General features: G+C 59.7%; 100 protein-coding genes, 2 tRNA genes and 3 pseudogenes (1 of these 105 running past the window's edge). 68 read left to right on the top strand and 37 right to left on the bottom strand.

Annotated features, from left to right (window positions below; genetic code table 11):
* The 3 genes in view from lpxA to lpxB are tightly spaced (at most 11 nt apart) and all read left to right on the top strand, a layout consistent with a single transcriptional unit that may run on beyond the window.
* Positions 1-120: the final stretch of an acyl-ACP--UDP-N-acetylglucosamine O-acyltransferase gene (lpxA, locus tag GR183_RS19000; RefSeq protein ID WP_160777256.1), read on the top strand. Its footprint begins 681 nt before the window's first position; only the last 120 of its 801 coding nucleotides appear in the window; its start codon lies beyond the left edge, outside the window; the stop codon is at positions 118-120.
* An 11-nt stretch (positions 121-131) separates the two neighbouring features.
* Positions 132-1,022 carry an LpxI family protein gene (locus GR183_RS18995; RefSeq protein ID WP_160777255.1) on the top strand — a complete coding sequence of 297 codons (891 nt, stop codon included), beginning with the start codon at positions 132-134 and terminating at the stop codon, positions 1,020-1,022.
* Complete coding sequence (gene lpxB / locus GR183_RS18990) at positions 1,012-2,211, top strand: lipid-A-disaccharide synthase (protein WP_160777254.1); 1,200 nt, start codon at positions 1,012-1,014, stop codon at positions 2,209-2,211. Before GR183_RS18995 ends, lpxB begins: the two co-directional genes overlap by 11 nt.
* Positions 2,212-2,298: 87 nt before the next feature.
* Here lpxB and gltA read toward each other — a convergent pair whose 3' ends face one another.
* Both gltA and gltX read right to left on the bottom strand, forming a co-directional pair.
* Positions 2,299-3,591 (bottom strand): citrate synthase, encoded by a 1,293-nt coding sequence (gene gltA / locus GR183_RS18985; protein ID WP_160777253.1) that lies wholly within the window; start codon positions 3,589-3,591, stop codon positions 2,299-2,301.
* A 231-nt stretch (positions 3,592-3,822) separates the two neighbouring features.
* On the bottom strand, positions 3,823-5,247 hold the full coding sequence (gene gltX / locus GR183_RS18980; RefSeq protein WP_160777252.1) for a glutamate--tRNA ligase: 1,425 nt from the start codon (positions 5,245-5,247) through the stop codon (positions 3,823-3,825).
* Between the two features lie 247 nt (positions 5,248-5,494).
* On the opposite strand from gltX, the gene GR183_RS18975 reads away from it, so the two are divergent.
* On the top strand, positions 5,495-7,651 hold the full coding sequence (locus tag GR183_RS18975) for a ComEC/Rec2 family competence protein (RefSeq protein WP_160777251.1): 2,157 nt from the start codon (positions 5,495-5,497) through the stop codon (positions 7,649-7,651).
* Here the strand turns inward: GR183_RS18975 and lexA are convergent.
* From lexA to GR183_RS18945, 6 genes are all read right to left on the bottom strand, one after another.
* Entirely contained in the window at positions 7,645-8,361 is a 717-nt protein-coding gene (gene lexA, locus GR183_RS18970) for a transcriptional repressor LexA (RefSeq protein ID WP_160777250.1), read from the bottom strand. The genes GR183_RS18975 and lexA overlap by 7 nt on opposite strands.
* Before the next feature lie 164 nt (positions 8,362-8,525).
* Positions 8,526-9,740, bottom strand: a complete 1,215-nt coding sequence (locus GR183_RS18965; RefSeq protein WP_160777484.1) for a molybdopterin molybdotransferase MoeA — start codon at positions 9,738-9,740, stop codon at positions 8,526-8,528.
* A 4-nt stretch (positions 9,741-9,744) separates the two neighbouring features.
* Entirely contained in the window at positions 9,745-10,257 is a 513-nt protein-coding gene (gene moaC / locus GR183_RS18960) for a cyclic pyranopterin monophosphate synthase MoaC (protein ID WP_160777249.1), read from the bottom strand.
* 6 nt (positions 10,258-10,263) lie between these two features.
* On the bottom strand, positions 10,264-11,073 hold the full coding sequence (gene trpC / locus GR183_RS18955) for an indole-3-glycerol phosphate synthase TrpC (RefSeq protein WP_160777248.1): 810 nt from the start codon (positions 11,071-11,073) through the stop codon (positions 10,264-10,266).
* Between the two features lie 5 nt (positions 11,074-11,078).
* A complete protein-coding gene (trpD, locus tag GR183_RS18950; protein ID WP_160777247.1) occupies positions 11,079-12,092 on the bottom strand; it encodes an anthranilate phosphoribosyltransferase in 1,014 nt (337 codons plus the stop codon).
* A gap of 54 nt (positions 12,093-12,146) precedes the next feature.
* Entirely contained in the window at positions 12,147-14,042 is a 1,896-nt protein-coding gene (locus GR183_RS18945; protein WP_160777246.1) for a peptidylprolyl isomerase, read from the bottom strand.
* Positions 14,043-14,266: 224 nt separating this feature from the next.
* Here GR183_RS18945 and tpiA point away from each other — a divergent pair, with 224 nt between their 5' ends.
* From tpiA to GR183_RS18885, 12 genes are all read left to right on the top strand, one after another.
* Positions 14,267-15,019 carry a triose-phosphate isomerase gene (tpiA, locus tag GR183_RS18940; RefSeq protein ID WP_160777245.1) on the top strand — a complete coding sequence of 251 codons (753 nt, stop codon included), beginning with the start codon at positions 14,267-14,269 and terminating at the stop codon, positions 15,017-15,019.
* A gap of 100 nt (positions 15,020-15,119) precedes the next feature.
* A complete protein-coding gene (secG, locus tag GR183_RS18935; RefSeq protein WP_160777244.1) occupies positions 15,120-15,506 on the top strand; it encodes a preprotein translocase subunit SecG in 387 nt (128 codons plus the stop codon).
* Between the two features lie 121 nt (positions 15,507-15,627).
* Complete coding sequence (pyrG, locus tag GR183_RS18930) at positions 15,628-17,256, top strand: CTP synthase (RefSeq protein WP_160777243.1); 1,629 nt, start codon at positions 15,628-15,630, stop codon at positions 17,254-17,256.
* 11 nt (positions 17,257-17,267) lie between these two features.
* Positions 17,268-18,140, top strand: a complete 873-nt coding sequence (locus GR183_RS18925; protein ID WP_160777242.1) for a VOC family protein — start codon at positions 17,268-17,270, stop codon at positions 18,138-18,140.
* 190 nt (positions 18,141-18,330) lie between these two features.
* Positions 18,331-19,488, top strand: a complete 1,158-nt coding sequence (locus tag GR183_RS18920; RefSeq protein WP_160777241.1) for an efflux RND transporter periplasmic adaptor subunit — start codon at positions 18,331-18,333, stop codon at positions 19,486-19,488.
* A 6-nt stretch (positions 19,489-19,494) separates the two neighbouring features.
* On the top strand, positions 19,495-22,677 hold the full coding sequence (locus GR183_RS18915; protein WP_160777240.1) for an efflux RND transporter permease subunit: 3,183 nt from the start codon (positions 19,495-19,497) through the stop codon (positions 22,675-22,677).
* Between the two features lie 401 nt (positions 22,678-23,078).
* Complete coding sequence (locus tag GR183_RS18910; RefSeq protein ID WP_160777239.1) at positions 23,079-23,912, top strand: FAD binding domain-containing protein; 834 nt, start codon at positions 23,079-23,081, stop codon at positions 23,910-23,912.
* Positions 23,913-23,925: 13 nt separating this feature from the next.
* The gene (locus tag GR183_RS18905) at positions 23,926-24,420 is read left to right on the top strand and encodes a (2Fe-2S)-binding protein (protein ID WP_160777238.1); all 495 of its coding nucleotides are present in this window, start codon (positions 23,926-23,928) and stop codon (positions 24,418-24,420) included.
* Complete coding sequence (locus GR183_RS18900) at positions 24,417-26,837, top strand: aerobic carbon-monoxide dehydrogenase large subunit (protein ID WP_160777237.1); 2,421 nt, start codon at positions 24,417-24,419, stop codon at positions 26,835-26,837. The genes GR183_RS18905 and GR183_RS18900 overlap by 4 nt, the downstream gene beginning before the upstream one ends.
* A gap of 59 nt (positions 26,838-26,896) precedes the next feature.
* Entirely contained in the window at positions 26,897-27,769 is an 873-nt protein-coding gene (locus tag GR183_RS18895) for an AAA family ATPase (RefSeq protein ID WP_160777236.1), read from the top strand.
* Positions 27,766-28,959: a vWA domain-containing protein gene (locus GR183_RS18890; RefSeq protein WP_160777235.1), complete on the top strand. Its 1,194-nt coding sequence runs from the start codon at positions 27,766-27,768 to the stop codon at positions 28,957-28,959. The genes GR183_RS18895 and GR183_RS18890 overlap by 4 nt, the downstream gene beginning before the upstream one ends.
* An 11-nt stretch (positions 28,960-28,970) precedes the next feature.
* A complete protein-coding gene (locus GR183_RS18885) occupies positions 28,971-29,783 on the top strand; it encodes an XdhC family protein (RefSeq protein WP_160777234.1) in 813 nt (270 codons plus the stop codon).
* 103 nt (positions 29,784-29,886) lie between these two features.
* Here the strand turns inward: GR183_RS18885 and GR183_RS18880 are convergent, their stop codons facing one another.
* On the bottom strand, positions 29,887-30,213 hold the full coding sequence (locus GR183_RS18880; RefSeq protein ID WP_160777233.1) for a GYD domain-containing protein: 327 nt from the start codon (positions 30,211-30,213) through the stop codon (positions 29,887-29,889).
* Positions 30,214-31,045: 832 nt separating this feature from the next.
* On the opposite strand from GR183_RS18880, the gene GR183_RS18875 reads away from it, so the two are divergent.
* On the top strand, positions 31,046-31,528 hold the full coding sequence (locus tag GR183_RS18875; RefSeq protein ID WP_160777232.1) for a DUF2127 domain-containing protein: 483 nt from the start codon (positions 31,046-31,048) through the stop codon (positions 31,526-31,528).
* Positions 31,529-31,848: 320 nt separating this feature from the next.
* Here the strand turns inward: GR183_RS18875 and GR183_RS18870 are convergent.
* Positions 31,849-31,924: transfer RNA gene (locus GR183_RS18870), tRNA-Lys, on the bottom strand.
* A 231-nt stretch (positions 31,925-32,155) separates the two neighbouring features.
* Here GR183_RS18870 and GR183_RS18865 point away from each other — a divergent pair.
* The 3 genes from GR183_RS18865 (at position 32,156) to GR183_RS18855 (ending at position 34,632) form a co-directional block, all read left to right on the top strand.
* Positions 32,156-32,452, top strand: a complete 297-nt coding sequence (locus GR183_RS18865; RefSeq protein WP_160777231.1) for a hypothetical protein — start codon at positions 32,156-32,158, stop codon at positions 32,450-32,452.
* Positions 32,453-32,637: 185 nt separating this feature from the next.
* Positions 32,638-33,618 carry a TAXI family TRAP transporter solute-binding subunit gene (locus GR183_RS18860; RefSeq protein WP_160777230.1) on the top strand — a complete coding sequence of 327 codons (981 nt, stop codon included), beginning with the start codon at positions 32,638-32,640 and terminating at the stop codon, positions 33,616-33,618.
* Between the two features lie 276 nt (positions 33,619-33,894).
* Positions 33,895-34,632, top strand: a complete 738-nt coding sequence (locus tag GR183_RS18855; RefSeq protein ID WP_160777229.1) for a cytochrome c biogenesis CcdA family protein — start codon at positions 33,895-33,897, stop codon at positions 34,630-34,632.
* Positions 34,633-34,975: 343 nt separating this feature from the next.
* Here the strand turns inward: GR183_RS18855 and GR183_RS18850 are convergent, their stop codons facing one another.
* Positions 34,976-35,908, bottom strand: a complete 933-nt coding sequence (locus GR183_RS18850; RefSeq protein ID WP_208999918.1) for a DMT family transporter — start codon at positions 35,906-35,908, stop codon at positions 34,976-34,978.
* 98 nt (positions 35,909-36,006) lie between these two features.
* A complete protein-coding gene (locus tag GR183_RS18845) occupies positions 36,007-37,038 on the bottom strand; it encodes a hypothetical protein (protein ID WP_160777228.1) in 1,032 nt (343 codons plus the stop codon).
* A 261-nt stretch (positions 37,039-37,299) separates the two neighbouring features.
* Here GR183_RS18845 and glmS point away from each other — a divergent pair, with 261 nt between their 5' ends.
* Together glmS and GR183_RS18835 are read left to right on the top strand one after the other, a co-directional pair.
* Positions 37,300-39,126, top strand: coding sequence for a glutamine--fructose-6-phosphate transaminase (isomerizing) (glmS, locus tag GR183_RS18840; RefSeq protein ID WP_160777227.1), 1,827 nt, complete (start codon positions 37,300-37,302; stop codon positions 39,124-39,126).
* A gap of 53 nt (positions 39,127-39,179) precedes the next feature.
* Positions 39,180-39,800, top strand: a complete 621-nt coding sequence (locus GR183_RS18835) for a LysE family translocator (protein WP_160777226.1) — start codon at positions 39,180-39,182, stop codon at positions 39,798-39,800.
* Positions 39,801-39,813: 13 nt separating this feature from the next.
* Here the strand turns inward: GR183_RS18835 and GR183_RS18830 are convergent, their stop codons facing one another.
* Positions 39,814-40,179, bottom strand: a complete 366-nt coding sequence (locus tag GR183_RS18830) for a YbaN family protein (protein ID WP_160777225.1) — start codon at positions 40,177-40,179, stop codon at positions 39,814-39,816.
* Positions 40,180-40,433: 254 nt separating this feature from the next.
* Here GR183_RS18830 and GR183_RS18825 point away from each other — a divergent pair, with 254 nt between their 5' ends.
* Entirely contained in the window at positions 40,434-41,114 is a 681-nt protein-coding gene (locus tag GR183_RS18825; protein ID WP_160777482.1) for a DUF502 domain-containing protein, read from the top strand.
* Between the two features lie 5 nt (positions 41,115-41,119).
* Here GR183_RS18825 and recG read toward each other — a convergent pair whose 3' ends face one another.
* Positions 41,120-43,222, bottom strand: a complete 2,103-nt coding sequence (recG, locus tag GR183_RS18820; protein WP_160777481.1) for an ATP-dependent DNA helicase RecG — start codon at positions 43,220-43,222, stop codon at positions 41,120-41,122.
* A gap of 166 nt (positions 43,223-43,388) precedes the next feature.
* On the opposite strand from recG, the gene GR183_RS18815 reads away from it, so the two are divergent.
* Both GR183_RS18815 and mfd read left to right on the top strand, forming a co-directional pair.
* Positions 43,389-43,688: an FAD assembly factor SdhE gene (locus GR183_RS18815; protein ID WP_160777224.1), complete on the top strand. Its 300-nt coding sequence runs from the start codon at positions 43,389-43,391 to the stop codon at positions 43,686-43,688.
* Positions 43,689-43,720: 32 nt separating this feature from the next.
* Complete coding sequence (gene mfd, locus GR183_RS18810; protein WP_160777223.1) at positions 43,721-47,221, top strand: transcription-repair coupling factor; 3,501 nt, start codon at positions 43,721-43,723, stop codon at positions 47,219-47,221.
* 19 nt (positions 47,222-47,240) lie between these two features.
* Here mfd and GR183_RS18805 read toward each other — a convergent pair whose 3' ends face one another.
* The gene (locus GR183_RS18805) at positions 47,241-47,798 is read right to left on the bottom strand and encodes a DUF3291 domain-containing protein (protein WP_160777222.1); all 558 of its coding nucleotides are present in this window, start codon (positions 47,796-47,798) and stop codon (positions 47,241-47,243) included.
* Positions 47,799-48,009: 211 nt separating this feature from the next.
* On the opposite strand from GR183_RS18805, the gene GR183_RS22290 reads away from it, so the two are divergent.
* The 4 genes from GR183_RS22290 (at position 48,010) to GR183_RS18785 (ending at position 52,377) form a co-directional block, all read left to right on the top strand.
* Positions 48,010-48,336 (top strand): FtsB family cell division protein, encoded by a 327-nt coding sequence (locus tag GR183_RS22290; protein ID WP_208999916.1) that lies wholly within the window; start codon positions 48,010-48,012, stop codon positions 48,334-48,336.
* Positions 48,337-48,541: 205 nt separating this feature from the next.
* The gene (gene pdhA, locus GR183_RS18795) at positions 48,542-49,600 is read left to right on the top strand and encodes a pyruvate dehydrogenase (acetyl-transferring) E1 component subunit alpha (RefSeq protein ID WP_160777221.1); all 1,059 of its coding nucleotides are present in this window, start codon (positions 48,542-48,544) and stop codon (positions 49,598-49,600) included.
* A gap of 15 nt (positions 49,601-49,615) precedes the next feature.
* The gene (locus GR183_RS18790) at positions 49,616-50,998 is read left to right on the top strand and encodes a pyruvate dehydrogenase complex E1 component subunit beta (RefSeq protein ID WP_160777220.1); all 1,383 of its coding nucleotides are present in this window, start codon (positions 49,616-49,618) and stop codon (positions 50,996-50,998) included.
* 14 nt (positions 50,999-51,012) lie between these two features.
* Positions 51,013-52,377: a pyruvate dehydrogenase complex dihydrolipoamide acetyltransferase gene (locus GR183_RS18785; RefSeq protein WP_160777219.1), complete on the top strand. Its 1,365-nt coding sequence runs from the start codon at positions 51,013-51,015 to the stop codon at positions 52,375-52,377.
* An 85-nt stretch (positions 52,378-52,462) separates the two neighbouring features.
* Here the strand turns inward: GR183_RS18785 and GR183_RS18780 are convergent, their stop codons facing one another.
* A complete protein-coding gene (locus GR183_RS18780) occupies positions 52,463-53,665 on the bottom strand; it encodes an MFS transporter (protein ID WP_160777218.1) in 1,203 nt (400 codons plus the stop codon).
* Positions 53,666-53,795: 130 nt separating this feature from the next.
* Between GR183_RS18780 and lpdA the strand changes: the two genes are divergently transcribed.
* The 6 genes from lpdA (at position 53,796) to GR183_RS18750 (ending at position 57,846) form a co-directional block, all read left to right on the top strand.
* A complete protein-coding gene (lpdA, locus tag GR183_RS18775) occupies positions 53,796-55,235 on the top strand; it encodes a dihydrolipoyl dehydrogenase (protein ID WP_160777217.1) in 1,440 nt (479 codons plus the stop codon).
* A 97-nt stretch (positions 55,236-55,332) separates the two neighbouring features.
* Positions 55,333-55,581 carry a GlsB/YeaQ/YmgE family stress response membrane protein gene (locus tag GR183_RS18770; protein WP_160777216.1) on the top strand — a complete coding sequence of 83 codons (249 nt, stop codon included), beginning with the start codon at positions 55,333-55,335 and terminating at the stop codon, positions 55,579-55,581.
* Positions 55,582-55,601: 20 nt separating this feature from the next.
* Complete coding sequence (locus GR183_RS18765; protein WP_160777215.1) at positions 55,602-55,847, top strand: GlsB/YeaQ/YmgE family stress response membrane protein; 246 nt, start codon at positions 55,602-55,604, stop codon at positions 55,845-55,847.
* A complete protein-coding gene (locus GR183_RS18760; RefSeq protein WP_160777214.1) occupies positions 55,844-56,293 on the top strand; it encodes an acyl-CoA thioesterase in 450 nt (149 codons plus the stop codon). The genes GR183_RS18765 and GR183_RS18760 overlap by 4 nt, the downstream gene beginning before the upstream one ends.
* Positions 56,294-56,348: 55 nt before the next feature.
* Positions 56,349-57,341, top strand: a complete 993-nt coding sequence (lipA, locus tag GR183_RS18755) for a lipoyl synthase (RefSeq protein WP_160777213.1) — start codon at positions 56,349-56,351, stop codon at positions 57,339-57,341.
* Between the two features lie 49 nt (positions 57,342-57,390).
* Complete coding sequence (locus GR183_RS18750; protein WP_160777212.1) at positions 57,391-57,846, top strand: type II toxin-antitoxin system RatA family toxin; 456 nt, start codon at positions 57,391-57,393, stop codon at positions 57,844-57,846.
* Between the two features lie 11 nt (positions 57,847-57,857).
* On the opposite strand, the gene GR183_RS18745 is transcribed toward GR183_RS18750, so the two are convergent.
* The 3 genes from GR183_RS18745 to GR183_RS18735 form a co-directional block, all read right to left on the bottom strand.
* The gene (locus GR183_RS18745; protein ID WP_160777211.1) at positions 57,858-58,319 is read right to left on the bottom strand and encodes a hypothetical protein; all 462 of its coding nucleotides are present in this window, start codon (positions 58,317-58,319) and stop codon (positions 57,858-57,860) included.
* Positions 58,320-58,432: 113 nt separating this feature from the next.
* Positions 58,433-58,927: a CinA family protein gene (locus tag GR183_RS18740; RefSeq protein WP_160777210.1), complete on the bottom strand. Its 495-nt coding sequence runs from the start codon at positions 58,925-58,927 to the stop codon at positions 58,433-58,435.
* The gene (locus tag GR183_RS18735) at positions 58,924-60,192 is read right to left on the bottom strand and encodes a bifunctional 2-C-methyl-D-erythritol 4-phosphate cytidylyltransferase/2-C-methyl-D-erythritol 2,4-cyclodiphosphate synthase (RefSeq protein WP_160777209.1); all 1,269 of its coding nucleotides are present in this window, start codon (positions 60,190-60,192) and stop codon (positions 58,924-58,926) included. Before GR183_RS18735 ends, GR183_RS18740 begins: the two co-directional genes overlap by 4 nt.
* 172 nt (positions 60,193-60,364) lie before the next feature.
* Here GR183_RS18735 and dusB point away from each other — a divergent pair, with 172 nt between their 5' ends.
* From dusB to hflX, 9 genes are all read left to right on the top strand, one after another.
* Positions 60,365-61,396, top strand: coding sequence for a tRNA dihydrouridine synthase DusB (gene dusB / locus GR183_RS18730; RefSeq protein WP_160777208.1), 1,032 nt, complete (start codon positions 60,365-60,367; stop codon positions 61,394-61,396).
* Entirely contained in the window at positions 61,393-62,532 is a 1,140-nt protein-coding gene (locus GR183_RS18725) for a two-component system sensor histidine kinase NtrB (RefSeq protein WP_202396198.1), read from the top strand. Before dusB ends, GR183_RS18725 begins: the two co-directional genes overlap by 4 nt.
* A gap of 3 nt (positions 62,533-62,535) precedes the next feature.
* The gene (ntrC, locus tag GR183_RS18720; RefSeq protein WP_160777206.1) at positions 62,536-63,972 is read left to right on the top strand and encodes a nitrogen regulation protein NR(I); all 1,437 of its coding nucleotides are present in this window, start codon (positions 62,536-62,538) and stop codon (positions 63,970-63,972) included.
* 211 nt (positions 63,973-64,183) lie between these two features.
* Positions 64,184-66,484 (top strand): sensor histidine kinase NtrY-like, encoded by a 2,301-nt coding sequence (locus tag GR183_RS18715; RefSeq protein ID WP_160777205.1) that lies wholly within the window; start codon positions 64,184-64,186, stop codon positions 66,482-66,484.
* On the top strand, positions 66,474-67,844 hold the full coding sequence (gene ntrX / locus GR183_RS18710) for a nitrogen assimilation response regulator NtrX (RefSeq protein ID WP_160777204.1): 1,371 nt from the start codon (positions 66,474-66,476) through the stop codon (positions 67,842-67,844). Before GR183_RS18715 ends, ntrX begins: the two co-directional genes overlap by 11 nt.
* A 47-nt stretch (positions 67,845-67,891) precedes the next feature.
* Positions 67,892-69,268: a Trk system potassium transporter TrkA gene (gene trkA / locus GR183_RS18705; protein WP_160777203.1), complete on the top strand. Its 1,377-nt coding sequence runs from the start codon at positions 67,892-67,894 to the stop codon at positions 69,266-69,268.
* A gap of 135 nt (positions 69,269-69,403) precedes the next feature.
* The gene (locus GR183_RS18700; protein WP_160777202.1) at positions 69,404-70,267 is read left to right on the top strand and encodes a D-amino-acid transaminase; all 864 of its coding nucleotides are present in this window, start codon (positions 69,404-69,406) and stop codon (positions 70,265-70,267) included.
* Between the two features lie 238 nt (positions 70,268-70,505).
* Positions 70,506-70,766: an RNA chaperone Hfq gene (gene hfq / locus GR183_RS18695; RefSeq protein WP_312846864.1), complete on the top strand. Its 261-nt coding sequence runs from the start codon at positions 70,506-70,508 to the stop codon at positions 70,764-70,766.
* Positions 70,767-72,152, top strand: a complete 1,386-nt coding sequence (gene hflX, locus GR183_RS18690) for a GTPase HflX (RefSeq protein ID WP_160777200.1) — start codon at positions 70,767-70,769, stop codon at positions 72,150-72,152.
* Here the strand turns inward: hflX and mazG are convergent.
* Positions 72,149-72,970, bottom strand: a complete 822-nt coding sequence (mazG, locus tag GR183_RS18685) for a nucleoside triphosphate pyrophosphohydrolase (RefSeq protein WP_160777479.1) — start codon at positions 72,968-72,970, stop codon at positions 72,149-72,151. The two genes, hflX and mazG, sit on opposite strands and share 4 nt — an antisense overlap.
* A 114-nt stretch (positions 72,971-73,084) precedes the next feature.
* Between mazG and arfB the strand changes: the two genes are divergently transcribed.
* The 3 genes from arfB (at position 73,085) to xylA (ending at position 76,430) form a co-directional block, all read left to right on the top strand.
* Complete coding sequence (gene arfB / locus GR183_RS18680; RefSeq protein ID WP_244313811.1) at positions 73,085-73,525, top strand: alternative ribosome rescue aminoacyl-tRNA hydrolase ArfB; 441 nt, start codon at positions 73,085-73,087, stop codon at positions 73,523-73,525.
* 137 nt (positions 73,526-73,662) lie between these two features.
* The gene (gene xylB / locus GR183_RS18675; protein WP_160777199.1) at positions 73,663-75,123 is read left to right on the top strand and encodes a xylulokinase; all 1,461 of its coding nucleotides are present in this window, start codon (positions 73,663-73,665) and stop codon (positions 75,121-75,123) included.
* Positions 75,120-76,430, top strand: a complete 1,311-nt coding sequence (xylA, locus tag GR183_RS18670; RefSeq protein ID WP_160777198.1) for a xylose isomerase — start codon at positions 75,120-75,122, stop codon at positions 76,428-76,430. The genes xylB and xylA overlap by 4 nt, the downstream gene beginning before the upstream one ends.
* A 76-nt stretch (positions 76,431-76,506) precedes the next feature.
* On the opposite strand, the gene GR183_RS18665 is transcribed toward xylA, so the two are convergent.
* The gene (locus tag GR183_RS18665) at positions 76,507-76,713 is read right to left on the bottom strand and encodes a hypothetical protein (RefSeq protein WP_160777197.1); all 207 of its coding nucleotides are present in this window, start codon (positions 76,711-76,713) and stop codon (positions 76,507-76,509) included.
* Positions 76,714-76,867: 154 nt separating this feature from the next.
* Between GR183_RS18665 and GR183_RS18660 the strand changes: the two genes are divergently transcribed.
* Complete coding sequence (locus tag GR183_RS18660; protein WP_160777196.1) at positions 76,868-77,785, top strand: LysR family transcriptional regulator; 918 nt, start codon at positions 76,868-76,870, stop codon at positions 77,783-77,785.
* A gap of 31 nt (positions 77,786-77,816) precedes the next feature.
* Here the strand turns inward: GR183_RS18660 and GR183_RS18655 are convergent, their stop codons facing one another.
* On the bottom strand, positions 77,817-80,252 hold the full coding sequence (locus GR183_RS18655; protein ID WP_160777195.1) for a GcvT family protein: 2,436 nt from the start codon (positions 80,250-80,252) through the stop codon (positions 77,817-77,819).
* Positions 80,253-80,350: 98 nt separating this feature from the next.
* Positions 80,351-81,940, bottom strand: coding sequence for a trimethylamine methyltransferase family protein (locus GR183_RS18650; protein WP_160777194.1), 1,590 nt, complete (start codon positions 81,938-81,940; stop codon positions 80,351-80,353).
* Between the two features lie 458 nt (positions 81,941-82,398).
* Here GR183_RS18650 and GR183_RS18645 point away from each other — a divergent pair, with 458 nt between their 5' ends.
* The 4 genes from GR183_RS18645 (at position 82,399) to GR183_RS18630 (ending at position 88,263) form a co-directional block, all read left to right on the top strand.
* Entirely contained in the window at positions 82,399-84,093 is a 1,695-nt protein-coding gene (locus tag GR183_RS18645) for an ABC transporter substrate-binding protein (RefSeq protein WP_160777193.1), read from the top strand.
* 100 nt (positions 84,094-84,193) lie between these two features.
* On the top strand, positions 84,194-85,144 hold the full coding sequence (locus GR183_RS18640) for an ABC transporter permease (RefSeq protein WP_160777192.1): 951 nt from the start codon (positions 84,194-84,196) through the stop codon (positions 85,142-85,144).
* Between the two features lie 16 nt (positions 85,145-85,160).
* Positions 85,161-86,165: an ABC transporter permease gene (locus GR183_RS18635; protein ID WP_202396197.1), complete on the top strand. Its 1,005-nt coding sequence runs from the start codon at positions 85,161-85,163 to the stop codon at positions 86,163-86,165.
* Positions 86,166-86,184: 19 nt separating this feature from the next.
* Positions 86,185-88,263: a dipeptide ABC transporter ATP-binding protein gene (locus tag GR183_RS18630; RefSeq protein ID WP_202396196.1), complete on the top strand. Its 2,079-nt coding sequence runs from the start codon at positions 86,185-86,187 to the stop codon at positions 88,261-88,263.
* A 7-nt stretch (positions 88,264-88,270) separates the two neighbouring features.
* On the opposite strand, the gene GR183_RS18625 is transcribed toward GR183_RS18630, so the two are convergent.
* Positions 88,271-88,984, bottom strand: a complete 714-nt coding sequence (locus tag GR183_RS18625; protein WP_160777190.1) for a DUF1194 domain-containing protein — start codon at positions 88,982-88,984, stop codon at positions 88,271-88,273.
* A 159-nt stretch (positions 88,985-89,143) separates the two neighbouring features.
* Here GR183_RS18625 and GR183_RS18620 point away from each other — a divergent pair.
* Positions 89,144-89,754: pseudogene (locus GR183_RS18620) on the top strand (pyridoxamine 5'-phosphate oxidase family protein).
* A 33-nt stretch (positions 89,755-89,787) separates the two neighbouring features.
* Here the strand turns inward: GR183_RS18620 and GR183_RS18615 are convergent.
* The gene (locus GR183_RS18615) at positions 89,788-90,777 is read right to left on the bottom strand and encodes an SLAC1 anion channel family protein (RefSeq protein ID WP_160777189.1); all 990 of its coding nucleotides are present in this window, start codon (positions 90,775-90,777) and stop codon (positions 89,788-89,790) included.
* Positions 90,778-91,093: 316 nt separating this feature from the next.
* On the opposite strand from GR183_RS18615, the gene GR183_RS18610 reads away from it, so the two are divergent.
* Positions 91,094-91,378: a hypothetical protein gene (locus tag GR183_RS18610; RefSeq protein ID WP_160777188.1), complete on the top strand. Its 285-nt coding sequence runs from the start codon at positions 91,094-91,096 to the stop codon at positions 91,376-91,378.
* A gap of 249 nt (positions 91,379-91,627) precedes the next feature.
* Positions 91,628-93,022 (top strand): alpha/beta fold hydrolase, encoded by a 1,395-nt coding sequence (locus GR183_RS18605; RefSeq protein WP_160777187.1) that lies wholly within the window; start codon positions 91,628-91,630, stop codon positions 93,020-93,022.
* Positions 93,023-93,258: 236 nt separating this feature from the next.
* Here GR183_RS18605 and GR183_RS18600 read toward each other — a convergent pair whose 3' ends face one another.
* The 11 genes from GR183_RS18600 to GR183_RS18555 form a co-directional block, all read right to left on the bottom strand.
* The gene (locus GR183_RS18600; RefSeq protein ID WP_160777186.1) at positions 93,259-93,777 is read right to left on the bottom strand and encodes a hypothetical protein; all 519 of its coding nucleotides are present in this window, start codon (positions 93,775-93,777) and stop codon (positions 93,259-93,261) included.
* Between the two features lie 130 nt (positions 93,778-93,907).
* Entirely contained in the window at positions 93,908-94,177 is a 270-nt protein-coding gene (locus GR183_RS18595; protein WP_160777185.1) for a hypothetical protein, read from the bottom strand.
* 210 nt (positions 94,178-94,387) lie between these two features.
* Positions 94,388-94,510: a hypothetical protein gene (locus GR183_RS22215; RefSeq protein ID WP_260513975.1), complete on the bottom strand. Its 123-nt coding sequence runs from the start codon at positions 94,508-94,510 to the stop codon at positions 94,388-94,390.
* A 48-nt stretch (positions 94,511-94,558) separates the two neighbouring features.
* A complete protein-coding gene (locus GR183_RS18590) occupies positions 94,559-95,035 on the bottom strand; it encodes a DUF992 domain-containing protein (RefSeq protein WP_160777184.1) in 477 nt (158 codons plus the stop codon).
* Between the two features lie 120 nt (positions 95,036-95,155).
* Positions 95,156-97,039: a DUF3604 domain-containing protein gene (locus GR183_RS18585; RefSeq protein WP_160777183.1), complete on the bottom strand. Its 1,884-nt coding sequence runs from the start codon at positions 97,037-97,039 to the stop codon at positions 95,156-95,158.
* Positions 97,040-97,332: 293 nt separating this feature from the next.
* Positions 97,333-97,641 carry an HdeA/HdeB family chaperone gene (locus GR183_RS18580; RefSeq protein WP_160777182.1) on the bottom strand — a complete coding sequence of 103 codons (309 nt, stop codon included), beginning with the start codon at positions 97,639-97,641 and terminating at the stop codon, positions 97,333-97,335.
* A gap of 47 nt (positions 97,642-97,688) precedes the next feature.
* Positions 97,689-98,042 (bottom strand): YMGG-like glycine zipper-containing protein, encoded by a 354-nt coding sequence (locus GR183_RS18575; protein ID WP_202396195.1) that lies wholly within the window; start codon positions 98,040-98,042, stop codon positions 97,689-97,691.
* A gap of 298 nt (positions 98,043-98,340) precedes the next feature.
* Entirely contained in the window at positions 98,341-99,171 is an 831-nt protein-coding gene (locus GR183_RS18570) for a porin family protein (protein WP_160777181.1), read from the bottom strand.
* 457 nt (positions 99,172-99,628) lie between these two features.
* Positions 99,629-100,705, bottom strand: a complete 1,077-nt coding sequence (locus tag GR183_RS18565) for a ligand-gated ion channel (protein WP_160777180.1) — start codon at positions 100,703-100,705, stop codon at positions 99,629-99,631.
* A gap of 299 nt (positions 100,706-101,004) precedes the next feature.
* Positions 101,005-102,270, bottom strand: coding sequence for an MFS transporter (locus GR183_RS18560; RefSeq protein WP_160777179.1), 1,266 nt, complete (start codon positions 102,268-102,270; stop codon positions 101,005-101,007).
* A gap of 358 nt (positions 102,271-102,628) precedes the next feature.
* The gene (locus GR183_RS18555; protein ID WP_160777178.1) at positions 102,629-103,294 is read right to left on the bottom strand and encodes a hypothetical protein; all 666 of its coding nucleotides are present in this window, start codon (positions 103,292-103,294) and stop codon (positions 102,629-102,631) included.
* A 350-nt stretch (positions 103,295-103,644) separates the two neighbouring features.
* Between GR183_RS18555 and GR183_RS18550 the strand changes: the two are divergent.
* Positions 103,645-104,402, top strand: a pseudogene (locus GR183_RS18550) (IS5 family transposase).
* An 83-nt stretch (positions 104,403-104,485) separates the two neighbouring features.
* A complete protein-coding gene (locus GR183_RS18545) occupies positions 104,486-104,641 on the top strand; it encodes a hypothetical protein (RefSeq protein ID WP_160777177.1) in 156 nt (51 codons plus the stop codon).
* Positions 104,642-105,011: 370 nt separating this feature from the next.
* Here GR183_RS18545 and GR183_RS18540 read toward each other — a convergent pair.
* Positions 105,012-105,101 (bottom strand) — tRNA-Ser (locus tag GR183_RS18540).
* Between the two features lie 263 nt (positions 105,102-105,364).
* Here GR183_RS18540 and GR183_RS18535 point away from each other — a divergent pair.
* The 11 genes and pseudogenes from GR183_RS18535 to GR183_RS18485 all read left to right on the top strand — a co-directional run.
* On the top strand, positions 105,365-105,832 hold the full coding sequence (locus tag GR183_RS18535) for a hypothetical protein (RefSeq protein WP_202396194.1): 468 nt from the start codon (positions 105,365-105,367) through the stop codon (positions 105,830-105,832).
* A gap of 271 nt (positions 105,833-106,103) precedes the next feature.
* A complete protein-coding gene (locus tag GR183_RS18530) occupies positions 106,104-107,222 on the top strand; it encodes a septal ring lytic transglycosylase RlpA family protein (protein WP_160777176.1) in 1,119 nt (372 codons plus the stop codon).
* A gap of 139 nt (positions 107,223-107,361) precedes the next feature.
* A complete protein-coding gene (locus tag GR183_RS18525) occupies positions 107,362-108,489 on the top strand; it encodes a D-alanyl-D-alanine carboxypeptidase family protein (protein ID WP_312846856.1) in 1,128 nt (375 codons plus the stop codon).
* 118 nt (positions 108,490-108,607) lie between these two features.
* Positions 108,608-109,306, top strand: a complete 699-nt coding sequence (gene tmk / locus GR183_RS18520; protein WP_160777174.1) for a dTMP kinase — start codon at positions 108,608-108,610, stop codon at positions 109,304-109,306.
* 3 nt (positions 109,307-109,309) lie between these two features.
* Complete coding sequence (locus GR183_RS18515) at positions 109,310-110,383, top strand: DNA polymerase III subunit delta' (RefSeq protein WP_160777173.1); 1,074 nt, start codon at positions 109,310-109,312, stop codon at positions 110,381-110,383.
* 131 nt (positions 110,384-110,514) lie between these two features.
* Positions 110,515-112,077, top strand: a complete 1,563-nt coding sequence (gene metG, locus GR183_RS18510) for a methionine--tRNA ligase (RefSeq protein WP_160777172.1) — start codon at positions 110,515-110,517, stop codon at positions 112,075-112,077.
* Positions 112,077-112,865, top strand: a complete 789-nt coding sequence (locus GR183_RS18505; protein WP_160777171.1) for a TatD family hydrolase — start codon at positions 112,077-112,079, stop codon at positions 112,863-112,865. Before metG ends, GR183_RS18505 begins: the two co-directional genes overlap by 1 nt.
* Before the next feature lie 158 nt (positions 112,866-113,023).
* Positions 113,024-113,668: an MBL fold metallo-hydrolase gene (locus GR183_RS18500; protein WP_376765783.1), complete on the top strand. Its 645-nt coding sequence runs from the start codon at positions 113,024-113,026 to the stop codon at positions 113,666-113,668.
* Between the two features lie 114 nt (positions 113,669-113,782).
* Positions 113,783-114,226 (top strand): regulatory protein RecX, encoded by a 444-nt coding sequence (locus tag GR183_RS18495; RefSeq protein ID WP_208999914.1) that lies wholly within the window; start codon positions 113,783-113,785, stop codon positions 114,224-114,226.
* Between the two features lie 307 nt (positions 114,227-114,533).
* Positions 114,534-115,166, top strand: coding sequence for a LysE family translocator (locus tag GR183_RS18490; RefSeq protein ID WP_160777168.1), 633 nt, complete (start codon positions 114,534-114,536; stop codon positions 115,164-115,166).
* A gap of 64 nt (positions 115,167-115,230) precedes the next feature.
* Positions 115,231-115,343, top strand: a pseudogene (locus GR183_RS18485) (IS5/IS1182 family transposase); the annotation flags it as partial.

Genomic DNA, 115,343 nt, shown 5'->3' with positions numbered 1-115,343 from the left:
TCACGCGCCGAGGGTGTGCGGCGGGAATTTCCTGAGCAGCCGCTGGTAATGCAACTCGTCGAATTCATCCTGAGCGAAGAAGACCGAAAGTTCTGCACACCGAGAACCGGGCAGGACTGACGGGGCGGCGAATGGGCAAAGGCGCGGCATCGACCGATTCTCCCGTTGCGATCATTTGCGGCGGGGGGACGATTCCGCCGGCAGTCGTGGAAGCGGCATGTCGTACGGGGCGCGAAGTGAAGGTTGTCGGCATCAAGGGCGAAGCCGATCCGGCGCTTGAGCAATATCAGCCGGTGGAACTTGGCTGGGGGCAGATCGGCAAGCTGTTCGATACCTTGAAACGCGCGCGGTGCCGTGATGTCGTTCTTATCGGAAGCGTAACCAAGCGGCCTGACTTTCGCGCCGTCGCCGGCGACCTTGGGACGATACGCCGTCTTCCGCGCATCCTGAGCGCTTTGAAGGGGGGGGATGACAGCCTTCTCGTCAAGGTCATAGGGCTTTTCGAAGAAGAAGGCTTCTCCGTGGTGGGGGCGCATGAAGTTGCGCCGCAGTTGCTCGCGGCATCCGGTCTTATCTGCGGCCCGGAACCGCTCGCAGAGAACAATGCGGATCTGTCGCTTGCCTACGAGGCCGTATCGGCGATCGGACATCTCGATGTCGGGCAGGCAGCCATCGCCGTTGGCGGCCGAATCGTTGCGATCGAAGGGGCGGAAGGCACGGATGCGATGATTTCGCGCTGCGCGGAGCTGCGCCGCATAAGGCGCATAAGGGACAAGCCGCCATCCGGCGTTCTCGTCAAGCGCCCGAAGCCAGGCCAGGACCTTCGCGTAGATCTGCCGGCGATCGGGCCCCAGACTGTCGAAGCGGCTGCCGAAGCAGGATTGGCCGGTATTGCAATCGAAGCCGGGCGCGTGCTGATCGCGGAGAAGGAGCGGACCCTGTCCCTTGCGGAAAGCAAACGGATCTTCATCTTTGGCTTCGATGCCGTTGGGGCAGACAAGGCCACGGCCCATGGCGGATGAAACCGCTCCGCCGCCCTTCAAGGTGTTCATTGTCGTAGGGGAGGAGTCCGGCGACCAGCTCGGCGCACGGCTGATGCATGCTTTGAAGGGCATTCACCGAGAAAACGTCTCCTTCCAGGGTGTCGGCGGCGAACGGATGGCGCGAGAGGGACTTCAATCCATCTTCTCGCTCTCGGACATCGCGGTGATGGGACTGACGGCGGTTTTGCAGACCCTGCCGACGATCATCCGCCGTGTGCATGAGACGGTGGATGCGGCGGTTGCCGCGAAGCCGGATGTGCTTGTCATCATCGACAGCCCCGATTTCACGCATAATGTCGCCAAGCGCGTGCGAAAGCGGGCACCGGGAATTCCCATCGTCGACTACGTATCGCCGTCCGTATGGGCGTGGCGGCCCGGCAGGGCACGGAAAATGGCGCGCTACGTGGACCATCTTCTGGCGATCCTTCCGTTCGAGCCGGACGTCCACAAACGGCTCGGCGGGCCGCCTACCACCTATGTCGGTCATCCGCTTGTCGAGAGGCTTCAAGACCTGCGGCCGGCCCCGGGAGAGCGCCCCGCACTGGCCGAAACGGAACGTCCGACGTTGCTGATCCTTCCTGGAAGCCGGCGTAGCGAGGTCAGCCGATTGCTTGAGCCTTTCGGAAAAGCGCTTGAGATCGTCCACCGCGAACGACCGGAAGTTCAGGTGACCTTGCCGGCGGTGCCGCATCTGGAAGGTGAGATCCGTAAGAACACCGCGAACTGGCCTGTCGCAGTCGATATCGTGGTCGGAGAGGATGCGAAATTTCGTGCATTCCGCCGCGCACACGCAGCCCTTGCGGCGTCCGGCACGGTTTCGCTCGAACTTGCGATTTCCGCCATACCGATGGCTGTCGCCTACAAGCTCGACTGGTTCTACCGGCGCATCAAGGACTTGAATCGGATTATCAAGTTTGCCGGCGTTGATTCCATGGTATTGCCGAACATCATTCTCGGTAAGAACGTCGTTCCCGAATTCCTTGATGACGAGGCGTCAGCGGAGTCTCTTGCGAAGGTGGTTCTGGATCTTTTGCACGAAGGCGAGGCCCGCACCCGGCAGCTCAGGGAGTTCGCGACTCTGGAAGACAGGATGCGCCTGCCCGACAATCTCAGCCAGTCGGGCGAAGCGGCGAGGATCGTGACCGAACTGGCGCGATCCAGACGATAAGCCGCCGATCTCCTGAACGGACACGGCGGCTGTAAAAAAGGGGCGCCTGAGACGCCCCTTCCGGTAAACATTGCGTTTTGCAATCCATCAACGCCGCTGGCTGATCGGCATATAGTCGCGCGAGGGATAGCCCGTGTAAAGCTGGCGCGGGCGGCCGATCTTCTGTGAGGGATCCTCCACCATTTCCTTCCACTGCGCGATCCAGCCGACGGTACGCGCCAGCGCGAACAGCACGGTGAACATCGTGGTCGGGAAGCCGAGCGCACGAAGCGTGATCCCCGAATAGAAATCGATATTCGGGTAGAGCTTCTTCTCGACGAAATATTCGTCGTTGAGCGCGATCCTTTCGAGCTCGATGGCAACTTCGAGCAGTGGATCGTCGCGCATGCCAAGCTCCGCCAGCACTTCATGCGTGGTCTTCTGCATGATGCGCGCGCGCGGGTCGTAGTTCTTGTAGACGCGGTGTCCGAAGCCCATCAGGCGGAACGGATCGTCCTTGTCCTTGGCGCGGCGGACATATTCCGGAATGTTGTCTACGGAGCCGATCTCCGCCAGCATGTTGAGAGCAGCCTCGTTCGCGCCGCCATGGGCGGGGCCCCAGAGGCAGGCAATGCCGGCCGCGATGCAGGCGAAGGGGTTTGCGCCCGAGGAACCGGCAAGGCGTACAGTCGAGGTCGAAGCGTTCTGCTCGTGGTCCGCATGGAGGATGAAGATCCGGTCCATTGCGCGCGCCAGCACCGGGTTCACCTTGTAGTCCTCGCAAGGAACGGCGAAGCACATGTGCAGGAAGTTCGACGAATAGTCGAGATCGTTGCGCGGATAAACGAAGGGTTGTCCGACGTGATATTTGTACGCCATGGCGGCGAGCGTCGGCATCTTCGCGATCATCCTGAGACTTGCGACCATGCGCTGATGCGGATCGGAGATGTCCGTGGAATCGTGATAGAAGGCGGACAGCGCGCCCACGGTACCGACCATGATCGCCATCGGGTGCGCATCGCGGCGGAACCCGGTGAAGAAGCGGCTCATCTGCTCGTGGATCATCGTGTGGTAGGTCACCCGATGTACGAAGTCGTCCTTCTGTGCCTTCGTCGGCAGTTCGCCGTAAAGGAGCAGGTAGCAAGTCTCCAGAAAGTCGCCATGATCGGCCAGTTGCTCGATCGGATACCCACGATAGAGAAGGGTGCCTTGCTCACCGTCGATATAGGTGATCTTGGATTCGCATGACGCGGTCGACGTGAAGCCCGGATCATAGGTGAAATGACCCGTATTCTTGTAAAGAGCAGCGATGTCGAGAACGCTCGGTCCGACGGATCCTTCCTGCAGGGCCAGGTCCCAGGATTCGTCGCCGATCGTCAGCTTCGCATTGGTGTCGCTCATTCAGGATACCCCCTTTTGGAGTTCGGCCTATCCGCCGTGAAGCCCGGGTGACCGGCGCTTCGGCCTGGTCATGCCCAATCCGGCCCCCGGCGGCGGCGGGAGGACTGATCGCGGACTGCGTAGCCCATTTACAGCCCTCCCGCAAGCTTGGCCAGATAGCGCTTTGGTCACATAATGCGCGGAATTCCAAGGTCTGCCTAAAATAGTTGCATGCAGAACAGTCGTGACGTTTCACCTGGCCTGGTCACGAATGCGGGCCAGGGATTCATCGCGGCCCAGAACATCCAGCACATCGAAGATGCCCGGCGAAGTCGACCTTCCCGTCAATGCGGCGCGAAGAGGCTGGGCAACCTTTCCGAGCTTCAAATTTTCCGCCTCCGCGAAGGCTCTTACGGCCGCTTCCGTGGCTTCAGCGCTCCAGACATCCAAATTCTCGAACGCGGGCAAAAGGCGAGCCAGCACCCCCTGCGCATCCTCGTTCAGGATCTTCGACGCTTTCTCGTCCAGATCAAGCGGCCGCTGGACCCACAGATAGCGCGCGCTTTCAAGAAGTTCCACAAGCGTCTTGGCACGCTCTTTCAGGCCGGGCAATGCCGCGAGAAAGCTGGCTTCATTGCCGGTGTCTTCCAGCCAGCGCATGACCGTGTTTCCAGCCTCGATATGAGGCAGGAACGACCTGAAAGCCTCAAGCAGCTCCGTATCGGGGGTGGAGCGCATGTAGTGGCCGTTCAGGTTCTCAAGCTTCTGGAAATCGAAGCGCGAAGGTGACTGGCCGATCGCATCGATGTCGAACCACTCGATGAGTTGTTCTGTCGAAAATATCTCGTCATCGCCATGGCTCCAGCCCAGGCGTGCGAGATAGTTTCTCATCGCCGCGGGCAAATACCCCATGGCGCGATAGGTTTCGGCACCGACTGCACCATGCCGCTTCGAAAGTTTCGCTCCGTCCGGACCGTATATGAGCGGAATGTGAGCCATCACCGGCACATCCCATCCCATCGCCTGGAATATCAGCGTCTGCCGGGCGGCATTCGTCAGATGGTCATCCCCACGGATTATGTGCGTGACGCCCATGTCGTGATCGTCGACGACGACGGCGAGCATATAGGTCGGCGTCCCGTCGGACCGGAGCAGGATCAAATCGTCAAGATCCTTGTTCGGAAACCGGATCAGACCTTGCACCTTGTCGTCGACGACGGTTTCGCCGTCTAGCGGAGCCTTAATGCGAACGACAGGCTTTACGCCTGCTGGCGCTTCCGAAGGATCACGATCGCGCCAACGCCCATCGTAGCGTGGGGGCCTGCCTTCCGCTTTGGCCTTTTCGCGCATTTCCGCCAGTTCTTCCTGTGAGGCGTAGCAGTAATAGGCCTTTCCCGCATCGACCATCTGCTGCGCGACCTCGCGATGACGGTTTGCACGGGCGAATTGGGACAGGGGTTCACCGTCCCAATCAAGCCCGAGCCACTGCAGGCTATCGAGGATTGCGTCGATGGCCTCCTGCGTGGAGCGTTCCCGGTCCGTGTCCTCGATGCGTAGCAGCATCTTGCCGCTTCGGCCGCGTGAATAAAGCCAGTTGAAGAGCGCCGTGCGGGCGCCGCCAATATGCAGAAAACCCGTAGGCGAGGGGGCGAAACGCGTGATCACAGTCTCGGTCATGGAGAAGCGGTCTTTCTCATCGTTCAGTGGGGATGTTCGTCCGTTGGCGGCTCATGTAGCATAAGCCGATTATCCGCCCAAGAGATGGCAACGGAAGGAAGGCGCAATACCGCCGGGAAGATCAACAGCTTCTCTCCATGCCGAACGATCCGGGCGTTTCGCAGGCGAGCCGACGGATCGTGGGGAGAAGTACGGCCGCGATTCCGGCAACCCAAGAGAGAGCAAGGGCGGTTCGCACTCCGAAAGAGTGCGGAACTACATCGCAGGCCTGCCGCAAGCATTCGCGACGGATTTCGATCGGGGTCAAAGCCTCGTGTGGGCGGCCCTTTGCTACGCACTCGGCATATTACTCTATTTTGAGCTGCCCGCAGAACCATCGCCCTTTGCCATAGCCGCGTTGGCACTCGGGTCCGGTGCGGGGCACCTCATTTCTTATTCGCATACGGATTACTCGCGTGTTTCCGGCCTCGTGCTGGCGTTGGTCCTCGGGCTTTCCATCGCACTCCTGCGGACGCTCGCGGCCGAAGCGCCGATCCTCGAACGCTCACGATCGGTCGATTTGACGGGCTTTGTGGAGAGCGCGGAGGCACGAAGATCTTCCACGCGTCTGCAGATCCGTGTCGTCAAACTTGCCGGGTTGGAGGAAGAAGACTGGCCCGAAAAAGTTCGCGTTTCCGTGCGGGGGCAGGTGCCAAGCTTTTCGGCCGGCGATGCGATCGCTGTGCGTTCTCGTCTGCTTCCACTGCCGGGCGCGGTGGTTCCCGGAGGCTACGACTACGCGTTTCGGATGTTTTTCGAAAGCGTCGGCGCAACGGGATATGTCTTCGGCAAACCCGAAGCCGCATCCCTCGCTGCGCCATGGGACTTGCGTCTCAAGCGAAAGGTCGATTCGATCAGAAAAGGCTTTGCAAAACGGATAGAATCCGTCCTCGGAGACGGACGCGCCGGAGCACTCGCGGTCGCCCTTCTGGTCGGGGACCGGGCGTCGATCGACGAAGGTACGGAAGAAACGCTGCGTACCGCTGGATTAGCCCACATTCTCGCGATCTCCGGACTTCACATGGCGCTGTTTGCCGGCTCGGTCTTTTTCGCCGTGCGCGCAATACTCGCCTTGTTTCCGCGTCTGGCGCTCCGGTTTCCGATCGATGCATGGGGCGCGGGTGCCGCACTTGTTGCTGCGGCATTCTATCTCGTCCTTTCGGGCGCTTCCATCGCGACTCAGCGCGCATTTGTCATGATCGCGCTCGTTCTCGTCGGCCGGCTGCTTGGCCGTAATGCGATCACTTATCGCAGCGTAGCCCTGGCGGCTATCCTCATCCTCACACTTTCGCCCGAAGCGTTGCTTGCGCCGGGTTTTCAAATGTCGTTCGCAGCCGTCATCGTTCTTATCGCAGCCTATGGAGAGGTTACGCGTCTCGGCAAAATCAGAGGGCGCAATGGTCACCGTCCAGAGGCCGGCATATTTGCGGGGGCCTTGAAAACGTTATTTTTCTCCATCGCGGCACTTGCGTTGACGTCATTGGTCGCGGGTGCCGCAACCGGAGTTATCGGTGCTTATCATTTTCACCGCGTTGCCCCCCTCGGCCTCCTGGTAAACATCGCAGCCATGCCGATAGCATCGCTGGTGGTAATGCCCTTGGGCGTTCTATCGCTTGCACTCATGCCGTTCGGCCTGGATGGCCTCACCTTACCCGTCATGGGTTACGGCCTTGAGGCGCTTTATGTCGTGGCTGAACTCGGTGCGGAAAACACGCCCAACGAAGGCATCGTCGGAGCGCAGTCGCTTCCGGGCGTTTTGCTGACGATAGCCTCCGGTTTGATGCTTTGCTTCTTTCCGCGGAGATATCGGCGATTGTCGGTGATACCGCTTGTATGCGCGGTGATGGCGTTTGCGACTTTCCGGCCCGCCGATATCTATATCTCCGAGCGCGGCAATAAAGTCGCCTATCGCGATACCACCGGGATTATGAGGGTAGTCGGCAGCCGCAGCAGTTTCGAAACCGATACCTGGCTGCGTATGGAAGGTGTCGCCACGGATGATCGGAAGAGCCGCCTGATCGGGCAGTCGTTTCAGGCGTGCGATGAGGATGCCTGTATCATCAGGGCCTATCCGCCAGACAATGGTGAAACCATATCCGCCTCGGCTGCGGGGCCTGCTCCACTCATCCTGTCGCTGGTCGAAGGCGCCAGGGCATTTACCGAAGACTGCAGGCGTGCGGATATCGTTGTCGCCCGCATTTCAGCTCCCATCGACTGTCAGGCGCCGATGGTCCTGGACAGGGAAACTTTGAAACACGAGGGGGCGCAAACGATTTGGTTGACACGCGCCAATGGAGCCACCGTCGTGAAGTCGGTCGATGTCGCCAGGAGAAGCGGCCGACGCTGGTCTCGGCCGCCTCAATAACGACGGAAGAGCGAGACAAGCCGTCCTTGTATTCGAACGCGGCCGGGGCCGAAAATGCGCGTTTCATAGGCAGGGTTGGCGGCTTCAAGCGCAATTGAGGCGCCCTTCTTGCGCAAGCGCTTGAGCGTCGCCTCCTCGTCATCGACCAGGGCCACGACGATATCGCCACTGTCTGCGCTATCACATTTGCGGATGACCACCGTGTCGCCATCGAGGATGCCGGCTTCGATCATCGAATCGCCGCGCACTTCCAGGGCAAAATGCTCGCCACCTCCAACAAGATCTGCCGGGATCGGCACCGAGTGGCTGTGGTTTTGGATGGCTTCTATCGGTACACCCGCGGCGATCCGGCCCATAACCGGTATCGAAACGACATCGCTTCCCGACGCGTCTACATCCTCGATGAACTCACGCTCCCTGGGCTTACCGAGCGAACCTTCGATAACTGCGGGGGAAAACCCACCTCCACGCTGGGCTGCCAGGCCGGGCTGATAGGACTCCGGAAGTTTCAGAACCTCCAATGCACGCGCGCGGTTCGGCAGCCGGCGGATGAAGCCACGTTCCTCAAGAGCCGTGATGAGCCTGTGAATACCCGACTTCGACCGAAGATCCAGGGCTTCCTTCATCTCATCGAACGAAGGAGGAACGCCTGTCTCCTTCAATCGCTCATGGATAAACATCAATAGTTCGTGCTGCTTGCGCGTCAGCATATGCGCCGTCCCCACGCTTCAATTGCCGGAAAGCCTTGTGATTGCGAGTGCGATCCACCAGCCCCGGGGCGGCCCCATGCCCTTTGCAGCATGAGACTCAGTTGAAACAAATCATGAACGTACCCTAGCTGTTCCTACTGTGTTCTGCAACCGTTAAGGACCGGTTACCGAATGTCGAGGCGCAGGATCGGCACGATTTCGCCTGCGCTGGCGGCAGGGGCGTGGGGGGAGCGTACGATCAGGGCGTCGGCTGCCGTCATCGTGGCGAGCATGGAAGAATCCTGCCGCTCGAAGGCCGTGACGACGGCATTGCCTTGTTCGTCGAAGGAGAGGCGTGCTCGGATATAGTCCTCACGCCGGTCGTTTTCGGCAATGCTTGCTCCAAGCCGGGCTGTTTCCATTGTCCTTGGCGGTATCTGCGCGCCCTGAAGCGTCAGAAGCAAGGGTTTCAGGAAAAGAAGCGAGCAGACAAGGCTCGACACCGGGTTGCCGGGCAATCCAAGCACACGCACAGGACCGATATGGCCGGCCATAAGCGGCTTGCCGGGACGCATGGCAATGCGCCAGAAAGCAAGCTCCATACCTTGCGAGCCCAGGACATCCTGTACAAGATCGTGATCGCCGACCGATGCGCCGCCAAGCGTTACGAGCACGTCGGCCTTTTCCTCGACGGCTTTGCCAATCTTGATTGCGAGGGCTTCTTCCGTATCGGCGGCAATCCCGAGGTCGATCGGGTTTCCGCCGCAGTCCTCCACGAAGGCGGCTACGCCGAAACTGTTCGATGCGATAATCTGATCGGGACCCGGTTCCTGGCCCGGAAGAACAAGCTCGTCACCGGTGGCGAGGATGGCAACACGAGGCCTGCGCACCGCGTGAACCTTTGCATGGTTCATCGCCGCCGCCAGTGCGATATCGCGGAAATTCAGACGGCGCCCTGCCGCAATGAGTTCCTGGCCTTCGGTGAAATCGAGACCGGCCTTGCGCACGAAATTTCCCTGCGGAACGGATTCCAGTGCAGTCACCCGGTTTCCGTTCCGTTCGGTGTCTTCCTGGATGAGGATGGCATCCGCACCGTCCGGTACCGGTGCGCCGGTAAAGATGCGCACCGCTTCGCCCGGCCCGACGGAGCCGGAAAACCCGTGCCCGGCAGGCGCCTCGCCGATGATTTCCAATGTTGCCGGAACCTGCGCGATATCCGCAGCGCGGACTGCATAACCATCCATCGCGGATGCGGCGAATGGAGGTTGTGTGCGACGGGCAAAAAGTGGTGCGGCCAATACCCGCCCGTTCGCCCTGGCAAGTGGGATCGCCTCGGTTTCCAGCGGTTTTACGTCGCGGAGCAGCCGGGCAAGAGCCTCGTCGACGGAAATCAGCGCCATGGGCTCACTCAACTCCCTGATCGGGTTCATCGGCAAGGCGCCAGTGTCCCGATTTGCCGCCCATTTTCTCCACGAGCCGGATTTCGCCGATCGTCATGCCACGGTCGACCGCTTTCGCCATGTCGTAGATCGTGAGACACGCGAGCGAACAGGCGGTCAACGCCTCCATCTCCACGCCGGTTTGGCCGGAGACCTTTGTTGTCGCAGTGACGACGAGGCCCGGAAGCGTGTCGTCAGGATCGATCTCTATCGAAACTTTGGACAAGGGCAGGGGATGGCAGAGCGGGATGAGCTCATGCGTGCGCTTTGCCGCCATGATCCCGGCGACGCGGGCAACTCCCAGAACATCGCCCTTCTTTGCGTTGCCGGAAAGGATCATACGTAACGTTTGCGCCTTCATGCGGATTTCGCCGCGGGCGACTGCCGTTCGGGATGTCGTGTCCTTTTCAGACACATCGACCATGCTGGCGGCGCCGGTCTTGTCGATATGGGTAAGTTCCGGTTTTTCCTCGGCCATTGCGGGTCAATTCGCCGTTTCACAGGTGCGGACGAGAAGCGTGCGCGTTGCCGCCTCGACGTCTGCCTGCCGCATCAGGCTTTCGCCGATAAGGAACGTTTCGATACCGACAGCCGCCATTCGCGCAAGATCGCTCGGCGTGAAGAGGCCCGATTCTCCCACGACAATCCGCTCTTTTGGCACCTTCGGCGCCAGCCGTTCGCTCGTTTCCAGGTTCGTTTCGAAGGTCTTCAGGTTGCGGTTGTTGATGCCGATGAGGCGCGATTTTAGGTTGAGGGCCCGCTCAAGTTCGGCCTCGTCGTGGACTTCTACGAGAACGTCCATATCGAGGCCGGTTGCCACGTCTTCAAGCTCGGCCGCGACCGCATCGTCAACCGCCGCCATGATGATCAGGATGCAATCCGCACCCCAGGCCCGCGCTTCGAAGACCTGGTAAGGATCGAACAGGAAGTCCTTCCTGAGGGCGGGAAGGGATACGGAAGCTCGCGCTTTTGTCAGAAAGTCCGGCTTACCCTGAAACGAAGGCGTGTCCGTCAGGATCGAGAGACAGGCGGCACCGCCTGCTTCATAGGCCCTGGCAAGCGCGGGCGGGTCAAAATCCTCCCGAATCAGGCCTTTGGATGGGCTCGCCTTCTTGATTTCGGCAATCAGCGCGTATTCACCTGAAGCGTGTTTGGCTTCGAGAGCGCGAATGAACCCGCGCGTCGGCTCGGCCTCTTCCGCGCGATTGCGGATCTCTTCTAATGGAAATACGGCCTTGGCGGAAGCAATCTCTTCGCGCTTGTAGGCTTCGATTTTTTTCAGAATATCGGCCATCTGCCTCAACCGTTCGATATGGCGACCAGACGCTTCAGGCTTTGGCGCGCCGCGCCGGAGTCAATCGATTTTCTGGAAAGCTCCACACCTTCGGCAAGATCCGCCGCCTTCCCGGCGACGACCAATGTTGCGCCCGCATTCATCAGCACGACGTCACGATAGGGCGACTGGTTGCCGTCAAGAACATCGAGCAGGGCACGCGCATTCTCCGGACCTTCACCGCCCTTGAGTGCGGCAGGTTCCACAACCGGAAGCCCGACTTCCTCCGGCGAAATCGCGAATTGGGTGATCTCGCCGTCCTTGAGGGCGGCGACCGTCGTCGGGCCAATGGTGCTTATCTCGTCAAGGCCGCCGGCACCATGCACCACCCACGCGGCTTCCGTGCCCAGATTTCTCAAGACTTCGGCAATCGGCAAGACCCACTCTTCAGCGAAGACGCCGACCATCTGCCGTTTCACGCCGGCCGGATTGGTCAGCGGTCCGAGGAGGTTGAAGATCGTTCGCGTACCAAGTTCCGCGCGCGCCGGCCCGACATGCTTCATTGCCGAATGATGGTTCGGCGCGAACATGAATCCGAGGCCCGCCTCACGGATGCAGGCGGATATGGTTTCCGGCGGAATGTTCACGTCAACGCCAAGCGCCATCAGAACGTCGGCCGCGCCCGATTTTGAGGAGAGTGAACGGTTGCCGTGCTTGGCGACAGGTACGCCGGCACCTGCCACGACAAAGGCCGAACAGGTGGAAATATTGTAGGTGCCAGAGGCGTCGCCGCCGGTCCCCACAACGTCGACAGCGCCTGCCGGGGCTTCCACCGGCAAGGCCTTGGCGCGCATGGTGGCGACAGCGCCCGCAATCTCGTCGACGGTTTCGCCGCGTACCCGCAGCGCCATCAGGAAGCCGCCGATTTGCGCTGGCGTTGCCTCGCCCGACATTATGATATCGAAAGCCCTTTCGGCTTCCTCGCGCGTTAGCGCGGCGCCTCCCGCCACGCGTCCTATCAACGCCTTGAGATTGGTCACGATCGCCCCCCTTCCGTTCCAGCGGTTCGTCCTGTTTTACTGGTCGGGCGAACGTCAGCCATCGGTGTTGCCCAGGCCGAGGATTCGTGACAGGGCCGCCTGGTCGATACTGACCCCGATACGGCTTTCCATTGTGCCAACGTATTGCGCAACGATGGAATCCTGCAGGCCCTGCGCCAGGCGTTGGCCGAGTTGAGCAACGTCACCGGCTTCGGCGAAAAATGCGGGCGCTGAAATTTCGTCTACGACAAGCAACAGACGATGCCCGTCCTTGCCCTCGGTGCTGGCGATCGTGCCCTTTGGTCCGGAAAAAGCGGCCGTAACTGCCTCCGCTGTCAGATCGCCCGAAGGATTTCCTCGGGTAACCGGTTCGGAAGTCTTTACCTCCACACCAAGACCGGTAGCGACGTCTTCCAGCGCCTTGCCGCCATCGAGTTCATCTTTTGCGGTTTTAGCGATTTCGTCCAGCTTTTCCGCGCGTTCGTCGCTCTTCCAGCGTTCGACGACCCGGTCGCGCACTTCGCCGAGTTCGCGGTCGCGCTCCGGCGTCACCTCATCGACCTCGAACCAGAGGAAGCCACGCCGGCCGACCTGGAGAGGATCGTTTTCCACCCCGACATCGCTCTGGAACACTTCGGAGATGAAATCTCGCACTTCCGGCAGCTTGACCTCGTTTCCGTCCTTGTCCTTGCCCGCGCTGTCGAAGGGGGCGAGCTTCTCAACCTCAAGGCTGAAGCGGCCGGCAACCTCGGCAAGGGTGGCGCCGCCGGCGCGGGCATCCTCAACCTCATCGTGCAGGTCCAGCACTTCGCGCTCCGCCGTTGCTTCGGCAAGTTCCTGACGCAGCGTGTCCTCGACTTCCTCGAGAGGGCGAATACGGGCAGGCTGAACTTCACTCACCTTCACAATCACATTTGAAAGGCGGCCGTCGATTGCGCCTGACGTCTCATCTTCTTTCAGCGCAAAGGCGGCATCGGCGATGGCGGAATCGAACAAGGCGTCCTTGGCGATCAAACCCAGGTCGGCATCTTCCACCGTCAGCGAGCGCTCTTCGAGCAGGTCTTCGAAGGTCGTTCCAGATGCGAGCTTCGCTGCCGCCTCCGCAGCCGCTTCCGCGCTATCGAACGTAATTTGGAGGATGCGCCGCTTCTCGGGTTCGCCGAAGCGGTTTTGCGAACGCTCATAAGCGTCGCGAACCGCGTCCGCCGAAACTTCCTCCGGGCGGGCTATCTTCTCCGGCGTCACTTCAAGAATGCTCACGGTCCGGTATTCCGGCGCGCGGAATTCACCCTTGTTTTCTTCATAGAAGGCTTCGAGCGTTGCCTCGTCCGGATCCGCAATTTCGCCGGCGAGGTCCGGACCAAGGTCAACGTAACGCACCACGCGCGTTTCTGTTGCGTGTCTGTGAATCGCTTCAACGAAAGCTTCGGGCGCGGTGACGCTGCCGGCGAGACCTTCGGCAAGCTGTTGCCTGCGTGCCAGCAGCCGGCGGCTTTCGACGAACTCGTCTTCCGTTATCTGGTTGGCCGCAAGTAGCTGAGCCAGCCGGTTGCGGTCGAATCCGCCCGAGGCGTTCTGGAACGAGGGATCCTTTTGAATGAGCTTCAGAAGTTCTTCGTCCGAGATGCCGAGGTTGAGGTTTTGCGCGACCTCGTTGAGCGCGGCTTCCGCCACGAGCTGCCCGAGGACCTGGCCCGGTACGCCGAACGCGGCTCCCTGCGCCGGAGTGACCGGGCGGCCGAGCTGCCGGCCAAGCGCATCGAGCCTGCGGCGGTAGGCGTTTTCGAATTCGACCGCGGTGACTTTCTGGCCGCCGACGGTGGCGATGTTGCCGCCTCCGACGGTCAAAAGGTTGCCCGATATCCCCCATATGGCGAAACTCAGGACGAGCAGGCCGATCAAGAGCTTCGCAAGCCATGATTTCGCGCTGTTGCGCAGTGTATCGAGCATTTCCGAATTCCGTTCCTGGACAGTCTGGGCAGGCCCGCCGGCAAAGTTGTCGGCAGGCTGGAAAGTGGGCGGATAATAGTGAGGCGGCCTTGACGGGGCAAGGCGCGCTGGAAGGGAAATCTCATTGGCTGCCGTAACGCGTTTTCCAGCGGCTGAAGCTTGATCCGTTTCGCGATTCTGATAGCACTTTGCCGCAAGACAATCGGGAAACGGGATAAAGGCGCATGTCGGGCACCATCAGGCCGCTGGTCGCGGGGAACTGGAAGATGAACGGGCTTGCCGGGAGCCTTGGCGAACTGGACGCGGTAAAGGCCGGCCTGTCCGGCGATGGCTTGAATGCGGACATCATGATCTGTCCGCCCGCCACTCTTGTCGCCGCCGCCGCGAAAGCCGCGAACGCAAGCATCGCGATCGGAGGGCAGGATTGCCACTTTGCGGAAAAGGGCGCTCACACCGGCGATATTTCAGCTGAAATGCTGGCCGACGCCGGCGCAAGTGCTGTGATCGTCGGCCATTCCGAGCGCCGCGCCGACCACGGCGAAAGCGATGAAATCGTTATGAAAAAGGCGCAGGCCGCGTGGCGTGCGGGCCTTGTCGCAATCATCTGCATCGGCGAGACCGAAGCGGAGCGTAAAAGCGGGGCAACGCTCGACGTCGTGGCGGTGCAGCTTGCCGGCTCGGTTCCTGAGGGGGCGAGAGCCGAAAACACGGTAATCGCCTATGAGCCGGTCTGGGCGATCGGGACCGGCCTGACACCTACCGCCGGCGATGTGGCCGAGGTTCACGCCTTCATCAGGCAGAAACTTTCCGAGCGCTTCAGCGAGGAGGGCGCGGCCATGCGCATTCTCTACGGCGGTTCGGTCAAGCCCGCCAATGCCCAAGAGCTCATGGGTGTGGAAAACGTAAACGGTGCGCTTGTGGGCGGAGCCAGCCTGAAGGCGGCGGATTTTCTGGGCATCGTCGCCGCCTACCGTTGAAGATTGCCCGACGTGTGATCATTTATTCGTGGCAAGGGTGGAAAGCCCCGGAGCATTCGTGTAGAAGGCGCCTCAATTCCACGGACAAGAATGGCCTGCGATGGAAACCGTAATCATCGTCATACATTTGATGGTCGTGCTCGCGCTCGTTCTCGTGGTCCTGCTGCAGCGCTCCGAAGGTGGCGCTCTGGGGATCGGCGGCGGCGGTGGCGGCGGCCTCATGTCGAGCCGCGGCAGCGCGAACGTGCTCACCCGCGCGACCGCGGTGCTCGCACTGCTCTTCTTCATCACGTCGTTGGCGCTCGCTATTCTTGCGCGCAATGACGATCGTCCTTCGTCGATCCTCGATGCCGCTCCGAATGGAGCAACCGCTCCGGCAGGCGATACTTCGGGCAGCGGCCAGGGGATTCTGGATCAGCTCAAGGGGCAGAGCCAGCCACAGCAGGCTCCGGCGCCGAGCGGTCCGCAGGTGCCCGCCGCACAGTAGGCGGCGGGGATCCTTCTAAGTTCGATCAGGGCGCCCTGCGCGCGTTTCGCGGGGCGCTTTTCTGTGTGTTACGTAAATTTCGGGCGGTTAATTCCGTCGCGAAGCGATATGGTAATGGTCCATGGCGCGATACATCTTCATCACCGGCGGCGTGGTTTCCTCTCTTGGAAAGGGTTTGGCCTCTGCGGCACTGGGCGCATTGCTCCAGGCACGCGGCTACAAGGTCAGACTGCGCAAGCTCGACCCTTATCTGAACGTCGATCCGGGCACCATGAGCCCGTATCAGCATGGTGAGTGCTTCGTAACCGACGACGGGGCGGAAACCGACCTCGACCTCGGCCATTACGAACGTTTCACCGGCCGTCCGGCGAACCGGATGGACAACATTACGACAGGCAGGATTTATCAGGACATCATCGCCAAAGAGCGGCGCGGGGACTATCTCGGCGGCACCGTGCAGGTGATTCCCCACGTGACCGACGAGATCAAGAACTTCGTGCTGGACGGCAACGAAGACTACGATTTCGTGCTCGTTGAAATAGGCGGCACGGTCGGCGATATCGAGGGATTGCCGTTCTTCGAGGCGATTCGACAGCTTGGTAACGAACTGCCGCGTGGACACGCAGTCTTTATTCATCTGACGCTAATGCCCTTCATCCCGAGTGCGGGAGAGCTGAAGACCAAGCCGACGCAGCATTCCGTTAAGGAGCTTCGCTCCATCGGCATCCAGCCCGATATCCTGATGGTGCGCTGCGACCGCAAGATCCCGGAAAACGAGCGGCGCAAGCTTTCGCTCTTCTGTAATGTCAGGGAAGGAGCGGTCATTCCGGCCTATGATGTCGCGTCGATCTACGATGTGCCAATGGCCTATCACGAAGAGGGGCTGGACGATGAAGTGCTGGCTGCCTTCGGTTTGACCGGTGCACCGGCGCCGAATCTCGACCGCTGGAGCGAGATTTCCCGCACCATCAAAAATCCGGAAGGCGATGTGACGATCGCCATCGTCGGCAAGTACACGGTGCTGAAGGATGCCTACAAGTCGTTGATCGAGGCGCTTGTCCATGGCGGCATCGCCAACCATGTGCGCGTCAATCTCGAGTGGATCGAATCGGAAATCTTCGAGAAGGAAGATCCCTCGCCCTGGCTTGAGAACGTCAACGGCATCCTGGTTCCAGGCGGCTTCGGAGAGCGCGGCTCGGAGGGAAAGATCGCGGCGGCGGGCTTCGCGCGTACGCATAAGATTCCTTATTTCGGAATTTGCTTCGGCATGCAGATGGCCGTGATCGAGGCGGCTCGCAACCTAGCTGGCATCGATGATGCCAATTCGACCGAGTTCGGCCCGACCGGCGAGCCCGTTGTTGGCCTCATGACGGAATGGACGCGGGGCAACCAGCTTGAAATCCGCAACGCTGAGGGCGACCTCGGCGGTACCATGCGTCTTGGTGCCTATCCCGCACGTTTCGAGGAAGGGTCGAAAATCGCATCCATCTATGGCTCCACCGAGATTTCCGAACGCCACCGCCACCGTTACGAGGTGAATATCGGCTACCGGGAGAGGCTGGAGAAGGCGGGACTTCGCTTTGCCGGTACGTCACCTGACGGCGTACTGCCGGAAACGGTAGAGATCGACGATCATCCGTGGTTCATCGGCGTGCAGTATCATCCTGAACTGAAATCGCGACCTTTCGAGCCGCACCCGCTTTTCGCCTCCTTCATTTCGGCTGCCGTCGATCAAAGCCGATTGGTTTGAGGGGATAAGCGATGGGAATCCTTGCCCGCGGTCTGGATCATGTCGTCTGGGCGGTGCGTGATATCGATGCAGCCTCACGGTTTCTGGAAGGCATTGGCTTTACACTGACACCGCTGGCGCGCCATCCGTGGGGAACGGTGAACCGGCTGATCCAACTGAACGGATTCTTCATCGAGCTTTTGTCGGTCGGCGATGAAGCACTCATTCCCGATGCGGGTAATGGGGCGTTTTCCTTCGGCGCGTTCAACCGCGATTTCCTGAAGCAGCGCGAGGGCGGCTCGATGCTTGTGATGGAAAGCCGCGATCCGGATGATGACAGGCAAGCCTTTGAAAAGGCGGGACTTCCGACGTTCAAGCCGTTTTCGTTCGAACGTATCGCGAAAAGCCCGGATGGCAGCGAACGCAAGGTCGCTTTCGATCTCACGTTCACGCGGGACGAGCATGCGCCGGATATAGGTTTCTTTACGTGCCACCATCGATTTCCGGAGAATTTCTGGCAAGAAAGGTTCCAAAAGCATCCGAATTCGGTGAATGAAATATCCGCAGCGGTCATTGCCGTTGCCGAACCGGCGGATCACCACATCTTCTATTCCGCTTTCACCGGCGTTCGCGAAACCCGCACGACGAGCCTCGGCATCGAGATTGCCACGCCGCGCGGAGACGTCGACCTGTTCACGCCCGCCGGCTACCGGGCTCTGTATGGTGATGCCAACACCAGCAGTGCCGTTTTATCCCCGTCGATTGCTGCCATTCGAATGAAGGCGACGGATCGTGGCACCCTGGAAGCATGCCTGCGGGGTGCGGGCGTCAATCACTATCGCTCACAGGGCGGCCTGGTCATTCCTGCCGAAGGTTGCTTCGGCCTCTCTCTGATTTTCGACTGATCCGCCAAAGAACACACAAAACCCTCAGAGGCAGAGATCCGTCCGCAAGGCCCATGAGGCTGCTTGCGCAGTTTTGCCTAAGGCATGACGAATAGTGAATTTTTAGGTTTGTGTTCCGCTGCTTCCCGAATAATCTGACGTCGCGTAATTATCTGCTTCGCACGTCGGAAAGGGAAGGGCGCGAAAAGAGATGCCTGAAAACTCATTTCTCAATTCCGGAGCCTTGCGTTTCCTGCCGTTGATGATTGCCGCTGCGATCCTGGCGGGGTGCCAAGGCGAGCAGCAGGCGGAAAGCACGCCGGAAGCCCCGTCTGTACAGGTCGCGGCGGCCCGGGAGCAGGAAGTGCGCCGCTCCGCCCAGTTCGTCGGACAGATACAGGCTGTCGATGACGCAGAACTGGTGGCTCGGGTTTCGGGGTTTCTGGAGACGAAGGACGTAAAGGACGGCGCCGTCGTCAAGAAAGACCAGTTGCTCTTCACGATCGAGAAGGCGCCTTATAAAGCCGCTCTCCTGTCCGCCAAGGCGGAAGTTGCCAAGGCTGAAGCGGATGCCGCGCTAAAGGTTGCTGATCTGGAGAGGGATGAGGACCTCTACCAGAAGGGCCATGTCTCGAAGGCCAAATACGAGGCGACACTGGCTTCCAAGGAGCAGGCGGATGCTGCTGTGGAAGCGGCGCAAGCAGCGCAAACGCAGGCTGAGCTCAACCTTGGTTACACTGACATAAAAGCGCCCTTCGACGGGCGCATCGGCAAGGTGGTCTATAGCGTCGGCGATGTGGTGGGGCCGACCGCGGAACCGGTCACCCGATTGATAAGCCAAGCGCCTGTCTATGTCGGTTTTTCCGTCAGCGAGCGGGATTTGCTGAACGCCCTCAAGAATGCCGGCACGGATCCAAACGATCCCAACGCAAAAGACGAATTGCCGAACCTGAAATTGTTGCTGCCGAATGGCGACACCTTCGATGAAAGCGGACGTATCGTCTTCATCGACAATGTCGTCGACCCCAACACGGGCACGATCTCGATCCGTGGTGAATTCGAGAACAAGAGCAAGACTCTTGTCCCCGGAACCTTCGTGACGGTCACCATTGAAGCGCCGGCCACGGTGGAAGCCATCGTCATTCCGCAAGCAGCGATCCAGCGCGACCAGAAAGGCCCCTTCGTGCTTGCGATCAACGACCAGGAAATGGTCGAGCAGCGTTACGTGGACCTCGGCGAGCAGGTCGAAGGCGACTTTGTGGTGAAGGACGGCCTGCAGGAAGGCACCCGCGTTATCGTGCAAGGCCTGCAGAAGGTGAGGCCCGGCGTGCCGGTAAACGCTGTATTGAGCGATCAGCCGGCGGGGTAAGGCGCGATGTTGTCCTCATTCTTCATCTACCGGCCGAAATTCGCGCTGGTGATTTCGCTCGTTATTACCATTGCCGGCATTCTTGGTTATATCGCGCTTCCCGTCGCCCAGTTTCCGGAAATCACGCCGCCTGTGGTGAACGTCAGCGCGACCTACACTGGCGCCAACTCCGAAGTTCTGGAAGAAACGGTCGCAGCCCCGATCGAAGCGCAAGTCAACGGCGTGGACAACATGATCTACATGTCGTCCAACAGCACCAACTCAGGCAACTATTCCCTCAATGTGACCTTCAACGTCGGCACCGATCCCGATATCGCCACCGTCAACGTGCAGAACAGGGTGAGCCAGGCGACAAGCCAACTGCCGAGCGAAGTGACGAAGAACGGTGTGACCGTGCAAAAAGCAAGCACGAACATGCTGCTCGTCATCACGCTTTATTCGCCGAATGGAACATACGACGAAGTTTTTCTATCGAACTACGCTTCGATCAACCTGAAGGATTCGCTTGCCCGTGTAACCGGCGTCGGCAAGGCCGAGGTGCTGACGGATTTCGCCTATGGCATGCGCATCTGGCTCGACCCGAACCGTTTGGCGAGCCTTGGCATGACGCCTTCGGATTTCATAACGGCCATTCAGGACCAGAACATCCAGGTGGCGGCCGGTGAGATCGGCGCGCCGCCGGTTCCCGAAGGCCAGCAGTTCCAATACACGATCAAGGCTAAAGGGCGCCTCGATTCGGTGGAAGAATTCGAGAATATCGTCCTGCGGACCGGCAGCGATGGCGCGATCGTGCGCATCGGCGATGTCGCAAGGGTCGATCTCGGTTCCCAGATCTACGCCGCGAGCGGCAAATACGACGGCCAGTCTTCCACGGTTCTCGCGATCTACCAGGCGCCTGGCGCCAATGCGCTTGCGGTTGCGGAAGGTGTTCTGAGCCGCCTTGAGGACCTGTCGAAGTCCTTCCCCGACGACATCGAGTATTCCGTGCCGTTCAACACGACGGATTTCGTGGAACAATCGCTCAACGATGTGATCTCCACGCTGATGCTGACATTCATGCTCGTGGTTTCCGTCGTCTTCATTTTCCTTGGAAACTGGCGGGCAACGATCATTCCCGTCGTGGCGATCCCGGTTTCGCTGATCGGTACGTTCGCCGTGCTGCTGGCGTTCGGAATGTCGCTCAACACGATCAGCCTGTTCGCGCTAGTGCTTGCTATCGGCATCGTCGTGGATGACGCCATCGTCGTCGTGGAAAACGTGGAGCGCATCATGGCGGAGGAGGGGCTCGCCGCCAAGGAAGCGACCGCGAAGGCCATGGTCCAGATCACCGGTCCCGTCGTCGCGACGACGCTGGTGCTTCTGGCCGTCTTCGTCCCGACGATCTTCATGCCGGGCATTACCGGAAGGCTCTATTCGCAATTCGCCGTCACCATCTCCGTTTCCGTGGTTATTTCCTCGATCAACGCGCTCACGCTTTCGCCGGCGCTTTGCGGCCTCGTGCTGAAACAGCGCGCGCAGGCAAAAGGAATCTTCGCGGTCTTCGACCGGGGGATAGACCGTGTCCGAAATGGTTACACCGGCATTGTCAGCCGTCTCGTCAAGCGGTCATTCGTCGGGCTTGTCGCCGTTGCGGTCATCATCGGCGGTATCGTGCTTTTGAGCGGACGCCTTCCGTCGGGTTTCCTGCCGCTAGAGGATCAAGGCTACCTGATGGTCGATGTACAGCTTCCCGACGGTTCCGCCTTAGGACGCACCGAAGCGGTAACGCAGGATATCGAGGCACGGCTCGAGAAGGTCGAAGGGATCGCCCATGTCGTGACGGTGAACGGCTACAGCATCCTGAACAGTGGCCTTTTGCCCAACGGCGCGATGATTATCGTGACGCTGACGCCCTGGGACGCACGGCAGGAACCCTCGCTGAAGGTGGATTCCATCCTGGCGCGGCTCTGGCAGGAATTCTCCACCATCGCCAGCGCTAATATCATCGCGTTCAATGCGCCGCCGATCCCCGGCCTTGGAACGACGGGCGGCGTGGAGATGAAGCTGCAGCAAACGGGCGGCGGTACACCGCAGGATCTCGCGTCCGCCGCGGGTTCTCTGGTTTATTCGGCCAACCAGTCTCCCGGGATCGGGCAGGCCTACTCGACCTTCCGCTCGAACGTCCCCCAGGTCTTCGTGGACCTCGACCGCGAGAAGGCGAAGACCCTTGGAGTAAATGTTTCCGACGTGTTTCTGACGTTGCAGGCCTATCTCGGTTCCTATTACGTAAACGATTTCAATCTCTTCGGGCGTGTCTACAAGGTCATGATCCAGGCGGAGGGTGCTTTCAGAAACCGCGTGGAGGACATCTCGCAGCTTTATGTGCGCTCAGGCACGGGCGAAATGGTTCCGCTGCGCACTCTCGTTACGGTGGAGAACGTTCTGGGCCCGCAAATGATCAACCGCTACAACATGTTCCGCGCGGCATCCGTGAACGCGGAGCCCAAGCCCGGCGCTTCGACCGGCACCGTGATCAACAGCATGGAAAGCGCGGCGACCGAGGCCCTTCCGCCGGGCTATGCATATGAATGGACGGGCACGGCGCTGCAGCAGAAGGGGGCCGGGGCCATCGTCGTCTTCGTCCTGATGCTGTCGATCCTCTTCGCCTATCTCTTCCTGGTTGCTCAGTATGAAAGCTGGTCGATGCCGGTGGCGATCCTGATGTCCGTCACGGTGGCGCTCTTCGGCGCGTTCCTTGCCGTGCTCGCCACGGGCGGCGACGTCAACCTCTATACGCAGATCGGCATGGTGATGCTTGTCGGTCTTGGCGCGAAGAATGCGATCCTGATCGTCGAATTCGCCATGGAGCAGCGCAGCGAAGGAAAATCCATCGTGGCGGCGGCGGCTGAGGCCGCGCATCTGCGCTTTCGGGCGGTGATGATGACGGCCCTTTCGTTCCTGCTCGGCGTCGTTCCGCTTATGACGGCGTCGAGCGCTGGCGCGGCCAGCCAGAAAGCCATCGGCTTTGCCGTTTTCGGGGGCATGTTCATGGCCACTACGATCGGTGTGATCCTGATACCGGTACTTTACGTCGTCATGCAGATCCTCCGTGAGCGCGTAAAAGGGCAATACAAGGGCGCGGATACGCCCGCCGATCAGGTGGAGGCGAAGCCCGGGGAGAGTGAAACGGCCGAAGCGCCGGCGAGCTGAATAACATCCCTGAGGAAGAAGCCGCTATTCACGCCCGACTCCCTCATGGGTTATCAAGTCCATGGGCGCTGACATTCTTCGGATTTTTGGAATTCTACGTCTATTTCGACGGCCAAATGCGAAAAAGGTTATTTGTGCTACGGTGGCGCGTGCATAAGTATTATGATATTGTAATCATTAATATATTTGGACGCTATCATAATAATATTCAGATATGAATTTACGTAACGCCAAGATATGTTTGATGAAAAAGATGTAGTTGCATTGGTGCAGTGCGTATTGCATGCGGACCGCAAGTAAGATCAACATCATACAAATTGCGATGCGGTGAAATCCGGGGGGATACGCAGAGCGATTGCAAGCGCCGGACAATGGCGCGCCGGCAGGGAGGAAACAGGGACATGATTCCTGGTGTTTTCGAATATCACCGACCGTCGACCATAACTGAGGCAGCCGGATTGTTGACCCGGTTCGGCGACGATGCGCGCGTGCTGGCGGGAGGGCACAGCCTGATCCCCATGATGAAGCTGCGAGTGGCGAATCCCGAGCATCTGATCGACCTTCAGGATGTGGGCGAGCTCAAGGGCGTTTCCATTACGAGCGATGAAATTTCCATCGGCGCGATGGTGACCCAGCATGAACTGATCCAAAATGACGCGCTCGCCTCGGCAGTGCCTATCATTCGCGAGGCCGCGCTGCAGATTGCCGATCCGCAAGTTCGTTACGTCGGCACTATCGGCGGCAATGTCGCCAATGGCGACCCGGGCAACGACATGCCGGGGCTCATGCAATGTCTTGACGCATCCTATGAGGTCGCCGGCGATAAGGGTACAAGGCGCATCGCGGCGCGCGAGTTCTATGAAGGCGCGTTTTTCACCGCCCTTGCCGACGACGAGATTCTGACCAGAATCGTCATCGCCAAGCCTCAGGCTGGAAGCGGATACGCTTACGAAAAACAGAAGCGCAAGATAGGAGATTACGCCACTGCCGCTGCCGCGGTCATTGTTGGTCCGGGCATTGGTTCCATAGCCATGACGAACCTTGGCGATACGCCGATATGGTCTGCCGGCGCCAACGACGCGCTGGCAAAAGGTGACGTGGATGGTGCGGTCAACGCGGTGATGGCCGCTATTTCACCTGCATCGGACAATCGCGGACCGGCGGAATTCAAGAAACACCTCGCGGGCGTCATTCTCCGCCGCGCGATCGAGCGCGCGCAAGGCCGCGCCAACTGAGCGGGAGGGGCAGATGTCGAAGATGCATGTCAAGATGACGGTGAATGGAAAGGAAGTGGAAGCGCTGGCCGAGCCGCGCATGCTGCTGATCCATTTCCTGCGCGAGGAACTGAATATCACAGGGCCGCATATCGGTTGCGAAACCACGCATTGCGGAGCCTGTACGGTGGACCTCGACGGCAAGTCGGTGAAGGCTTGCACGGTGTTCGTCGCCCAGGCGAACGGAGCGAATGTCACCACGGTCGAGGGACTGGTGAATGACGACGGCTCCTTGAGCGTTCTCCAGGAGATGTTTCGCGAGCACCATGGCCTCCAGTGCGGTTTCTGCACGCCGGGGATGATCACCCGCGCGCACCGTCTGCTTCAGGAAAACCCGAACCCGAGCGAGGAGGAGGTTCGCTTCGGCATGTCGGGCAACCTGTGCCGATGCACGGGTTATCAGAATATCGTCAAGGCGATCCTGGCCGCAGCGGCCGAACTGAACGCGGCAAGGGAGGCTGCGCAATGACCGAGGCAGCGCAAACCAGAGAAGAACGCGCAACCGCGCTCAAAGGTCTCGGCACCGCGCGAAAGCGCGTCGAGGACGTCCGCTTCACGCAGGGCAAGGGCAATTATGTCGACGATATCAAGCTGGACGGCATGCTGTTCGGCGATTTCGTCCGCTCGCCTTACGCGCATGCGAAAGTGCTTTCGATAAATACGGAGGCGGCAACCGCGCTTCCAGGCGTTGTCGCCGTGCTCACCGCCGCCGATCTGGAACCGCTCGGCCTGCATTGGATGCCGACACTTGCGGGTGACAAGCAGATGGTGCTTGCCGACGGCAAGGTCCTTTTCCAGGGACAGGAAGTGGCCTTCGTCATCGCCGAAGATCGCTATATCGCTGCGGATGCGGTGGAACTGGTCGAGGTCGAATACGAAGAACAACCCGTCATCGTCGACCCCTTCAAGGCGCTTGAACCAGATGCGCCCGTGTTGCGGGAAGACATTCGCGACCAGTTGGAGGGCGCTCACGGCCCTCGCAAGCATAACAACCACATCTTCACCTGGGAGCAGGGCGACAAGGCGGCGACGGAGGCGGTGCTTGCCGGTGCCGATGTCGTGGCCGAGGAGATGGTCTACTATCATCGCACGCATCCTTGCCCGCTCGAGACATGCGGCTGCGTTGCCTCCATGGACAAGGTGAACGGCAAGCTCACGCTTTACGGCACCTTCCAGGCACCCCATGCGGTGCGAACCGTCGCCTCGCTCATTTCAGGCATCGCCGAGCACAATATTCGCGTGATCTCGCCCGATATCGGCGGCGGCTTCGGCAACAAGGTCGGCGTCTATCCGGGTTATATCTGTTCCGTCGTCGCCTCCATCGTGACCGGCAAGCCGGTGAAATGGGTGGAAGACCGGATCGAGAACCTGACGTCGACGGCCTTTGCCCGCGATTACTGGATGAAGGGCAAGATCGCCGCGACCAAAGACGGCAAGATCACCGGGCTTTGGTGTCATACGACCGCCGACCACGGCGCATTCGACGCCTGCGCGGACCCGACGAAGTTTCCCGCCGGCTTCATGAACATCTGCACCGGATCCTACGATATCCCGACGGCCTATCTTTCCGTCGACGGCGTCTACACCAACAAGGCGCCGGGCGGGGTTGCCTACCGCTGTTCGTTCCGGGTGACGGAGGCGGCCTATTTCATCGAGCGGATGATCGAGGTGCTTGCAATCAAGCTCGGCATGGATGCCGCCGAACTGCGGCGGATCAACTTCATCCGCGCCGACCAGTTCCCGTACCAGTCGGCGCTCGGCTGGGAATACGATTCCGGCAACTATCACGCCGCCTGGGAAAAGGCGATGAAGGCCGTCGATTACGAGGGCCTGCGGGCCGAACAGGCAAAGCGCCTTGAGGATTTCAAGGCAGGCAAAACCCGCAAGCTGATGGGGATCGGCCTGACGCATTTTACCGAGATCGTCGGTGCCGGCCCGGTAAAGAACTGCGACATCCTGGGACTAGGCATGTTCGACAGTTGCGAGATTCGCATTCACCCGACGGGATCGGCAATCGCGCGGCTCGGTACGATCAGCCAGGGGCAGGGGCATGCGACCACCTTCGCTCAGATCCTTGCATCGGAGATCGGCATACCGGCCGATGACATCACGGTCGAGGAAGGCGACACGGATACGGCTCCGTATGGTCTTGGCACCTACGGATCGCGCTCCACGCCGGTGGCCGGTGCGGCAACCGCAATGGCGGGGCGGAAGATCCGCGCCAAGGCGCAGATGATCGCCGCCTACCTGCTTGAAGTTCACGACGACGACGTCGAGTTCGACGTGGATCGTTTCGTGGTCAAGGGCGCGCCGGAGCGCTTCAAGACCATGAAGGAGATCGCCTTCGCTTCCTACAACCAGGCGATACCGGGCGTGGAACCCGGCCTTGAAGCGGTGAGCTATTACGATCCGCCGAACATGACCTACCCGTTTGGAGCCTATGTCTGTGTCGTCGATGTGGATGTCGATACCGGCGTTACCGACATCCGCCAGTTCTATGCGCTGGATGATTGCGGCACGCGGATCAACCCGATGATCATCGAAGGACAGGTCCACGGCGGATTGACCGAAGCCCTCGCCATCGCGATGGGCCAGGAAATGGCCTACGACGAGATAGGCAACGTCAAGACGGCGACGCTGATGGACTTCTTCTGGCCGTCGCCCTTCGAGACGCCCAACTACCAGACCGACTGGACCACCACGCCATCGCCGCATCACCCGATTGGCGCGAAGGGCGTCGGCGAAAGCCCGAACGTGGGCGGCGTTCCCTGTTTCTCCAACGCCGTGCACGACGCCTTCCGCCCGTTCGGACTGACGCAGACGAATATGCCGCACGACCATTGGCGGGTCTGGAAGGTCGCCCATGACCTTGGCCTTCACGGCTGAGAACCAGCGGCTGCACGCCCGCGTTTTGCGGGCGTGCGCCGCCTGAAAGGTTGCCTGGAATGAACCATAGGGAACTGCAATCACAACTTGCCGAGGCAGGCTATGTCGCGGATGAAAGCCTTGCCATGGCGCTCTATCTGGCGCTGTCTCTTGGGCGGCCGCTTCTTCTGGAGGGGCCGGCAGGCGTCGGCAAGACGGAAATCGCCAAGGCTTTGGCGGACGTGCGCGGCGCGCGGATGATCAGGCTGCAATGCTACGAAGGGCTCGATGCTTCGGCGGCGATCTACGAATGGAACTACCAGCGCCAGTTGCTGGCGATCCGCGCGGCCGGAGAGAATGAAGCGGCCGATGCCGTCGAAGAACGGCTTTTTTCGGAAAAATACCTGCTTCGGCGCCCGCTCCTTGAGGCGATTTCACAAGATGAGCCTCCCGTTCTGCTGATCGACGAGATCGACCGTGCGGATGAGGAATTCGAAGCCTATTTGCTCGAAATTCTGTCCGATTTTCAGGTTTCCGTTCCGGAGCTCGGCACGATTCAAGCCAAATCACGCCCGATGGTCATCCTGACGGCGAATGGAGCGCGCGACCTTTCCGACGCGCTGCGCCGGCGCTGCCTCTACGCCTATATCTCCTATCCCGACCGGGAGACGGAACTGGCGATCCTGGCCCGGCGCGGGCCGGAACTGGAACCGCGCCTTGCCGCGCAGATCGTCGGTGTCGTTCAGGCGCTGAGGCGTGAGGAATTGGAGAAGAAACCGGGTGTCGCGGAAATGCTCGACTGGGCGGCGGCGATCTCGGGGCTCGGCATAAACGATCTCAATGACGATCCGGCCGCGGTACAGGCAAGCATCGTCTGCCTGCTCAAGACGGCGGCGGACCGGGACGCCGTGCCGGGCGAAGTGCTCCAGCGACTGATAGGCAAGGCGGCATGAGCGCGATTACCCGCTTTCCCGAGCGCGCAGCCGGTGTCGCGGAGCGGGTTTCCGGCTTCATTGCGCACCTTCGCATGAACGGCATGAAGGCGGGACCGGGCGAAACGGCGGATGCGCTTGCCGCACTTACGCGCATCGATGTGCTTGATCCGGATCAGGCGCGAATGGCGTTCAAGACGCTGATTGCGGCCGGTGCGGAGGATTGGCGCAAGTTCGACGACCTGTTCGACGCCTACTGGTTCAATGCGGGCCGGCAGCGCCGGGACGCACGGCAATCGGCTCATATCCGGACACAGTCGCGCCGCCCGACGATCTGGCAGCCGCATTTCGGCGAAGAGGCGAATGGAAATACGCCCGCCGAACCCGAGGCCAGCTCGACCGGATTGGGCGACGAAGCGACGGAAGGCACGGAAGGCCGCCTTCTTGCCACGCGCACCGATGCGCTGACCCGCCGCGATCTGCGCGAACTGGTTGATGAGGACACGCTCCGCCGGGCTGAGATCATCGCGCATGATCTTGCCCGCGCGATTCGAGACAGGCGCTCCCGCCGTCGCAAGGCCGCGCGCAGAGGCAAGGCTCCGGACTTGCGGCGCATCATCCGCAAGAGCCTCGCGCGAGGCGGAGACCCGGTCGATCTCACGTTCAAGCGCCGGCCCGACCGCCCGATGCGGATCGTGGCGCTTGCCGATGTTTCGGGCTCGATGTCGGTTTATGCGCGCGTATTCCTGTCGTTCGTGAAGGGGCTTGTGGGCGCTGACGGGGCAACCGAAGCCTATCTTTTCCATACGCGATTGATGAGGGTAACGCCGGCGCTGCGTGACCGGGATGCGCTGCGTTCGGCAGCGCGCCTTTCCCTCATGGCGGAAGGTTTCGGCGGGGGAACGGACATTGCCGGCTCGCTGGGCGCCTTTGCCGACGCCTATGCCGCAAGGGCGCTTAACAAGCGGACGGTCGTGATCATTCTTTCCGATGGGTACTGCACTTCCCAGCCTCGGCAACTGGCGGCCGCCCTTGCGCGCATTCGCAGGAAGGCGGGGCGGATCGTCTGGCTCAATCCGCTCAAGGGCTGGCGAAATTACGCGCCGGTCGCAGCCGGAATGAGCGCGGCACTTCCCTATCTCGATGCGCATCTGCCTGCAAATACCCTTGAGGCGCTGGCGGCCCTTGAGGATGAATTCGCAAAGCTTTGAAAGTCGGCAACATGACGAATTTCGATATCTTCGACACGATCGAACGCCTCCGTTCAGTGGGAAAGCCGTTCTGCATCGCCACCGTCCTGCGCGCCGCCGGAGTGACGGCCGCCAAGGCCGGCTGCAAGGCGGCGATCACGGATACGGGTGAGATCATCGGCCATCTTGGTGGAGGATGCGTGCAAGGTGCTGCCCGCAAGGCGGCCGCGGAGGCCCTGGCATCGGGAGAGCCTGGCATCATCCGGGTCAAGCCGTCGGAGACTGTCGTATCGCTGGAGGATGATGACGGGGTAAGGCTTTACAAGAGCGGCTGTCCGTCGGGCGGCACCGTCGATATCCTGCTCGAACCATACCGCAGGCCGCCAATGGTGGTGATCTTCGGGAAAACGCCGATCGCCCGGGCGGTAGCGCGCCATGCCGCATTGCTCGGTTACGACATCGCAGGCAGCGGCGATCTCGATGAGCATGGCGGAACGTTCCGGCCAATTGAAAATGCCGATCTATCGGGGCTCGGGCTATCGGCGAGCGACTTCGTCGTCGTCGCGACCCAGGGCGAAGGCGATCTCGCGGCCCTGCGCTCCGCGATTGAATCTCCGGCAGAGTATGTGGCCATGGTCGCCAGCAGGCGCAAAGCGGAATTTCTGAAGCAGAAACTGGCGGATAGCGGAATTGCGCCCGATCGTCTCGCCCGCCTGGTTTCTCCTGCCGGGCTCGATCTTGGCGGGGTGGACCCGGGAGAGATCGCCATTTCGATTCTTGCCGAGATCGTTCGACGCCGTAACGCTGGAAAGGCCGAAAACGGATTGATCTCGGCTGAAAGTTGAATATTTGCACGCCCTGTTTTCAAAGGACGATTGAGTGCGCCCCGGAAGCGGCATTCGCCTCCGGGGAGAGTGCCATGTATCCGCTTGTTTCGAAGTTTAAATGCTATTTCTTCGGCTTGTAGGTGACGGAAGATGCCTTGCGGAGCGCGGCCACCCCGTCATCCCCGCTCATTAACACCGTTGTTTTGCTGGATTTCATGGCGCCGCCGGCCCCGACGGCCATGCCGATCGCGGCGATGCTGACATTGTCCGGAACATCCATGATCAGGACGATGTCGAATTCGCCAAATGAGAGCCATCCGCCGACAAGCCTGCCGCCAACGGATTCGCAAACCGCCCTTCCAACAGTTTCGACCCGGTTTTGGGGATCGGCGAGCTGCGCGGCCCAGGATTCGGAGGTGTAAGCGCCCTGATACAGGTAAAGAGCCATGGTTTATCCTCCCTTAGCGCATATCCTGTCGAACAAGAATTGGAAATAGCGACCAGGGTATGCGCAGGATTTTGATGCTGGAGCGAAATCCGGTTACGAAAGCGATCAGGCTTCTACGGAAAACGCTCTGGTTGCACTCAAGTCGGATACAATGGACTACCTTCGCAGCTTACCACACAGGGCGATTTTATTTTCCGATAATTGCCAGAAATAAGTAAAAGACCTTAAGTAATTGCACGGCCACAAAGCATCTCTTATTTTAAATTAACCAACCTGCAGCCCAAGCCAGAATTTTGATTTGCAAGCTATTAGGGTCTGGACCCATAAAATTGACGGAAATGGTATGAGCCGATTTGGTTGGATACGAGGAGCAAGAGCGCAGGAAACCAGGCCGGTTTTCAAGATCTTGCGACAAAGTAGCCGGCCAAATCGGCCATATCTTCGAGACACCGAAACGGCTTCGATCTGCCGCGTCGAAGGGCTTGACCGGGTGCCCGACCCGCTCCGCGCCCTTCTCCGTGCACTTCTTTGCCGTTTCAGGTGCCATTTGCATCAATTTTATGGGTCCAGACCCTAGCCTATTCAAAAACGCAAGCACCGTATGGTTATTCCGGGCGCGGAAAAGGAAAACCGGTTGGGAAAATGCGGGTATGAAGAGAGTGCTTGCCAAGGGCAGGATGAGCGGGGCACGCAGTTCGGCAACAGAAAGTCGGTCACGCAGACACGGTATTACCGCTGACACATAGTGCTCCGATGCCTCACGCGCGCACTGGGGCATAGCCCGACCGCGGCGTCCATTGCTTGCAGTTCGTTAAATGGGGTCGGTCACGGTATGCAAGTCAATGAGCGCCGTATCCATCAAGTCTTCAGATTCAGTGTCATTCTCAAAGGATTGCACGCGCTGACCGAGATCGTTGGCGGATTTGTGTTCTATCTGGTCTCGGCACCGGAGATACTTCATTGGGTAAATTTTCTGACCCAGGAGGAGCTGACCGAAGATCCCAGGGATTTTGTTGCCACGCACTTGGTGAATGCGGCACAGCAACTGACCGGGGCCAGCGAGTCCTTTTATGCCTTCTACCTGATCAGCCATGGTTTGATCAAAATCTTCCTGGTGGTCGGGTTGTTGCGTGAGAAACTCGTCGCCTATCCCCTGTCGCTGGTCGCCCTCGGCGCGTTCATCGTCTATCAGCTCTACCGCTACAGCTATACCCGCTCTTTCGGGCTGATCCTGCTGACTGTCTTCGATCTCATCGTTATCGTTCTCGTCTGGCATGAATGGCGGCTTTTGCGGAAGCATCTTCCAGTCGATTAAACGGTTCGGTCTGCAGCTTTCGACCATTCAGCGCATGGCAAGGAATTCCGTCTTGAGCAAATCCTTGTCGCGAAATCGGATTTGGATTTCGCGGGATATGCTGAGGTCGAAAAACGCAGGTGCCGGGGGCCAGCCAGGCATGTGGGAAAGGCAAGGCTGCTGGGGGAAACCGGAATGGCGGATATAGCCAGCCGAGGGTAGGGCAGTTGGGCGCAGCCCGAATGGTTGAATGACCGTTCGGTGGCCTCAAGAAAGGTACCCGCCGCACGGGTTTTCCCGTTACCCGAAAGTCCAACTGTTCGTTATGTTTGGGGGAACTATGGTGAGCCCGCAGGGGCTCGAACCCTGGACCTACTGATTAAAAGTCAGTTGCTCTACCAACTGAGCTACAGGCTCTCACCAAGCTCCGGAACGGTGTCCGTCGATGGAGCGAAGACATAGCGACTCGTTCGGGCGAGGGCAAGTCCCGGATGAGCGAAAGACGTGGTTATCGAGCCGGAACTCGCGTTTGCCCTGCTGATCGCCATGATCCGAGTGAAATTTCGGAAAATTGATCCGGTCGTCATGTGATCCGTACAGAAGAAAAGGCTAGATGCGGTCTAATGATCTCGCGGGGCTGAAATTGGCATGAGTGAAGACAACGTGACGAGCGTCGGCGCAAGCAGCGTCGAGATGGAATTCGTCAAGGGACACATCGCGGCGACGATGGTGCTCATCCAGGGGCTTTGGGAGCAAAATCTCCTCGATAAGGAAGCGCTGGAACGGTATTTCACCGGCTATCTCGATAACCTGCCGAGCGACCGGACCACCCTGCCGCTGCGGCTGATCATCGATCAATGGCGGGAGGATCTTCGCAAGGGCATGTCGGCCGGCGAACTGAAAAGCCGGGTTCTTTCTGTGATCGAATCAGATGAGCCGCGTTAGGGGATGGACCCTAAGGCTGACGAGGCCCGCAAGCATAACGGACTTTTGATGCATTGCACGAGATAGTCCGTAGCCGATCGGCAAAGGCGATTTCTTACCTATTTGTTTGTTGCCCATGCCCGGTTCGCCCGACAAGATAAGGCGTTCGAACCGGTTAATACAAAATACAGTGAGCGGGAGGGAGCATGCGGCCGATAGTAAAAGCCGTCGCGGCATTTTGTTTCGCAGCAGCTTCCGTCCAGACACCGCAGGCTCAGGCGGTCGACCAACGGCATTTCGTTTCCATCGGCACCGGGGGCGTGACCGGCGTCTATTATCCTGCCGGGCTGGCGATCTGTCAGCTCGTCGACAATTCCCGTGACAGCCATGGTTTCCGCTGCCTTGCCGAACCCTCGGGCGGGTCGATAGACAATATCCGGGCGATCGAAGACGGTTCCCGCGAATTCGGCATCGTCCAGTCCGATGTGCAGGCGAACGCCTATCAGGGCAAGGGGCAATGGAGCGAAGGAGCGTTCGAGGACCTCCGGGCCGTCTTCTCGCTCCACGCCGAGCCGGTGACCATGCTGGCGCGCGCGGACGCCGGCATATCCAGGTTGGAGGATATTGCCGGAAAGCGCGTCAACATCGGCAACCCCGGCTCGGGTCAGTATGGCACCTGGGAGGTGATGGAAGCCGAAGGTCTCGTGGATCGCAAGTCGCTGGGCAAAGCCGTTCAGCTCAAGTCGGCAGATGTCGGACAGGCGCTTTGCGAAGGAAAGATCGACAGTTATTTCTGGCTTGTGGGCCATCCGTCCGCGCTCACGCAGGAGACGATTTCCTCCTGCGAGGCGATACTTGTCGCGGTGAACGGAAAGGGTGTCGACAATCTCCTCGAAAAATATCCCTACTACAGAAGGGCCGTCATTCCGGCGGGCATGTACAATAACGACGAAGACGTTGAAACTTTCGGCGTCGGTGCGACGTTCGTGACGTCGAGGGACGTTTCGGACGATACCGTGTATGAGGTCGTCAAGGCTGTGTTCGAGGATTTCGAGACGTTCAAAAGCCGTCATCCAGCCCTTGCCCAGCTCAGCGTCGACGAGATGATACGGGACTCGCTAACGGCCCCCCTTCATTCGGGAGCGAGGCGCTATTATGTGGAACGCGGCTGGCTGGACGACGAGTGACGCCGGCGAACGCCGTCTGGCAAGCCGGGTTCATGATACTCACTCGCGGCTCGCAGAAGGTTGAGAAGACTGCGGTTTCCCTCCTGCCTATAGTCTGCGGCAAATAACCGGCGGACCTTGGCCGCTCCCAAGCGACACTTCGGCGCGTTGCGGATCATGCGGGATGGCCTTAGGAACGCGGAAATTCAGTCGAACCGTTGCCTGGAGCATCCTGCCCTCGAACGATTGCGGATGGTGCCCAGGCACTGTGAAAGCCATAAAGGGGATCGCGGTTACATGTTGAGTGAAGTTACGGTGTTCGGTGCGTTCGTGGCCGGCATCATTTCGTTCGTGTCGCCCTGTGTCCTGCCGCTTGTTCCGCCATACCTGGGTTTTCTGGCGGGCGTCAGCCTGGACGAACTGACGGGCGAGGGCGAGGAAAAGGCGGATTCGCGGCGCGTCTTTCTTACGGCGCTTCTTTTCGTGCTCGGTTTTTCGACCGTTTTCGTCTCGCTTGGCGCCAGCGCTTCGCTGGTCGGTCAGTTCGTCACGCAGCACGTACAGACGCTTGCCTATTTCGCTGGCGCCATCATCATTGTCATGGGCCTGCATTTTCTCGGTGTCTTCAAGATAGGGCTTTTCTATCGCGAAGCCCGCTTCCAGGTGGAGAAGAAGCCTGCCGGCCTGGTCGGCGCCTATGTCATCGGTCTTGCCTTCGCCTTCGGATGGACGCCGTGCGTCGGGCCGATCCTCGCGGCAATCCTTTTCATTGCCGGGTCGGAGGATACCGTGCTGCGCGGTGCCTATCTTCTCGGTGCCTACTCTCTCGGCCTTGGGGTGCCGTTCCTTGCAGCGGCACTTTTCGCAGGCCCCTTCATGAAGTTCATGGGGCGCTTCAAGCGGCACATGATGACCGTCGAACGGGCGATGGGCGTGCTCCTCATCGTCACGGGCGTCGCCTTCATGACGGGGCAGATGGCCGCGCTTTCCTATTGGCTGCTCGAGGCGTTTCCCCAGTTCTCCGCGGTTGGATGAGCGGGAACGATCCATGACGGATGGAGAGGCGGGCCGGGCAGCGGCCCGCCTTTTTTAATTTGCTCACCTGGAGGCGGAAGAGGGCAGGACCATACTAGGGTCAGGACCTATTAAATTGACGGAAATGGCACCTGAAACGGCAAAGAGATGCTAGGCGAAGGGCGCGGGGCGGGTTGACTACCCGGCCAAGCGCTTCGACAAGGCAGGTCGAAGCCGTTTCGGTGTCTGTACAGATATGGCCGATTTGGCCGGCTACTTTGTCGAAAAGCCTTGAAAACCAGACGGTTTCCTGCGTTTTTGCTCCTCGTATCCAACCAAATTGGCTCATACCATTTTCCTCAATTTAATAGGTCCTGACCCTAATTCGCCTGAACAAGGCCTTGGGCGCAGTGGCCAGCACAAGGCCGGCCATGATGAGCACGAAACCCGTCAGATGGTAGAAATGAAGCTCCTCACCGAGGAATAAGACCGCCATCATCACGCCGTAAGGCGGAAGCAGATACATGAAGACGCCCGTGGTGGCGGGGCCAAGCACTTTGACGCCGTATTGGAAGCACGAAAACGCCAGCACGGAAGAAATAAGCGCTATACCCGCGATCGAGGACCATGCGGGCAAGCTCACTGGAAAGCGTCGCGTCTCCGCGATTTCCCAAATCGTGAAAGGCAGCAGCGTAACCGCCCCGGCAAACGCAAGCACAGCGAACAGGGACAGGGTCGGCACGCCCATGAATTCCGGACGCTTGAGCAGGACCGAATAGACCGCCCAACTCAGCGCGGCAAAGGCGAAGACGATGTCTCCGGCATTCAGGTCAAGGCCCAAAAGCACAGACAAAGAGCCCTTGACCACAATCGTTACAACGCCGGCGATCGCAAGCACGATGCCGATGATTTCGCGCGGAACGATCCGCCGGCCGCGGAAGATCCATTCCAGCAGGAGGATCAGCACCGGTGAGGATGTATAGATCAACGTTCCATTCGTGGCGCTGGTATAGCGCAGCGCGAAGTATACGCCGGCACCGCAGATCCACATGCCGAGAAAGCCCATGATCGCGATCATGTCCCAATGCTGCCGAAAGAGGCGCGAATGCTGCTTGATGCCCCTTGTCGCGAACGGCAACAGCATGAGAAAGGCAAGTGTCCACCGCAGGAAAGCAAGCGTCCAGGGTTCCACCGCATTCACCGCGGCCCGCCCGATAATGAGATTTGAAGAGAAAAACAGCGGCATGACCGTGAGCAGCGCGAATGCCCGCGATCTTTCATCAATCAGAAAACGCATGGAACTTTAGCTCGAACAGAGGTAACGGTCGGCCCCGGGATCGGGCCCGCTCAGCATATACCCCGCTGCAAACGAAATTGCACGTCAGGCTGGATCGTTCATCGCGTTAACGGTGTGCCGGCAAAGATATTCGGGCGGCAAGGCACTTCGCGGGCGGAAAGAAGCACGCAGGCAGCCGCCGCATCGGCGGCATTGGCAAAGGGGCCAATGAGCAGCCGCACCTCATCCTTCCTCCCGCCGCTTGCGGCCGGGGCAGGCCTGACGCGCGGCTCGAGGGTTCCTTCAAGAAGCGCCAGATGCTCCTTGATTGCCGAAAGCGTTTTCCGGGCGGCGTCCTCGGACGGATATAGCCCCAGATCGACGGCAAAATCAGTGCGCGAAAGCGCTTCGCCCGCGGTTTTTCCCGCCGGGGGAGCGATGGAAATGACGGCCTTCCTGTCTTCGCCGGACGCGGGCGGAGTTCCTTCATCCGGGATCGAGCCGACCGTGGCAGGTTCGCCCGCCTTCGGAAGTGCGACAATTCGCACCGGCGTGGCCGGGTCTACACCGGCGGAGGGCGCTTCGATCTCCGGGGCGGGCCGTCTGTCGCCGAGAATTTGAAGCTCCGGCGCGGGCAGCGTTTCCACGTGCGGTTCGGGCTTTTCCGGGGCGGCCGTAGCATGGGGAACCGTCGAAGGCGTCGTCTCGCGTGTCTCGTCTGGCTGCTGCTTGTCGTGTTCGCCGCCTTCGATCGTGGCAAGCCGGCGCGAGAGTTCGTCGTTTTGACGTTCCAGAACGGAGAGATTGCGGCGCAGCCCGGCGATTTCCTTTCGCAGCGTCTCGATCTCCGAGTGCATGCGGGAGGCCGATTGCTGGGCCACAAGCCCGCCTCGGGAGGGATACACGGCGAATTCGACCGTTTCACCGTCGGCTGCGATCGTGCCCGTTGTCGTGACATCGCCCGTTATCGGCGGCAGCGGTGCGCTGGCGTAAAAACCGTTGGCGGGCCGGTCCGTGGTCGAGAATATGTATGAGCCTGCCGCGACGGCGGCAAACAACACCGCGCCGGCCCCCCAGACGAAGGCCCACGCGACATCCACCCGTTTGCCGGATTGGAGCTTGTCGGAGGATCGGTTGGACGGCACTTTCACATCAAGGGCTTTCGGGATCGAATCTTGTGGGCACGTCTATGAGGAAACGACGATTATGGTTAACAAGCGTTAAAGGTTCCGCAGAAACACCGTTTCGTGTACGGCTGAAATGGGGCGATGGCCGCGTTCATCCACCGATCGCCCACATGGCAGCCTGCCTGTCACGAAACGAAACAGGGTTTGATTGTCCTTCTAGAACCTAGTTCGGGTATGGAAGCTTTTGACGGCGCTAGAGATTTCATTTCCTGAAAGGTGAGTTGCATGTGCGGAATTGTCGGTATCCTGGGAAGCGAGGGCGTTGCCGATAAACTGGTGGACGCGCTCAAGCGGCTGGAATATCGCGGTTATGATTCTGCCGGGGTAGCGACGATCGTCGACGGCAAGATCCTGCGCCGCCGGGCGGAAGGTAAACTCAGAAACCTGGAGCTGGCTCTGGAGCGCGAACCGCTCGCAGGTGCGATCGGCATCGGTCACACCCGCTGGGCAACCCATGGTGCACCGACCGAGCGCAATGCCCACCCCCATGCGACCGATCAGGTCGCCGTCGTCCACAACGGCATAATCGAGAACTTTCTCGACCTTCGCGAGCTGGTGAAGAGTGGCGGCGCGGAGCTTGAAACGGATACGGACACGGAAGTCGTCGCCCATCTCATCACCCAAGCTCTGCAGGCGGGCAAGACCCCCAGGGACGCGGTTGCGGATACGCTGCATCGCCTGAAGGGGGCATTCTCCTTCGCCATCATCTTCAAGGGCGAGGAAGACCTTATGATCGGCGCGCGCCGGGGTTCGCCGCTTGCAGTCGGCCATGGCGACGGCGCGATGTACCTTGGCTCGGATGCCATTGCGCTCGCACCCTTTACCGACCGCGTCACCTATCTCGAAGACGGCGACTGGGTTGTCCTTACGCGCACGAGCTTCGAAATCTTCGACGAGAGCAACCTTCCCGTAACGCGGCCCGAACATACGAGCGCGGCGACCGCCGTTCAGGTCGACAAGGGCAATTACCGCCACTTCATGCAGAAGGAAATCTACGAGCAGCCCGAGGTCATCGGCCATACGCTGTCGCGCTATCTGAACTTAAACAAACTTTGCACGACCTTGCCGAAGGGAACGTCCGTGGATTTCGCCGCTCTCGACCGGCTGGTGATTTCCGCCTGCGGCACGGCGTTTTATGCGGGCCTTATCGGCAAATACTGGTTTGAGAAATACGCCCGCATTCCGGTGGACATCGATATCGCGTCCGAGTTCCGCTACCGGGAGATGCCGGTCAAGGCGGGCGATCTTGCGCTGTTCATCTCGCAGTCGGGCGAAACGGCGGACACGCTGGCCTCGCTGCGTTATTGCAAGCAGCAGGGCATGCGCATCGGCGCGGTGGTCAATGTGCCTGAATCGACGATCGCCCGTGAGGCCGATGTCGTGTTCCCAACCGTTGCGGGCGCTGAAATCGGCGTTGCCTCCACCAAGGCCTTCACCTGCCAGCTTAGCGTTCTTGCTTCTCTTGCAATTCACGCCGGACGCGCGCGTGGGGTTTTGAGCGCCGAGCGCGAGGCGGAACTCGTTCGCATGCTGGGGGAGGTGCCCGCCTATGCGGTCAAGGCGCTGAAGGTGGAAAAGGACCTTGAGAAGCTGTCCCAGCCGCTATCGAAATCGAACCACGCGCTTTACCTCGGTCGCGGCACGAACTTCCCGCTCGCCATGGAAGGCGCTCTCAAGCTGAAGGAAATCTCATACATTCACGCGGAAGGTTATGCCGCTGGCGAGTTGAAGCACGGGCCGATCGCGCTGATCGACGAATCGATGCCTGTCATCGTCGTCGCGCCGCATGATGAGATTTTCGAAAAAACGGTCTCCAACGTGCAGGAGGTGGCGGCGCGCGGCGGCCGCGTTATCCTGATCACCGATGCGCGCGGCGCGGCGGAGGCCGGGATAAACGCCTGGAAGACGATCGTGATGCCGGACGTGCCGGAGATCGCCGCACCTATCATCCATGCGATTCCCGTTCAGCTTCTTGCCTATCACACAGCTGTGTTCATGGGCACCGATGTAGATCAACCTCGAAATCTTGCGAAGTCCGTTACCGTTGAATAACGTTCCGCTCCGACAGTTGCACGTATTGCGCGCATGAGCGGAAGGGATATTCGATGACGCTGGAAGTCTGGCTTGGTTATGTCGCGACGGTATTGGTGTTGATGTCGACGCCCGGACCGAGCCAGATATTGATGCTGTCGAATTCCATGTCGAACGGTTTCGGCAGGTCCATTGCGACCGCTGCCGGCGATCTGACGGCGAATGTCCTTCAGATGCTGGCGGCGGGCCTTGGGCTTGCTGTGCTGATCACCTCTTCGGAAACCGTGTTTCTCGCGGTGAAGTGGGGTGGCGTCGCCTATCTCGTCTATATGGGGGTGACGAAACTCAGAATGGCGAGGGCGAAGGTCGGCATCGCCGGAACGAGGCCGAGCAAGAGCCTGAAGAAGCTGTGGCTCGACGGCTTCGTCACCTCTGCGACGAACCCGAAAGCGGTGATCTTTTTCGCCTCCCTTTTTCCGCTCTTCATCGACGCGAACCAGCCGGTGGCACCGCAGCTTTTGATCCTCGGCGCGACCTATGTGGCGATGGACGGGATGTTCCTCGCTTTTTACGGCAAGTCGGCGGAATGGGTCGCTCGAAAGGTTTCGCAGTCCGGATATGGGCTTGTGGAGCGCATCTCCGGTTCGGCAATGATAGGCGCCGCGGTTCTTCTCGGCCTGAAGGATGTCAGGTAAAGGCTTCTTGTTCTCAAGGGTGTGATGGCCTGCTTGCGACGTATGCTGCGCAGGCAAGGAAGAACAGCGCCACGCCGACCGCGAGCGGAAGTTCGGGCGAGGCGGTGTAGAGGAACAGAAGAAAGCCCGTTCCCATTCCGATAAATGCGGTCAGCTTGGCGCGCGGGGTAATGACGCCGTGGTCGCGCCAGGCGCGCACGGTCGGGCCGATACGCGGATGTTCCATGATCCGCCGCTCCAGCTCCGGCGAGGAACGGGCGAAGCAGGACGCGGCAAGGATGAAGAAGATCGTCGTCGGCAACAGCGGCACCACCATCCCGACAAGGCCTATCGCGACGAAAAGCGCGCCGAGCGACTTGAACAATGGCCTTTGCAGCATGAAGCCTCGCTGGGCGGAAAAGGTTGCCGGAACCTTCACACACCCTGTCTTGGGGGATTGTGCAAACTTTCAGCATCGCGTGGATACCATCCTCGCGATTTCTACACTATCTATAGGGTCGGGTATCGGGGGAGTATATTGCGGGATAGGCGGCAAAACCGCGGCCTTACGTCGCCGGAGCATGCATGACGGATAAAAAGAACCCGGGCGGTCAGGATGATCAGGCGCACGCCAGGCTGCCGAAGCACACCGGGATGACACGACTTCGCAATTATTTCCTGACCGGCCTTGTCATCGCGGGGCCGATCGGGATTACGCTCTATCTCACCTGGTCGCTGATCCAGTGGATCGACGGCTGGGTTAAGCCCTTCCTCCCGCTGCGTTATAACCCGGATACCTATCTGCCGTTTCCCGTTCCCGGTTTCGGGCTTATCGTCGCCTTCTTCGCGCTGACGATTGTCGGCTTCCTGACGGCGAACATCGCCGGAAGGACGTTGGTGTCCTATGGCGAATCCCTGCTTGGGCGCATGCCGCTGGTGCGCAACCTTTACGGCGGTCTCAAGCAGATTTTCGAAACGGTGCTGGCGGAGCGTTCCAATACCTTCAAGAAAGCAGCCCTTGTCGAATATCCGCGAAAGGGCCTGTGGGCGATCGTATTCATCGCCACGGACACGAAGGGGGAAGTGTCGCACAAGCTGGCGCCGTCCGCCGACACGATTTCCGTCTTCCTGCCGACGACACCGAACCCCACGTCCGGCTTCCTTCTGTTCGTGCCGAAGGAAGATGTCATCGAACTCGACATGAGCGTCGAGGAAGCGGCGAAGCTCGTGATTTCCGCCGGCCTCGTGAACCCGGAATATCCGAAGAAGCTGCCGGTCAAGAAGCCAGGCAAGAAGAGCGAGCAGCCGCCCCCGGTGCTTGAGCCTGTCGAATAGGCATATCACCCCGCCCGCAGAAGCCTCACGGCCTCGTCGCGCGAGAAGAGATAGAGCAGCAGCCGCAACGCTTCGCCGCGGGGGGATTTCAGTTCGGGGTCGGTTTCCAGGATAAGGCGTGCGTCATCCCGCGCGATCTCCATAAGGTCTCCGTGCACCTCCACATTCGCGATTCTGAAACCGGGCGTGCCGGATTGGCGCGTGCCGAGGATTTCACCTTCGCCGCGCAACCGCAGGTCTTCCTCGGCAATGCGGAAGCCGTCATCGGTTTCGCGCATGATGGCAAGGCGGGCTGTAGCCGTTTCGCCGAGCGGGCCCTTGTAAAGGAGCAGGCAGGTCGAAGGCTTCGACCCGCGCCCGACACGCCCGCGCAGCTGATGAAGCTGCGACAGACCGAAGCGTTCTGCATGTTCGATCACGATGATCGTTGCGTCCGGCACGTCGACGCCGACCTCGATAACGGTGGTGGCGACGAGGACTTTCGCCTCGCCGGCCTTGAAGGCCGTCATCGCGGCCTCCTTTTCCTCCGCGCTCTGGCGGCCGTGGACAAGGGCGACCACCGGTCCAAGCGCGCGCTGCAGGTCGCCGAAACGTTCTTCGGCAGCCGCGAGATCCGATTTCTCCGATTCCTCGACGAGCGGGCAGACCCAGTAGACTTTCTGGCCTTGCGCGATCGCGGCCTTGAGGCGGGCGACCACTTCTCCAATCCGCTCCAGCGAGACGGTCACCGTCTTGATCGGCTGGCGTCCAGCGGGTTTTTCGGTCAGGCGGGACACGTCCATGTCGCCGAAGAAGGTGAGCACCAGCGTGCGCGGGATGGGCGTTGCCGTCATGACAAGGACATCGACGCCCTGTCCCTTCGCCGAAAGCGCAAGGCGCTGGTGAACGCCGAAGCGGTGCTGCTCGTCGATCACGGCCAGTCCGAGATCCTTGAACGCGACGTCGCCCTGAAAGATCGCATGCGTGCCGACCACAAGGTCGATTTCGCCGGATTCAAGCTGCTCGCGAACCTCGCGGCGGTGTTTCGCGCTGTCGCGCCCGGTCATCACGGCGGCGCGAATGCCGGCGGCCTCGCAGAGCGGCGCAATGGATGCCAGATGCTGTCGGGCGAGGATTTCCGTCGGCGCCATGATCGCGGCCTGCGCGCCGCTTTCGATAACTGCACATGCCGCCAACAGCGCGACGATCGTCTTTCCCGAGCCGACATCGCCTTGCAGCATTCTGAGCATGCGCGTCGGCTCGCCAAGATCGGCCTCGATCTCGGCCACCGCTTCGCGTTGGCCGTTCGTCAGGTCGTAGGGCAGGGCCTGAAGCACCTTGCGTTTCAGATCACCGGTTGCCGCGCGCGCCACGCCGCCTGCCTTTCGCAATGACCGGCGTATCAACGCGAGGGCAAGCTGGTTCGCCAGATATTCGTCGTACGCAAGCCTTCGAATCGAATCTGAATCGAGCGAAAACTCTTCTTCTCCAGATGGCTCATGGCAGTACTTCAGGGCGTCCATGAAGTCGGGCCAGTTGTGCCGTGCCTTGAACGCCGGGTCCAGCCATTCTGGCAGATCGGGTACATGGCGCAGGGCATCGAGGATGGCCTTGTGCAACATCTTGCCGGAAAGCCCGGCCGTCAGCGCATAGACGGGCTCGATCATGGGGAGTTGATCGGCCTTGTCCGCCGGCACCATATGGTCTGGGTGCACCATCTGCGGGCGGCCGTTGAACCATTCGACCTTGCCGGAAACCAGGAAATTGCCGCCGGCCGGTAGTGTCTTTTCCAGCCAGTCGCGCCGCGCATGAAAAAACACGAGCGCGATCTCGCCCGTCTCGTCATGGGCGAAAATACGGTAGGGCGTCTTGCTGTGCCGGGGCGGGGCGTCGTGCCGGTCGATGCGCACATCCAGCGTCACGATCGCGCCTTCGGGCGCGAATGCGATGCCGGGCCGCTTCCTGCGGTCGATCATGGCGTGCGGCAGGTGGAACAGAAGGTCTGCTACCGTCGCCTCCCGCTCGGCGGATGTGCCGAGAAGGTTGCCAAGCAACTTCACTGTCTTCGGTCCCACGCCCTGCAGCGAGGAGACGGCGGCGAAAAATGGATCGAGCTTCGGTGGGCGCATGGCCATTTAGTGCCATTCGGACGGCCAGGAGGCAATCTTCTTCCCATGCGGCGCTGACATCGCCGGGCGGGCAAGCTATAAACCCGCGAACGAATGTGGACGCGGGCGGCGAATATGCCGCCGGCGACTTGCCTGTTTTGTAATTTCGCCACTGCAAGGGGCTGAAATGACCGCAGAAAACCCGAATACCGCTGTGGAAGGTCCGCTGGATCCACGCCGCAAGCGCATCTTGTTTCGCAGCACGCATCGCGGCATTCGCGAGATGGATATCCTTCTCGGCGGTTTCATAAGGCAGCATGTGGCGAGCCTCGAGGACGACGAACTCGATGAAGTCGAAGCGATGCTCGATATCCCGGACCAGGAACTTTACGCCTGGATGACAGGCCGCACGCAAGTGCCTGCCAAGTGGGATACGGCGCTTTTCAGGCGCATCCTGGAATTCCGGAAACAACAGGTCGCCGGCTGAATTTTCTCTGCTTTTCACGGAGTTGACTGAAGGTGTTCGAAGCTTTCCTGCGTGACGGCGGCAATGCCGTCCTGACGGGCATCCCGGACGGGGCGGATGTCTATGCTCTCGCCCGCATCCTGCGCGAACAGGGCAAGAGCGGCCTTGCGCTGGTTTTCGTTGCGCAGGATGCACAGCACATGCAGATGGCGGCGGACGCTTTCGCCTTCTTCGCGCCCGAGGCAGGCCTGCTTCAGCTGCCTGCGTGGGACTGCCTGCCATATGACCGCGTGTCGCCTAACGCAGGCGTGGTGGCACAGCGCCTTGCCGTTTTGGGTCAGCTTGCTCGCGGGGTGGAGGATGAGCGCCCGGTCGTGCTGCTGACGACGGCAAATGCCGCGCTCCAGCGTCTGCCGTCGCGCGAGTTCTCGAAGGCGCAGAGCTGGCGCGCACTACCCGGAAATCGGGTCGATCTGTCAGAGCTGGTAGGCTGGCTGGAAGTCAATGGATTCCTGCGTTCCTCCACGGTGCGTGAGACCGGCGAATATGCTGTTCGCGGCGGTATCGTCGATCTCTTTTCACCGGGAAGCGAGGAGCCGGTGCGCCTCGACTTCTTTGGCGACACGCTTGAATCTATCCGTGCCTTCGATCCGGAAACCCAGCGTACCACGCGCCAGATGAAGGCGATCGAGCTTGTCGCGATGAGCGAGGTCGTGCTGTCCGAAGAAGCGGTGTCCAGGTTCCGGAAGGGTTATGTCAGCCGCTTCGGCGCTAGCGACCGCGACGACATCCTCTACCAGTCGATCAGCGAGGGGCGCCGCTACGCGGGCATGGAGCATTGGCTGCCGCTCTTTCACGAAAAGCTCGAGACATTGTTCGACTATACAGGCGACACGCCCGTCGTGCTCGACGGAGCGATCGACGATGTGGTTCGCGAACGGCTGGATCAGATCGAGGAGCATTACACCGCCCGCCTTGAGGCCATGGAGGGCGGCAAGGCGGCGGGTGCGGTGCCCTACAAGCCGATTGAGCCGCGCGAGCTTTATCTTGGCAAGAACGAATGGGCGCAGAATCTCGCTGACCATGCGACGGCGCGGCTTTCAGCCTTTGCCGTGCCGCCGGGCCAGGGGCAGCAGGTTATCGAGTTCGACGGCCGGCAGGGCCGCTCGTTCGCGGCTGAGCGTGCGGCGGGTGACGTCAATATCTTCGACGCGCTGACGGATCATGTCGGCAGGCTCACGAAAGACGAAAAGCGGGTCGTCATCGCCTGCTGGAGCGAAGGTTCGCGGGAACGTCTTGCCCAGGTCATGGGCGATCACGGGCTGGACCGCGTTGCGCCCGTGGAGACGGAAGCCAAGGCGCGTGAGCTGCCGACGGGCATGACAGGCCTTGCCGTGCTTGGCATCGAGCATGGGTTCGAGATCGGCGATCTCGCCGTTATCGGCGAGCAGGACATCCTGGGCGACCGTCTTGTGCGCCAGCGCAAGCGCAAGGCCAAGGGCGCGAATGTCCTGACCGAGGCGACGAGCCTTTCCGAAGGCGATCTCGTCGTCCACGTCGAACACGGCATCGGCCGCTTCCTGGGCCTGCGCACGATCGAGGCGGCGGGTGCGCCGCATGACTGTCTCGAGCTTCAATACGCGCTTAGCGCAAAGCTGTTCCTGCCTGTCGAGAACATCGAGCTTTTGACGCGCTACGGCTCGGAGGATGTCGACGTTCAGCTCGACAAGCTCGGCGGCGGTGCCTGGCAGGCGCGCAAGGCGCGCATGAAGAAGCGCATCCTGGAGATCGCGGACGGGCTGATCAAGACGGCTGCCGAGCGTGCGCTCAAGCATGCGCCTGTCGTCTCCACGCCCGATGGCGTCTATGACGAATTCGCCGCCCGTTTCCCCTATGAGGAAACGGACGACCAGCTGACCGCGATCGATTCCATCTTCGAGGATCTTTCCGCCGGCCGGCCGATGGACCGGCTCGTGTGCGGCGATGTCGGCTTCGGCAAGACGGAGGTTGCGCTCAGGGCCGCCTTCGTTACGGCCATGACCGGACGCCAGGTCGCTGTCGTCGTGCCGACGACGCTTCTGGCGCGCCAGCACTACCGTACCTTCAGCGAGCGTTTTCAGGGCTTGCCGATCAATGTCGCGCAGGCTTCGCGCCTCGTCTCCGCCAAGGCGCTGTCGGAGGCCAAGAAGGGGATTGCCGACGGTTCGCTCGACATCGTCATCGGCACGCATGCGCTGCTTGGAAAGTCGATCAAGTTCCGCGACCTTGGCCTACTCATCATCGACGAGGAGCAGCACTTCGGCGTGAAGCACAAGGAGCGGCTGAAGGAGCTGAAGGCCGATGTCCACGTGCTGACGCTTTCGGCGACGCCGATCCCGCGTACGCTGCAGCTTGCGCTTACCGGCGTACGCGAATTGTCGCTGATCGCCACTCCGCCGGTGGACAGGCTCGCGGTGCGCACCTTCGTTTCGCCGTTCGATCCGCTGGTGGTGCGAGAAGCGCTTCTGCGCGAGCGTTATCGCGGCGGGCAAAGCTTCTACGTCTGCCCCCGCGTTGCCGATATCGCTGATACGAAGGCCTTCCTCGATGAAATGGTGCCGGAGGTGAAGGTCGCGGTTGCCCACGGGCAGATGCCACCGGGCGAACTGGACGACGTCATGAACGCCTTCTACGAGGGCAAGTTCGACGTGCTTCTTTCCACCACGATCGTGGAATCGGGGCTGGATGTGCCGACGGCAAATACGCTCATCGTCCACCGCGCGGATATGTTCGGCCTTGCCCAGCTCTACCAGCTTCGCGGACGCGTCGGCCGCTCGAAGACGCGCGCCTACGCGCTCTTCACTGTGCCCGCCAACAAGACGCTGACGGCCACGGCGGAGCGCCGCCTCAAGGTGCTTCAGTCGCTCGACAGTCTCGGCGCCGGATTCCAGCTTGCAAGCCATGACCTCGACATCCGTGGTTCCGGAAACCTTCTTGGCGAGGAACAGTCGGGCCATATCAAGGAGGTCGGCTTCGAGCTTTACCAGCAGATGCTGGAAGAGGCGGTCGCCCAGCTCAAGTCGGGCGGCGAGGATGTTGGCGAGGAGCAGTGGTCGCCGCAGATCACGGTCGGCACGCCGGTGTTGATCCCGGAAGACTATGTGCCCGACCTGCAATTGCGCCTGCAGCTTTACCGCCGCCTTGCCGATCTTTCCGACCCGCAGGATATCGATGCTTTCGGCGCGGAGATGATAGACCGTTTCGGCCCGCTGCCCGAAGAGGTCGAGCATCTCTTGAAGATCGTCTTCATCAAGGGGCTCTGCCGCCAGGCGAATGTGGAAAAGATCGACGCCGGTCCGAAGGGCGCCGTCATCCAGTTCCGCAACAACGAATTCCCCAATCCGGCGGGCCTCGTCGCCTATATCTCCGAGCAGGGTTCGCTTGCGCGCATTCGCCCCGACCAGAAGGTCGTGCTCTCGCGTGATTGGGAAACGCCCGAAAGCCGCCTGAAGGGAACCGCGGCGATCCTCATGAAGCTTTCCAAGCTCGCGGAAGCCGAGACGAAGGCGGCCTAAAGCGGTCTGCCGGCTGCTGTCATGAAGCGTGGCGGCGAAGCGCGTCCGCGTTCTTCGCCGCCTTGCGCTTCATCGCATCGCGGTCGATCGTCGTCGGGCAACCCGCTTCGTCGAACGGTTGCTTGAAGTTGAAGGCAAAAGCCGTCGGCCCGTTGTCGTGCAGGAATTCGTGCCTCCTGATCGCATCGGCCCAGGAGGGCGTATGCCCGCCGTCCACCCACCACAGCGCATAGGGCGGCCACGCAGGCTTGATGAACCACTCGCGCCCGTGCCTCATCGCCTCGGCATGAATGCCCGAGTAGGCAAAGGCCATGATCGAGGGGAGGTCTTCCCAGAGGGACAGCGTGGATGGCGCCCATCCGTCGCCATGCTCGATATAAAAACGAGGATAGACCTGCTCGCCCCACGGTTTCGGGCCGGGCTCGTCGTCGTAGCCTGAGCGGGCGAGAAATCCCTCGGCCATCTCGACGGCCGCGAAATTCGGATCGTTACGGTCGTGGAAACCCTGGTTGGAAGGGTGTTCCGATGGCTTGATGAAATTGCCGAAGGTATAAACGGCCAGACGCCGCGCGGTCATCGTTCGACGGTCATTGGTTTTTCCAAAAGTTCCAATTCACAAGGTTGACATTGTATTCGGTGGCAGGTGGGACCGTAAGCGCTCCACCTTTCAATTTTACGCAATATCGAAACCATCCATTAAGCCTGTTCGGGCAAAGTCACATCATCACCTTGAGCATCGCAGCCTCAAGGCTACTGGCCCTGATTGTATCTGTGTAAGGGACCCGTTCGTGCCGTTCAAAGCGACCCGCCACCGCAAGAAGTCGATCTGGCAACGTCTCGTCATTCCGACGATTGCCATAACCATCGTCACCTATTTCGGTTTTCACGCGATCAACGGCGAGTTCGGCCTCGTCGGGCGAGCGCGGATAGAGCACCAGATTCAGAAGCTTGAAGCGGAGCTTGCCGTCGTGCGGGAAGAGCGCGAGGAGCTTCAGCACCGCGTTGCGCTCCTGCGGCCGGAAAGCCTGGACCCCGACATGATCGACGAACGTGCGCGCAGAACGCTCAACCTCGTTCACCCTCAGGAACTCGCGATCCTGCGCCCGCGCCCATAGTATGTAACGAGTTAACTTGTTTCCGGTAGAATTGACATATTCAACCGAAAATGAGTTTATTTGAAATTCGTGAATTTACCCAATACGTTGATGCATAGCTGCTACCCGTCAAATTGGTCTTTTGTTGACAGGCGACCTCAAGTACCGTCCGCTATCATATGTGAGGGAACGCCGCCCGAAACGGGCCTTTTGCGAGAAGAGGGACATGGCTGCCACAGCAAGGAAAACAACCGGCACGCGCTCCAAGAGCGCTGGTCGATCCCGCTCCAGCGCGTCGAAATCCAAAGCCGCGCCGTCAATCGCCGATTTCTCGAAAGAGGAGGAGCTTGAAGCCTACCGCGAAATGCTGCTGATCCGCCGTTTCGAGGAAAAGGCCGGCCAGCTTTACGGCATGGGCCTGATCGGCGGTTTCTGCCATCTCTACATCGGTCAGGAAGCTGTCGTCATCGGCATGCAGCTTGCCAAGAAGGACGGTGACCAGATGATCACCGGCTACCGCGACCACGGGCACATGCTTGCCATGGGGCTTGATCCAAAGGGCGTCATGGCAGAGCTGACCGGCCGTCGCGGCGGGTTGTCCAAGGGCAAGGGCGGCTCCATGCACATGTTCTCCAAGGAAAAGGACTTCTACGGCGGACACGGCATCGTCGGTGCGCAGGTTTCGCTCGGCACCGGGCTCGCCTTCGCAAATCGCTATCGCGAGGACGGGCGCGTCTCGATGACCTTCTTCGGCGACGGCGCGACGAACCAGGGCCAGGTCTACGAAAGCTTCAACATGGCCCAGCTCTGGAAGCTTCCGGTCGTCTTCGTGATCGAGAACAACAAATACGGCATGGGCACCAGCGTCGAGCGTGCTTCGGCCACGACCGACCTTTCGCACCGCGGCGCGTCCTTCGGCATTCCTGGCGAGCAGGTCGACGGCATGGACGTTCGCGCCGTGAAAGCGGCGAGCGAGAAGGCGCTCGAGCACTGCCGTTCGGGCAAGGGCCCCTACATTCTCGAAATGATCACATATCGCTATCGCGGGCATTCCATGTCCGACCCCGCGAAGTACCGCTCGAAGGACGAGGTGCAGAAGATGCGCACCGAGCGCGACCCGATCGAGCAGGTGCGAAACCGCCTTATCGAAAAGAAATGGGCGAGCGAGGACGAGCTCAAGGAGATCGACAAGAAGGTGAGGGAGGTCGTCAACGAAGCGGCCGAATTCGCCCAGAACGATCCTGAGCCGGATCCGTCCGAGCTTTACACCGACATTCTTCTTTGAGGCGGAGATACGACGATGCCGATTGAAATTCTGATGCCGGCTCTTTCTCCGACCATGGAGGAAGGCAAACTGGCCAAATGGGTGAAATCCGAGGGTGATTCGGTGACCGCGGGCGATGTGATCGCGGAAATCGAGACAGACAAGGCGACCATGGAAGTGGAAGCCGTCGATGAGGGCACGCTCGGCAAGATCCTCGTTGCCGAGGGTACTGACAACGTCAAGGTCAATACGCCGATCGCCATGCTTCTGGCCGACGGCGAGGATGCTTCGGCCCTCGAGGGTGCGGCGGCGAAAGCCGAGGCTCCGGCTGCTCCTGAGCCCACTGAGGCGCCTGCGCCGAGCGCAGCACCCGCGCCTGCTGCTCCGGTCGCGTCGAAACCTGCCGCGGATCCGGATATCCCGGCGGGAACCAGTATGGTCTCCACCACCGTGCGCGAGGCGCTTCGCGACGCGATGGCGGAGGAGATGCGCCGCGATGAGAATGTGTACCTGATGGGCGAGGAAGTCGCCGAATATCAGGGCGCATACAAGATCAGCCAGGGTCTGCTTGAGGAATTCGGCCCGAAACGCGTGGTCGATACGCCGATCACGGAACACGGCTTTACCGGCCTCGCCGTCGGCGCCGCCATGGCGGGGCTGCGCCCGATCGTGGAGTTCATGACCTTCAACTTCGCCATGCAGGCGATCGACCAGATCATCAATTCCGCGGCCAAGACGCTGTACATGTCGGGCGGCCAGATGGGCGCGCCGATGGTCTTCCGAGGGGCGAATGGCGCCGCCGCGCGCGTCGGTGCGCAGCACAGCCAGGATTATGCCGCGTGGTACGCCCATGTGCCGGGTCTCAAGGTCGTGCAGCCCTATTCGGCGGCGGATGCGAAGGGCCTGCTCAAGGCCGCGATCCGCGATCCGAACCCGGTCATTTTCCTGGAAAACGAAATTCTCTACGGCCATTCCTTCGAAGTGCCGGATATGGAGGATTTCGTCCTGCCGATCGGCAAGGCAAAGATCGAGCGCGAAGGCTCCGACGTGACGATCGTCTCCTGGGGCATCGGCATGACTTATGCCGTGAAAGCCGCCGACGAACTGGCCGGAATGGGCATTTCCGCGGAGATCGTCAACATGCGCTCCATCCGACCGCTCGATATCGACACGGTCATTGAATCGGTGAAGAAGACGGGCCGCCTCGTTACTGTAGAAGAGGCTTTCCCGGTCTGCTCGGTATCGTCGGAAATCGGCTTCCAGGTTCAGGAGCGCGCTTTCGACTGGCTCGACGCGCCGGTCCTCAGGGTTACCGGCAAGGACGTTCCGATGCCTTATGCCGCGAACCTCGAAAAGCTCGCGCTGCCGAATGTCGGTGAAGTCATCGACGCGGTCAAAGCCGTTACCTACACGTCCTGAGGCCGGAGGAAGCCATGCCGATCAATATTCTGATGCCGGCCCTCTCGCCGACGATGGAAGAGGGCAATCTGGCCAAGTGGCTCGTCAAGGAGGGCGACCAGATCGCCCCCGGCGACGTCATCGCCGAAATCGAGACCGACAAGGCAACCATGGAAGTGGAAGCCGTCGAGGAAGGTACCGTCGGCAAGATCGTCGTTGCCGAAGGCACTTCGGGCGTGAAGGTCAACGAGGTGATCGCCCTTCTTCTGGAAGAAGGCGAGGATGCCTCCGCGCTTGAAGGGGCGGGAAGTGCATCTGCTCCCAAGGCAGATGGTTCGTCTTCAGGCAATGGCGCCGACCAGGCGCGCGAGGCTCCGCCTGCACCCGCGGCATCTCCGGCTGTCGAGGTCGGCGCTCCCGCCGCCGCCGCTCCGGCACCTGCGCCCGTCACGGCTTCGGGCGACAGGGTGTTTTCGTCTCCGCTCGCGCGGCGGCTTGCTCAGCAGAACGGGCTCGATCTCAAGGCGATAAACGGCACCGGCCCGCACGGGCGTATCGTCAAGCGGGATATCGAGGCCGCTCTTCAGGCCGGCACCGGCAAGGCCGCCCCGGCTGCGGCACCCGCCGCCGAAGCGCCGAAAGCGGCAGTTGCCGCCGGCCCGTCGGATGAGCAAATCCTCAAGCTCTTCGAGGAAGGCTCCTACGAACTCGTGCCGCATGACGGCATGCGCAAGACGATTGCCCGCCGCCTGACGGAATCCAAGCAGTCCGTTCCGCATTTCTACCTCTCGGTGGATTGCCAGCTCGACGCGCTGTTGAAGCTTCGTTCGCAGCTCAACGCTTCCGCACCGACGGACAAGGACGGAAAGCCCGCCTACAAGCTTTCGGTCAACGACATGGTGATCAAGGCCCAGGCGCTTGCGTTGAAGGCGGTTCCGGCGGCGAATGCCTCCTGGACGGACGGCGGAATGCTACTTCACAAACATGCCGATGTCGGGGTGGCGGTTGCGATCGACGGCGGGCTGATCACGCCGATCATTCGCCGGGCGGAAGAAAAGACGCTTTCCGTCATTTCCACCGAGATGAAGGATCTGGCGTCGCGTGCGCGCGAGCGCAAGTTGAAGCCCGAGGAATATCAGGGCGGCACGACGGCGGTTTCCAACCTCGGCATGTTCGGCATCAAGGACTTCAGCGCGGTCATCAACCCGCCGCACGCCACCATTCTGGCGGTTGGCGCTGGTGAGCAGCGCGCGGTCGTGAAGGACGGTGCGCTGGCGATCGCCACAGTTATGACCGTGACCTTGTCGACGGATCACCGCGCGGTGGACGGCGCTCTTGGGGCCGAGCTCATGCAGGCCTTCAAGGGTTTCATCGAAAATCCGATGTCGATGCTCGTCTGAGGCCGGAGCGATGCCGGCCACGGCCGAAACGAGGGAAACGAAAACGGGTTGCGGCGGATGTTTCCCGCCGCGATCCCTCATTCGTTCAGCGTTTGCCACCCGCCATCTTGGCGGCTTCCGGCACGTGTCTCAAACGTGCCATCGCCGCTATTCCGAAGATCGGCCCGAATACGAGCGGCAGGAACGCCCATTGCCAGCCGACGAGATCAACCCATGCCGGCAGGCCCTGCACGGTTATGACCGTGATGGCAAAGCCGATTGCGGTCTGCATGGTCAGGATCGTGCCTTGGGTGCCCGGCTCGCTCATCTCCGCAATTCCGGTGGAAAACTGCGCGGAATCGGCGATGACCGAAACGCCCCAGACAAGCGACAGCAGGATGATCAGCCCCGGTGCCGCGCCGAACAGCGGGCCGGCGGCAACGCAGCAGAAGCCGCTGATCGCAAGGGCTATGATAGTAAGCCGCGTCCTGCCGATCCGGTCCGCCAGATAGCCGCCGCCGAAGGCGCCGAGCGCGCCGGAGCCGATCGCCAGGAATGCGACAAGGCGGGCGTTCGATTGCGCATCCGCCATGCCGGTCGTGGCGAAACTGGCCGCGATATAGCTGCCGAGCCACGCCCAGACGGCGTAAAGCTCCCACATGTGGCCGAAATAGCCGAAATTCGCGAGGCGGAGCGGGCGGCTTTTAAGGGCGCTCAGCGCGACATGCGGGTTGAAACGTCCTGCGTTCTTGAAGCCCGGGCCGATTCCGACGCCAAGCACCAGCAAGGCGCCGATGGCTGCGGCGGTGGACGCCGTCGTCATCACGACGCGCCAGTTGAGGTCGCCGGCGAAAGCGAAGAAATGCGGCAGGGCGGAGCCGACGGTCAGCGCGCCGACGAGCGTGCCGACGAGAAATCCCGCGTCGTTCTTCGCCCAGCTTACGGAAAGCTTCATGGCGACGGGGTAGACGCCTGCCATGATCGCGCCGGTCACAAGCCGGAGGATGATCGAAACGGTCGAGCCCGGCTCTACGAAAAGGAATGCCGCATTGGCGGCGGCACCCGTCAGGGCTGCGGCGCAATAAAGCAGCCTCGGGTCGAGCCTGTCGGGCAGGCCGAGGATCGCGCTGACGAGGCTTCCCGCGACGAAGCCGATCTGTACGGCGGTCGTCAGCAACGCTGCGCGCGTCGGGCCGATGCCGAATTCGGCGATAAGCGCCGGCGTGACGACGGATGCCGCGAACCACAGCGAAAGCACTGCGACGCAGGAAATCGCCAGAAGCGCGATGCTGAGCGGTTTGGATTTCATGGGATCGGCTTTGTCCGGTCGATTGGCGATTGAAACCTTCGGCCCGGCGTCAGGCGACTCGGGACGCGGGATTGGAACTTGAAGAGAAGCGGCAGCGCAAGCGCCGGATGAGTAAAAAAGGGATCAAACCATGGCTGAGAGCTACGACGTTATCGTGATCGGCGGCGGGCCGGGAGGATATGTCACCGCGATCCGGGCTTCGCAACTCGGCTTCAAGACGGCGATTGTCGAACGCGAGCATCTGGGCGGCATCTGCCTGAACTGGGGCTGTATCCCGACCAAGGCGCTTCTGCGGTCTGCCGAGATCTATCACTACATGACGCACGCCAAGGACTACGGGCTTTCGGCGGAAAAGGTCGGTTTCGACGCTGCTGCCGTCGTCAAGCGCTCACGCGGCGTCTCCGGACAACTCAACGCCGGCGTCGGTTTTCTTATGAAGAAGAACAAGATCGACGTCATCTGGGGTGAGGCGAAGCTGACCAAGCCCGGCGAGATCAAGGTGTCGAAGTCCAGCAAGCCTGCGATGGAGCCGCAGCATCCCACGCCCAAGGGCGTGAAGGGCGAGGGCACCTACACCGCAAAGCACATCATCATCGCCACGGGCGCGCGCCCGCGCACGCTTCCCGGCATCGAGCCGGACAAGGAAAACATCTGGACCTATTTCGAGGCGATGGTGCCGCCGTCCATGCCGAAGTCCCTCATCGTCATGGGCTCGGGCGCGATCGGCATCGAGTTCGCCTCCTTCTACCGCACCATGGGCGCGGAGGTGACGGTAGTGGAGCTTCTGCCCCAGGTCATGCCGGTCGAAGATCCGGAAATCTCCGGCCTTGCCAAGAAAGCGTTCGAAAAGCAGGGCATCAAGATCCTGCTGGATGCGAAGGTCACAGCCGTCAAGAAGGGCAAGGGCTCGGTCACTGCCACGGTTGAGACGAAGGACGGCAAGAAGCAGGACATTACCGCCGACAAGCTGATTTCCGCCGTCGGTGTCGTCGGCAATATCGAGAATCTCGGCCTTGAAGAGCTTGGCGTGAAGACGGATCGCGGTTGCGTCGTCATCGACGGCTACGGCCGCACGAATGTGCCCGGCGTCTATGCCATCGGCGACGTGGCCGGCCCGCCGATGCTTGCCCACAAGGCCGAGCACGAGGGCGTCATCTGCATCGAGAAGATCGCCGGGCTCGATGTCCATCCGATGGACAAGAACAAGATCCCGGGCTGCACCTACTGCCACCCGCAGGTCGCAAGTGTCGGCCTCACCGAGCCGAAGGCTAAAGAGGCTGGCTACGAGATCAAGGTCGGCCGCTTCCCCTTCATGGGCAATGGCAAGGCGATCGCGCTTGGCGAGCCGGACGGCCTGGTGAAAACCATTTTCGACGCCAAGACCGGCCAGCTTCTCGGCGCGCACATGGTGGGTGCGGAAGTGACGGAGCTTATCCAGGGCTATGTCGTCGCGATGAACCTGGAGACCACGGAAGAAGACCTGATGCACACGGTCTTCCCGCATCCGACCCTTTCGGAAATGATGAAGGAAAGCGTGCTGGATGCCTATGGGCGGGTCCTGAATATCTGAGGCAAGATAAATACCGTTGCGGAAATAAAGCCTTACGATACCCTGAGACTGCGGCCGACGCCGCATCTCGGGAAGTCGGAACGGGACGGAGGCTGACATGGAAGCGAAGAACATCCTGATCTGGTGCGCGATCGGCATCCTCGCCGGCTGGCTTGCCAGCTTCATCGTCGGTGGCGGCGGTTTGCTGCGCTATCTCGCAACCGGCCTGATCGGGGCCTTCGTGGGCGGCTTCCTCGTGAACCTGAGCGGTGTCAACGTCAATCTGGGCAATGAATACGTGAATCAGATTGTCGTTGCGGCCGTTGGCGCCATCGTTGTCGTGCTGATCGCCCGCTTCCTCGCCTGAAAGGATCGACCGGGGGCCCCATGAGTTTCATCTTCTGGATCGTGATCGGCCTGATTGCGGGTGCGGTCGCCTATCGTGTGCTCGACAGTCGTGGCGGCTTCATCGGCAGCCTCGTCGTTGGGCTGATCGGTGCGCTGGTCGGCGGCAAGCTTGCCGAAATCCTGCGCCTCGACATTACCGGAGGCTTCGTGGATCAGCTTGTGCTCGCGACCTGCGGGGCCATCCTCTTCCTGTACGTCTGGCGCAAGATCAGGGGAAGCGCATGAAAGATGACGTGCCGAGGCTTGAGGACTTTCCCGCGCGAACGTCCGACAAGCTTCGCTATGCCGATACGGACCGTCAGGGGCACGTGAACAACGCCGTCTTCGCGACGTTCCTTGAAACCGGACGGGTCGAGCTTTTCTTCGACGCTGGAAAGGGACGGCTGGCGAGGGAGGGCGCGGCCTTCGTGATCGCAAGCCTTCAGCTCGATTTCCTGTCGGAGATCAACTGGCCGGGCTCGGTCGATATCGGCACGCGCGTCGTCAAGGTCGGAAGAAGCTCGCTCACCCTTGAGCAAGGCATCTTCCAGGACGGCGCCTGCGTCGCCGCGGCACGCACCGTCATCGTTCAGATGGATGAGGCGTCACGCCGCTCGACGCCCTTGTCCGAAGTTGCGGTGGAACGGCTCAATGCCCTGAAAACGGAAAACCGGCTGGCGAAAACTTCATAGCTGCCCACCGCCCTCGTCACTTGACCTTTGACCGCAAAAACGACATGTGAAGCTCATGGTTACGATCGTCGACACACTCTCCAAGCCCGACCCTGACGCGGCGAAGTCGCCGGAGCGTCCGCGCCACCCTGAAAAGGCGCATCGCCCGGATAACCCGATCCAGCGCAAGCCGAAATGGATCAGGGTGAAGGCGCCGACATCGCCCGTCTATCGCGAGACCATCGATATCGTTCGCGAGAACAAGCTGGTGACGGTCTGCGAGGAAGCGGGTTGCCCGAACATCGGCGAATGCTGGTCGAAGAAGCATGCGAGCTTCATGATCCTTGGCGACACCTGCACGCGCGCCTGCGCCTTCTGCAACGTGCGCACCGGCATGCCGGGTCCGGTGGATGATGGCGAGCCGGAGCGTATCGCCGAAGCGGTCGCCGCCATGGGGCTGAACCACGTCGTCATCACGTCTGTCGACCGTGACGACCTCGATGACGGCGGTGCGACGCATTTCGCCAATGTCATAAAGGCGATCCGCAAGGGTTCCCCCGGCACGACCGTTGAGGTTCTGACACCGGATTTCCTGCGAAAAGAGGGCGCGCTTGAAATCGTCGTGGAAGCGAAACCCGACGTCTTCAACCACAACATGGAAACCGTGCCGTCGAAATACCTCAAGGTCCGTCCCGGCGCACGATATTTCCACTCCATTCGCCTGTTGCAGCGGGCAAAGGAACTCGATGCAAGCATGTTCACCAAGTCCGGCATGATGGTGGGCCTGGGGGAGGAGCGCAACGAGGTGCTTCAGTTGATGGACGATCTGCGCACGGCGGATGTCGATTTCCTGACCATCGGCCAATATCTTCAGCCGACGAAGAAGCACCACGCGGTGATGTCCTTCGTCACGCCGGAAGACTTCAAGGCCTATGAGCGCATCGCCTATGCCAAGGGCTTCCTGAAGGTATCGTCGAGCCCGTTGACCCGCTCCTCGCATCATGCGGGGGAAGATTTCGCGGATCTGCGCCGGGCGCGCGAAGCGAAATTTGGCAAAAGCGCCGGATAAGGCGGGCAGTTTAAGCACTGCGACTTGATCAGCAGCTAGCCGAGGACACATGCCGACGTTTCACACCGAACACAAGGTCGGGCATTCCGCCAAGAACATGTTCGACCTGGTGGCCGACGTCGAACAATACCCGCGTTTCGTTCCGCTTTGCGAAGCGCTGATCGTGCGGGGTCGCAAGCAATTCGACGATGGGAAGGAGGTTCTCATCGCGGATATGACGGTTGCCTACAAGCTTTTCCGCGAAACCTTCACGAGCCGGGTGACGCTCGACCCGGGTGCGAACGAGATTTACGTCGAATATCTGGACGGGCCGTTCAAGCACCTGGAAAACACGTGGGGCTTCACCCCGCTCGGGCAGGATTGCTGCCAGATACGCTTTCACATTACCTACGAATTCAAGAGCCGTACGCTGGGCGCGCTGATGGGCGCCATGTTCGACCGTGCATTCAGCAAGTTTTCCGATGCGTTCGAAGCGCGCGCCGACGAGGTCTACAATACGGCGTGAAAAGTGGAACTCTATTTGGCGTGGTACGTCGAGGACTGCTCGCCTGAATTTCCGTATCGGTTGAATGCTTTCTTCAATTCACGAAAGCGCTGCTGGTATTCGATCTCGCCATCGTCGAGACGCATGACGACGACATAGTCTTCCTCGATGCCGATGTCCTGCAGGCTCACCTGTTCCTGCGGGTTGAGACAGGCGCGGCGCCAGCCGGAGCCCTGGTCGAATTCGAGGGTTACCCTGCGCCCGTGTTCCACTTCCCAGCGCATCCACGCGATGGTGCGCGGCCTCGTCCAATATCTGCGGCCGCAGAACTCGACGTTATATAGCCCGCGTGCCTTTTCGGTGTAGATGCGGTGGCTTGCGTAGAAGACGCCATCGACATGGCGCGAAATCATGAAGAATTCGGCGGCCTGCGCCGCTTCGGCAGGGAAGCTGAAGCTTAGGGCGAGGGCGAGGGCGATGACGGGCTTGCGCATTCTTGCATTCATCCAGGCTGGCGTGAACGGCATGCCCCAAATTGGCTTTTGAGCATGAAAGCCTTCGGCTTCAGGTTGTCACGCTACCTGTTACACACGAAGAACACGTTAGGTCAGTTTGTAAAATTTGAAATACATTCAATCGCTTGGCGAACCGAGGCCAATCGAATGCCGTCCCGGCCCAGATCGCCGAACCTGCGCTCTATGTGCCGGGTCGGTCCGTCTTTTTGCGCGAAGGCGAAATGAACGAGCCCGACCGGCTTTTCTTCCGATCCGCCGCCGGGACCGGCAATGCCGGTGACGGAGATGGCGATATCGGCGCGAGATCGGGCGAGCGCGCCTTGCGCCATGGCGATGGCGACTTCCCCGCTCACTGCGCCCAACTCTTCGATGAGGATTTCCGGAACGCCAAGCATCTCGGTCTTCGCGGCATTGGAATATGTTACGAAGCCGCGATCCACGACCGCCGACGATCCGGCGATTTCGGTAAGCAGGCCGGCGATCAGCCCTCCCGTGCAGGATTCGGCCGTCACGATCATCGCCCCCTTCGCCGTGCATTCTTCGATGAGCGCCTGGGCGAGGGGTTTGAGGGTCGAGAGATCGGTCATCGAATTTCGTCTCCGGCAATGTCGAATGGCAGCCTTACAGTAGCGCTGGCCATTGCCGCTATACCTTCCTGCCGCCCTGTAAAGCCGAGACGTTCGGAGGTCGTCGCCTTCACCGAGACCCTGGAGAGGGGCAGGTGGCAGATTTCGGCAATTCGCCTGCGCATGCTTTCCCTGTGCGGGCCGATCTTCGGTGCTTCGCAAACAACTGTCACGTCGATATGGGCGATCCTTCCGCCTTTGGCCGCCACGCGATTGGCCGCGAACATCAGGAACCTGTCGGAAGCGGCACCCTTCCATTGCTCGTCGCTTGGCGGGAAATGGTGGCCGATGTCGCCATCGCCAAGCGCGCCGAATATCGCATCGGTAATGGCGTGAAGCACCACATCCGCATCAGAGTGGCCTTTAAGCTTTCGGTCGAAGGGAATTTCCACCCCGCCGAGAATGATCTTCTCGCCCGGCTCGAAAGCATGCACATCGTATCCCGTACCTGTGCGGATGTCTCCGAGCTTCAGCCAGTCGTCCATGAGTATTCTCCGCTCGGCGGTGGCCAGGTCATCCGGCGTCGTTATCTTCGTGTTTCCGGGCGATCCTGCGGAAATCCGGACGTTCAGCCCGGCCCATTCCGCCACAGCCGCATCGTCGGTGAAGTCGCTTCTTCCGGCATTGGCCGCCTTCTGGTGGGCCGCCAGAATGTCGGCATAGCGGAACGACTGCGGCGTTTGCGCCGCCCAGATCCCGCTCCGGTCGATTGTTGTGCCCACCGTCTTACTGTCGTCGACCCGCTTCAGCGTATCGGCTACCGGCACCGCGGCGATAAGGGCGCTCGCACCCTCCTCAAGTTTTGCGACCGCATCCGCCACGATATGGCGCATCACGAAAGGCCGCGCCGCATCGTGAATGAGCACATACTCCGGTGGTGCGCCGGCGAGCGATTGAAGCCCGTTCAGAACGGATATCTGCCGGGTTTTTCCTCCCGTGACCGGGGGGAGGATCCTGGTGTCCGCCAACTCGCCGCCCATGGCTTCTTCGTAAAGGGCGTGATCGTCGGCGTGAATTACCGGCAGTACGGCGTCAACCAGCCCCGTTTCCAGCAGAGCCGTCACCGTACGGCGCAGTATGGCAACGCTGGCCAGTTCGATATATTGCTTCGGCCTCGCATTTTCAGTCGTCCCGGCAATCCGCGTGCCGCGTCCGGCCGCAACGACGATGGCTGCGATTCGCGGATTTAGACCCGCTTCCCGCCGTGGTTTCGCGTCAATCGTCATTCCGCTCCCAGCCGTCGTTTCATCATCTCATCGTGGTATTGCGCCAAAGATGGCGATGAAACAAGCCGCGAAACGGAAGATGGATCAAAGGTTTTTTTGCGCTGCAAAAAAACGCGCTTGCAGGGGGAATGCATTGTCTATTAGATAGGCAATAGAAAGAACTGCACACCTAATGGGCAATAACTCAGTGTCATTTGCGTCAACTAGCCCCCTGGAGCCGCTGCGAATAGGCGCCGTCGAAATCCCGAACAGAGCGTTCCTGGCGCCGATGTCCGGCGTATCCGACCTTCCGTTCCGCCGGCTTGCCGCGCGTTTCGGGGCCGGGCTCGTCGTCTCGGAAATGGTCGCCTGCGAGCAGTTCGTGGATGGCGACGACGAAACCGCACTCCGCGCGGAAGGCGACGGCATATTCCCGCATGTCGTCCAGCTTGCCGGGCGTGAAGCGCGCTGGATGCATGAGGCCGCGAAACGCGCTGAAGCCGCGGGCGCGGATATAGTCGACATCAACATGGGCTGCCCGGCCAAGAAAGTCACGAGCGGCTATTCGGGTTCGGCTCTCATGCGCGATCTCGACCATGCGATGACGCTGGTCGAGGCGACGGTAAAGGCCGTCGGCGTGCCGGTTACCCTCAAGATGCGCCTCGGGTGGGATGAAAGATCGATCAACGCGCCGGAGCTTGCCCGCCGCGCGCAAGATGCCGGCGTGAAAATGGTCACGGTGCATGGCCGCACCCGCTGCCAGTTCTACAAGGGCGCGGCGGACTGGGCCGCTATCCGACGGGTGAGGGATGCGATCGATATCCCGCTCGTCGCGAACGGGGACTGCAAGACCACCGCTGACGCGCGGCGGATGATGGAACTTTCCGGCGCGGATGCGGTCATGATTGGGCGCGGGGCCTACGGCCGTCCCTGGCAGCCGGGCGTGATCGGCGCCGAACTTGCCGGCAACGACGGGCGGAAGGTGCCGGCGGGTGCCGGCCTCGCCGACCTTGTGGCCGAGCACTATGAAATGATGCTTGCCCACCACGGCGTCGAAGTCGGGCGCAGGGCGGCTCGCAAGCATCTTGGCTGGTACATGGATGAAGCGGGCGGGCCGGTTTGCGCCAACCTACGGCGCAGCATGCTGACTTGCGACGACCCGGCGGAGGTCCTTCGCATGATACCTGCCTGTTTCAGCGGATCTATCCTGCGGAGCGCGGCATGATGAACGGCTTGCAGCAGCCGGCTCGCGGCACGGTGAATGGCGAGGCGAGTGCGCGTATTCTCGATTCGCTTCCCCATCCCGTCATCCAGGTCGGGCCGGACGGCGCGATCGTCGCGGCCAATATGGCGGCGGAGAATTTCTTCGGTGCGAGTGCGGCCGTTTTGAAGCGGCACCCCATTTCCTATTTCGTTCCCTTCGGCAGCCCGCTGCTTGCGCTGATCGACCAGGTGCGCGAGCGCGGCGCGCCGGTCAACGAATACAAGGTGGACGTGGGTTCGCCGCGTATCGGGGCCGACCGCATTGTCGATATCAATGCAGCGCCCGTCACGGACCAGCAGGGCGCCGTCGTGCTCATGTTTCAGGAGCGCGGCATGGCGGAAAAGATCGACCGTCAGCTGACCTCTCGCGGTGCCGCGCGCACCGTCACCGGGCTTGCCGCCATGCTTGCCCATGAGATCAAGAATCCGCTTTCGGGCATTCGCGGTGCAGCACAGCTCCTCGAAGCCTCGAGCGCGGAGGAAGACCGCCCGCTGACCCGCCTCATCATGGACGAGGCGGACCGTATCGTGAAACTCGTCGACCGCATGGAGGTCTTTTCCGACGAGCGTCCGATCGAGCGCGAGCCGGTCAACATCCATGTCGTGCTCGATCATGTGAAGCGGCTTGCGGAATCCGGATTTGCCCGCAACGTGAGGATTATCGAGGAGTACGATCCTTCGCTGCCCGCCGTTTACGCGAACCGCGATCAGCTCGTGCAGGTGTTCCTCAATCTGGTGAAGAACGCCTGCGAATCGTTCGCCGGCAGGCCGGATGCGGAAATAACCCTGACGACGGCTTTCAGGCCCGGCATTCGCCTGTCGGTGCCCGGCACTTCGGAGCGCGTCAGCCTGCCGCTTGAATTCTGCGTGCGCGATAACGGCCCCGGCGTGCCGGAGGACCTGATGCCGCATCTGTTCGAGCCATTCATCACCACCAAGACAAACGGTTCGGGCCTCGGCCTAGCGCTCGTTGCCAAGATCATCGGCGACCACGGCGGTGTCATCGAGTGCGACAGCCAGGCAGGCCGGACCGTGTTTCGCATCCTGATGCCGGCCTATGTGCCGCAACGTGAGACCTCAAACGACAGGACCGATTAGCCAATGCCGACCGGGACCATTCTCGTTGCCGACGACGATGCCGCGATCCGCACGGTATTGAACCAGGCTCTATCGCGCGCGGGTTACACCGTTCGTCTGACCTCCAATGCGACCACGCTCTGGCGCTGGGTCAGCTCCGGCGACGGCGATCTCGTGATCACCGACGTCGTCATGCCGGATGAAAACATCTTCGACGTGCTGCCGCGTATCCGCAAGATGCGGCCCGACCTGCCGGTCGTGGTGATGAGCGCGCAAAACACCTTCATGACGGCGATCCGCGCGTCCGAAAAGGGTGCTTACGAGTATCTGCCGAAGCCTTTCGACCTGAAGGAGTTGACGACCATCGTCGGCCGCGCCATGTCGGAGCCGAAGGGCCGTCCCGCATCGCCCGCGGAGGAAACGAACGAGCATATCCCGCTTGTAGGGCGTTCGCCCGCCATGCAGGAAATCTATCGCGTCCTCGCCCGTCTCATGCAGACCGATCTCACGGTCATGATCTCGGGCGAATCCGGCACCGGCAAGGAACTTGTCGCAAAGGCGCTGCATGACTATGGCAAGCGCCGCAACGGTCCCTTCGTTGCCATCAACATGGCCGCGATCCCGCGCGATCTGATCGAGGCGGAGCTTTTCGGTCATGAGAAGGGCGCCTTCACCGGCGCGCAGGCGCGCTCTTCCGGCCGTTTCGAGCAGGCCGACGGCGGCACGCTTTTCCTGGATGAGATCGGCGACATGCCGATGGAGGCGCAAACGCGGCTCCTGCGCGTTCTCCAGCAGGGCGAATACACCACCGTCGGCGGGCGCACGCCGATCAAGACGGACGTGCGCATCATCGCGGCCACCAACAAGGACCTGAGCCATCTGATCCAGCAGGGCCTTTTCCGTGAGGATCTGTTCTATCGTCTCAACGTCGTGCCGATCCGCCTGCCGGCGTTGCGCGAAAGGCTTGAGGATATCGGCGATCTTGTGCGCCATTTCTTCATGCTGGCGGAGCAGGAGGGCCTGCCGTCCAAGCAGATCGACCAGGCCGCGCTTGAGCGCCTGCGCCGCCATCGCTGGCCGGGCAACGTGCGCGAGTTGGAAAACCTCATCCGCCGGCTTGCCGCACTTTATCCGCAGGACGTGATCACCACTTCGCTGATCGACCAGGAACTGAGCCAGCCTGCTCCGTCCTCGCTCAACGGCGAGGATGCCAGTCAGAACCTCGGCGATTCGGTGGAGCGGTATCTGAACGGCTATTTCGACAATTTCGGCGAGGCGTTGCCGCCGCCGGGGCTGTATCACCGCATTTTGCGCGAGGTGGAATATCCGTTGATCAGTGCGGCCCTTGCGGCGACGCGCGGCAACCAGATCCGCGCGGCGGAACTTCTCGGCGTGAACCGCAACACCTTGCGCAAGAAGGTGAAAGACCTCGATATCCAGGTCATCCGCTCCAGCCGCTGAGCGATATTCGCCGCCGGCAAGCCATCATGCTGGCCGGCGTTCGGGGCAATTCCCCCTTGTCGGAAATGTGGATAGTAAAATTTCCGCATAACCGGGCATGACCTTGCCCGCAAACTGTCGTATTTAAGCAACAAAGTGTGGTAACGGTGTCGCGGGCGATGAAAATGCCCTTACGGCAATTTGTGATCGAGAGCTCTGGAATGGTGTTTTGATGTCCGTACTTGCGGAGCGTCACGGCAAAGGCGGGATCGACGGTGAGCAGCCCTCGCGCGCAGGCGGGTTCCGCAAGGCGGGGTTCGCGCTTGTCGTTCTCGCTCTGATTTCCATTGCCGTCACATTCTTCGTGCTGACGGGGCTGACGCCGATCCAGCCGACGAGCCAGGTCGTGACGATCGCCATGGCGATCAACATGGTGCTCGTGGCGATCCTCGTCTTCATGATCTGTTACGAGGTTGTCGGCCTCATCCAGGCGAGAAGGCGGGGGCGGGCGGCCGCGCGTCTTCACGTGCGCATCGTCACGCTGTTCAGCGTTGTCGCCGCCGTCCCGGCGATCATCGTCGCCGTCGTGGCCACCGTCACGCTCGACCGCGGCCTCGACCGCTGGTTCGAGGATCGTACGCGCACCATCATCAACAACGCGCTCGTCGTCGCCCAGGCCTATCTCCAGGAGCATGCCCGCGTCCTGCGTGCGGACCTCATCGCCATGGGCAACGATATCGACCGGGCAAAGGCCGTCTACGATTTCGAGCCGACGCGCTTCGACAGCTTCTTCCAGGCGCAGACCTCGCTTCGCGCGCTTCTCGGCGCCTATCTCATGAGTTCCGACGGATCGATAATCACCCGGGTTTTGCCGAAGCCGGATGCCCGCGTCCTGCTGCCGCCGGACAATGCCTTCAAGGAAGCGGACAACGGCGAGCCCGTGCTCATCGCGCCAGGTCCGTCGAACCTCGTCGGCGGCGTGATCAAGCTTTCGGCCTATGACGACATGTACCTCTACATCACGCGGGCGATGGACAAGCGCGTGGTCGATTACATGCGCCTGGCCGAGGAAGGAGCGCAGCAATACACGGAGCTGGAGAACACTCGCTTTGGGGTGCAGGTCGCCTTCGCGCTCGTGTTTACCGGTGTTGCGCTCGTACTTTTGCTGTCGGCGATCTGGATGGGTTTCGGCTTCGCGAACCGGCTGGTCGCGCCTATCCGGCGGCTGATCGGCGCCGCGGACCAGATTTCCAAGGGAAATCTCTACGTCAACGTGGAAACGGAGAAATCCGCGGGCGACCTCGCCAATCTCGGCGAGACATTCAACAACATGACCGGGCAGCTTCGCGGCCAGCGCGATGCCCTTCTCGCCGCCAACGACCAGATCGACCGCCGCCGCCGATTTACCGAGGCCGTTTTGTCGGGCGTTACCGCAGGTGTCGTCGGTATCGACGAGACGGGGCGGATTTCGCTGGTCAATCTTTCCGCGCTCGCGCTCTTCGACATGGGAGAAGAGCAGTTGCTCGACCATTCGCTTGCTCAGGCCGTGCCCGAGCTTGCCCCGATCGTCGAGGATATCCTGAACCGGGACGACAAGCGCTTTCGCGAGACGCAGGTTCCCATCGTTCGCCACGGGCGGGAGCGGACCGTGAATGTGCGCGTCACCAGCGAACAGTCGACGCGGCGCGAGCACGGCTATGTCGTGACGCTTGACGACATTACGGATCTGGTCGCCGCGCAGCGCACCTCCGCCTGGGCGGATGTCGCCCGCCGTATCGCGCACGAGATCAAGAACCCGCTGACGCCGATCCAGCTGTCGGCGGAGCGTATCCGCCGCCGTTACGGCAAGAAGATCGAGGAAGACCGTACCGTATTCGATCAATGCGTCGACACGATTATTCGCCAGGTGGGCGATATCGGCCGCATGGTCGACGAGTTCTCCTCCTTCGCGCGGATGCCGAAGCCGACGATGGACACGGGCGATCTCAGGAACACCGTTCGCGAGGCCGCCTTCCTGCAAAGCGTCGCCCAGCCCGACATAGAGATCAAAACCCACCTTCCGGAAGAAAGCGTGCCGACGATCTTCGACACGCGTCTCGTCGGACAGGCGCTCACCAACGTCATCAAGAACGCGGCCGAGGCGATCGCCGCCGTGGAGCTTGAAGAGGGCGAAAAGGGGCGCATCGACGTGTATCTGCGCAATGAGGATGACATGCGGGTGATCGATATCATCGACAACGGCATCGGTCTGCCGCAGGAAAACCGGCAGCGCCTGCTCGAGCCTTACATGACCACGCGCGAGAAGGGAACGGGCCTCGGCCTGGCGATCGTGCGCAAGATCATGGAAGAGCACGGCGGAGGCATCGATCTTATGGACGCGCCCGCGGTTGCCGAGGGCGGGCGCGGGGCCATGGTCCGCCTCAGGATGAGCGCAAGGCCGCCCACCACCGACGAGCCGGCCGAAAAAGAAGCCGGAAAATCGGACGCCAGCAAATCGACGGATGAAGAAACGGTAGAAAACAATGCCCTATGACATTCTCATCGTTGATGACGAGGCCGACATCCGGGAGTTGATCGCCGGCATTCTCGAAGACGAAGGCTATGATACGCGCACTGCCGGTGACAGCGATTCAGCTCTTGCCGCGATCAAGGAGCGCCGCCCTTCGCTTGTGGTCCTCGATATCTGGCTGATGGGCAGCCGGCTTGACGGTCTTGCGCTTCTCGACGTGATCAAGGAGCAGGACCCGGAGCTGCCGATCGTCATCATCTCCGGTCACGGCAATATCGAGACCGCGGTTTCGGCGATCAAGCGCGGCGCCTACGACTATATCGAGAAGCCTTTCAAGGCGGACCGTCTGGTGCTCATTACCGAGCGTGCGCTCGAAGCCTCTTCGCTGAAACGCGAAATCAGGGATCTCAAGCAGCGCAGCGCGGACGCCTTGCAGATGATAGGGGCATCTTCCGCCGTCAACCATCTGCGCCAGACGATAGAGCGCATCGCCGCAACCAACAGCCGTATTCTCATCACGGGTCCGTCCGGTTCCGGCAAGGAATTGGCGGCGCGAACGATCCATACCATGTCGCCGCGCGCGCGTGGCCCCTTCGTCGTGATCAACGCGGCGACGATCACGCCGGAGCGCATGGAAGAAGAGCTTTTCGGCATCGAGGACGAGGCGACCGGCAAGATCAGGAAGGTCGGCGCGCTGGAGGAAGCGCACGGCGGCACGCTCTACCTTGACGAGGTTGCCGACATGCCGCGCGAGACGCAGGGCAAGATCCTGCGCGTTCTCGTGGAACAGACCTTCATTCGCGTCGGCGGGACCGGCAAGGTGAAGGTGGATGTGCGCATCCTGTCGTCGAGCGCGCGCAACCTCGAATTCGAGATCGCGGAAGGAACCTTCCGCCAGGATCTTTTCCACCGCCTCGGCGTGGTGCCGCTTGGCATTCCGCCGCTTGCGGACCGGCGGGAGGATATTCCCGAACTGATCGCCTTCTTCATGGAGCAGATTTCGGGCGCCACGGGCCTGCCTGTTCGCAAGATCGGCGAAGATGCGATGGCCGTCCTGCAGGCGCACGACTGGCCGGGCAACATCCGCCAGCTTCGCAACAATGTGGAACGGCTGATGATCCTGACCCGCGGCGAGCCGGAGGCCGTCGTCACCGCCGACCTTCTGCCGGCCGAAGTCGGCGACATGCTGCCGAGCCTGACGTCGTCGGGCAACGGCGAGCACCTGATGTCGCTTCCCCTTCGCGATGCGCGCGAAATGTTCGAGCGCGATTACCTCCAGGCGCAGATCAAGCGTTTCGGCGGCAATATCTCGCGCACGGCGGAATTCGTCGGCATGGAACGTTCGGCCTTGCACCGCAAGCTCAAGACGTTGGGCTTGTCGTGAGCGAAAATATCGGCTAGCGCGGAGTCAACAGGACAAGGTTTCAGACCATGCGAGTTGTCATCTGCGGCGCCGGCCAGGTCGGCTATGGCATTGCCGAAAAGCTGTCGCAGGAACAAAACGATGTTTCGGTGATCGATTCGTCGCCGCGGCTCGTCAACGCGATCCGCGATACGCTCGACGTTCGCGGCTTCGTCGGCCATGGCGCGCATCCGGACGTTCTTGCCCAGGCGGGCGCGGATCAGGCCGACATGCTGATCGCCGTCACGCTTTACGACGAAGTCAACATGGTCGCCTGCCAGGTCGCGCATTCGCTTTTCAACGTGCCGACCAAGATCGCCCGCGTTCGCGCGCAAAGCTATCTGGAAGGGCAGTGGAGCGACCTGTTCTCGCGCGAAAACATGCCGATCGACGTCATCATCTCTCCGGAGATCGAGGTGGGCGAGATGGTGCTTCGCCGCCTTGCGCTGCCCGGCGCGGTGGAAACGGTGCGCTTCGCCGATGACAACGTCGTCGTGGTCGGCCTGATGTGCAATGAGGACTGTCCGGTAGTGAATACGCCGCTCAGACAGTTGACGGAGCTTTTCCCGGACCTTGGCGCGGTGGTGGTCGGCGTTTTTCGGGCCAACAAGCTGTTCGTGCCGAAAAGCACGGACTCTATCCTGCAGGGCGACCTTGTCTATATCGTCGCCCGGCGCGACCAGGTACGCCGCACGCTCTCCATTTTCGGCCATGAGGAGCCGGAGGCGAACCGCGTGGTGATCGCAGGAGGCGGCAACATCGGGCTCTACGTTGCCCGCGCTCTGGAGCAGCGCCAGACCAAGGCCAAGGTCAAGCTGATCGAGCATTCGCGCGAGCGCGCGGTTGCTGTCGCCGACGAGTTGAAGCGCACGGTGATCCTGCATGGCAGCGCGCTCGACCAGCATTTGCTGCTGGAGGCCGACATCGAGGATGCCGACACGATGGTCGCCCTCACCAACGAGGACGAGGTAAACATCCTCTCCTGCGTGATGGCCAAGAAGCTCGGCTGCCGGCGCAATTTGTCGCTGCTCAACAACTCCAGCTATCCCACGTTCGCTCACGCGCTCGGCATCGATGCCTTCGTGAACCCGCGACAGGTAACGATTTCCAAGATCTTGCGGCACGTGCGCCGGGGCCGCATTCGTGGCGTCCATGCGCTCCAGAACGGCGCGGCGGAAATCATCGAGGCCGAGGCGCTGGAAACCTCGCCGATGGTGGGCAAGCCCTTGCGGGATGTCGATTTGCCGGACGGTATTCGTGTCGGCGCGATATTCCGGGATGGCAAGGTCGTCACGCCGAACGGCGAAACCCAGCTGCAGGCGCATGACCGGGTGGTTCTTTTTGCCGTGGCCGATCGTGTGCGGCAGGTGGAGCAGATGTTCCGCGTGAGCCTGGAATTCTTCTGATCCTGTCGAGCTCTTTTCGGGGTGGGGTTTCCTGTAATTTCTTTCAGGCGCCTCTTGCCCGATGGCCGGTAACCGCGATACTCGTTGGTTACAAATATGATTAATTCGACGAAAGTCTAACGATCCGGAGTGCATATGAGTCGCGTTGCCTATGTGAACGGCCAATATGTTCCGCATTCGCAAGCCTGCGTTCATATTGAGGACCGCGGCTATCAGTTCGCCGACGGCGTTTATGAGGTCTGCGAGATCTGGAACGGAAATATCGTGGACGAGCGGCGGCATCTCGACAGGCTCGAGCGCTCGCTTCGCGAACTGTCCATGGATGCGCCCATGGGCCGCGCGGCACTTTGCATGATCATGCGTGAGGTCATCCGCCGCAACCTGGTTAGAAACGGCCTCGTCTATCTTCAGGTGACGCGGGGTGTCGCGAAGCGCGATCACTATTTCCCGCCCAGGGATACGCCACCGGCGCTCGTTATCACGGCGCGTTCGACGGACCCGCGTGCGGCGGACAAGGCCGCCGAAGCCGGTTGCGCGGTGATCACGGTTCCCGAAAACCGTTGGGAGCGTGTCGATATCAAGTCCATCGGCCTTCTTCCGAACGTCCTTGCCAAGCAAAAGGCAAAGGAGCAGGGCGCGAAGGAAGCATGGTTCGTGGACGCGCAAGGCAATGTCACCGAAGGCGGCTCGACGAATGCATGGATCGTGACGAAGGATGGCACGCTCGTCACGCGCCCGGCGGAATCCGGCATCCTGCGGGGCATCACGCGGCAGGTGGTGATCGAGCTTGCGGCGCGAGAGGGTATCAGCTTCGAAGAACGTCCCTTTACCGTGGAGGAGGCGAAGTCCGCTCGCGAGGCTTTCATCACGGCCGCGTCTACGATCGTTATGCCGGTCGTGCGTATTGACGAGGCGGTGGTCGCAAACGGGCATCCTGGCGCGATATCACGTGCTTTACGTGAAAAATTTCATGAAGTGAGTGAACTGGAGGCCCTGTAACCGCCTGCCGGGGGCGTTGAAAAATCTGGAGACAAAGTGAATTTTCATCCGTTAGACTGATTATCGTGACTGTCACGGAGCAACACTAATCACAGGCGGAGTTGGGAAAGCGCTTCCTTCCCGTGGACCCTGAAACCGCCGAAGTAGAAGGCCGTCCGCCAACCTGCGAATGCCTCGCGCATTCGGGGGGACTTGCGGACGTAAAGGCTACAACTTATGAGACCCAGGACATAAAAAAATCATGGCTGACCGCGCACAAAACCTTCAAGACACGTTTCTCAACCACGTAAGAAAACAAAAAACTCCGCTCACTATCTTTCTCATCAACGGCGTCAAACTTCAAGGCGTAGTGACATGGTTTGACAACTTCTGCGTTTTGCTGCGCAGGGATGGGCATTCGCAGCTTGTCTACAAGCATGCGATCTCCACAATCATGCCGAACACGCCGATCCAGCTGTTCGATCCGAATGAAGCGGAAAGCGAGAAGGCGGCAGGCTGATTGAAGCCGAAATCGAGAAAAGCAGCCGAGGCTGAAAAGGGCGGCGCGTCGCAGGAACCCTTCGCTGAGCGCGAGGAGAGCTTCGGCGCGAGAGCGCTTGTCGTCGTACCCGTGTTCGGGCCGAAGATCAGGCGTTCGAGTGACACCGCCCGGCCCGAGCGTTCGGACGAGGCCCGACTTGAGGAAGCGGTCGGTCTCGCCCGGGCAATCGATCTTGAGATCGTGTCGGCAGGGCTCGTTACGCTCAACAGCCTTCGCCCCGCGACGCTCTTCGGCACCGGCAAGGTCGAGGAGCTTGGCCTTACTGTGAAAACCGAGGATGTGGAGCTTGTCGTCGTCGACCATCCGTTGACGCCGATCCAGCAGCGCAATCTCGAAAAGGCGCTGAACGCAAAGGTGCTGGACCGTACGGGTCTCATTCTCGAAATCTTCGGGGCGAGGGCGCGTACGGCGGAAGGCCGGCTCCAGGTGGAGCTTGCGCACCTCAAATGGCAGAAAAGCCGGCTTGTACGCTCCTGGACGCACCTTGAGCGCCAGCGTGGCGGCCTAGGCTTCATCGGCGGACCCGGCGAAACCCAGATCGAGGCAGACAGGCGCCTTATTCAGGAGCGCATCTCGCAGCTTGAGAAAAAGCTTGAGCAGGTGCGCCGCACGCGCGACCTGCATCGCAAGCAGCGCAAGAAGGTGCCCCAGCCTGTCGTTGCGCTCGTCGGATATACCAATGCCGGAAAATCTACGCTTTTCAACCGGTTGACGGAGTCGGAAGTCTTCGCCAAGGACCTGTTGTTCGCGACCCTCGATCCGACGCTCCGGCGCATTCCGCTGCCGCACGGGGGGGAGGTGATTCTGTCGGACACCGTCGGCTTCATTTCCGATCTGCCGACCCATCTGGTCGCCGCCTTCCGCGCGACGCTCGAAGAGGTTCTGGAAGCGGACCTGATCCTGCACGTGCGCGACATCTCGCATGAGGATACGGACGCCCAGGCGGTCGATGTCGCCGATACGCTGCGTCTTCTCGGCATAGAGGAGGGCAGCGACGAGCGTATCATCGAGGTCTGGAACAAGATCGACCTTCTCGACCCGACGCGCCGCGAAGCGATATTACAGGCGAACCGGGCCGATGCCGGGGCGATCGCGGTTTCCGCCGTTACGGGTGAGGGGATCGACACTCTGCTCCGGCGGATCGAGGCCCGGGTGACGCAAGAGCGTTCGGTCTATGAGATCGACCTTCCTCTGGAGGAGGGCGAAACGCTTGCCTGGCTCTATCGCTCGACGGAGGTACTCGACCGGCGGGACGGCGATGCGTCGAGCCATCTGACGTTGCGTGTCGCGCCGAAGCAGCGCGACCGCTTCATGCAGCGTTGCAGGACATATATCGGCAGCTAAATCCTTTTTGCCGCCTGCCAGATCTCTTCCATCTCATCCAGCGTCATGGCGTCGAGCGTCGTTTGCCGCGCCTTTGCCGTTTCCTCGATATGACCGAAGCGCTTGCGGAATTTGGCGTTCGTTCGCTTCAGCGCCTTTTCCGGATCGATCTCCAGGTGCCGCGCGAGATTGGCGATTGCGAAGAAAAGGTCTCCGATTTCGTCCTCGACTCGGTCACGGTCTGGAGTATCGCTTGAAATTTCTTCCGCAAGCTCCTGCGTTTCCTCTGCAATTTTATCCAGAACAGGCCCTGCCGCACCCCAGTCGAAGCCGACCTTGGAAGCTTGCTTCTGGAGTTTCTCGGCTTCGGTCAGCGCCGGGAATATCGCCGGAACATGATCAAGGAACCCCTTGTCCTTTTCCTCGATCCCTAGCTCGGCCCGGCGCTTGGCCCGTTCGCGCTTTTCCTCCGCCTTGATACGCTCCCATGCGCCTTTGGCCATTCCGGCGTTTTTCGCTTCCTCGTCGCCGAAGACATGCGGATGCCGGCGGATCATTTTCGTGGTTATCCCCTCCACGACGTCGGCGAAATCGAACTGGTCCTCCTCATCGGCCATCTGCGCGTGGTAGACGACCTGCAGGAGGAGGTCGCCAAGTTCTTCCCTGAGGTCATCGTGATCGCCGCGCTGGATGGCGTCCGCAACCTCGTAGGCCTCCTCAATGGTGTAGGGTGCGATCGAGCGGAAATCCTGCTCCACGTCCCAGGGGCATCCTGACGTTGGGTCACGTAATGCGGCCATGATTTCCAGGAGGCGGGTGATGTCACGCGAGGGCTGCACGGTCGGCTCGCCTTTCATGGCAAGTTTTGGAATTCTCATTTACCCGGATAGCATCGTGATTCACCCAAAACAAACCTTCTGGAATTTTCCTCGCCGAAATTATCGGGGCCGGACATGACGAGAGAGATGCGCCGCGGGGACCTTCGCGTAACCGCGAACCTTTACATCCCGGCCGAGGATATTTCGGAAGCTTTCATCCGCGCCTCAGGTCCGGGCGGGCAGAACGTCAACAAGGTCGCGACCGCGGTACAGCTTCGCTTCGACCTGAAGGGCAACGAAACCCTGCCGGGCGATGCCAAGGCGAGAATGGCAAGGCTTGCCGGCAGCCGGTTGACGCAATCCGGCGAAATCCTGCTGCAGGCCGACCGCTTCCGCACCCAGGAGCAAAACCGGCAGGACGCGATGGAGCGGCTTGCGGAACTCGCGAGAAGGGCGCTGGAACGTCCCAAGCCCCGCAAGCCGACGCGCCCCACCAAGGGCTCGAAAGAACGGCGGATCGCGGCGAAGAAGCAACGCGGCGAGATCAAGAAAATGCGTTCCAAGTCAATCGATTAACAGAAAGGGTCGAAGGTACGAAACGCGCTTCGTATTATTTTTTCGCTTCGGTGGATTGGCGTTGCCGCAAAAATGAGTTACGTACCTCAAAAAATGCGATGGCCCTGCGCGACAAAAGATCCAACGGGAGGTGAAACGTGTATCTCGGCATCGATATCGGCACATCCGGCGTCAAGGCTGTGCTCATCGACGATGAGCAGAAGTTGATCGGCCAAAAGACCGCCGATCTGTCGGTATCGCGCCCACAACCCGGCTGGTCCGAGCAGGACCCGCTCGACTGGTGGATGGCAACGGAAGTCGCCCTCGACAGGCTCCATCGCGAGTTTCCTGCCGAGATGAGCGCCGTCGAGGGCATCGGTCTTTCGGGCCAGATGCATGGCGCGACTCTTCTCGACGCGAACGACGATATCCTGCGCCCGGCAATCCTGTGGAACGACGGGCGCTCCTTTGCCGAATGCGCGGCCCTTGATGCGCGAGCGGATTTTCGCGGCATCGGCGGCAATCTCGTCATGCCGGGCTTCACCGCGCCGAAGCTGGAATGGGTGCGCTGGCATGAGCCCGAAATTTTCTCCAAGGTCGCCAAGGTGCTGTTACCGAAGGATTATGTGCGCTTTCGACTGACCGGGGAGTACTTTTCCGACATGTCCGACAGCGCAGGCACGCTTTGGCTCGATGTCGACGAACGGCGCTGGTCCGATCGCCTGCTCGAAGCGACGGGAATGACCCGTGAACAAATGCCGGCGCTCATCGAGGGAACGGAACCTTCGGCAACGCTGAAGCCCGAACTTGCAGATCGCTGGGGAATGGCGAATTCGCCCGTTGTTGCCGGCGGGGCCGGGGATAACGCGGCGAGCGCCTGCGGCATCGGCGCGGTAGAACCGGGTGGCGCATTCCTTTCGCTCGGCACTTCCGGTGTACTCTTCGTCTCGACCGACCGTTTCCGCCCGAACACCGACAGCGCGGTTCACGCTTTTTGCCATGCCCTGCCTGAGACCTGGCACCAGATGGGCGTTATCCTGTCGGCAACCGATAGCCTCAACTGGCTGGGGCGCCTTACCGGGTCCGATCCGGCGGAGCTCGTCAAAGCCGCCGAAACAAGGGCGGAGGAAGGCGAGGGGCCGTCGCAGATCGCGTTCCTGCCTTATCTTTCCGGTGAGAGGACGCCGCATAACGACGCCAATGCGCGGGGATTGTTTGCCGGCCTCAGCCAGTCGCACGAGCAGGCCGAACTTGCCCGTGCCGTTCTTGACGGTGTCGCCTTCGCTTTCCGGGATTGTCTGGATGCGTTGATAGCGGCGGGGACAAAGGTCGACCGGCTGACGGCGCTTGGCGGCGGCGCGCGCTCCCGGCTGTGGCTGAAGATCATGGCAAGCGTGCTAGAGCGACCCGTGGATATCCCGGCGCATGGCGAATATGGAGCCGCCTTCGGTGCCGCTCGTCTCGGGATGACGGCTTGCGGCATTCCGTCGGCGGAAGTCTTCACGCCACCCATGATCGAAACCACCATCGAACCCGATGCGCGGCTTACGGAAGGCTATCAGGAGCCGTTGCGCCGCTACCGCGCCCTTTACCCCGCAATCAAAGAGGTCATGTCATGAGTACCGGTTTTTTCAAGGACATCGCCCCGGTCCGCTACGAGGGACGGGAGAGCGAAAATCCGCTCGCTTACCGCTGGTACGATCCGGACCGTGTCGTCCTCGGCAAGCGGATGGAAGATCACCTGCGCTTTGCCATCTGCTACTGGCATAACTTCTGCTGGCCCGGTGGCGATCCCTTTGGCGGCCAGACCTTCGAACGCCCCTGGTTCGGTGACGATATGGATCACGCACGGCTGAAGGCGGAGGTCGCCTTCGAGATGTTCGAGATCCTCGATGTTCCCTTCTTCTGCTTCCACGACCGTGACATAGCGCCCGAGGGCGCGAGCCTTGCGGACTCGAACAGGAACGTTCGCGAAATCGCCGGAATCTTCCAGAAGAAGATGGCGTCCTCCAAAACAAAGCTGCTTTGGGGCACGGCAAATCTCTTCTCGAACCGCCGCTACATGGCGGGTGCGGCCACCAATCCGGATCCTGACGTTTTCGCCTATGCAGCGGCGCAGGTGAAGAATTGCATCGACGTCACGAAGGAGCTTGGCGGCGAAAACTACGTGCTCTGGGGCGGGCGCGAAGGCTACGAGACGCTTTTGAACACAGACATGGCACGCGAGCTTGATCAGCTCGGCCGTTTTCTGGCGCTCGTCGTGGAATACAAGCACAAGATCGGCTTTGACGGCACGATCATGGTCGAGCCGAAACCTCAAGAGCCGACCAAGCACCAGTATGATTTCGATGTCGCCAACGTCTATGGTTTCCTCAAGCGCTACGGCCTTGAAAACGAAGTCAAAGTCAACATCGAGGTGGGGCACGCCGTCCTCGCCGGGCACTCCTTCGAGCACGAGGTTGCCCTTGCGACGGCACTCGGTATCTTCGGTTCGGTCGACATGAACCGGAACGACTATCAATCGGGCTGGGATACCGACCAGTTCCCGATGAACGTTCAGGAGGTCGCGCTTGCGCTCTATTACATCCTGCAATCCGGCGGTTTTACCACCGGCGGCGTCAACTTTGACGCAAAGCTGCGGCGTCAGTCCATCGATCCCTCAGACCTGATCCACGCACACGTCGGCGGGATCGACACATGCGCACGCGCGTTGCTCGTCGCAGCCGACCTGATCGAGCGGGGCGACCTTTCCAAGGCACTCGAAGGCCGCTACGCGAAGTGGGGGAGCAACAAGGCACAGGCGATGCTTAAAGGCGAGATGAGCCTTTCCGATATCGCGGAAATGGTCGAGCGGGAAGGGATCAATCCGGCGCCGGTTTCGGGCCGTCAGGAATATTTGGAGAATATCCTGAACTGGAGCCTATGAAGCTGAAATGTCTAAAGAAAAATGCCCCGTACGGTACCGTACGGGGCTAGTTTATTCCAGTTGGGAGGGGGAGCATTCAGCGTCCGTTCACGCCGAGACGAGCGGCGTTCGAAGCGCCGGGTTCGCCGAAACGGAAGGAGTTGAAGCGAGCTCGCTGAGCGGCGTTACCGTTGATGCCGAGATCGTTGAACGAACGCGGATCGGCATCAGACAGGTGAACGTGATGCCGCCCATTGATGATGCCGAAGAGGGCATCTCCAAGTGCATGTGCCAGGAAAGACATTTCACTCACCTAAGAATTCGGGTTGCGACCGGATAGAAATCGCGATGTTCGCGACGTCCTGATCGCCATATGGTGTTATTCGCTGTTTCAATCAAACGAAAAGCATTTATGATATCGATCAATTTAATTGAACTGACGAATAAAGCGGGATTCGATGGAACAACACCCGGGAAAAGGCGCGCCGCTGGTCGAGCTCGATCTTTACCGAACTTTCCTCGTCATCGCGGAATGTGGAAGTTTTTCAAAGGCTTCTGAGATCGTGGGGCGGACGCCCTCTGCGGTCTCCATGCAGATCAAGAGATTGGAGACGACGCTCGGGGTTGCGGTATTCGCAAGGGAGGGGCGCAGCGTGCGCATGACTGCGGAAGGCGAAGCTCTCCTTGGCTACGCGCGCAAGATCCTTATGTTGAACGAGGAAGCGGTTTCCATGTTCCGCTCTCCTTCCGTGGAGGGCGAAGTGCGCTTTGGCGCGCCATCGGATTTCGGAACGCGCTTCTTGCCGAACATCCTTGCCCGTTTCGCCCGCACGCACCCGGGTGTGAGTGTGGATGTGCATCTGGACGGCAGCCCGCAGCTTCTGAAAAGCCTCAAGCAGAATGAGCTTGACCTGATCCTCTATACGGCGAGGCCTGATAGCGAATTCGCTCTCGGCGGGGAAATTGTCTATACGGAGCCGCTCGTCTGGGTCGGTCTTGAAGGCGGCATTGCCCATCAACGCGACCCAATACCGCTCGCGGTCTCGATCTCCGGCTGCCCGTGGCGAAGGGCTGCGCGGATCGCGCTAGACAAGGCCGAGAAACCGTACAGAATTGCCTATCAGAGTTTTCACAGCGCGGGGCAGGAGGCGGCATTGCTTGCCGATCTCGCCATCGCGCCGTTTCCGGCAAGCGTCGTGAACCCGCCTCTGCAATTGCTCGATGAGCGGCACAATCTCCCGGAAATCGGCAATTACAACATCATCCTCAAGGAAGCGGCCTCCGCCGGCAAGGCGACTGACGCCTTTGCCCGCCACGTCGTCGAGTGTTTCAAGGAGCTGAACCCGGCTCAGGCGGCGAGGGCGATGAGCGCCTGAGAATACCCGCCGCCACCGCCGCAAACGGCCGTCAGCCGCGCATCCTGAGCGCCTGGGGATCGAACAACGGCTCCGGATTGATCCGCGCCTTGCGTCGTTCGCCGATGATCTCGATCTCGAAGGCGCCTTCATCGGTGACGCCGGCCAGTTCCTTTGGAATGTAGCCCTGAGCCAGCGACGCATCGACGAAATGCGCGTATCCGCCGGATGTGACCCAACCGACCACCTTACCGTCATGCCAGATTGGCTCGTCGCCGATGACATCCGCATCGTCCGCGTCGACGATAAAGGATACCCGGCGCAGTTTTCCGCCACCGTCCTTTTCGGCGATTGCCGCATCGCGGCCGATGAAGTCATCCTTCTCGAGCTTTACGAAACGGTCGAGCCCGGCCTCGAACGGACCGTAGATCGGCCGGAATTCGCGAAACCATGTGCCGAAATTCTTCTCCAGGCGGAGCGAGAGAAGGGCGCGCATGCCGAAATCCCGTATACCGAATTCCGCCCCGGCTTCCTTGAGCGCATCGTAGACGCGCCGCTCGTATTCCGGCGTCATCCAGATTTCGTAGCCGAGGTCGCCCGTGTAGCTGATCCGGTTGACGAAACAGGGGGCACCGGCAATGTCCATCGCACGCGCATCCATGAATCGGAACGCTTCGTTGGAAACATCGGCAACCACAATCTTTTCAAGCACTTTGCGCGCCTTGGGTCCGGCAATAGAGACCCCGACCCAGCCGAGGCTGATCGCACGAACGGCAACCGAGCCGTTATCCGGCAGGTGATTCTCGAACCAGCGCATGTGATAGACCTCGGCCTGGCTCGAGCCCCACATGTAGAAGTGGCCGTCCGCGATCTTGGCGATCGTGAAATCTCCAATCAGCTTGCCGCGCTCGTTCAGCATGGGTGTCAGGATGATGCGGCCCGGCTTCGGCATGCGATTCGTCATCAGCCGTTCGAGCCAGGCTTCCGCACCATCGCCCGTGATTTCATACTTGGCGAAATTTGCGATCTCGGTGATTCCAACGCTCTCGCGTACCGCCAGACATTCGGCCTTCACATGCTCAAAGTCATTGGATCGGCGGAAGGAAACGACGTCCTTCGCCTCCACGCCTTCAGGCGCGAACCAAAGGGGCGTTTCCAGCGCCCAACTGTCACCCATGACCGCCCTTTGCGCCGACATACGGTCATAAAGCGGCGTGGTCTGGTGAGGGCGGGCTGCCGGGAGTTCCTCGTTTGGATAGCGTATGCGAAAGCGGCGGGAATAGTTCTCCCGCACCTTGGCGTTCGTGTAGGCAAGTGTGGCCCAGCTGCCGTAGCGGGCGACATCCATGCCCCAGATATCGAAGCCCGGATCGCCTTCGACCATCCAGTTGGCAAGCGAGAGCCCTACGCCGCCTCCTTGGGAGAAACCCGCCATGACGGCACAAGCGACCCAGTAGTTTTTCAAGCCCCGCACCGGGCCAACGAGCGGGTTGCCGTCGGGCGCGAAAGTAAAGGGGCCATTGATGAACTGCTTGATTCCCGTGTGCTGAAGGGCGGGAAAATGCTTGAATCCAATCTCGAGGGAAGGCGCGATACGCTCCAGGTTCGGCTCCAGCAGTTCATGGCCGAAATCCCAGGGCGTTTCACGTGGGCTCCACGGCGTTGCAGCGCGCTCGTAAGTGCCGAGCAGCATGCCGCCGCGCTCTTGCCGGGTGTAGATTTCTCCCCCGAAATCAATGGCATGGATCAGTTCCTTGCCCGTCGATGCATTGATTTCAGCGATCTCCGGCATGTCTTCCGTCAACAAATAATGATGTTCCATCGCAAGCACCGGCAGCTCGATGCCGACCATGCGCCCGACCTCGCGCGCCCATAGCCCGCCGGCATTCACCACATGCTCCGCATGGACCGTGCCTTGCTCGGTGACGACGTCCCAGCTGCCATCCTCGCGCTGCACCAATTCCACGACACGATTGCGCAGGACGATTTCCGCCCCGTTCTTCCGCGCGGCTTTCGCATAAGCATGCGTTGTGCCCGACGGGTCGAGGTGGCCTTCGATGGGATCATAGAGGGCTCCGACGAAGTGTTTCTCGTCGATCAGCGGCAGGAGTTCCTTTGCTTCCTTCGCCGAGATGATTTCCGTCTCCATGCCGAGATAGCGGCCGCGCGCATGCGCCATTTTCAGCCATTCGAGCCGCTCCGGCGTATCTGCAAGCTGCAGGCCGCCTGTCAGGTGCAGCCCGCAGGATTGCTCTGAGAGTTCCTCTATTTCCTTGTAGAGATTGACCGTATAGGCCTGCAGCTTGGCAACGTTCGGGTCACCGTTCAGCGTATGGAACCCGCCAGCAGCGTGCCATGTGGAGCCGGATGTCAGCTCCGAACGCTCGATCAGCATGACATCGCGCCAGCCGAGCTTCGTCATATGGTAGAGGACGCTTGCTCCGACGACGCCGCCGCCGATGACAACGGCTTTTGCGTGGGACTTCATGATCGGGCTCCACCTGAGGCTGTCGCGTATCCGCCGGTCTTTGGCATTTTCCGGGGCCGCCTTGATTGATATTCGTACTTCACGGGGCGCGGCAGCGATCAGAAATCCGTCGGCGCGCCGCCTTCTTCCTTGCGCCGTTCCACGAATGCGGTCAGTTCCTCATCGATCGCCGGATCGAGTGGCGGCATCTCGAATTCTGCAAGCACTTGTTTGTAAAGCCGGTTCGCCTTTTCATAGGCTGTCGGGCTGCCGGCTTCCGCCCAACTTTCGTAGTTGCGCCAGTCCGAAATGATCGGCGAATAGAAGGCATCCTTGTAGCGTGCCTGCGTATGCTCCGTGCCGAAGAAGTGGCCGCCGGGGCCAACGTCACGGATCGCATCGAGCGCGAGACTTGCCTCATCGACCACCATAGGCTGGAGATATTCATCGACCATCTGAAGCAGGTCTACGTCTATGATGAATTTCTCGAAACCCGCCGAAAGCCCGCCTTCCAGCCAGCCGGCGGCGTGCTTCAGGTAATTTCCACCGCCGTTGATGGCACCCCAAAGCGAAAAGACCGTTTCGTATGCAGCCTGCGCATCGACGGTATTGGCGGCGCAAACGGCGGATGACCGGTAGGGTATGCGGTATTTTCGCGCCAACTGCCCGCCGACGAGTGCCGCCTTGATATACTCCGGCGTGCCGAAGGCAGGCGCCCCGGACTTCATGTCGACATTGGAGGTGAAGCCGCCATAGACGACGGGCGCTCCCGGATTCACCATCTGCGCGAATGCAAGCCCGGCGAGCGCTTCCGCATTTTGCTGTGCCAGAGCCCCCGCAAGCGTCACCGGGGCCATTGCACCTGCGAGCGTGAAGGGCGTGAGCACGATGACCTGGCCGCGCCGCGACATTTCGATGATGCCCTGGAGCATCGGCGTATCGAGGCGGAGCGGGGAGGAGGAATTGATGATCGAAAGGACAACCGGCGTCCGGGCGAACTCCTCCTCGCTCAAGCCATTGACGATCCGGCCGATTTCCATCCCGTCGAGATTGCGTTCCTTGCCCAGGGAGTAGATGTGGAACACCTTGTCCGTAATGCGGGCCGTGTCCGACAGGCAGTCGAGATGACGCACGCTCGGGTGGATGTCGACAGGCTCGACCGGATAGCCGCCATTCAGGTCGATTATGTTGAAATATTGCGTCAGTTTCAGAAGGTTCCGGAAATCCTCGCGATTGCCCGGCCGTCGGCCATTGTCCGCATCGACGCAGTTCGGTGCGCTCGCCACCGCGCTCCAGACGACGGAATCACCACCGAAATGCAGGTTTTTCTCCGGGTTGCGCGCATGCATGGTGAATTCCGAGGGTGCCTTGCCGATCGCGTCCATGACGATCGCCCGGTCCAGCCGGACACGGTCGGAGGAGGGATCGACGTCGGCTCCAGAGGCTTTCAGGATTGCCTTCGCCTCCTCGTTGAGAAAGTCGATGCCGATTTCCTCAAGAATTTTCAGCGAAGCCTCATGGATCATCTCCAGCTCGTCCACCGAAACGGCATCGACCTTGGGGTAAGTATTCCGCCTTGTCCGAAACGGCTTTTGTTCGATCAATCTCGCGGTATTCTCGCGGCCCTTGCGCGCCCGGCGTCCGCGACGTCCGACGGGAGTGGCGGACGGGCTATCGCCCTCGGCACTCGGCACGTTTACGTCTGCCATGAGGGAACCCTTCGTATTGTAATTTTAGTGTTTTTCTGAAGATCCAAGAAAACGCGAGTATATTCAAGTCGAATGCGAATTTTCATATGTATATCTGCATTCGAACTCTTGAAACCGCAGTTATTCGGAGGCCATCGTAGCCTCGGCGGTGGCAATCCATCGACGCCAGAATTGCGACATCTATTTGCGCATGTCCGACATCACGGCCCTGCGTTTGGTGAAATAATTCAAAACGCTTTGCCCATTTGGCAGAATTGCATGTTAATTTGGCAGAGCTGTCGAAATGCTGATATCCGCCAGCCACCCTTGCGACCGGAGGCAGGCGGCGGCATCGCCAGTAAACGAAGGAAAGACAACCGCGCGGTTGCCTGTAATCCGGCAGACGAATACCGGCACATAAGCCGGAGAATTTGCCGGGGCTTCCGCGCGTCAAACAAAGGTGGAGGGTTGTAAAACCAATGACGAAGGACAAAAAATCCAACCGCATGCACCCGAAGGTCGGCGAGGCGCGCGACCTGATGGAAAGCGGGCGGATGAACCGCCGTGAATTCGTGCGGATAGCCGCCCTGTTGGGCGTGGGCGCATCCGCGGCCTATGCCATGGCCGGATTGCCGGCACCGGCGTTCGCCGATGACGCAAATAACCTGCCGTTCCCACCCGATAATGCGGATGCCAAGGAAGGCGGCATCCTGAAGGTCGCCATGCAGGTCCAGAAAATGGAAGACCCGGCAACCTACTCGTGGGTCGAAATGTCGAACCAGACACGCCACATCCTCGAGCACCTGGCGTTTACCACGCCCGACAACGTGACGCGGCCGATGCTGGCGGAAAGCTGGGAGGCTTCTGAAGATCTCACGACGTGGACATTCCACCTTCGCAAGGGCGTGAAGTGGCACAATGGCGACGATTTCACGACCGAGGACGTGAAATTCAACTTCGAGCGCTGGACCAATCCGGACCTTGGTTCCTCTAATGTCGGCTTGTCTTCAATCGCCGCGATGCTTGAGGAAAAAGACGGCAAGAAGGTCCTTCGCGACGGAGCGATCGAAGTCGTCGATGATCATACGATCCGCTTTAATCTCGCCAAGCCGGTGCTGTCTTTCCCTGAAGACATGTACAACTATCCCACGGCTATCGTGCACCGAAGCTTCAAGGCTCCGCTTTCCGACAATCCGATCGGCACGGGCGCATTTACCCTCGCCGAAAACGTCGTCGGCGACCGCTGCATCCTGAAGCGGGTCAAGGAAACGAGCAACGGAGAACCGTTCGAATACTGGGGCGGCAAGGTCTACCTCGACGAAATCCACTACTACAATTTCGACGAGGACAACCAGCTGACCGCATTCGCGGGCGGCGATGTGGACGCGATCTACGAGTTCGGCATCGAACAGATGGAGCTCGCCAAGGCGGTGGAAGGAAACATCATCGCCGCGAGAACCGCGCAAACCCTCTGCTGCCGTTTCCAGGTCACGCAGAAGCCGTTCGACGACAAGCGCGTGCGCCAGGCCCTGGTCAAGGCGGTGGACAATTCGCGCATCCTGAACCTCGTTTATCCGGAAGGCGGCGATGTTGGCGAAAACCATCACGTCGCGCCGATCCATCCGGAGTATTTCGAGCTGCCTCCGCTCGAACGCGATGTCGAGGGTGCCAAGGCACTCCTCGCCGAAGCTGGCTTTGCGGACGGACTGGAAATCACGATCGACGTCGGCAATACGGATGGTCCTTGGCACCAGACGGTGGCGGAAGCCATGCGCGATCAGCTCAAGGATGTCGGCGTGACGCTGAACGTCAACGTGATCCCACCGTCGAAATACTGGGAGATCTGGGACAAGACGCCATTCGGCGCGACAGCCTGGACGCACCGCCCGCTCGGCACGATGGTACTTTCGCTCGGATACAGGAGCGATGTGCCCTGGAACGAGACGAAATACGCCAATCCGGAGTTCGACGCAGCGCTGGACGAGGCCGAATCCACGCTCGACGTGGAAAAGCGCACGGCCATTATGGAAAAGGTGGAAAAGATCCTGCAGGACGATGCCGTGATGATCCAGCCGCTTTATCGGCCGGTCTACACCATCACATCCAAATCCGTGCATGGGTATCCGGGGCACCCGACGCAGTACCATCAGTTCAACAAGGTCTGGAAGGCCTGACGATCGCAAAGAGTTCGGGGCCGGAGAGCGATCTTCGGCCCCAACCGATTCCGGGCATTGCCCGGCAAGAACTCCAAAAACGCGATAGCGGTGCACTGATATGGCAAAACTGGTCTTGCGGCGCCTCGTTCAGATGCTTCTGATCATGGTCGTCGCCTCACTTCTGCTTTTTGCAATTTTCGACACGCCAGAATTCAAGAAACGCTTAGCAATTCAAGAGCTTGGCGGATTTGCCGTTTCGGCGTTGTCGGAAGAAAGCTACAACCAATGGCTGGCTGAAAAAGGGCTCGATGTACCTTTCTACCAGCGCTACGCCAACTGGATAGGCAACATCCTGACCGGCAATCTGGGATATTCCTACGAGAAGGCGACGCCGGTTGCCCCCTTGTTGCTCGACCGTCTGGCAAATACCGGAATTCTTGCCTTCTTCGTCTTCGCGCTGATGATCCCGATATCCCTTCTGCTCGGGGTTCTTGCCGGCATGAAGGAGGGGTCGTTCCAGGACAGGGCGATCAGTTTCTTTTCCGTCTTCACCACCTCCATACCCGAAATCGCAACGGCGATCCTGCTGACCGTCATCTTTGCCCTGGGGCTGCAGTGGTTTCCGGTCAAATCGGCGATGATCGGTGGCTTCCAGTTCGACCAGTTGATCCTGCCCGTGCTGACGCTCGTGCTTTACGATTTCGGATATGTTGCCCGCATGACGCGCGCGTCCATGGCGGAAGTCATGACCTCGCAGTATATCCGCACGGCTATCCTCAAGGGATTGCCCTACAAGCGGGTGATAATGAAGCATGCGCTGCGCAACGCGTTGATTGCGCCATTCACCATTATCGTCCTGCAGCTCAACTGGCTGCTGTCCGGCGTGGTCGTGGTGGAAGTGTTCTTCGAGTACGACGGGTTCGGAAAGCTGCTTCTCGAAGCGGCACTCTTCCCCGATGTCGAGGTGGTTCAGGCCTGCACATTGGTGGCGGTCGCCGTCGCCGTGCTGTCGCAGCTGATTTCCGACATCGGTTACACGTTCCTCAACCCGCGCATCCGTTTCGCCTGAGAAGGGGCTAGGCTCAATGGCTGTATCCGAATCCGTTGCCGCTCCGACCCTGATAGAGCGGCTGAGCGCGCCGAAGCCGGCGATCGTTCTTCTTTTGCTGATGTGGGCACCACTCACCTTTTACGTCATGTTCGGCGCCAATCAGTTCGTCCTTCTACCCGCAATTCCCGCAACAATTCTGCTTTATGGCGTCGCCTTCTACAATTTTCGGGAAAGCACTACCGCAATCATCGGGCTTACGCTTGTTTTCTTCTGGCTTTTGATGGCGGTGTCCGCGCCTTATCTGCCGCTGCTCGACCCCAACAAGCCGATCGCACCTTTCGCGCTGCCGTTTTCCGAAAAGCGGGACATCTTTTTCTGGCTCGGAACGGACTTCAAGGGCAGGGACATGCTTTCGCGCATGATCTGGGGGTGTCAGCGGGTCATCGTGTGGGGCGTCACGGCGACCTTTGTCGCCTATGTCGTCGGCACCTTGTTCGGCCTGATCGCCGGTTATCTTTCGGGCTGGTGGGATGAGATCATCTCGTTTCTCGCCAACGTCCTGCTGTCGTTTCCGGTGATGGTGCTTTTCATCGTCATCCTGAATTATCTCGGCCCGTCGGGCTTCAATATCGTCGTCGCCGTGACTTTCGCATCGGCGCCGGCAATCATGCGCATCGTCAGGGGGCTCACACTCGACATCAAGACACGGGACTATGTCTATGCTGCCCAAACGAGAGGCGAGCATCCCTTCTACATCATGATCATCGAACTGTTGCCGAACGTGCGCGGGCCCATCATCGTCGATGCCTGCCTCAGGCTCGGTTACACGACGGTTGCGATCACCACGCTGACGTTCCTGGGCCTCGGCCTTCAGCCGCCCGACCCCGACTGGGGCCTGATGATCCGGGAAGCGGCGAAAACGGCGATGCTTTGGAAGTTTTCCTACATGCTGCTCGTTCCCGCACTAAGCGTTTCGACGCTCATCCTCGGTTTCAACCTGATGGCCGACGGTCTGCGTGAAATGAGCCTGAGAGATTGAGATGGAGACGACAAGAAAGATGAGCGACCAGACACCGGTTCTGGAGTGCCGGAACCTTTCGATCTCCTACTACACCCGCGCGGGCGAGATCCCGGCGGTGGTGGATTTCAACCTGAAACTGATGCCCGGCGAATCCCACGGCATCGTTGGCGAAAGCGGTTGCGGCAAGTCCACGGTCGCGCTCGCCATCATGCAGTACATGGGCAAGAACGGGGCTATCGTCGGCGGCGAACTTCTGTTCGAAGGACGCGATATGCGCACGATGAGTGCCGAAGAATTGCGCAAACTTCGCGGCTCCAAGATCGCAATGGTCTATCAGGAACCGATGGCCTCTCTGAACCCAGCCATGCGCATTGGCGAACAGCTTTCGGAAGTGCCCATCTACCATGAAGGCGTGTCGCAAAACGAGGCGTGGCAACGATCCGCGGACATGCTTGCCAAGGTGCGGCTGCCCGATCCCGAGCGGATCATGAAATCCTTCCCGCATCAGATCTCCGGTGGCCAGCAGCAGCGCGTCGTTATCGCCATGGCGTTGCTGTCGAACCCGAAGCTCCTGCTTCTGGATGAACCGACGACGGCGCTTGATGTCACGGTGGAAGCGGGCATTGTGGAGCTCATTCGGGATATCGCCGATGAATTCGGCACCTCGATGATCTACATCTCCCACAACCTTGGCCTCATTCTCGAGACCTGCGACAGGCTGACGGTGATGTATTCCGGCGAGGCGGTGGAGGTCGGTGACATCCATGATGTCTTCGACGAAATGCGCCACCCCTATACGCGTGGACTTTTCGGTTCTATCCCGCTCCCCGGCGCGGACAAGAACGAGCATCCGCTCGTCGCCATTCCCGGCCAGCTGCCTCTGCCACATGAGCGGCCGAAGGGCTGCAATTTCGGCCCGCGCTGTACGTTCTTCAGGCAAGGGACATGCGATACGGGTCGATTGCCGATGCACTCCGTACCGGGCGACGACGATCACCGGGTGCGCTGCGAGCGGTTCCAGGAAATCGACTGGGCGCGCGACTTGCCGAAAGGGGAGGCGAAGCCACCCGTGGAATCCGGCGATGTCGTGCTATCCGTCGATGACATGACGAAGCATTATGTTATTGAAGAGTCAGGCTTTCTGATATTCGGAGGCGAGGAAAAGACGGTCAAGGCCAACGAGAAGCTGAATTTCTCGGCCCGTGAAGCCGAGACGGTTGCGATCGTCGGCGAAAGCGGCTGCGGCAAGTCGACCTTCGCCAAGGTCCTCATGGGACTGGAGGATGCAACGGCCGGACATGTGAAGCTCGGCAATGTCGAGCTCGGCGACCTGCCGGTCGACAAGCGGGACGAGAAGACGATTTCGCGCCTGCAGATGGTCTTCCAGAACCCTTTCGATACGCTCAACCCGTCCCATACCGTGGGTGGCCAGATCGCCCGCGTTATCCGCAAGTTCGGTGTCGCCAAGGCCAAGGAAGAGGTGGACGAAATCGTCTACCGGCTCCTCGACATCGTGAAGCTTCCCCGCGATTTCGCGAAACGCCGGCCCCGCCAGCTTTCCGGCGGGCAGAAACAGCGCGTCGGCATCGCGCGTGCATTTGCGGGTAATCCGGATGTCGTGATCGCCGATGAACCGGTCTCCGCACTGGACGTTTCGGTGCAGGCAGCGGTGACGGACCTACTGATGGACATTCAGCGCGAGAACCGGACGACGCTGCTCTTCATCAGCCACGATCTTTCCGTGGTGCGCTATCTCGCCGACCGGATCGTGGTGATGTATCTCGGCCAGATCATGGAGCAGGGGAGCACGGAGGAAATCTTTTCACCTCCCTATCATCCGTATACGGAAGCATTGCTTGCTGCGGTGCCGATCGCCGATACAAGCATCGAGAAGCGACACATCGTGCTCAAGGGCGAGCTTCCCTCGCCATCGAACCCGCCGAAAGGCTGCCCTTTCTCAACGCGCTGCCAGTATATGATGCCGGGCAAATGCGACGTGGAAGCGCCGCCGATCCGGGCATTCGGGAAGCAGGGCCACGAAATTCTCTGTCATCTCGATCCTTCCGAGATGCAGGAAATGGAGCCGGTCATCAAAAAGAAGGTTGAGGCGGCCTGAGCAGGTTTTACTCCAGCGATGCGCTCAAAGGGAGGTCTTCGATCTCCCGCAGGAGCTTGCGGAGCATGGCTTGAGCGAAATCTTCATATCGGCCGGCCCGGACGACGAAGCTCTTCGGGCCGGTCGCCACCTTCTCCAGGTAGTAGGCCGAGAGATCCTCGTCTTCGTTCTCGATAGCAAGTCCATTGATCGTGATGCCGCGCGACAACGCCATGCCGCGCGCATTTTCCACGAGAACGACATAGTCTCGCGGCGGCGTTTCACGCCCGTCGCCGGACACATCTACTGTTCGCCGCACGCTTGAGTATCCGTTGCGATCGAACATCCGCATGGCCTGAACGAGCCCGGCGCCTATCCCCGTACCGCCGTTGACTTGGCGAGGCCATGTGGAAATACGCTTGGCGAATGCGTTTGCGCTTACGACCCCATCCACCAGATACCAGGCTGATTCATCGCCCGGTGTGCCGGATTCGGCCCATACGATGATCGCTACAGCGATCGAGCCATTCTTGCCGGCAGATATGGCGTCGTGTACGCGATCATCTCGGAAAGCCGCTGCAATACCATCAAGTTGCAGCTGATACTCTTGCGGATCGACACTTGCCGAAGCATCTATCGCGAGCACGAGTTGAAGATCGACTTCGCGAGCCTGCTGAGCCGATGCTGCCGGCGGAAAAACGAAAGTGGCGAGAGAAAACAAGAGCGAAACAAACAGTTTCAAACAGCCGGAAAAGCGGACAACGTTCTTATGCTTCCAACCCCCTGCCTTCAGGGAATGGAACAAAATCCGGTGAGGGGACGCTTTATTGTATGCGAGGCTCATCATAACTTCCCGATTTAATATAGGTTTCTTTTGATTTTTGACGCACGAGGCGAAGGCATGAGCGGTATCACGACAATCGAAGAACTTGAGGGGATTTACGGCACGCCTGCCGAGGCATCGACAGTGAAGGTGCTTGACCACGTCTCGCCGCTCTATCGCCGGTTCATCGAGGCATCGCCCTTCGTTGCGCTCGCCACCCGCGGGCCGGATGGCCTCGACTGCTCGCCGAGAGGCGACCAAGCGGGATTTATCCGGATTGCGGATGAGTAGACGCTGATGCTCCCGGACCGGCGGGGAATAACCGTGGCGATTCCCTGAAGAACATCATTCTCGATCCGCGCGTGTCGTTGATGTTCCTTGTTCCGGGATCGGGAAATACAATCCGAGTCAACGGTCGCGCAAAAGTTTCCGCCGGTGGAGAGCTTTGCAATTCTTTCGCGATCAAGGGCAAGGCACCACGGACTGTCATCGTCTTCACTGTAGATGAAGTCTACTTCCAGTGCGCGCGGGCAATCGACCGCGCAGATTTATGGAACCCCGGCCAGCCTGCGCTGGCCGATGATCTGCCATCCCCCGGTGACTCTCTCGTCGAGGCAACGAACAACCTGTTCGACGGCGAGGCCTACGATAAGAAATGGCCGGATCGCGCTGCAAAAACGCTCTGGTAGCGCTTCAAGCTTGCGAAATTGCCGGACTGCCCCTCAGTCCGGCTGGCATATTTCATCGCGCCGCGCTGCATTGATTGTTTTGACGATCAACGTAGCAAGAACGGCCAGGAGTGCCGCGTAGACGACGTAGGCCATGGCGTTCATTGCCGCATTGCCCGATGCATCCGCATAGATGAAACTTGCGACGGAAAACGCCGCGAGCGGGAAGGAATACGCCCACCAGGCAATCGTGAAGGGAAGCTTCGCAAATCGGCCGAATTGCACCGCAACCACCATCACGAAGAAGAGGGCTACGAAATAAAGGATGCGGCCGAAAGCGTCGAGTTCGCCCGAAAGCTGCATCCAGGCGACAAAACCGGCTGAAGGTGGCGCGACCAGGATGACCAATGTCGGCAACAGCCGTTCTGGCAGCGGATTGTGGAAAATCAGACGATTGAACACGAGCGTCAGCAGAACCGTCCAGAACACGATCCCTATCGAAAAGAAGAACCACGATACTTCGACGAAGCCAAAGCCCGCGCCACCGATGGGAACCAGCACGTTACCGACAACCGGAATGAACCATGCAGGATTGAGATGGACCGGCTCGAACGCCCGATGCCCGATCCACGCTGACAAGACCGCAAGTGTCGCCGCAAGATGCAGTGCCGCCCCGAGCGCCCATACCGCAAGTCCGATGTAGAGCCAGAATGATCCAATAGCCGTGCCTGTCAGGATAAGGCCGATGGTGATCGCCGGAAAAAAAGCGATCTTCACCGGGTCGTTCCACTCTGCTCGAACGGCTTGCGGATATTTCACCAATTTCAGGAGATAGAGCGCGGCGAGGAATAAGAGCACGAGGACAGTCGCGGCAACGAAGGCAAGGCTGATGCCGGGCGAAACGCCAAATGCGTTTTCGAACCTCAGGGTTGCCAATGTCAATCCGGCCATTCCCATCACGATGGCAAACAGGTTGACTGGCAGATGAGGCAGCTTAGGAAAGCCTTCGACGACAGTCGCTTCATTCGCGCTGCTGTCCACCATGCATTTTCTCCCGATCCGGCAATAATGCCGGCATTATATTCAAGACAATGAAATCATCGGTCGCGGCAAACCACCGCGATGTCAGCCGGACGCTAGCGGTTGCCGCAGGGCGTGTCCTGCGGTCAATTCGTCAACGGCAACAATTCTTCGCGAACGTGTGGAGCATTCCTGCGGCTTGAGCATATCCCGCCCGATCCGGATCGGATTTGCGGACAAGTATCTGCCCCAACGCATGAATTCCGCGGCGCTTGCCGTTTGTTTTTGGCTAGATCCCTTCGAGTTTCAAGAAAAGCGAGGATTTGAATAACCTTTTCGGGTGCGGCAGCATGCCCTGCAGATCGCCGGATCTGCAAACAGCGCTGGAATTGAGGTTCACGATCTCGTTCCTGTATTCCGTGGCGAGGAGAATCCGTCGCGCTTCTACGCAGCAGACGGACACTTCAGCGAAGAAGGCGCCTGTTTCGTGGCTGCAGGGTTTTCGGACAACCTGGCTCATGACGTTCGCAGCAAACCAGGTCGATTGAATTTGACCGAGTTGACGCGCGGCAAGGATCAATCTGCCGGGAAACAGCACTCCGATCCGGATACATTCACCGACTAATGCGCTCACCTCGAAAGCGAGGTCGCATTCGCGGATCAAGAAATCGGCGTCGTATCCTGTGAACCGTCAAAGATTACAGGACGACGGATAGCCTCATCGAATTTATCGAAGAATGTTCATGATCGCTTGGCGGCAGTTAAATGGCGTCAGGTTGGTTGCCGGCAGGTCTGATAGCAACAGAACATCGTGTATGCTTAAATAAACGGTCGAAAATGTTTCGGGTATCCGTTTGCGAGTACGGGTGTACGCATGGAACGACGCCTAGCTGCGGTTATGGTTGCCGATATGGCGGCATACAGCCGCCTCATGGAACTCGATGAGGACGGTATCATCGCCCGGCAAAAGGACTATCGGCGCGATGTGATCGACCCGGCAATTTCGATCAGGAACGGTCGGATCGTAAAAACCACCGGTGACGGTATGCTTGCGGAGTTCCAGAGCGCACAGGACGCCGTGCGGGCCGCGATGGAAATCCAGGAAACGATGTCAGAGCGCGAAGGTGGTCGTGAGGCCGATACACGTATCACTTACCGCGTGGGAATAAATCTCGGCGACGTGGTTCATGACGACGGAGATATATTCGGCGACGGGGTGAATGTAGCGGCAAGGCTTCAAACAATTGCCGAACCTGGCGGAATTTGCGTCTCCGATCTGGTGCACCAGACTGTCAATGAAAGGATAGGCGCCCCTTTCCGCGACATGGGCAGGCAACGGGTGAAGAATATCTCCCGTCCGATCCGCGTCTGGCAGTGGACCCCGCAATCCAAACCGGAAGCGTTCCAACCGGTCGAAGAGGCGTTGCAGCAACGGGTTCGCTATGTGACTTCAGCCGACGGCACGCATATCGCCTGGGCGAGCGTGGGTAAGGGCTTGCCGGTCCTGAAGGCGCCGAACTGGCTAAATCACCTCGAATACGAATGGAAAAGCCCCTGTTGGGCTCCGATGTTCGCGGAATGCGCGCGAAGGTTCCAGCTTGTGCGCTTTGATCAGAGGGGCAACGGGCTTTCCGACCGGGAAACGGACGCAATCTCGCTGGATGCCATGCAAAGCGACATGAGCGCGGTGGCCAACGCTGCCGGCCTCGATCGTTTTGCCTTGCTTGGAATCTCTCAGGGAGGTGCGTATTCCATCCGCTATGCGGTGGAGAACCCGGAACGGGTCAAATGCCTGATCATATTGGGCGGCTATGTGCGTGGACGCCGAAATCGGCCCGACCCCGAGCAGAAAGAACTGTTCGAAATGCTCTCCACCACGATCGAACAAGGCTGGGGCTCTCCCAATCCGGTATTCCGCCATTTCTTCACCTCCAGCTTCATGCCCGATGCGCCCCCTGAGGTCGCAAGCAGCTTCGACGAGTTGCAGCGAATTGCCACCAGCCCCGAAGCTGCCCTCAAGCTTTGGCGTATGAACGCGGACGTCGATGTAACCGAACTTGCAAGGAAGGTGCGGGTGCCGACACTCGTGTTGCATTGTGTTGGCGAACGGGTGGCACCGATCGAGGAGGGGCGCCTCATAGCGCGCCTGATACCGAATGCGACTTTCGTGGAGGTACCTGGAAACAACCACGTGCTTCTGGAAGGGACTCCAGCGTTCGACAAGTTCTTCGAAGAGGTCCAGGCATTCCTCGAAAAGCACGCCGACTGACCAGCGCTGAATTGTAGCGGGTGGCGGACGCACATCCGCCACTGCCTCCCATTGCGGGAAAAGCCGTCTGGAAACACCGCTGGATCTCGTCAGGCTCGCCCATCACCGGCAGAAGGACCCGCATGCGGGCACGCACTCCAGCGTCTCCTTCAGCTGATTTCCTTGCAGTTAACGCAGATGACGACGAGATCGCTGTGTCGTCTGAACAAAACGTCGGCCAATGACCCTTCAATCGATCAGCGCCACATGATCCGCCGCGCGGTTCTGCGTCCTGCCCGCCGTGCGACACCGGCATACGACAATGGCGTGAGTGGCCGTCCGATAAGATCGATGAAAAGCGATGCCCATTCACCGCTCAGCTCTTGCGTGCCATTCAGTATTTCGACGTCGTAAACAAGACTGGATCCCTCGATGCGCGGGGCGCGCAGCACCATCGTCACTTCTTCCGCCGACCCACCATTGTCAGCCGTCAGCACGGCATTGGGCGGATCCTGCTTGAAACTGTCGTCTCCGGACGCCCAGTGATCGACAAAGTCCCTGGTCGTCACCCGACCCACGATGCGCTCAGGTCGATCGGAAAAATAAAGCGTATTAGGACTTGCCTTTTTCAACGTCAGTTTGCCGTCGCCAAGCGTAACTCCGCCGCTTGTCTGGACGAATAGCAGTTCGACGGCTTCATCGTCCGCCGCGGCCGAGGCCAGGGCAGGAGCGACCAGCATCGCACCACCTGCAATGACGACATCTCTTCGGTTCATGATTTCGCTCCTCGCCGGATAGCGGAGGTAGTCCGGGATTCTTGACGACTCGAGCGCCGTACCGCCTCGACCGCGCGCTGCAGTCATAAGTCCAAGGCTTTCGGCTGCTTGCCCAAACCGTTGCTTTTTGTCAATCCACGTCGCCAATCTCTTTGGCCTGATTGATGATTTCCTGGCACTGAGCTTCATTGCCCGCTTCGCGCTGTTCGTTGGCCTGCGCCATCAAGGCACGCATCTGTTCCATTGTTGTCTCGTCGAGGTCGTTGTCGCCCGGGTTACCGAGAGCACGTTCGACCTTGTCTATATCCTCCGCGCAATCGGCCAGTGCCAGCGCAGGAGTGCCGACGATGAGCACAGCACCCAGAATAATCTTCGTCAAATTGGCTGAAACCTGAACCATGTCACTTCTCCTCCTGACGTATCCGATTGGAATGCCGATCCGGAATGGGTTGCAAAACAAGACTTTGCTTTTCAATGACAACTGCCCGGAAAATTCTCCATAACCAACGCAGAGGGTGCTGCCTGATCGAATGCACTTACACGAGGCCGCGATACGGTCCGTCCAGCGCCTTTTGCATTGTTGAAATTGAAACGGTCGCGCCACGAAGTCTTACCATTTCGTGCCAATCGTTCCGCCCGTTGCAGCGAAGGCGGCTCCAAGGATGTCAGGGCTTTTATAGACCGCGTCTTCCTTCGCCCAACTTGCCTTGAAAGGGAGATGAAGCAGGGTCATGCCCTGCTTCCCGCCTTCATTTTCGGCGTCGCAGTTGGCTATGATCCGTCAGTTGACGGCGGTAAGCGTCAGGCTCGCGATGCCGGCTGCGATATTGATGCCTTTTTGGGATTGAACGCTTAAAGGCTGAAGCGCGACGGACTCTCCGAAACCGCCGATCAATACGTTTGCGCCGAGGCCGACCCCCACGGTGGCCTCTCCCGATACTCCGCCATATGTCCCGGCAAGCCGGCCGGTCGTTTCAACCGCCTTGGAAGGCGCAAAGACACCCCAAGTCAGTTTCGAGGCCTTCGTCTTGCCGATGTCGATGCCGAATTTCGAAATATTGCCGGTATAGGTTTCGTTCGGTCGTCCATCCGAACGCTCGAATATGCAGGTGAGGTCCTTGCGCGAACCGATGATGAACCCACCACCGCCTTCGACGCTGCATCTCAGAATGCCTACCTGAGCCTCCCGCGTTTTTTCCTGGGCAAGGGCAGGGCTGAACATCAGTGCAGCAAAGGCTGCCAGTATCAGTGATCTCATGATCGTCTCCCGAATATCTCGAGTTCGAGCACCCCCGCGCCCACTTCCTTCATGATCCGCGAATGCGGCATCATTGCCGCCTCTCGCTTTCAGCCCCCTCACCACCTCAATGTCCCAATCTCACCCCTCCGGCGAATACCAGATGGGCGATGTATAGGCACGTTCCTGCTGCGTTGGCTCGACGCCTTTCGGCCGGCCGATGCCAAAAAACTTCGCGTCATACGTCGTCCAGTTCGGCGTCGGAATTTCGAGCACTCGAACATAGTAGAAAGCGCGTTGCGCCGGATCGAATTCAGGGTCGCGCCAGTAAGCCTGCAGCCCAGCCGCTCCGATTGAGTTGGAATAGGTGGCTTGCTCCACGTCAACCGTATTGCCGACCGGTGGCAACTTGCCATCCGCGCCCGGCTGGCGGTCGCCCGACCAACCTACGTCATAGATTTGTTCGCGGGTCTCGCCATTCGCGTCGAGCCATCCCTTGATGACCTGTATCCGATCGAGGTTTGCGCCATCCGGATCGCGAATGGCGCGGATGAGCAGGCTTGGCACCGCTCCTTCAGGCGCATTAAAGAGATCTCCGCCCATCGGTACGCCATTGTCATAGCCGTAGCGGGCAAAATCCGAACGGTTCAGATCGTCCTCGCTGAATTCCCAGCCGGCAAAGACACGTACGCGAATGCGCGTGCCCGTCGTCGCGAAGACCTCCTTGCGCTCAAAAGCATCCCAGATTGCCTCACGCGTGTTTTCTCTTGCCCATACAGCAGCAAGACCGGAAGCCAGAGCTTGTGCGTGAATAATGTCGTCCGAGGGATCGTCGGGAGTCGTACGGCCCGTTATCTGTTCTTCGAAGCGCACGGGGTCCGACGTTGGCTCGACCATCGAGACCTTGCCGAAGAAATTGTCTTCCTGCGTGGTCGACAAGCCGGTGTGAGCGTCGGTGGAACCGACAACGCCAAATTTGAACGGATTGGCGCCGAGCTTGACTTCATATGCCATACCCCGCTTCCAGGCTTCGCGGGCATATTCGCGCGGGAGCATTTCGGGCGTCTTCAATTCCGGCCCGAAGCTGCCCTTGTCCCATGTTCCGTAATCGGCGAACTCGTCGTTCGGCGACAGCATTGGATGCGCCTCGCCGTCGCCCTTGATCTGGGTGATCTCATAGACCGGCTCGAAGCGCATGCGACGTTCGGCATAGGCCCGGTCGAGCGGCGCCTTGCTCGTCAGCGTCACATCGTCGAACATCAAGCCATTGGAGAGATTGCCATTATGCGGAATGGCGAGCATGCGACCCCCGGTTGACGATTCATATTTTTCCATCCAGTCCCATAAATCTTCCGGGTCCTCGCTATTGTAAGAACTGAAGGGTATGATCTGGTCCGCCTTGTCCTTGCCATCGCGGAAAATGATGTTGCGATGCAGATTGTTTCCACTGGGACCGGCAGTCCATTCATAACCGATGAGTGTCGTGAACTTGCCCGGATCGTTATGGCGTTCCGCGGCCTCGGTCATCCGCTGCCACATCGTCTTGTTGAAATCGGTCGCGGCAAGCGGATCTTCCGAGTTCTCCCCCAGGGAGAATGTCTTGGCCCAATAAAGATAGGCATCCGCCATGGCTTGAGGCGTTTTCGGGGCGATAACCTCCGCAATGCCTCGCCCCCATTCCGTACCGAGAAGGGCTTCGTTTTTCTCTTCAATACCGAAAGTCAGGCCAAGATTTTCGGCATGGTCGGCGACGACCAGGAAATCGAGCGGGCGCTGCAGGCGGGCGGGAATGCCATGAGACGATATTACCGTCTCGCCCTTGGCGAAGCGATAGGCGTCATCCGGTGTCGTCGTCGCCCCGACAAGGCCGGCATCGGCCGAATAGCCCGTATGCAGGTGCGTGTCGCCGAATAAAACCTGATTCGGGAAATCATACTGAATGTAGGGCGAGTATTCGGCGTCCGGATCGGGCGCTATGCCCACCAGTTCCTGTGAGAGGGCGCCGGTCGAACCAAGCAGCAACATCCCGCCTGCCAACGCCGCTATTGATGAACGTCCCGAGATCTTATGAGTTGTGCAAGTCATCGGAATCACCTCGCTAGGCGCTTTGGCGCGGGTTGACCTCACCCGCTTTCGTGGATCAGGAACGCAGCCCTGCATCGGCGGAACGTGGGCGAGCAAAAGCGGCGCAGTCGCCATCACCAACGAACGCTCCGCCCCGCCCCGCCGCCATGATCGCATGGGCTTGGCGAGGATAACGCAAAGAAAGATGCACGGGGGGCGCGCACTTGCTGAGTGAAAGGTCCATGCGGTGCATGTCAGCCGCGTACTTTCTCGAACACCGCAAGCAGCGTTTCGTCCGGCCCGCCTATGCAGGCGTCCAGTATCTGATCGGTGTCTTCGGTGAGCGCCGGTCCGTCGAACAGAAGCTCCCCCTTCTTTCCGCTGATGAAGCCGTGCATGAAGATCAACGTGAATTCGCGCTCGTCGCTCGCCATCTTCAGCATCTCGCGGCAGGTGATCTTGTCAACTTCCACCTTGATGGCTTCATCTTGCGCATAAGCGGCAGCGCCACCAAGCAGAAGCAATGCAATCATCGAACTCAGCAAGACTTTCAGATCACGCATGGCAAGATCCTCCCGTTTGTATCTGTTGCAAAATTCAGGGATGGTATTCAGTAGGGGCGGACAACGCCGTTGATGCAATCGCGGTACGCTTGGTCGTAGATCGAACTTCTCTGAACTCCGCGCGTAACGCCACCGGCGACCGCACCTATAGCCGCGCCCTTGCGTGCGCCTTTTCTGCCGTCCACGACAGCACCGATGGCCGCCCCACCGAGCGAGCCGCGAGCGGCCCCGCCGACCGCTCCGCCACGGGACATGCGCGCGGAAACGTCTCTTGCGTAAGACTGGCAGTAGGCGGGCGAGTTCTGGGCAAGGACGACATCAGGATGCGGCGCCAGCATATATATCGCCACCGTCAGAACGAATATTCGAGCGAGATAAAGTTTCACAATTCGCAAATACATGGCCATGCGCTCCCTTTTTTCAGGGTATACTTAGCTTATCTTGAACCGCTCCATGAGGACGTGCGGCAAGCAGCGCTTGAAACTGGGTTGGCTTTATTCTGCAGCCCTATGGAGCCGGCTTGACGTCAGCATCTTCGCCAAACGTATAGCTGCAGAGTAATGAATATTAATCGAGAGACATAATAACGAATTGATCTGGATCAAAACCCTCTTTTCGATTGCATGACAATCGCTATAAATTCAATTATATATTAAGATTCACTATCCACTCGCAGAAATGTTACTAATTAATTCCATTTCAAAAGCGAAAAACAAGGCCGGCTATCGGGCCCTGCCACTCCACGTCAAAGACGAAGCCATTGTTCTCGTAATCCACTTTCTGCCACCGATAGCCAAGCGTACTCGAAATACTGTCCGTGAACCTGTATCCGACACTGCCCATGACATCCGCCATGATGTCAGAGCCCGCTCCGAAACCACCGACATAACCCCAGCCGGTCACGAAGAACCGTTCCGAAAGTTCGGCGGTGCCACGCAGGCCGACCATCGGGTCAACCCAGGTTTCATGGCTATTGACGTTGCGCCCGGCCAGCCCGAAAGGGGGCGGGCCGGCAGAGAGCTTCAACTCCGTATCGGCGGCCCAGAGGCGCGCGCCGGCGGAGATGAACAGGATATTGTTTCCGTTTTCGTAGAGAACGTAGTCGCCAAGGGCAGAGAATACGAGGGTTTTGGAGACGAGCTTGGCGCTTGAGAAAAATATGCCGGCGGTATCCGCGGAGGTGGATATATCATAGTATTGCAAGTCTGCCGAAACGCCGAAACGGCCTTTTCGGGCAGCGCCGACGATCATCCCCGCGAAATTCAAATCTTCCAGAATATCACCAAAGCTCAAGTCAATGCTTGCAGGAGGAGCGGGTGGAAAGGTTGCAACGTCGCCCGAAAGACCCGACGCCCAAAGATAAGGAGCGAAGGTGAAGGTCCACCCCGGGGCAATCTGCTTCTCGGCCGGTGCCGGCTGCGCAATCGGCAAGTCAGCTGCATTGAGCGGCGGGGGGGCAACAATCCCGGCCCAAAAGGCTCCGATCATCACAGGTGCAAAGAACTTTTTCCCAATCGCGGTGATGGACATCGCAATAATCTCTCCGGATATCGACAACTTCAAATCACGATAAGTAAGATTCTCGAATATTGCTGTTACCGCAAAGTCACAATGAGTCAGGGTTCAATCCGTGCGTGAAAATAAGCAGCCACCGGCCCCGCCTGAGTGGTTCAAAATGATTGTCGTCGCCCCATCTCGCCCGGGTGGTTCGCGAAGCGCTGCGATATAAGGTAACAGGCTAACGCTTGGCGTTCCCGGACGGAAATTGCCGTCGGCAAACTCTGCGAGAACGCAGTGGACTTTCTTAAGGGACTTGGACGAAAACCCGTAACTATCGGGCAGTCCATCGGGACCAGGCGGGAGACGCAATGAGGTGTTGCGACACGGCTGGGCGATCTTTCCTTTCCCTCACCGCGACGTACAGCTTCAATATGGCGCCAAAGTTTCCGAAGCAAGGCTGACCCCTGCAGTAAACTCACCACCGGAGCTACACCTCGGACGTCGTGTAAAGAAAGCGGTAGGCGGCGAACAGCACGACAAAAAAATAGGAGATCGGATAAATCCACCTGAGTGTGTAGAGATCGATCCGTTTGGCGAATTCGGTCCGCCCCTTCGCTTCGAGATGACGCAGGGCGACGTTGAAGACAATCATCAACGCCGTGACGATGAACATGGCGATAAGAATAAAATCCAGGAAGGTCATATAGCCGAGGCGAGGCAAATCCCCCGATATCGCAAAGTTGAACGCCACGAATATGAGAAGATTTCCGGCAGCGATATCGATGCGCTTCCTGTAGTCTTCAAGGAAAAACGTCGCCCATGTGACGAAAGCAAAGACAAATAAGGGCAGAAAAATTCGAACAGCATAGTAATCGAGGTGGCGATAGCCGTCAAAACCGAAAGAAAATCTTGAACTGGGCAGTCCGGTGAAGCCTTCATGGACACCAACCTCTGTGTGCACGTCGGTAAGTATCCACTCCTCTTCGCCGAGCAAATCTCCAAGCCGGCTGAAATTCTCGATCGGAACGAACTCCGCATGGCCCGCAGGGCGATTCAACGTGACGTGTATGAAGAATTTTTGCGTATCGAAGGGGAATTTCCTGAAATCAAAATTCGGCGCCTGCATGACCGCAGAAAATTGCTCGAAATAGAAGGCCTTTCCATCGGGCAATACTGCAAAGCCGGCTTGATGAACAAACCGTCGGCGCTGCTGGTTTTGAAACGTGAAGGATGGATAATAAATGCGGTTCTTCTGGGTGAAATCCCAAAAACCTTCGGGCGTGAAAACGCGAAAAAATTGTTCATCCGCTTCGGGCTCGAAGGCGAGTTTTGGATCCTGCCATTCCATTCTCAAAGTACCAACGGCACCGAAGTTTTCCGCCTTCTGGTCCACGAACTCGATTTGGTTGATGCGAATGCCGATAGCTATGCGTATCGGATTTTCCGGCGCGTTCCGTCGTACAAGCGCTTCGAGTTCATCGATGTTCCGAGAGAACGACGGGGTGACCAAGAACAGACCAGTCAAAACTGTGATCAGTCCAAGTAGACAACAAGGTGCACGCATCCCAATCGCCCCGAAAAAGCCTTCGAAGTTAAAGCATAATCACGATCAAGAAAGCAGCAAGCTGGATTTGGATGTTTTCTATCTCTGCAACTGGAAGGAGCAGGAGTGGCCTCGTTTCCGGGCGGAATGCGGTTAATAGTAGTTTTGCGGCCAAATTCGGTTGCGTAACCGTAGTGAACCGTCAAACGATCCGAAAAGGCGGTTTAAAACCAATGCCCTATTGCATATCCTTGTCGCGAAAACCGATCCGGATTTTGCGGGATATGCTTTAGCGGGAAGATGCAACGGCGCAACCGCGTTCAGGACCGTACGTCGTCTTCGGACTCTGCAACGGCCTGTTCGGCGGCCCACGTCCCCGCTGCCTGAACGGCTACTGTCGAAGCGGTGGGAAGCACGCCCAGATAGCTCTCGGTTTCCTCCACAGGAACGGCAGCGCGCTGCGTCATGCGATAAAGCGCATAGAGCGCGATGGCGCCGAAGGTCGCGCCCAGCACCAGCCAGAAGGCGAGCGGTCCGAACTGCTCCATCGCCCAACCGGTGACCAGAGGGCCCAGGATGGCGCCCAGCCCGAAAGTGAAGACGAGCCCGCCGGACGCGGCCGGCATATCTTCGGCCGACAGAAAATCGTTGGTGTAGGCAAGGAACAGGGCATAGAGCGGGGTTGTCACGCCACCAGCGAGAAAAGCGGCTGCCATCATGGGCCACAGACCGCCGCCGGTGATCCATCCCAATGCACAGGACGCCGCGCCGAAACAGGCTGCGCCGAAGATCAGCCTGCGCCGGTCAATCCGGTCGGAAAGCCAGCCGATCGGGTATTGCAGCGTCAGCGCCCCCGCGAACAGCATCGCTATGAAAAGCGCGATACTGTTCGCCGTCATCCCGATCTCGGTCCCGAATACCGCGCCCATGCCGGATTGGGTCGCGTAGATGCCGCCTAGAAGGAAGATTCCGACAGTTCCGAGCGGCGATCCCACGAAGAGTGCGCGCAGGGACATTGAGCGCCCGACTTCGGTTTCCGGGGCTCGGGTAGCGGACAAAAGGATCGGCGCGAAAGACACCGAAACGAGGATCGAGGCACCGATGAACAATACGGAGGTACCCGCATCCCCCAACGTGAGAAGCCCCTGCGCCCCGATGATGCCAAGGGTCTGACAAATCATGTAGGCCGACAGCATCTTGCCGCGCGTCTCGTTCGTCGCCGCGTCGTTCAACCAACTCTCGGCAGCGACGTAGATGCCCGACATGCAAAAGCCGATGAGCACCCGCAGCAGCGTCCAGGCGATGGGGTCTGTCAGCAGCGGAAAGGAAATCAGACCCGCCGACATGAAGCTGCCAAGGGCAGCAAAGACGCGGACATGCCCCACCCGCCGGATCAGCGTAGGCGTGTAACGCGCACCCGACAAAAAGCCCATAAAGTAACCTGAGGTGACGACGGCAAGCTCCGCCGCCGAAAATCCCTCAATCCCGCCGCGCAGGCCGATCAACGTGAAATGCATGCCGTTGCCCAGCATGATGAGGACGATGCCGAGTAGAAGGGCCCAGACGCTGGACAAGACTTGTTTCATTGACCGTCTCTCAAAGCTTTCCGATCATTTCGTCCGGCGGAGCGAGTTGCGCCCGCATCGTTCCAGGATCCGGAAACAGATTCAGTCTTCTCTGCAATGAAACCTCACGCGATCGCGTAGCTCGTTTTTTCGGATCTTCCCCATCGCCATTATGGGCAATTCGCATGGAACGATATTCTAAGGCCGTTGGAAACCTACGAGACACGCGCGAGCGTGCGCCAGCAGTTTCTCTTCCCTGACAGTCGCCCTGATCTCAAATCCCGGAGTTCTCCGGCCAGGCGATCCAAACCGCGGAAGCAGCGAAATCTCCGTTTTGCCAAATATAACGGTGCACCAACTTATCGGCGAAGGATCAATATCATCGCGGACCGTCAACGTCGGTTTGCGTATCACTATCCGACGTCATCGAGCAGAAAGGCGATGTCGGAGAAAGGCTGCATGCGAACGCAGTAGCAATCGAACTCGAGTTTGCCAGCTTGGGCACGAGCAGATCGCCGCTGTCGCCCGTGGCTTTTGCCGTTACTCGCGCATCCGCGCCTTGCGACAGCCAGCGGAATCCTTGCTTGTCTCCGGCCGGGTCGCTCCGATCGCAGAAAAAAATCGGGCGCGGACCGTCCCGAGCGCGCGGACAGGATTCCCGTCCGCCTCCGTCTCGACGAGGTTGAGCGCTCTCTCTCTTGCAGGTTTTGTTCAGAACGTCCGAAGCGAGTTTGGGGAGTTGCGCTTGAATGGATCTGAGATCGACGAAGGCATTCACACTCATGCGGGTTTCTGTCTCCGCGTTGAGGCCGACGTAGATCACGAACGGTAATTCCTCGTTATGGACGGGAAGATCCGCCGGGATCTTCAATACAACGTCGCCAGCGTATCTCGCCGGATCAATACCTACGCCACGTTCAACGGTCGCCTGCACAGCCGCCGTATTAACTGGAGCCGTTTGCAGTGTTTCGTTCCCGCCGCACCCGGTTAAGGCAAAGTGTATGGCGCCGACGGACAGAACCGAGAAGACTCGACGAGATATCATTTCGCGTCTTCCCGCTCCGCTGTCCCCACTTCTTCGTGGTTTGGCCGACTGGCGCTTCAATCAAAGGTCCGCTTGCCAACTCGGTTTGTTATATCTGCCGTCACAATTCGTATTCAAATACATCCTCATTGGATCCGTCCACACCGGTTATTCAGCTGCCTGCCCTTTGGCCGCAGTTGTGCTATTCGACCGGGACTGGAGCACGGCGACCCTACTGGATAACCCGCCCTCTGCAGACTTCGACGCCTGGTCGACCTTGACCGCGATTTGCTGGCTTAGGCTTCAGACCCATAAAATGGCTTTGCAAATCGGTTGAAGTCTGATTCAAGCTCCTGAACAGGAGTTTGTCGATGTCTGATGGGTATTTCTGGCTCAGCGATGAGCAATTTTCAAAGTTGCAGCCGCTTTTGCCAAACGACACGCGTGGCAAGGCCCGTGTCGATGACCGGCGGGTGATCAGCGGGATCATTCATGTCTTGAAGTCGGGCGGCCGCTGGGTCGATGCGCCGGATGTCTATGGACCAAGGAAAACCCTTTAGAACCGCTTTGTCCGTTGGTCCGAGAAGGGTGTCTGGACGAGTATCTTCGATACGCTGCCCCAAACCGGAGGCCCCGTGCTCGAGGTGATGGTCGACAGTACGGCCGTTCGCGCGCACCGGGTCGCCCATGGCGGAAAAGGGGGGCTCAGGCCCATGCCCTGGGCCGAGCTCGTGGTGGCTCGGGAACCAAAATCCACGCCTTGAGCGACAACAAGGGCAGGCCCATTGCCTTCCACCTGACCGGAGCCAATGTCTCGGACTTCACCGGTGCAGAGGCCCTCTTGCCGCTCGTTCCGGCAAACGGCGTTCTGCATGGCGACAAAGGCTACGACAGTGACCGTATCCGCCGGACCGTGGAGGCGCGTGGCTCGCTGCCCAACATCCCGCCCCGCAAAACACGGAAGTGGAAAAACTGTTTCTCGCCATACCTTTACAAGGGCAGAAACGTCATTGAGCGGATGTTCGGCAGGCTCAAAGAGTTCCGCAGGATCGCTACGCGTTACGATCGCAACGCCAGAAACTTTCTGTCGGCGCGCTGCCTCGCTGCAACCGTCTGCTACTGGTTATGAGTCCGAGGCCTAAGGAACTGGTGCGTCGCACCATCCCGTCAGGTTAAGACCCTGAGTATGACGCGAAGCAGGCGCTCACTAGCATGCGCACCTTTGCGATTAACGTGCACTTGCTCGAGCCTGAGCCCGCCGCTGCGGGCTGCGACGATGGAATCGGGATCAGCGCGCCAGATGTGCTGCTGATGCGAGTTGCGGTTGGAGGCGATGCGCTCGAGGCGGCGTCGGTCAGCATCGCTTGACGCGATGGAAATCCCGGTGCGCATACCGCAAATTCGCTTGAGGACCCTTTCAAAGGAATCTCCAACGGGTATTTTCCGTTTCGGCAAATTCACAAACCAATTGGCGACGTCGGTTAGTCGTAAGCAAATTTCCGCTCTCGGCGATAATTCAGGCATCCACAGATCGGTGGCGCAAATGCCTCTCAATGACCGTTCTTGGAAATAAAAATAAGGTGCGATCGCATCACGGAAGTTACCGATGAAAGACTTTGTGAAGATTGGCAGCGGGCAGAATATTCGAAGATAGAAGATTTATAACGCGGGAATAAATAAGGGGCGAATTACGATCTGTAAAATAACTTCATATATTTCAAATAATTACATGATTAAATGGCGGAGGCGGTGGGATTCGAACCCACGAGACGGTCTCCCGCCTGCCGGTTTTCAAGACCGGTGCCTTCAACCACTCGGCCACACCTCCGACGAACCTCGTTTCGGTGTTTCGCGGGTGAATGTCAAGAGCATGCCGCGCAAGCGCCTGGCGCAGCGGTTCGCATCGGGCACAAATAAAAAAGAGCCGCCGATCCGGCAGGTCGAGGCAGGGGCCGGATCAGCGGCAGCGCCGACTTTGCGGCGGAAGGCGCAGGGGCGTGCGCCGAATATTTTTCTACATCCGGAAGAACTCAAAAGATGTGACGTGGATCACTAGGGTCTGGATCGCCCGTTGATCCGGAAGAGCAGGGGATGCGTATCCCGAACATTCTTTCAATGGCCAAACCTATTCGACGGGAGGAGGCGATGGAGCGCGCGGTTCATCCGATTACACGGCTTGCAGGAGTACTCGCCACGTTGATAGCAATTGGGTCACTCGCCCAAGCCGCCATCGCAAACTCCGAGATGACCGGAAGCGAGATAAAGGCGGCGGTTTCAGGCAAGCGGATTTTTTTGAAAACGCCGTTCGGCGGCGAGTTCCCCCTTTATTACAGAGAAAACGGCAAAGTCGACGGCTCGGGAAAGGCCATAGGGCTGGGCCGTTTCATGAAGCCGAGCGATTCCGGGCGCTGGTGGGTTCAAGGAGACAGGCTTTGTCAGCAATGGCGATCCTGGTATGATGGCAAGCGGTTTTGCTTCACTCTGGCGGAGCAGGGCGGGAATACTCTCCTATGGACCCGCGATGACGGATTAAGCGGCCGAGCGAGGATTGGAAAGTGACATATCCGTCACAGTTAAGAAATCATTTACCATGTTGATATCATTATAGTCTCACTGTGGCGTCGTGTGTCTCGACGCGTTGTTCACGATACAGTAAGAGCTTCTGTTGCATCCTCCAGGGTGGCGCCAAATTTTGGGGGCGGCGCTGTCTGACCAGTGGATGTGTCCGGCAGGACATTCGTATGCCGGACCGATCGAAGCGGTTGGCCGGCGGCTTACGATCTGCCCCGTGCAGGCGAGTCAGCCGACAACATGTATCGAGTAGGGCGGCATGAGACCCAAGAAGCAGAACGCATCGCAAGCCTCCAGCACGGCATTCTCCTTCTTCACCACCCCGCGTGGGGCAAGCATAACGGCTACGGCCTTGTTGTGCATTGCTGTTGCCGGCTGTTCATCCGGCCCCGGCGAAAAAAAGGTCAAGTTCAGCTCAGCGAAATACGGCGTTCCCGCGAGCCCCAAGGTGGTGGCTGACGGTAAGCCCGTACCCAAAGGGGGCGGACGCTCGGTGGTCGGCAAGCCGTATAAGGTAGCCGGCAAGTGGTATAAGCCGAAGCGCGATCCGAATTACAAAAAGGTCGGTTATGCTTCATGGTACGGACCGACGTTCCATGGACGGATGACGGCGAATGGCGAGGTATTCGATCGTCATGCGCTGACGGCCGCTCACACCACACTGCCGCTTCCTTCCTATGCACGCGTCACAAACCTGGAAAACGGCCGGTCGGTTACGGTGCGCGTGAACGATCGCGGCCCTTTCCACGGCAATCGCGAGATAGATCTGTCAGAACGCGTGGCGACGATGCTCGATTACAAGAGCAAGGGCGTCGCCAAGGTAAAGGTCGAATATGTCGGCCCGGCGAGGCTGGACGGCAAGGATGAAGAATTCCTGGTCGCGTCATACTCAGGACCGGGCAGCACGACCCCCGGTGGCACTTTGCCTGGTACGTTGCTCGCACAGGCAACGCCTCCGGCGGCCATTCAGGGCGAGGCACCGGTTCCGCAGACCCGGCCTTATGCCGCCTTTGTGTCGGTGGCTTCGGCAAACGTCGCATCACAGAGCATAGACGTGGCGGCATTCGACCCCGCACTCGCCTTCGAAGCGTCGGGCAAGACCGTCCAGGTTGCGTCCGCAAATACTTTCGCTCCTGCCGCTTCACCGGCTCAGCCGTATGATCTGACGCCGCCCGCAGTATCAGCCTACTCGGACGGAACGCCTCATCCTCAACCGGGTATTCTCGGCGTCCTACCAGCGGAAACGTCGAGATTCGAGCGCGGTTCTGCCGTTTCGTCTTACTCTGCCAAAGGACGCATCAGTGCGGCTTATTCTGCCGTATCCGAGATTGGAGGCGGCGTTTCGCTCACCAGGCTTGCCGCGAAGCTCCCGGAATAGTCTGGCAGGTCCGGGCGGTACGCAGCCTTCTTCATTTAATAATTGGGTTTGAAATCCTTGGGATTTTCGCTAACGTCCCTCGCATTGGCAGAACGGACGGTATAAAGTGCGTGCAGGCTCCCGTATCTTATTGATATTTATGACGAGCCTTATGGCTTGTGTATTTTTTCATTCCTCTTCCGGTGCGGAAGAGAACTCAGATAAAATATCCACCTATCTTCTCGATACGACAACCGAAACGCTTCTTTCCTCGACAAATCCCGAGCGCCCGTTCCCGCCCGCTTCGACGGCGAAGTTGATGACAGCCACCGTCGTCTTCACGGCGCTCAATAACGGCGAGCTAAGCCGGGACGATACATTCAAGATCAGCGAACATGCCTGGCGTACGGGCGGTGCTCCGGCCCGCACGTCGACGATGTTCGCCGAACTCGGCAGCGATGTTCCCGTGGAGGATCTTCTTCGCGGCCTCATCGTCCAAAATGCCAATGATGCCGCGATCGCCATTGCTGAAGGCATGGCCGGAAGCGAGGCGAATTTCGCGACCCGGATGAACGATCTCGCCCAGGAAATTGGCATGCGCGGATCGCGTTTTGCCAATCCGACCGGATATGATGTGCAAGGCGCCCGAACCACGGCACGCGATCTTGCCGTTTTGGCGAACTACATCCTCAAGCAGTTCCCGCAGTTCTATTCGTTTTACAGCCTTCCCGAATTTACCTGGAATGACATCTACCAGCGCAATCGCAACCCGATCCTTGGAGAGATCCGCGAACTTGACGGCATGGTGTCGGGCCATAGCGACGCCGACGGCTTCAATGCCGTAGGTTCCGCGGTGCGCGGGGACCGACGGTTCGTGGCGGTTGTGGCGGGCGCACCCAGCGAAAGTGCGCGCATTGACGCGCTGAAAAGCCTTTTTGACAGCGTGGAGAAGGATTTCGAGGAAGTCGTACTATACAAGGCCGGAGAACCTGTGACGGATGCCCGTACATTTGGCGGCACCAAATCCGGTGTGGCGCTTGCCGCGTCAGAGCCGGTACGTGTCCTGCTGCCGCGCGGTGACCGCCACGACTACAAGATCCGCGTCGTCTATCGCGGACCGCTCATCGCACCGGTCCGAAAAGGTTTGGAGGCGGGCGAGCTTCGCATTCTCAAGGACGATGTCGTCACCTACCGTGTTTCCCTTGTCACCATGGACAAGGTGGAAAAGGGTACGATGCGCAACAGGGCGCTTGATTCGGTGACGGAGACGCTTTTCGGCTGGTGGTAGTTTTCCGCTTGGGATCCTGGCGGCAATCCCCTGATGAATCGGCTACACTGGATATGCAGGTGCCGGCTTTTTGCCGATGAGAGGCTGACACCACCTCGACCAAGAGGCAGTAATCCGCGTGACGGGACAATTCATCACCTTCGAAGGGGGCGAGGGCGCCGGCAAATCCACGCAGATTGCCCGGCTGAAGTCCCACCTTGAAAAACTGCGCATACCGGTACTCGTAACGCGCGAACCTGGCGGCTCGCCAGGTGCTGAGGTAGTGCGAAACGTTCTCCTGTCAGGCCGGGCGCGCGCATTTGGCCCGGATACCGAGGCGATGCTGTTTGCCGCAGCGCGAGCCGATCACATGGATTCCGTCATCCTTCCCGCACTTGAACGCGAAGAGTGGGTCCTGTGCGACCGTTTCACGGATTCCACGCGCGTTTATCAGGGGGAGGCGGGGGTCGATCCCGCATTCATCCGTGAACTTGAAACCCTCGCCGTTGCGGGAAGAAAGCCAGACCTCACCATCCTGATCGATGTTCCGCCGAAATTGGGGATGGAGCGGGTTTCATCACGCGGCGCATCCGAGGCGGCGACCGGTGCGCCGGACCGTTTCGAAGAAGACAATCTCGAAGTGCAAAACCGCCGGCAAGCCATGTTTCTTGATCTCGCAAAGGCCGAACCGGATCGTATTGCCGTAGTGAATGGCTCCAATTCCGCCGATGCGGTGGAAGAGGCGATTTGGGGTATCGTGCGTGATCGGCTCGGTCACAGGCTAGACGATGCGACCCGCGTGGTTCCTCTGATCGTCCCCGGCGCACGGGACGGCTAGGTCATGGCTTCACGTCAAAAAGACGTTCCGGCGCTCAGCGAGTGGGATGATATCGAAGGCGTCCCTCATCCGCGCGAAACGACCGGCCTGATCGGTCACAACGAAGCGGAAGCATCTCTGCTCGACGCTTTCCGTTCGGAAAGATTTCACCATGCATGGATTGTCGGTGGGCCGCGAGGAATAGGAAAGGCCACGCTTGCATTCCGCTTCGCGCGTTTCGCGTTCACACACCCTGACCGCTTTTCGCCGGCGGTCATGGAGGCGGGCACGCTTTCCGTCGACCCGAATTCACCGGTCAGCAGGAAGGTGGCAGCGGGGGCTCATCCAGATATCCTGCATTTGCGCCGCCCGCTCAACGAGAAGACGGGCAGATTCCGAACCGAACTGACAGTAGATGAGGTCCGCCGCACGGTATCTTTCTTCGGTTCCACGGCATCCGGCGGAAATTGGCGCGTCTGCATCGTCGACGCCGCGGACGACATGAATGCAAATGCGGCGAATGCACTTCTTAAAATCCTGGAAGAACCGCCACCAAATTCGGTTTTTTTCGTGCTTTCCCATGCGCCGGGGAGGTTGCTTGCGACGATACGCTCCCGCTGCCGCCGCCTGAACCTGAAGCCCCTCGACGCCAGCCTTGTTTCGGCGGGGATCGATAGTCTTGTGCCGGATCACGGTCTCGGTCCGGCGGATCGGGAACTGGTGGCAAGGCTTTCCGGCGGCAGCCTGCGCCGGGCATTGCAGCTGGTGTTGACGGGCGGTCTCGACCTCGCCCGCCTGTTTGATCGTCTCGTCGCCAGCCTTCCGGATATCGATACGGAAGCCTTGCACGGTTTTGCGGATTTCGCCGCGGCAAACGGATCGGACGATGCGTGGACGATGTTCTACGACCTCGTTTCGGAGCATTTGCACGCCCGCCTGCGCGCGGAGGCGGCAAGCGGTGGACAGCGGCTTGTCAGGTGGAGCGAGGTATGGGAAAAGACCAACCGCGCCGTATCGGATGCGGATGCGCTGAACCTTGACAGGAAGCAGGTTATCTTGAGCGTCTTCAGGCAAATGGCCCAAACCGCCCGAATGTGACGGCAAGTTCCGCGAACCTGAAACAGTGCGCCCATCCAGCGCAAACCTTTCTTGAGATGCTTGATCCCCGCCTCGTCGGCCGTGGCACTATCCGCCCCCGCCGATACGGGGTCTCCGACCGAAAAGAAGCCATGACCGCCAAGCCGCCTTTCTACATTACGACTGCGATTTCCTACCCCAACGGAGCACCGCATATCGGCCACGCCTATGAAGCGATCGCGACCGACGCGATCGCCAGGTTCCATCGTCTCGACGGACGCGATGTCTACTTCCTAACCGGGACGGACGAGCACGGCCAGAAAATGCTGCAGACCGCGCGAAAGGAAGGGATCGCCGTTCGGGAGCTGGCAGATCGCAACGCCGAGCGTTTCAGGGAGATGGTTGCAGCTCTGAACTGCTCCAACGATGACTTCATACGCACCAGCGAAGAGCGCCACTATGAGGCCTCTCAGGCGATCTGGACGCGGATGGCGGATAATGGCGATATCTACAAGGATTCCTATAACGGGTGGTATTCGGTGCGTGATGAGGCGTACTACCAGGAAAGCGAGACCGAACTGCGTGACGATGGTGTGCGCTACGGCCCGCAGGGTACGCCGGTCGAGTGGGTGGAAGAGGAAAGCTACTTTTTCCGGCTGTCCGATTATCAGGACAAGCTGCTTGAGCACTATGAGAAACATCCCGAGTTCATTGGTCCGGAGGAACGGCGAAATGAGGTCGTGAGTTTCGTCAAGCGCGGGTTGCGCGACCTTTCGGTATCGCGAACCACATTCGACTGGGGCATCCCGGTGCCGGGCGATGAGAAACACGTCATGTACGTCTGGGTGGATGCGCTTACCAACTACATTACAGGTCTCGGTTTCCCCGATGAGAATGCGCCCAACTGGCGCTATTGGCCGGCAAACCTGCACGTCATCGGCAAGGATATCGTGCGCTTCCACACGGTCTATTGGCCCGCATTCCTGATGTCCGCGGGAATACCGGTGCCCGAGCGTGTGTTCGCGCACGGCTTTCTCTTCAATCGCGGAGAGAAGATGTCGAAATCCGTCGGCAACGTCATTGATCCGTTCGCGCTGGTTGGCCATTACGGGCTCGATCAGGTGCGCTATTTCTTCCTCCGCGAGGTGCCCTTCGGACAAGACGGAAACTACAGCCACGATGCGATCGTGAACCGCATCAACGCCGATCTCGCCAATGATCTTGGCAATCTCGCTCAGCGCTCGCTTTCGATGATCGCCAAGAACTGCGGTGGTGCCTTGCCCGATTGCGGAGAGCTTTCGGACGCGGACACCGCGATGCTGGAACAGGCGGACGCCATGCTTGATGCATGCCGAAATGCGATGAAGACGCAGTCGGTTCACCAGGCGCTTGCGACCGTTTGGGCCTGCGTGGCCGAAGCCAACCGGTATTTCGCGGCCCAGGAGCCGTGGGTGCTCAGGAAAACCGACCCGGCACGCATGGGTACGGTTCTCTATGTAACCGCAGAGGTGATCCGGCAAATCGCGATCCTCGCGCAGCCTGCCATGCCGGAGAGTTCGGCAAGAATCCTCGATATTCTGGCGGTGCCGGAAGATGCTCGCGATTTCGCGAATCTTGGAGTTGAAGGTCGGCTTGAGAGCGGCAAGGACCTTCCAAAGCCCCAGCCTGTGTTTCCGCGCTACGTGGATGAGGAAAAGGTCGAGGGCGAAGCCTGATGCTTGTCGACAGCCACTGCCATCTCGATTTTCCGGATTTCGATGAAGAGCGTGATGAAATCGTAGCCCGGGCCGATGATGCCGGCGTGAAGATCATGGTGACGATTTCCACGCGCATACGCCAATTCGATCGGATTCGCGCGATCGCGGAGCGGTATGACAATGTCTATTGCTCTGTCGGAACTCATCCACATAACGCCGGCGAAGAGCCTGACATTGACGTCGAAGAGATCATCCGCCTCGCGGCGCATCCGAAGGTTGTCGCGATCGGCGAAGCCGGGCTGGATTATTTCTACGACAAGTCCCCGCGCGACCTGCAGGCGGCCGGATTCAGGCGCCACATAGCGGCCGCGCGCGAAACCGGGCTGCCGCTTGTCATTCATTCGCGCGATGCCGACGCGGATATGGCCGCAATCCTGGAGGATGAAATGGGGAAGGGGGCTTTTCCGGCCATTCTTCACTGTTTTTCGTCCGGCCGGGACCTGGCTTTGAAGGGGATCGAGCTTGGGCTGCATGTTTCCTTTTCGGGAATCCTGACGTTCAAGAAGTCTACGGAATTGCGCGAAATCGCCAGCGAACTGCCGCGGGATCGCTTGCTCGTCGAAACCGATGCGCCTTATCTGGCGCCGCAGCCTTGGCGGGGAAAGCGCAACGAACCGGCATATGTCGCTCACACGAACCAGGTGCTTGCCGATTGCCACGGAGTGTCGGCAGAAGAAATGGCGTCTCGGACGACTGCGAATTTCTTCAGGCTGTTTCCCAAGGTTCCTCTTCAGGAGGTTGAATGACGGCGCGGCTGGAATTCACGATCCTCGGCTGCGGTTCGTCGGGTGGCGTCCCGAGGATCGGAAATATCTGGGGTGCTTGCGATCCGGCAGAACCGAGGAACCGCAGGCTTCGTTGCGCATTGCTCGTCCGGCGCATAGCCGAGACGGGCGTCACAACGGTGCTTGTCGACACCGGGCCGGACCTTCGCCAGCAACTCTTGAATGCCCACGTGACGGATCTCGACGCTGTCATCTATACCCACGCGCATGCTGATCACGTGCATGGTATCGATGATCTGCGGGCAATCGCGATTACCCATCGGCGGCGTGTCGACGTCTATTTGGATACGCCTACCTCACTGAAGGTTCATGAAGCCTTTGGATATGTATTCAAGACTCCCGAAGGCTCCAACTATCCGCCGATCCTCAACGAGCATCGCATCGATCAGGATACGGCATTTGTCATAGACGGCGCCGGCGGCGCAATCGAGTTCCAGCCCGTAAAGGTTGGTCACGGCGAAATCGACGCACTGGGATTCAAGGTAAGGAACGTTGTATATCTACCTGATGTTAAAGAAATAACACCGAACGCCGAGCCGCATTTCAGGGACCTTGATATTTGGATCCTTGACGCATTGCGCCATACGCACCACCCAAGCCATTTGTCGCTCTCAGAAGCCTTGGAGTGGATCAAGCATCTGGCTCCGAAGCACGCGATCCTTACGAACATGCATATCGATCTGGATTATCGAACGCTTCGTGCTGAACTGCCTGGAAATATAGAGCCTGCCTACGACGGCCTGACGTTTTCCGTCGATGCGTGACACGCTTTGAGACCGCGCCGGAAGCCCAGAACGCCTACAGAAGAACGGCTGAAACGTTCTGCGATCGCTTATCTGCAGCGATATTCGTCGAGCGAGGAAAACCTCAGGCAGGTATTGGCCCGCAAGGTTATGCGCGCTTCACTTGCGCTGGACCTTAATCCTGATGACTTTCAGTTCATGATCCGGGATACGGTCGAATTCTGCGTTCGCAACGGCCTTGTAGACGATCGGGCTTATGTGGAAACGAAGATCACGAGCCTCCGGCGCCGCGGCAGGTCGACCCGCAGGATCAAGGCGACGCTGAGCGCAAAAGGTGTTTGCAGCGAACTGATCCAGGAAGCGCTGGATGACGATCCGCAAAACGAACTCAATGCGGCAATACGCTATGCGCAGCGCAGGCGTCTGGGGCCTTGGCGGACCAATACGCAGCCGGATCACCGGATGCAGGAGAAGGAAATCGCAGCACTTTGCCGCGCCGGATTTTCCTATTCGCTCGCACAAAGGATAGTTAGCGCGGAGGATATCGAAACGCTGCAGCAGAGCGAAAGCGCCGGATAACCGGCCACGGGCGCGCATGGAAATGGCGCGGAATAGCCAGACGGTCGCAGCGAAAACGACCAATTCCAGTCAAGTCCGCCCATCATTCTCTATGCCCGATAATATTCCATAATATATCTTATGCGAATTTAACGCGCAGGCGCGTGATTTGTCTATCTCATCGGAGGTCCCGCCTATTGCTCGGAGAGCTTTTCGAAGGCTGAAATGCTGCCTGTCATGAAGTTTAAGCCTGTCGACAACGGGACCTTGCCTTTTCATCGAATCTCGATAAACGGAACTTCCGGTACCAATTAACAGGAATCGATTTATGCCGGATTTTCCAACCATCATACTCTTTGCGTCGGCGTCCTTTGTTCTCACGGCTACACCTGGCCCAGACATGCTATTGATAGCTTCTCGCAGCATCAGCCAAGGACGGACTGCCGGCTTTCTGACGTATGGCGGCATTGCTATAGGCACTTATTTACATGCCCTTGCCGCCGCTCTTGGTCTTTCCCAGCTTTTTGCCACTGTGCCCGCCGCTTACGAGATCGTTCGCTGGGCGGGCTGTGCGTATCTGCTTTATCTGGCTTACAAATCCGCCCGCTCACAAGACGCCGCTTTCTCTCCATCTTCAACGCTGAAGCAACTTTCAAGGAAGCGTATTTTCGCGGAAGGTTTAGCAACCAATCTGCTCAACCCGAAAATGGTGCTCTTCGTATTGGCGCTGTTTCCGCAATTTGTGAGCCCAACCAGCGGATCGTTGGCAATCCAGATGTTTGTCCTTGCTTCCATACTGAACGGGATAGGCTTCCTGGTGAATGGGGCAGTGATCCTGCTTGGTGCTCAAATACGTCTTCGTATTGAAAAAATAACCCACTTCCCCAGGCTTCCGCAGTATCTGTTGGCTGCCGTATTCACAGGCTTGGCGTGCCGTCTGGCTTGGGGTGGCAGAAACTAGGCTCAGGACCTATTAATTTGCATTGATCGGTTGGTTGTGATTCAGGGTGGCAAAGGAGTTTGCCATGTCTGATTTGTTTCTGCTCTCGCCGGCCCAGATGTCGAAGATCGAGCCGTTTTTTCCGAGATCGCACGGAGTGCCTCGCGTGGATGACCGGCGGGTCGTTTCGGGCATTGT

Origin of the sequence: Stappia sediminis (genome assembly GCF_009826895.1) — a bacterium.
Classification (GTDB): domain Bacteria; phylum Pseudomonadota; class Alphaproteobacteria; order Rhizobiales; family Stappiaceae; genus Hongsoonwoonella; species Hongsoonwoonella sediminis.
The sequence above is the reverse complement of the archived record's forward strand: the minus strand, read 5'-3'. Positions and strand labels throughout refer to the sequence as shown.

What these genes read in the sequence shown, in the direction of transcription:
- lpdA (WP_160777217.1), top strand. Translation starts at nt 53,796, where the DNA reads ATGGCTGAGAGCTACGACGTTATCGTGATCGGCGGCGGGCCGGGAGGA.
- ntrC (WP_160777206.1), top strand. Translation starts at nt 62,536, where the DNA reads ATGCCGACCGGGACCATTCTCGTTGCCGACGACGATGCCGCGATCCGC.
- GR183_RS18515 (WP_160777173.1), top strand. Translation starts at nt 109,310, where the DNA reads ATGGCTTCACGTCAAAAAGACGTTCCGGCGCTCAGCGAGTGGGATGAT.
- GR183_RS18725 (WP_202396198.1), top strand. Translation starts at nt 61,393, where the DNA reads ATGATGAACGGCTTGCAGCAGCCGGCTCGCGGCACGGTGAATGGCGAG.
- GR183_RS18570 (WP_160777181.1), bottom strand. Translation starts at nt 99,171, where the DNA reads ATGTCCATCACCGCGATTGGGAAAAAGTTCTTTGCACCTGTGATGATC.
- GR183_RS18735 (WP_160777209.1), bottom strand. Translation starts at nt 60,192, where the DNA reads ATGACGATTGACGCGAAACCACGGCGGGAAGCGGGTCTAAATCCGCGA.
- trpC (WP_160777248.1), bottom strand. Translation starts at nt 11,073, where the DNA reads ATGGCCGATATTCTGAAAAAAATCGAAGCCTACAAGCGCGAAGAGATT.
- GR183_RS18925 (WP_160777242.1), top strand. Translation starts at nt 17,268, where the DNA reads ATGGGAATCCTTGCCCGCGGTCTGGATCATGTCGTCTGGGCGGTGCGT.
- GR183_RS18815 (WP_160777224.1), top strand. Translation starts at nt 43,389, where the DNA reads ATGACCGCAGAAAACCCGAATACCGCTGTGGAAGGTCCGCTGGATCCA.
- moaC (WP_160777249.1), bottom strand. Translation starts at nt 10,257, where the DNA reads ATGGCCGAGGAAAAACCGGAACTTACCCATATCGACAAGACCGGCGCC.
- metG (WP_160777172.1), top strand. Translation starts at nt 110,515, where the DNA reads ATGACCGCCAAGCCGCCTTTCTACATTACGACTGCGATTTCCTACCCC.
- GR183_RS18875 (WP_160777232.1), top strand. Translation starts at nt 31,046, where the DNA reads ATGCAAGTCAATGAGCGCCGTATCCATCAAGTCTTCAGATTCAGTGTC.
- GR183_RS18805 (WP_160777222.1), bottom strand. Translation starts at nt 47,798, where the DNA reads ATGACCGCGCGGCGTCTGGCCGTTTATACCTTCGGCAATTTCATCAAG.
- GR183_RS18865 (WP_160777231.1), top strand. Translation starts at nt 32,156, where the DNA reads ATGAGTGAAGACAACGTGACGAGCGTCGGCGCAAGCAGCGTCGAGATG.
- GR183_RS18580 (WP_160777182.1), bottom strand. Translation starts at nt 97,641, where the DNA reads ATGCGTGATCTGAAAGTCTTGCTGAGTTCGATGATTGCATTGCTTCTG.
- glmS (WP_160777227.1), top strand. Translation starts at nt 37,300, where the DNA reads ATGTGCGGAATTGTCGGTATCCTGGGAAGCGAGGGCGTTGCCGATAAA.
- GR183_RS18895 (WP_160777236.1), top strand. Translation starts at nt 26,897, where the DNA reads ATGAACCATAGGGAACTGCAATCACAACTTGCCGAGGCAGGCTATGTC.
- lipA (WP_160777213.1), top strand. Translation starts at nt 56,349, where the DNA reads ATGGTTACGATCGTCGACACACTCTCCAAGCCCGACCCTGACGCGGCG.
- GR183_RS18640 (WP_160777192.1), top strand. Translation starts at nt 84,194, where the DNA reads ATGGCAAAACTGGTCTTGCGGCGCCTCGTTCAGATGCTTCTGATCATG.
- GR183_RS18565 (WP_160777180.1), bottom strand. Translation starts at nt 100,705, where the DNA reads ATGCGTGCACCTTGTTGTCTACTTGGACTGATCACAGTTTTGACTGGT.
- GR183_RS18890 (WP_160777235.1), top strand. Translation starts at nt 27,766, where the DNA reads ATGAGCGCGATTACCCGCTTTCCCGAGCGCGCAGCCGGTGTCGCGGAG.
- GR183_RS18545 (WP_160777177.1), top strand. Translation starts at nt 104,486, where the DNA reads ATGCGCACCTTTGCGATTAACGTGCACTTGCTCGAGCCTGAGCCCGCC.
- lexA (WP_160777250.1), bottom strand. Translation starts at nt 8,361, where the DNA reads ATGCTGACGCGCAAGCAGCACGAACTATTGATGTTTATCCATGAGCGA.
- GR183_RS18505 (WP_160777171.1), top strand. Translation starts at nt 112,077, where the DNA reads ATGCTTGTCGACAGCCACTGCCATCTCGATTTTCCGGATTTCGATGAA.
- GR183_RS18915 (WP_160777240.1), top strand. Translation starts at nt 19,495, where the DNA reads ATGTTGTCCTCATTCTTCATCTACCGGCCGAAATTCGCGCTGGTGATT.
- GR183_RS18740 (WP_160777210.1), bottom strand. Translation starts at nt 58,927, where the DNA reads ATGACCGATCTCTCGACCCTCAAACCCCTCGCCCAGGCGCTCATCGAA.
- GR183_RS18770 (WP_160777216.1), top strand. Translation starts at nt 55,333, where the DNA reads ATGGAAGCGAAGAACATCCTGATCTGGTGCGCGATCGGCATCCTCGCC.
- GR183_RS22215 (WP_260513975.1), bottom strand. Translation starts at nt 94,510, where the DNA reads ATGACCCTGCTTCATCTCCCTTTCAAGGCAAGTTGGGCGAAGGAAGAC.
- tpiA (WP_160777245.1), top strand. Translation starts at nt 14,267, where the DNA reads ATGTCGGGCACCATCAGGCCGCTGGTCGCGGGGAACTGGAAGATGAAC.
- GR183_RS18575 (WP_202396195.1), bottom strand. Translation starts at nt 98,042, where the DNA reads ATGTATTTGCGAATTGTGAAACTTTATCTCGCTCGAATATTCGTTCTG.
- pdhA (WP_160777221.1), top strand. Translation starts at nt 48,542, where the DNA reads ATGGCTGCCACAGCAAGGAAAACAACCGGCACGCGCTCCAAGAGCGCT.
- GR183_RS18525 (WP_312846856.1), top strand. Translation starts at nt 107,362, where the DNA reads ATGACGAGCCTTATGGCTTGTGTATTTTTTCATTCCTCTTCCGGTGCG.
- GR183_RS18855 (WP_160777229.1), top strand. Translation starts at nt 33,895, where the DNA reads ATGTTGAGTGAAGTTACGGTGTTCGGTGCGTTCGTGGCCGGCATCATT.
- GR183_RS18900 (WP_160777237.1), top strand. Translation starts at nt 24,417, where the DNA reads ATGACCGAGGCAGCGCAAACCAGAGAAGAACGCGCAACCGCGCTCAAA.
- GR183_RS18700 (WP_160777202.1), top strand. Translation starts at nt 69,404, where the DNA reads ATGAGTCGCGTTGCCTATGTGAACGGCCAATATGTTCCGCATTCGCAA.
- GR183_RS18785 (WP_160777219.1), top strand. Translation starts at nt 51,013, where the DNA reads ATGCCGATCAATATTCTGATGCCGGCCCTCTCGCCGACGATGGAAGAG.
- GR183_RS18585 (WP_160777183.1), bottom strand. Translation starts at nt 97,039, where the DNA reads ATGTTGCTGCTTGGTTCGACCGGCGCCCTCTCACAGGAACTGGTGGGC.
- GR183_RS18760 (WP_160777214.1), top strand. Translation starts at nt 55,844, where the DNA reads ATGAAAGATGACGTGCCGAGGCTTGAGGACTTTCCCGCGCGAACGTCC.
- GR183_RS18615 (WP_160777189.1), bottom strand. Translation starts at nt 90,777, where the DNA reads ATGGTGGACAGCAGCGCGAATGAAGCGACTGTCGTCGAAGGCTTTCCT.
- dusB (WP_160777208.1), top strand. Translation starts at nt 60,365, where the DNA reads ATGGGCAATAACTCAGTGTCATTTGCGTCAACTAGCCCCCTGGAGCCG.
- GR183_RS18650 (WP_160777194.1), bottom strand. Translation starts at nt 81,940, where the DNA reads ATGGCAGACGTAAACGTGCCGAGTGCCGAGGGCGATAGCCCGTCCGCC.
- GR183_RS18750 (WP_160777212.1), top strand. Translation starts at nt 57,391, where the DNA reads ATGCCGACGTTTCACACCGAACACAAGGTCGGGCATTCCGCCAAGAAC.
- lpxB (WP_160777254.1), top strand. Translation starts at nt 1,012, where the DNA reads ATGGCGGATGAAACCGCTCCGCCGCCCTTCAAGGTGTTCATTGTCGTA.
- GR183_RS18790 (WP_160777220.1), top strand. Translation starts at nt 49,616, where the DNA reads ATGCCGATTGAAATTCTGATGCCGGCTCTTTCTCCGACCATGGAGGAA.
- GR183_RS18780 (WP_160777218.1), bottom strand. Translation starts at nt 53,665, where the DNA reads ATGAAATCCAAACCGCTCAGCATCGCGCTTCTGGCGATTTCCTGCGTC.
- GR183_RS18600 (WP_160777186.1), bottom strand. Translation starts at nt 93,777, where the DNA reads ATGAACCGAAGAGATGTCGTCATTGCAGGTGGTGCGATGCTGGTCGCT.
- GR183_RS18635 (WP_202396197.1), top strand. Translation starts at nt 85,161, where the DNA reads ATGGCTGTATCCGAATCCGTTGCCGCTCCGACCCTGATAGAGCGGCTG.
- GR183_RS18860 (WP_160777230.1), top strand. Translation starts at nt 32,638, where the DNA reads ATGCGGCCGATAGTAAAAGCCGTCGCGGCATTTTGTTTCGCAGCAGCT.
- ntrX (WP_160777204.1), top strand. Translation starts at nt 66,474, where the DNA reads ATGCCCTATGACATTCTCATCGTTGATGACGAGGCCGACATCCGGGAG.
- secG (WP_160777244.1), top strand. Translation starts at nt 15,120, where the DNA reads ATGGAAACCGTAATCATCGTCATACATTTGATGGTCGTGCTCGCGCTC.
- GR183_RS18665 (WP_160777197.1), bottom strand. Translation starts at nt 76,713, where the DNA reads ATGTCTTTCCTGGCACATGCACTTGGAGATGCCCTCTTCGGCATCATC.
- gltX (WP_160777252.1), bottom strand. Translation starts at nt 5,247, where the DNA reads ATGACCGAGACTGTGATCACGCGTTTCGCCCCCTCGCCTACGGGTTTT.
- GR183_RS18745 (WP_160777211.1), bottom strand. Translation starts at nt 58,319, where the DNA reads ATGCGCAAGCCCGTCATCGCCCTCGCCCTCGCCCTAAGCTTCAGCTTC.
- GR183_RS18645 (WP_160777193.1), top strand. Translation starts at nt 82,399, where the DNA reads ATGACGAAGGACAAAAAATCCAACCGCATGCACCCGAAGGTCGGCGAG.
- arfB (WP_244313811.1), top strand. Translation starts at nt 73,085, where the DNA reads ATGACGAGAGAGATGCGCCGCGGGGACCTTCGCGTAACCGCGAACCTT.
- GR183_RS18945 (WP_160777246.1), bottom strand. Translation starts at nt 14,042, where the DNA reads ATGCTCGATACACTGCGCAACAGCGCGAAATCATGGCTTGCGAAGCTC.
- GR183_RS18830 (WP_160777225.1), bottom strand. Translation starts at nt 40,179, where the DNA reads ATGCTGCAAAGGCCATTGTTCAAGTCGCTCGGCGCGCTTTTCGTCGCG.
- trkA (WP_160777203.1), top strand. Translation starts at nt 67,892, where the DNA reads ATGCGAGTTGTCATCTGCGGCGCCGGCCAGGTCGGCTATGGCATTGCC.
- GR183_RS18660 (WP_160777196.1), top strand. Translation starts at nt 76,868, where the DNA reads ATGGAACAACACCCGGGAAAAGGCGCGCCGCTGGTCGAGCTCGATCTT.
- GR183_RS18530 (WP_160777176.1), top strand. Translation starts at nt 106,104, where the DNA reads ATGAGACCCAAGAAGCAGAACGCATCGCAAGCCTCCAGCACGGCATTC.
- GR183_RS18920 (WP_160777241.1), top strand. Translation starts at nt 18,331, where the DNA reads ATGCCTGAAAACTCATTTCTCAATTCCGGAGCCTTGCGTTTCCTGCCG.
- GR183_RS18715 (WP_160777205.1), top strand. Translation starts at nt 64,184, where the DNA reads ATGTCCGTACTTGCGGAGCGTCACGGCAAAGGCGGGATCGACGGTGAG.
- GR183_RS18535 (WP_202396194.1), top strand. Translation starts at nt 105,365, where the DNA reads ATGCGTATCCCGAACATTCTTTCAATGGCCAAACCTATTCGACGGGAG.
- GR183_RS18825 (WP_160777482.1), top strand. Translation starts at nt 40,434, where the DNA reads ATGACACGACTTCGCAATTATTTCCTGACCGGCCTTGTCATCGCGGGG.
- GR183_RS18765 (WP_160777215.1), top strand. Translation starts at nt 55,602, where the DNA reads ATGAGTTTCATCTTCTGGATCGTGATCGGCCTGATTGCGGGTGCGGTC.
- GR183_RS18555 (WP_160777178.1), bottom strand. Translation starts at nt 103,294, where the DNA reads ATGATATCTCGTCGAGTCTTCTCGGTTCTGTCCGTCGGCGCCATACAC.
- GR183_RS18850 (WP_208999918.1), bottom strand. Translation starts at nt 35,908, where the DNA reads ATGCGTTTTCTGATTGATGAAAGATCGCGGGCATTCGCGCTGCTCACG.
- GR183_RS18905 (WP_160777238.1), top strand. Translation starts at nt 23,926, where the DNA reads ATGTCGAAGATGCATGTCAAGATGACGGTGAATGGAAAGGAAGTGGAA.
- GR183_RS18910 (WP_160777239.1), top strand. Translation starts at nt 23,079, where the DNA reads ATGATTCCTGGTGTTTTCGAATATCACCGACCGTCGACCATAACTGAG.
- recG (WP_160777481.1), bottom strand. Translation starts at nt 43,222, where the DNA reads ATGCGCCCACCGAAGCTCGATCCATTTTTCGCCGCCGTCTCCTCGCTG.
- xylA (WP_160777198.1), top strand. Translation starts at nt 75,120, where the DNA reads ATGAGTACCGGTTTTTTCAAGGACATCGCCCCGGTCCGCTACGAGGGA.
- GR183_RS18835 (WP_160777226.1), top strand. Translation starts at nt 39,180, where the DNA reads ATGACGCTGGAAGTCTGGCTTGGTTATGTCGCGACGGTATTGGTGTTG.
- GR183_RS18490 (WP_160777168.1), top strand. Translation starts at nt 114,534, where the DNA reads ATGCCGGATTTTCCAACCATCATACTCTTTGCGTCGGCGTCCTTTGTT.
- GR183_RS18590 (WP_160777184.1), bottom strand. Translation starts at nt 95,035, where the DNA reads ATGAGATCACTGATACTGGCAGCCTTTGCTGCACTGATGTTCAGCCCT.
- GR183_RS18630 (WP_202396196.1), top strand. Translation starts at nt 86,185, where the DNA reads ATGAGCGACCAGACACCGGTTCTGGAGTGCCGGAACCTTTCGATCTCC.
- GR183_RS18595 (WP_160777185.1), bottom strand. Translation starts at nt 94,177, where the DNA reads ATGGTTCAGGTTTCAGCCAATTTGACGAAGATTATTCTGGGTGCTGTG.
- GR183_RS18655 (WP_160777195.1), bottom strand. Translation starts at nt 80,252, where the DNA reads ATGAAGTCCCACGCAAAAGCCGTTGTCATCGGCGGCGGCGTCGTCGGA.
- GR183_RS18995 (WP_160777255.1), top strand. Translation starts at nt 132, where the DNA reads ATGGGCAAAGGCGCGGCATCGACCGATTCTCCCGTTGCGATCATTTGC.
- pyrG (WP_160777243.1), top strand. Translation starts at nt 15,628, where the DNA reads ATGGCGCGATACATCTTCATCACCGGCGGCGTGGTTTCCTCTCTTGGA.
- GR183_RS18560 (WP_160777179.1), bottom strand. Translation starts at nt 102,270, where the DNA reads ATGAAACAAGTCTTGTCCAGCGTCTGGGCCCTTCTACTCGGCATCGTC.
- gltA (WP_160777253.1), bottom strand. Translation starts at nt 3,591, where the DNA reads ATGAGCGACACCAATGCGAAGCTGACGATCGGCGACGAATCCTGGGAC.
- GR183_RS18880 (WP_160777233.1), bottom strand. Translation starts at nt 30,213, where the DNA reads ATGGCTCTTTACCTGTATCAGGGCGCTTACACCTCCGAATCCTGGGCC.
- GR183_RS18605 (WP_160777187.1), top strand. Translation starts at nt 91,628, where the DNA reads ATGGAACGACGCCTAGCTGCGGTTATGGTTGCCGATATGGCGGCATAC.
- GR183_RS18965 (WP_160777484.1), bottom strand. Translation starts at nt 9,740, where the DNA reads ATGGCGCTGATTTCCGTCGACGAGGCTCTTGCCCGGCTGCTCCGCGAC.
- GR183_RS18885 (WP_160777234.1), top strand. Translation starts at nt 28,971, where the DNA reads ATGACGAATTTCGATATCTTCGACACGATCGAACGCCTCCGTTCAGTG.